Source organism: Streptomyces sp. NPDC050842 (genome assembly GCF_044456565.1).
Taxonomy (GTDB): domain Bacteria; phylum Actinomycetota; class Actinomycetes; order Streptomycetales; family Streptomycetaceae; genus Streptomyces.
In genome coordinates this window covers 172,405-287,747 of the sequence record NZ_JBITGA010000008.1, presented here as the reverse complement: position 1 = coordinate 287,747, position 115,343 = coordinate 172,405, and the positions used below count along the sequence as shown (strand labels likewise).

Genomic DNA, 115,343 nt, shown 5'->3' with positions numbered 1-115,343 from the left:
GCGGGAAGCCGCTCGTCCGGGCCGGGTGTCCCTCCCCGCACTGAGGCCCCGTTCCGCCTACTCTTCCCCGCATGGCTGCGGCTCAGGGACATTTTTCCGATCATTCCGACGGCAAAAGAGGGACGGACGAGACAGCGGACAGTACGGAGACGAACCCGGTACCCGCCGCCTTCCGGCGTGCGGTGGAGGCGCTGCGATCGGCGCGACTGCGTTCCGAGATCGAGATCGACCCGACCAGGCCCCCGCAGCGCCTGGCCCCGTACGCGTACGCGGTGGAGGCGGCCGTCGTCGACGGCGAGGACGATCTCGCGGACGGACGGCTCGTGCTGCTGCACGATCCGGACGGCCACGAGGCATGGAAGGGGACGTTCCGGCTGGTGACGCTCGTCCGGGCGGAGCTGGAGCCGGAGATGGCGGCGGACCCGCTGCTCCCCGAGGTGTGCTGGTCCTGGCTGACCGGGGCCCTGGAGGCACGCGGGCTGGCGTACGGGGAGGCGAGCGGGACCGTCACCATGGCGGGCTCGCACTATTTCGGCGGGCTCGCGGACCGGAGGCCGGCGACCCAGATCGAGATCCGGGCCTCCTGGACGCCGCGCGAGGGGCTCGGCGGGGTGCCGGACACGGGGGCGCACCTGGCGGCCTGGTGCGATCTGCTCTGCCAGATCGCGGGGCTGCCTCCCGCACCGCCCGAGCCGGCGACGGGACCGACGGGGACGGTGACGGGCGCGGGGGTCGTCTCGCTGCCCCAGCGGCGGGGCCCGCAGCAGGCGTAGGAGCGAGCGCGGGAGCCCTCCGGCGGGCCCTCTCCGGCGGGACGGGAGGGGGTCCGTTCGGGGGCCCGACCGAGGGCCCGCTCGGGGTCCTGAGGAGCTCCGATCGAGGGTCCGATTCGGGGGTCCGCTCGTAGGATGATCGATCACGCGTCCGAATTGCCCTAATTGTTACTCACCAAATCGTGATCTTTCCCTAAAGGCGAGGGGCCCAGCTGCCGAAGGAGTCAGTGACCCCTTCAGCAGCACGGGTTCGCCCCCCGGCTTCATCCCCGAGCCGGCTCCGTCCCGCACCCTTCCCCCCAGGAGGCCTGGTGTCCGTTCTCCTCGAGCAGCCCGCAAGCCTGGTCGCCTACCGCCCGAACAAGCCGACGGCCATGGTCGTCGTGGCCGACCCGCGCGTCCGCTCCACCGTGACCCGCCACCTGTGGGCCCTCGGAGTACGCGACGTGATCGAGGCTTCTTCCATCGCGGAGGCACGTCCCCGCGTCGGCAATCCACGCGATATCTGCGTGGCCGACGTCCACCTGCCCGACGGCAGCGGCCTGACCCTGCTGTCCGAGACCCGCGCCGCGGGCTGGCCCAACGGCCTCGCCCTCTCCGCGGCCGATGACATCGGCGCCGTACGCAACGCCCTGGCCGGCGGCGTGAAGGGCTATGTCGTCACCGGTACCCGTACCAACATCGGTCACCCGACCCGGCCCGGAGCCGCACCCATCGGTTCCGCAGCCGCGCGTCTCGGCCACCGCCGCCCCCCGGGTTCCCCGAGCCACCCGGGCGGCTACCGCGAGCTCTCCGGCCGTGAGGTCGAGGTGCTCCGGCTCGTCGCGGAGGGCCAGTCGAACAAGGCGATCGGCGTCTCCATGGGCCTGTCCGCCCTGACCGTCAAGAGCCACCTCGCCCGCATCGCCCGCAAGCTGGGCACCGGCGACCGCGCCGGCATGGTCGCGGTGGCCCTGCGGACGGGCATCATCCACTGACGGAAGGCCGGTGGAAAGCCCGCGCCTGTCGACGGAACGTTCCGTCGACAGGCGCTTGCCGTTCACCGATACCCTTGACAGGTGACCGACGCCCAAGAGACCGCAGCAGACACAGCACTGCGCACCACCGGGGGCGGCCCCCCGGACGACGATGTCCCTGCGAATGGGCTTCCGATCCCGTTGCTGGAGCCCCGCGAGGGGATTCCGCCCGTCGTCGAGACCGACGAGGCCCTCGCCGAGGTGATCGCCGCGTTCGCCGCCGGGACGGGCCCCGTGGCCGTCGACGCCGAGCGCGCCTCCGGCTACCGCTACGGGCAGCGCGCCTACCTCGTCCAGCTCCGTCGCGAGGGCGCGGGCACCGCGCTCATCGACCCCGTGGGCTGCCCCGACCTCTCGGGGCTCGGCGAGGCGCTCGCCGGGACCGAGTGGATCCTGCACGCCGCGACCCAGGACCTTCCCTGCCTGCGCGACATAGGCATGCTCCCCACCTCGCTCTTCGACACCGAGCTGGCCGGGCGGCTCGCGGGCTTCCCCCGCGTCGGCCTCGGCGCGATGGTCGAGTCCGTCCTCGGCTACGCCCTGGAGAAGGGCCACTCGGCCGTCGACTGGTCCACCCGTCCGCTGCCCGAGCCCTGGCTGCGGTACGCGGCGCTCGACGTCGAACTCCTCGTCGACCTGCGCGACGCGCTGGAGAAGGAGCTCGACCGGCAGGGGAAGCTGGAGTGGGCGCACCAGGAGTTCGACGCGATCGCCGCCGCCCCGCCCGCGCCGCCGCGCAAGGACCCGTGGCGCCGCACCTCCGGCATGCACAAGGTGCGCCGGCGCCGCCAGATGGCGGTCGTACGGGAGCTGTGGACGGCCCGTGACAAGGTCGCCCAGCGGCGGGACGTCTCGCCCGGCAAGGTGCTGAGCGACGCGGCGATCGTCGAGGCGGCGCTCGCGGTGCCGGTGAACGTGGCCGCGCTGACGGCGCTGCCCGGCTTCGGCAACCGCATGGGCCGCCGCCAGCTGGAACAGTGGCAGGCGGCGGTGGACCGTGCCAGGGCCCTGCCGGAGAGCGAGCTCCCGCAGCCGGGCCAGCAGGTCGCCGGCCCGCCCCCGCCCCGCGCCTGGGCGGACAAGGACCCGGTCGCGGCGGCCCGCCTCTCGGCGGCGCGCGCATCGGTGTCGGCCCTCGCGGAGGAGCTGAACCTCCCCCAGGAGAACCTGATCACCCCGGACACGGTCCGCCGCGTCTGCTGGGAACCGCCGACCCCGGCGACGCCGGAAGCGGTGGCCGCCGCCCTGGCGGGGTACGGCGCCCGGCAGTGGCAGGTCGAGCTGGTGACCCCGCTGCTCGTGCAGTCCCTGACGGTGACCGAGTAGCACCCGTCCGGAAAGCCCCCGGCGCCCTCGAAGGCGCCGGGGGCTTCGCCGTCCTACGGGGCCGGGCTGAGGTTCCCGTCGGTGTCCATGTCGAAGACGCCCTGGGTCTTGCCGTCGACCTTGAGGTGCTTGAGCCAGTGCTTCGAGAGGTTGTGCACGTTCTTGTGCTGCATCTCCCACACCACCGAATGCCCCGCACAGGCCAGCTTGACCATCAGCTTGTGCGAGCCCGCGACGGCGTCGTAGAGCGCGGGGACCGAGAAGTTGAGTTCGGGGTCGGGGTTGGGCGGTGACGTGTTCACCTGGGTGTCGTGGTCCCCGTACACCATCAGCACGGGCACGCTTCCGCCGAGGACACCGCCCTGGGACGCGGTCGTCTCGTTCCAGCCCCACCGGACGAAGTTCCGGATCCGGTTGAGGCCCTCCGGCGGCCCCCACGTCCTTCCCTTCGAGTCGTTCTCCATCATCGCGGCCCACGCCCTCTCGACCATGCCGGGTTCACGCTGGTCCTCGCAGGCCAGCTCCGTGTTCCACCCCGACTCAAGACCCCACCTCGTGGCCAGGAACATCGGGAAGCCCGGCTTCGGCAGCGTGCTCGGCGGGGTCGACGTGCCCTTGGGTGGGAAGATCGGCGCCAGCAGGAACAGACTCTCCACCTTGCCGGGGTTGTTCACCGCGTACGGCCCCATGGTGAACGCCGCTGCGGACCAGCCGATGAACGCGACCTTGTCCACGTGGCGCTCGTTGCGGATGTACTCCACGACGGTGTGCAGCTCGTCCCGGTCGCTGTTCGAGTTGTTCAGCTGGAAGGGGTAGTTCGCAGGGCCTGGAGTGAAGCCCGGTGGCCTCGGCTTCAGGAGGTTCTGGTTGGCGGGGTTGGCATTGCGCGGGTCGTCCATCTTGGGACGCGGCGACCGTCCGGAGCCCTGGAGGTCCATCATGAAGACGTCGTAGCCGGCCTTGGCCAGGTGCTCCGCCCAGCCGTAGGAGGTGTGCTGGAGATCGAAGCCGGCAAGCACCGGAACGCTCCGGCCGTGCAGCATCAGAACGGCCCTGCGCTCCGGGAGGAGCCCCAGGGGCGTGCCGTCCCGCTCGCGCACGAAGAGCTTGACGGGGTCGTTCTTGTTCGCGGGGACGGTGGACGTGTGGGGGACCTGGTGGTCCTTCGTGATGATCGGCATGGGATCCCTTCCGTGCGCTCGGTCCGGGGGCCTCGCGCCCCTGCCGTGCCAGCCTCGGGCCTGCCGGGGACCGGGCGCCGCGACACGGCCGCCGCCCTGGGCCCATCGGGTTGCAGGACCCTTCGAACGGACGGGCGTACGCGGGGGGCGCGCGGCCGTCCCGGCGGCATCCTCTCCGTGTGACCTTCGCCGCTTGCTCCCCAGGGGCTGGGCAGCCCGGTTACCCGCAAGTAGCATGGGGGAAGCAAGCGCACGCTTAGGCGTGCGCGGCAGCAGCAGTGCCATTCCGCACCTGGAGGAGAGCCATCGTGCCTCGTAGCGTCAGGGACGTCGTCTTCGTCGACGGCGTCCGCACCCCGTTCGGCAAGGCGGGCCCGAAGGGCATCTACCACGAGACCCGCGCCGACGACCTCGTCGTCAAGGCCATCCGGGAGCTGCTGCGCCGCAACCCCGGCCTCGACCCCGCGAAGATCGACGAGGTCGCCATCGCCGCGACCACGCAGATCGGTGACCAGGGCCTGACCCTCGGCCGTACGGCGGGCATCCTCGCCGGGCTGCCGCAGTCGGTGCCGGGCTACTCGATCGACCGTATGTGCGCCGGCGCGCTGACCGCCGTCACCTCGGTGGCCGGTTCGATCGCCTTCGGCGCGTACGACGCCGTCATCGCCGGTGGCGTCGAGCACATGGGCCGTCACCCCATGGGCGAGGGCGTCGACCCGAACCCGCGGTTCGTCAGCGAGAAGCTCGTCGACGAGTCCGCCCTGTTCATGGGAATGACCGCCGAGAACCTGCACGACCGGTACCCGAGCATCACCAAGCAGCGCGCCGACGAGTACGCCGTGCGCTCGCAGGAGAAGGCCGCCAAGGCGTACGCCGACGGCAAGATCCAGCAGGACCTGGTGCCGATCTCGGTCCGCCGTACCGACGCCTCCACCGGCGAGACCGGCTGGGGCCTGGTCACCGCCGACGAGCCGATGCGCCCGGGCACCACCCTGGAGTCGCTCGCGAACCTGAAGACGCCGTTCCGCGTCCACGGCAACGTGACCGCGGGCAACGCGGCCGGTCTCAACGACGGCGCGACCGCCTCGATCATCGCCTCCGAGGACTTCGCCCGCGAGCACGACCTCCCGGTCAAGATGCGCCTCGTCTCGTACGCCTTCGCCGGCGTCGAGCCCGAGGTCATGGGCTACGGCCCGATCCCGGCGACCGAGAAGGCCCTCGCCAAGGCCGGTCTGTCGATCGAGGACATCGACCTCTTCGAGGTCAACGAGGCCTTCGCGGTCCAGGTCCTCGCGTTCCTGGAGCACTACGGCATCGCCGACGACGACGCCCGCGTCAACCAGTACGGCGGCGCCATCGCCTACGGCCACCCGCTCGCCTCCTCCGGCGTCCGTCTGATGACGCAGCTGGCCCGCCAGTTCGAGGAGAACCCGCAGGTCCGCTACGGCCTCAACACCATGTGCGTCGGCTTCGGCATGGGCGCGACGGTCATCTGGGAAAACCCCCACTGGGAGGGCAAGTGAGCACCACCGCCGAGCTTCTGAAGGGCGCCGCCGCGCTCTTCCCCGACGAGGTCGTCACGAGCGCCCACGTACGGCACTTCGAACTCCCCGCCGGTGCGGGTCGGTTCGCGCTGATCACGCTGGACAACGGCTTCGACCACACCAAGCCGACCACCTTCGGCCCGCAGTCGCTCGCCAACCTGAACACGGCGATCGACCAGGTCGAGGCCGAGGCCGCGAACGGTGAGATCACCGGCGTCGGCATCACCGGCAAGCCGTTCATCTTCGCCGTCGGCGCCGACCTCAAGGGCGTCGAGCTGCTGAAGAAGCACGACGAGGCCCTCGCCATCGGCAAGGGCGGCCACGACGTCTTCAAGCGTCTGTCCGCGCTCGCCGTGCCGACCTTCGCGTACTACAACGGCGCGGCCATGGGCGGCGGCGTCGAGGTCGGTCTGCACTGCACCTACCGCACCGTGTCGAAGGCCCTGCCGGCCTTCTCGCTGCCCGAGGTCTTCCTCGGCCTGGTGCCCGGCTGGGGCGGCTGCGCGATCCTGCCGAACCTCATCGGTGCCGAGAAGGCCGTCTCGGTCGTCATCGAGAACTCGCTGAACCAGAACCGTCAGCTCAAGGGCAAGCAGGTCTTCGAGCTCGGCATCGCCGACGCGCTGTTCGAGGGCGCTGACTTCCTGGAGCAGTCGCTGATCTGGACGGCTTCCGTCCTGAACGGCTCCGTCACCGTCGAGCGCCCCGAGATCGACCGCGGCGAGGGCTGGGACCAGGCCGTCGCCAAGGGCCGTGCCATCGCCGACTCCAAGGTGCACGGCGCCGCCCCGGCCGCCTACCGCGCCCTCGACATCATCGAGGCCGCCAAGGACGGGGACCTGCAGAAGGGCTTCGACGCCGAGGACCAGGCCCTCGCGGACCTGATCATGGGCGGCGAGCTGCGCTCCGGCATCTACGCCTTCAACCTGGTGCAGAAGCGCGGCAAGCGCCCCGCCGGCGCGCCGGACAAGTCGCTGGCCCGCCCGGTCACCAAGGTCGGCGTCGTCGGCGCCGGTCTGATGGCGTCCCAGCTGGCCCTGCTCTTCCTGCGCCGCCTCGAGGTGCCGGTCGTCCTGACCGACATCGACCAGGAGCGCGTCGACAAGGGCGTGGGCTACGTCCACGCCGAGATCGAGAAGCTGCTCGGCAAGGGCCGCATCAACCAGGACAAGGCCAACCGTCTCAAGGGCCTCGTCTCCGGTGTCCTGGACAAGGCCGCCGGCTTCGCGGACGCGGACTTCATCATCGAGGCCGTGTTCGAGGAGATGTCCGTCAAGCAGAAGGTGTTCGCGGAGGTCGAGGCGGTCGCCCCGGCGCACGCGATCCTCGCCACCAACACCTCCTCGCTGTCGGTCTCCGAGATGGCGTCGAAGCTCCGGCACCCGGAGCGCGTGGTCGGCTTCCACTTCTTCAACCCGGTCGCGATCCTCCCGCTCCTGGAGATCGTCCGCGGTGAGCAGACGGACGAGGCCTCCCTGGCCACCGCGTTCGGTGTCGCGAAGAAGCTCAAGAAGACCGCGGTCCTGACGAAGGACGCCCCGGCGTTCGTCGTGAACCGCATCCTCACCCGCTTCATGGGCGAGATCCAGAACGTCATCGACGAGGGCACCTCGGTCGAGACCGCGGAGAAGGCCATCGAGCCGCTCGGTCTGCCGATGTCCCCGCTGGTCCTCCTGGAGCTCGTCGGCCCGGCGATCGGTCTGCACGTCTCCGAGACCCTGAACCGCGCGTTCCCGGACCGCTTCACGGTCTCCCCCAACCTGAAGGCCGTCGTCGAGGCCGGCAAGCGCGGCTTCTACGTCTACAAGCCGGAGAACGGCTTCAAGCCGGAGCTCGACCCCGAGGTCGCCGCCCTCCTCGTCCAGGGCGACTCCGTCCTGACCGAGGAGCAGGTCCGCGACCGCGTCCTCGACGCGGTGGCGCAGGAGATCGGCCTGATGCTGGAGGAGGGTGTCGTCGCCGAGGCGCAGGACATCGACCTCTGCCTGATCACGGGCGCGGGCTGGCCCTTCCACCTGGGCGGCATCACGCCGTACCTGGACCGTGAGGGCGTCTCCGAGCGCGTCAACGGCAAGCGTTTCCTGGCGCAGGGCGTGGCGAGCGTCCCGGCGTAACACCGGAGCTCACCCCCTCAGGGCGTACGCGAACGGCCCCGGCACCTTCTCCAGGTGCCGGGGCCGTTCCCGTACGTGTTCGGGCGGGTGGGTCAGCCCACGGGACGCCAGCTCTCAAGGAGGAGGCCGTCCGCCTCCGCCTTCTGGCGCGTGGTGATCAGCGTCCCCCCGGCGGCCAGGGCCATCGCGACCAGGCGGCCGTCGAGCCCCCGGGTGAGGACGGTGGTCAGCTGCCCGCGCGGCTCCCCGGTCTCCGACCAGCGCGCGCCCGACTCCTCCTGCTCGCTCGGGTAGGCGGCGAGGGCGAGGCGGCCGTCGGCCGACTGCTGGGCGAGGACCGTGCAGTCGAAGCCGTCGATCAGACAGCGGGTGGCGGTCAGCCGGCCCGAACCGACCGCGTCGGCGAGGCGCGTCGGCGCCAGGCCGCGTCCCGGGGACCAGGCGCGGACCCCGCCGTCCTTGTCGCAGTAGAAGAGCGTCACATGGCCCGAGGGGCCGGTCACCGCGGCGAGGGTGCCGGGGGCGGCCTCCGCGGGCACCACGTCCTGGCGGACGGGCTTGGCCCCGGGCTCCTCCTGGACGTAGCGGAGGAGGCCCTTCGCGGTCGCCGTGAGGAGCTCGACGCGCCCCTGGCCGTTGACCGCCGCGACCGGCGACGCGTCGGTGCCCGAGCCGTGCAGGTCCCACCACGGGTGCCAGCCGCCCGCGTCCTTCTGCGCCCGGACGCTCAGCCCGCCGCCGCCGTTCCGTACGAAGGCGTACGCGCGGCCCTGGGCGTCCACCGCGACGGTCGGGTTACCCGTCCACGGCCCCTTGCCGTTCGAGTGCCCGATCGAGCGCCACGCCACGGCCGGACGGCCCGTCTGGAACTGGATGCTGTGCACCAGCTCGACGTGTCCCTCGTCGCCGGCCGTGGGCCGCAGGCCGACGAGGTGGACGTAGCGGTCGGCGCCCTGGCCGACCGCGAGGAAGGGGGTCAGACCGTCGCCTCCGAGGGAGGCCGGTCCGCTCCAGCCGCCGTCGGGCTCCTCGGTCCAGCGCACCACCTCGCCGTCCCGGGGCAGGTACACGCTGAACCGTCCCTCCTCCCCTCTGGTCAGCCAGCCGCCCTGGAGGAGAGGGGCGGAAGTGGAACCGTGGGCAGAGGCTGTGGGGGCCTGGGATCGATTCGCCATGGGGGGATCCAGCGCTCCGGTCGTCGGGGGAGTTCGGGTACGAACCGACTGTAGTCGCCCGCCCGAACCCCGCTGCCCGCCCGGTGCCTTGCCCGCTCAGTACTTCGCTTCCCGGCCCTCCCGGCCCAACCGGCTGTGCCCGCGCCCGTACAGGAAGTACACGACGATGCCGATCGCCATCCACACGGCGAAGCGGAACCAGGTCTCGCCCGGCAGGTTGAGCATCAGCCAGAGCGAGGCCGCGATGGAGAGGCACGGCAGCACCGGCACCCAGGGGGTGCGGAAGGCGCGGTGCAGGTCGGGGCGGGTCCGGCGGAGCACCATGACACCGACGGCCACCATGACGAAGGCGAAGAGCGTGCCGATGTTCACCAGGGTCGCGAGCTCGTTGATGCTCGTGAAGCCGGCGACGATGGCGATGATCACGCCGAGGAGGATCGTCGGGCGGTACGGGGTCTTGAACTTCGGGTGCGTGACGGAGAAGAAGCGCGGCAGCAGGCCGTCGCGGCTCATCGCGAAGAACACGCGGGTCTGGCCGAGGAGCAGGATCAGACAGACCGTGGTGAGGCCGACGGCGGCGCCGAAGCTGATCACGCCCGCGTAGAAGGGATGCCCCGCGGCCTTGAAGGCGTCGGCGAGCGGGGCGCTCACGGAGAGCTCCGTGTAGTGCTGCATGCCGGTGACGACGAGTGCCACGGCCACGTACAGCACGGTGCAGATGAGGAGGGAGCCGAGGATGCCCCGGGGCATGTCCCGCTGCGGCAGCTTGGTCTCCTCGGCGGCTGTGGCCACCACGTCGAAGCCGATGAAGGCGAAGAAGACGACCGAGGCGGCGGTGAAGATGCCCATCACGCCGAAGTTGGTCGGCTCGTAGCCGAAGATGAGCTGGACGAGCGGGGAGTCCCAGTTGGAGCCGCCGCCCTCCGGGGTGACGGCCGGCGGGATGAACGGGTCGTAGTTGTCGCCGACGATGAAGAACAGGCCGGCGACGATCACGATCATCACGACGGTCACCTTGATCGCGACGACGACCGCGGTGATCCGGGCGGAGAGCTTCATGCCCAGGACCAGGATGACGGTCAGCACCAGGACCAGCAGGAACGCCAGGATGTCGAAGGAGCCGCCCGCCGCGTCCGGGCCCTCCAGCGAGGCCGGTAGATGCCAGCCGATGTTGTCCATCAGCGAGCGGACGTAGCCGGACCAGCCGACGGCCACCACCGCCGTACCGAGCGCGAACTCCAGGACGAGGTCCCAGCCGATGATCCAGGCGGGCAGCTCGCCGATCGAGGCGTACGCGAAGGTGTACGCCGATCCCGCCACCGGCACCGTCGAGGCGAACTCGGCGTAGCAGAGGGCGGCGAGGGCGCAGACGATGCCGGCCGCGACGAAGGCGAGGGCCGTGGCCGGTCCCGCGTTCTCCTTGGCGACCTTGCCCGTGAGGACGAAGATGCCGGTGCCGATGATGACGCCGACGCCGAAGACGGTCAGATCCCAGGCCGACAGGGATTTGCGGAGCGCATGCTCGGGCTCCTCCGTGTCGCGGATCGACTGCTCGACCGACTTGGTCCGGAACATTCCGGAATTCGCCCGTGGCTGTTGGTCCGTACTCACCCTGGCACCTCCGCGCCGTGCCCGACGTCGATCTCGGAGCCTCCGTGGACGGGAGGCTGAGATGACGCCTGCCCGCAGAACGCCAGAATGCACGCGAAAAGGCCGGTCGGCACCCGGGAGGGTGAACCGACCGGCCCAAAGGTTACGCAGTGTGACCGGAATTCGCTGGTGCGGACTCAGTCGCGCGCGGGCTCCACGGCCTTCGCGCTGGCCTCGAACCGTCCGTCGAGACGCGAGACCAGACCGGTGACCTGGCGGGCGATGTCCGGGGCGGTCAGCCCGATCTCGGCCATGACCTCGGCACGCGAGGCGTGGTCGAGGAACCGCGGCGGGATGCCGAAGTCACGCAGCGGCACGTCCACGCCGGCGTCGCGCAGCGCCTGCGCGACGGCCGAGCCGACACCGCCCACGCGGCTGTTGTCCTCGACGGTGACGACGACCCGGTGGCCCTCGGCGAGCGGGGCGAGGGCCTCGTCGACGGGCTTGACCCAGCGGGGGTCGACCACGGTGGTGGAGATGCCGTGGTTGTCGAGCAGGTCGGCGATCTCCAGGCACATGGGTGCCAGGGCGCCCACGGAGACCAGGAGGACGTCCGGCCGGTCGGAGCCGGGCTCGCGGAGCACGTCCATGCCGCCGACGCGGCGCAGGGCCGGTACGGCGGGGCCGACGGCGCCCTTGGAGAAGCGCACCACGGTCGGGGCGTCGGTGACCTCGACGGCCTCGCGCAGCTGGGCGCGGACCTGGTCGGCGTCGCGCGGCGCGGCGAGCCGCAGACCGGGCACGACCTGGAGGATCGACATGTCCCACATGCCGTTGTGGGAGGCGCCGTCGGTGCCGGTGACGCCCGCCCGGTCCAGGACGAAGGTGACGCCGCACTTGTGCAGGGCCACGTCCATCAGGACCTGGTCGAAGGCGCGGTTGAGGAAGGTCGCGTAGACCGCGAAGACGGGGTGCACCCCGCCGGTGGCGAGGCCGGCCGCCGAGACGGCGGCGTGCTGCTCGGCGATGCCGACGTCGTACACCCGGTCGGGGAAGGCCTTGGCGAACTTGTCGAGGCCGACGGGCTGGAGCATGGCCGCGGTGATCGCGACGATGTCCTCACGCTCCTTGCCGAGCTCGACCATCTCCTGGGCGAAGACGCCGGTCCAGTCGGCGCCGGAGGAGGAGATCGGCAGGCCGGTGTCGGGGTGGATCTTGCCGACGGCGTGGAAGCGGTCGGCCTCGTCCTGGAGCGCCGGCTGGTAGCCGCGGCCCTTCTCGGTGAGGCAGTGGACGATGACCGGGCCGCCGAAGCGCTTGGCGCGGGTCAGCGCGGACTCCAGGGCCTCGATGTCGTGGCCGTCGATGGGGCCGACGTACTTGAGGCCGAGGTCCTCGAACATGCCCTGCGGGGCGATGAAGTCCTTGAGGCCCTTCTTGGCGCCGTGCAGGGTCTCGTAGAGCGGCTTCCCGACGACCGGGGTGCGCTCCAGGATGTCCTTGCCGCGGGCGAGGAAGCGCTCGTACCCGTCGGTGGTGCGCAGGGTCGCCAGGTGGTTGGCGAGGCCGCCGATGGTCGGGGCGTAGGAGCGCTCGTTGTCGTTGACGACGATGACGAGCGGGCGGTCCTTGGCGGCGGCGATGTTGTTCAGCGCCTCCCAGGCCATGCCGCCCGTGAGGGCTCCGTCGCCGATGACGGCGACGACGTGGTCGTCCTTCTTCAGGACCTCGTTGGCCTTGGCGAGGCCGTCGGCCCAGCCGAGGACGGTCGAGGCGTGCGAGTTCTCGATCACGTCGTGCTCGGACTCCGCCTGCGAGGGGTAGCCGGAGAGGCCGCCCTTCATCTTGAGCTTGGAGAAGTCCTGGCGGCCCGTGAGCAGCTTGTGGACGTAGCTCTGGTGTCCGGTGTCCCAGAGGACCTTGTCCTTCGGGGAGTCGAACACACGGTGCAGGGCGATGGTCAGCTCCACCACACCGAGGTTGGGGCCGAGGTGCCCGCCGGTCTTGGAGACGGCGTCCACGAGGAACGTCCTGATCTCGTCGGCCAGCTGGTCCAGCTGTTCCGGGGAAAGCCGGTCCAGATCTCGCGGTCCCCTGATACGGGTCAGCAGAGCCACCCGTGCCTCCTTGCGTTTGAGCTGGTCGAGCTTGCCGATTTGTCGAGTCTAATGTTCCGTCTTGGATCGTGGGCATCGGGCCAGGGGGTGAGGCGTCACCCTCATGGCGGACAACCCGCTGATCTGTACGGCTCTGTACGCGCTCGTGCACTGCTCCGGACGCAGCAGTGCCCGGCGCCGGTTTCGCGGCGCCGGACACTGTGGCGAGCGTTACGCGCGGGACGACCCTACGCGCGCCCGGCCGTCTTCTGCGTCTTGCGGGATACCGAGTCGATGATCACGGCGATGAGCAGGACCGCTCCGGTGATCATGTACTGGATCGCGTTCGAGGACAGGTTCATCTGGTTGAGGCCCTGGACGATCGACTGGATGACCAGGATGCCGAGGAGCGCCGACCAGACCTTGCCGCGTCCGCCGAAGAGCGACGTGCCGCCGATGACGGCCGCGGCGATGCACATCATCAGCTGGTTGCCGCCGCCGAGGGAGCGGTCGGCGCCACCGGTCGCGGACGCCAGGAAGAGGCCGCCGATCGCGCCCATGGTGCCGGAGATCATGAAGACCGAGATCCGGATCCACGAGACGTTGATGCCGGCGCGGCGGGCTGCCTCGATGCCGCCGCCGACCGCGAAGACCTGACGGCCGTACGTGGTGCGGCGCAGCACGAAGTCGGTGACCAGCAGGATCACCAGGAAGATCACCAGGGAGAGCGGGAGGCCCTGCTCCTGGTTGAAGCCGTACGCGGCGACGAGGACCAGGACCGCCAGGACGGCGGTGCGCAGGATGATCTCGCTCTGCGGGCGGCTCGGCAGCTCGGCCGCCTTGCGGCGGCGGGAGTCGCGCAGCTGGGCGAGGTAGAAGGCGGCGACGACGGCCACGGCGAGGCCGTAGGCGGCGGCGACGTCGGAGAAGTAGTACTTCGTGAGGTCGCCGACGAAGCTGCCGATCGGGGTGGGGATGGTGGACCGGTCGCCCATGACCCAGGTCTGCAGGCCCGCCCAGCCGAGGAAGCCGGCCAGGGTGACGACGAAGGCGGGCACGCCGATCTTGGCGAAGACCAGGCCGTGGAAGGCGCCGATCAGGGTGCCGGAGAGGATGCCGAGGACGATCGCGAGGCCGTCCGGCATGTCCGTGCCGAGGACGCCCCAGACCGCGCCGGCCAGGCCCGCCACGGAGCCGACGGCGAGGTCGATCTCGCCGAGCAGCAGGACGAAGACGATGCCGACGGCCATGATGCCGGGGCCGACCGCGTACAGCGTGATCTGGTCGAGGTTGTACGAGGTGATGAAGTTGCCGGTCAGGGCCTGGAAGACGATGCCGATGACGATGAGGCCGACGACGACCGGGAGCGAGCCGATCTCGCCGGAGCGGATCTTGCGCTTGAACTCGTCGACGTAGCCCTTGAGGCCCTGCTGGCGGACGAGGAGGCGGGGGTCGACGGCGGGGATCGCCGCGGCGGCCGGGGCGTCCTCGCTCGTGCGGGGGTCGGGCACGGCGGCCTGGTCGCTCGCGGTGGAAGGGGTCTTGCTCACTTCGCTACCTCCGCGTTGCGCGCCTGGCGTCGGGTCACGGCGTTGTCCGTGGCTCCCGTGATCGCGGCGATGATCTCTTCGTGCGTGGTGGCGGCCACCGGGAAGGTGCCGTTGTTCCGGCCCAGGCGCAGCACCGCGACGGTGTCGGCCACGGCCTTGACGTCGGCCATGTTGTGGCTGATGAGGATGACGCCGAGGCCTTGCTCGCGCAGCCGCTCGACCAGGTCGAGGACCTGCGCGGTCTGCTCGACGCCGAGGGCGGCGGTCGGCTCGTCCAGGATCACGATCTTGGGATTGCCGACGAGGGCGCGCGCGATGGCGACGACCTGCCGCTGGCCGCCGGAGAGGGCGGCGACGGGGATGCGGACGCTGGGGATGCGGATGGAGAGGGTCGAGAGGAGGTCCTTCGCCCGCTTCTCCATGGCGACCTCGTCGAGGACGCCGCCCTTCTTGATCTCCCGGCCGAGGAACAGGTTGGCGACGACGTCGAGGTTGTCGCAGAGCGCGAGGTCCTGGTAGACGGTCGCGACACCGAGGTTCTGGGAGTCGTGGGGGCGGTTGATCTCGACCGGCTCGCCCTCCCACTCGATGGTGCCCTCGTCGATGGGGTGCACGCCGGCGATCGTCTTGACGAGCGTCGACTTGCCCGCTCCGTTGTCGCCGACGAGCGCGACGACCTCTCCTGCGTGGACTTCGAGATCGACACCGGAGAGGACCTGAACCGCTCCGAACCGCTTGAAGATCCCGCGCAACGCCAACACGGGCGTCTGGGACACGTGAACCAACTCCTTCGCCACCGGTGCGGCGGCGGGCCTGGCGCGCCGCCCGGGCGGCGCCGAAATCTGAGGGGGGCTTGCACGTCCGGCTCCCGGACCGACAGCGGGGTCTGGGTCGGCCGGGAACCGGACGGCGTGGGTGGGGACGGAGCCCGTTCGTGGCGCGTCTGACGCCGCGCGTTCCTTCACCTCTTGCACGTGACGTCCGGCGGGAGGCCGGTCGTACGGGCGGGGAGGCGGGGACGGGGCGGTCGTACGCGGCCACGGGGGACCGTCGCCGGGGGCCGGGCCCTTCACGGGGCCCGGCGGGGCTCAGGACGAGACCCGGAGGCTTACTTGATGCCCAGCTCGGTGCACTTGGCGGCGAGGTCCGCGGTGCAGACGTCGGCGGCCTTGTAGATGCCGTCGGCGATCACCGTGGTCTGGATGTTGGTCTTGTCGACCACGACCGGCGGGAAGAGCGTGGAGGGCACGCCGTCGGTCTCGCCCTGCGCGCCGAGCTCCTTGCCCTGGAGCAGGTTCACCGCGAACTTGGCGGCCTCGGGGGCCAGCTGGAGCGGCGACTTGTAGATCGTGAAGGTCTGCGAGCCGGCGACGATGCGCTGGATGCCCGCGACCTCGGCGTCCTGGCCGCCGACCGGGACGTTCTTCACGCCGGCGTTCTCGAGGGAGGTGATGATGCCGCCCGCCATGCCGTCGTTGGCGGAGTAGACGGCGCCGATCTTGTCCTTGCCGACCGAGGAGATCGCGGCGGACATCTTCTCGCCGGCGACCTTCGGGTCCCACTCGCCGGACGCCTCGTAGGCGACCTTGCCGACCTTGCCGTCGAGCGCGGTGTGGGCGCCCTTCTTGAACAGAGCGGCGTTCGGGTCCTTCTCGTCGCCGTTGATCATCACGACGTTGGCGGTGGCGGCCTTGGAGCCGAGGGCGGCGAGCAGCGCCTGGCCCTGGAGTTCGCCCACCTTGTTGTTGTCGTGGCTGACGTAGGCGTCGGCGCCCGGGACGGCACGGTCGTACGCGACGACCTTCACGCCCTTCGCCTTCGCGTCCTTGACCCAGCCGGCGGCCTTGGCCGAGTCGACCGGGTCGAGGGCGATGACCTTGACGCCGTCGGCGATCAGCTGGTCGAACTGCTGCTTCTGCTTGACGACGTCGGAGACGGCGTTGTTGTACACGATCTCGCAGTCGGAGCAGGCGGCCTTGACGGCCTTCTCGAACTGCGGCTTGTCCAGGGCCTCGTAGCGCGAGGTCTTGTTCTCGGGAAGGAGCAGACCGATCTTGGTCGAGCTGCCCTTGTCTTCACTGCCTCCGCCACCGGCCTGGCCACAGGCGGCGAGCGAGAGGGCCATCGAGACCGCGGCCGTGGCTATGACGGCGCGACGCGTCACTGCGTTCATTGGGGTTTGCCTCCCTGACGAGGCCGCGACGTTGCGGCCGAGGATGCACGAAGTCAACTCGGCCGCCACACTGCCGTCAAGAAGTAAATTCTTAACGAGATGACAACGGTGGTGTTCGTTATCTAAGTGAAGGCAGGCGTCGAGGTCGGGGCGGCCGTCGGCAGCGGGCTCTCCAACAGGGTCGAATCGCCCATCTCGCTCAGGACGAGGGCGAGGGCGCCGAGCACCTCCGCGCGCCCGCCGAGCGCCCCCTGGGCCAGCGAGAGCTGCCGGGCGGCGCTGGGGATCGCGTACCGCGAGACGGAGTCCCTGATGGGCGCGAGGACCAGCTCGCCGGCCTCGGCGAGGTCGCCGCCGAGCACGACCCGGCTGGGGTTGAGGAGGTTGCAGAGGTTGGCGATGCCGCTGCCGATGTGCCGGCCGACGTCGGCGATGACCCGGCGGCAGCCGGGGTCGCCCGCCCGGGCCAGCTGGACGACCCGCTCCATGGTCAGGTCCGGGCCGTGGCTGGGCTGGAGGAGCGGCAGGACGTAGCGGGCGGCGGTGAAGGTCTCCAGGCAGCCGCGGTTGCCGCAGCGGCAGACCGGTCCCGACTCGTCGAGGGTGATGTGCCCGATCTCGCCCGCGGTGCCGCCGGGCCCCCGGTAGACCCGTCCGTCGATGACGAGGCCGGCGCCGACGCCGCTGGCCACCTTGATGTAGGCGAGGTCCTTGACGCCCCGCCCGCTCCCCCAGACCAGCTCGCCGAGCGCGCCCAGGTTGGCGTCGTTGTCGACGTGCACGGGGACGCCGAGGCGGCCGGAGAGCTCCTCGGCGGGGTTGATGCCGCTCCAGCCCGGGAGGATCGAGGTCGAGCCGAGCCTGCCGGAGGAGACGTCTATGGGGCCCGGTACGCCGAGACCGACGCCGATGACCTTGTCGCGGCCGATCCCGGTGGCCGCGATCAGCCGGGTGACCAGCTGTTCCGCCCGGTCGAAGCCCTCGGCGGCGGAGGCGTCCACGTCGAGCGGCTCGGCCTCCTCGGCCAGGACCTGGTGGGCGAGGTTGCCGACGGCGACCCGCAGATGGGTGTGGCCGAAATCGACGCCGATGACGATGCCGGCGTCCCCCGAGAGCGAGACGCTGCGGGCTCTGCGGCCGCCCGCGGAGGTGGGGACGACCTCGACCGTCCCGCCGTCCTTCAGCTCCCGCACGATGTTGGAGACCGTGGCTGCGGACAGGCCCGTCGCCCGGGCGATCTCCGCCTGGGTGAGCGAGCCGGCCATGCGTACCGCCCGGACGACCCGTTCGAGATTGGCCCTGTGCAGAGACGTCTGCGACCCCGGAGTCTCCATCGACTCACTCACTCCCACCGTTTTCTCCAACATGTGAACTCTAAGGGGACGCTTTCGGCTTGCTCCCCGTCAAGACCTTGAGCAGTGGGCTTCGGGTGTCACGGCACACGAAGGGCCCCCGGCGCGGCGGCGCCGGGGGCCCTTCGGGGCGGGAGAACGGGCCTTCGGGGGCCCTGGTGCGGCTGTCGTGGCTACTTCACCGCACCGGCGGTCAGACCGGCCACCACCTGTCGCTGGAAGATGATGTACGCGGCGAGGACCGGCAGCATGGCCATCACGAGACCCGCGAAGAGACCGGACCAGTCGCCCTTGTAGCCCTGGCTGACCGCGAGCTGCACGAGGCCCTGCGAGAGCACCTTCTGCTCCTGCTCCGTGTTGAGCACGGTGGGCAGCAGGTACTGGTTCCACTGCCCGAGGAAGTTGAAGATGCCGACGCTGATCAGGCCCGGCTTGGCCATGGGCAGCATGACCTGGAAGAAGGTCCGGGTGTGCGAGGCGCCGTCGATGCAGGCCGCCTCCGCCACCGAGCTCGGCAGGGTGCGGAAGAAGGCCGTGAGGAAGAAGACCGTGAACGGCAGCGAGTACGCGATGTAGACGAGGATCAGGCCGTGCAGCGAGTTGAGCAGGGCCATGTTCTGCATCACGTAGAAGAGCGGCACGAGCGCCAGGATGATCGGGAAGCTCATCCCTCCGATGAAGAGGAAGTAGATGAAGCGGTTGCCCGGGAAGTCGAAGCGGGCCAGCACGTAGGCCGCCATCGAGCCGAAGAGGAGGGTGCCGATGAGCGAGCCGCCGACCACCAGGACCGTGTTCAGGAAGTAGTCGCTCATGTGCGCGTCGGTCCAGGCGCGCGACCAGTTCTCGAAGTGCAGCTTGTCGGGCAGCGACCACGGCGCGGTGAAGATCGCCTTGTCGGTCTTGAAGGAGGTCATGACCGCCCAGAGCAGCGGCATGACGACCATGATCGCCCAGATGATCAGGACCCCGTGCGAGAAGACGTTGAGGACCCCGCCCTCGCGCTTGGGCTCCTTGCGCACGACGGGGGCCGTCGTCTTGATCGGAGTGGTGTCCGCGCCACCCGGGGAGCCGGGGGTCTTGTCGAGGCCGGTGGAGGCCGTGTCGGTCGTCTTCATCAGAACTCCAGCCGCTCGCGCCGGCCCACCTTCATCACGAGGGCCGCGAAGGCCAGCGTGACGAGGAGGAGCGCGACACCGATGGTCGTTGCGTAGGCGGCCTGACCGTCCCGGAATGCCTTCTGGTACACGTACAGCGGAAGGACGATGGTGGAGTAGTCGGGCCCGCCGCCGTTGGGGCCGACGGTCATGATCTGGACGACGGCGAAGGACTCCGCGCCGAGCGCGAGGATGCCCATGTAGATCCACCCGGACTGCACCGTGTCCCAGAGCAGCGGCAGGGTGATCTTGAAGAAGGTGGTGAAGCGGTTGGCGCCGTCGAGCAGGGCGGCCTCGTAGAAGTCCCTCGGAATGGAGGCCATGCCGGCCGAGAAGAGGACGACGAAGAAACCGACCGTGGACCAGACGAGAACCACCATCACGCAGATGAGGGCGAGGTCCGGGTCACCCAGCCAGTCCGGCTGGATACTGCCCAGACCGAAGAGCTTCAGCGCGGAGTTGATCGCTCCGCTGTTCGGGTTGTACGCGAACTGGAAGAGCAGCGCGACAATCACGATCGACAGCACCTGCGGGAAGAAGTACACGATCTTGTAGAACGATGATCCGCGCACTCCCGCGATGGCCGCTCCCCGGCGGCGCCGACCGCCGACATTGAGCATGAACGCGAAGAACAGCGCGAGCCCGACGGTCACCAGTGGCAGCACCACGGCGAAGGTCAGACTGTGCTGGAGCGATTTCCAGAAGATCTCGTCGTCCAGCATTCTGCTGTAGTTGTCGAATCCGACCATTCCGAATTCGGGACTCAGTCCGGTCCAGTCCGTGAACGAGTAGTAGATGGACTGGATGAACGGCCAGATGACGAACAGCGCGTAGAGCGCGAGGGGAGCCGTGAGGAACCCCACGATGAAACGGTTCTTGCCGTGCTGCATTCCTACCGACCCCGATCTTCCCGCGGAGGCGCGCCGCCGGTGCCGCGCGCGAAGGAACCGGGGCCCGCTCCCGGTCGGCGGGAAGGGGCCCCGGCACTGCTCACTGGTGCTTGTAGTGCTTGATGTTCGGGTCCTTGGCCGCCTCGTCGGCGAACTTCTGGATCTTCTTGATCGTCTCGGCCGGGGTCGCGCGGCCGGCCATCATCTCGCCGATGCAGGCGACACCGATCTTCTCCTTCTGCAGGGCGACGTACCAGTCCTGCAGGCGCGGGTTGACGACGTTCTGGCCGGCCTTGTCCAGGGCGGCGACACCGGACTTGAGGCCCGGGGTCAGCTCGATGCCGTCGGTGCCGCCGTTGAAGGCGGAGAGGGACTTCACGGACTGCGTGAAGTTCTTGGACGAGGCCTCGCTGAGCATGATGCGCAGCTGCTCCATGCCACCCTCGGCGTTCGCCGCCTTGGCCGGGACGATGAAGGGCTCGCCGCCGGAGGCCCACATGGTGCCGAAGGGCATCTTGTCGGAGGCGTCGAGGCCGCTCGGCGCGGAGACGGCCAGGTCGAAGTCGGCCGGCATGGTCTTCGCCGCCTCGTTCTCGACCCAGGAGCCGTTCGGGATGAAGAGCGCCTTGTTCTCGGTCCAGGCGGTCTGCGACTGGATGTGGTCGAGGCCGGGGGTGCCCTTGAGGATGTAGCCCTTGCGCTGGAGTTCGTAGTACGCCTCGAAACAGGCCTTGACCGCGGGGTGCTCCCAGGCCTTCGGCTCCAGGTTGTCGATGGCGTCCAGGACCTCGCGGCCGCCGACCTTGCCGATCATCGGGTAGAGCGAGAAGGGCAGGTAGTACGGGTGCTTGCCCGCGTACGTCCAGCCGGCGATGCCCTTCTTCTTGGCCTTCTCGCAGACGGCCAGCATCTCGTCCCAGGTCTCGGGGTACTTCGCGTCGAGGGAGTCGAGCAGCTTCTGCGAGTACCAGACGCCGTAGACGGTGTAGGCGTAGTAGAGGACCCAGACCGGGGCGCCGTCGAACTGGCCCATCTCGACGATGCCGGGCCGCAGGGTGTCGCGGACCGTCTTCTTCGGGTCGTCGATGGAGGGCGCGTCGAGGAGGGCGGTGAGGTCCGCCAGCTGCTTCTGGCCGACGAGGACGCCCATGTCCATCTGCTCGGCGCCGGAGTTGTCGATGAGGTCCGGCGGGTTGCCGCCGTTGAAGCGCGGCTGGAGGACCGTCGTGATCTTCTGAGTGGGGGTGAACTTGACCTTGGCCTTGGGGTAGCTCTTCTCATAGATCGTGATGGCGTCCTTGGCGTACTGCTGTCCGAAACCGCCGTCGAAGAGGACGAAGTCGAGCGCCGCCCCCTCGTTCACCCCGAGCGGGTTCTTTTCGGACTTCGTGCCCTTCTGGACCTTTTCGTTTCCGTCGCCGCCGCTGCTCGCACAGGCGGAGAGGAAGCCCATCGTCGGCACCGAGATCAGGCCGATCGCCGCGGAACGCTTGATCAGATCGCGACGGCCGACGCCGCCCTCATTGGTGTGTGCGGAGGTGGATCCCATGCTCAAGTCCTCGCCTTCATTCAGGACTCAGGCGGTGTACCGGTCGCCCGTACTCACTCGCCACAGGCGAAGGGCCCCGCCACCGCGGTCATTTGCAGCCGGGTCGTGCACGCGTCGGGCCGTCGTCGGAGTGTTCCGACTGGCTGGACGCCGACAGGTATAGTCCACTTCCCTTCACCTGAGCAAGATCGAAAGCAGGTTTCCGCAACCATCTTTCCCGAGTTGAGACCTCCGGGATAAGCGCGCCGAATCTGCGGCGTTTCGTCCAACCGTTGGCCCTGTAACACCCTTGACAGCACATCAGACCTCCACATATTGCAGGCCTCGTCGCGCCATTGGTGGGACCCAACCGTACGGAGAGGGGAGGTGAAGGGGCAAAGGCGGACATACGTCCGTGACCGAAACAGTTGTGTCACAGACCCCCCGTGAGATGAAGATTCCGTAAGGAAGACCGGGATCATGGAGGTCTCGCCGACGCCCGTCCTCGCGACGGAGGCGCGGCGAACCTGCCTGTTCCCTACGCATATGGAGTCTTACGTGGCCAACTCTTCTGGCCTGAACCGCACGGGCGTGCTGTCCCGTGTCACGGTCGCGGCGATAACGGCCGGCCTGCTCGCCACCACGACGGCCGCCGTCGCGGCGGACGCGCCGGTCGCCACCCCGCGCGCGGCGGACGCCTCCGTCGCCGCACCGCAGTCGGAGCGCGTGTCCGCCGCCGCCGCCTCCGCGACCGCCGCCTCCGGGGCCGCGCTCAACAACCTCTACGGCTGGCACACCAACGGCGACATCATCGGCTACACCCCCGTCGGCGGCGGCGCCATCCAGCGGATCGCCGGGCGGCAGGGCTGGGACTGGGTGGGGTACAAGAACTTCACCCAGGCGGACACCGACGGACAGCCCGAGGCGGAGGGCTGGTACCACGCCGACGGCTGGTACGCCGTCAACCGCACGGGCCGGCTGCACTACGCCAGCAACGGCCCGGTCCGCGACCTCGGCGGCGGCTGGAACATCTACAACAAGGTCGTCTCGGCCGGCAACACCGGCGGCGGCGCCCCGGACGACGTCCTGGCCCGTGACGGCTACGGCGTGCTCTGGCACTACCTGGGCAACGGCAACGCGTCCCTGACCCAGCGCTACCGCGTCGGTTCCGGGTGGAACCAGTACACCCAGATCGCGGGCAAGGGCGACGTGACCGGCGACGGTCGCGCCGACGTCGTCGCCCGTGACCGCAGCGGCGTCCTGTGGCTCTACAAGGGCACCGGCAACTACCGGTCGCCCTTCGCGACCCGGACCCGCGTCGGCAGCGGCTGGAACATGTACAACAACATCTTCTCCCCCGGCGACCTGACCGGCGACCGCCGCGCGGACCTGGTGGCCCGCGACAGCGCCGGTGCGCTGTGGCTGTACAAGGGCGCGGGCAGCTCGTCCAACCCGTTCCCCTCCCGCATCAAGATCGGCACCTCGGGCTGGAACGGCTTCGGCGCGCTGTTCTGATCGACCCGGTGATACGGAAGGGCCCCGCTCCTCGTCACGAGGAGCGGGGCCCTTCCCGCTTGCTACCGGATCAGCAGGCGTCAGCCACGACTGTGCTCAGCCACGGATGAGGTTGCGGAGCACGTACTGCATGATGCCGCCGTTGCGGTAGTAGTCCGCCTCACCGGGGGTGTCGATGCGGACGACCGCGTCGAACTCGACACCGGTGTCGGTGGTGACCTTGACCGTGCGGGGCGTGGTGCCGTTGTTGAGCTCCTCGACGCCGGTGAAGGAGAAGGTCTCCTCGCCGGTCAGACCGAGGGACTCGGCGTTCGCGCCCTCCGGGAACTGGAGCGGCAGGACGCCCATGCCGATGAGGTTCGAGCGGTGGATGCGCTCGTACGACTCGGCGATGACGGCCTTGACGCCGAGGAGCGCGGTGCCCTTGGCGGCCCAGTCGCGGGACGAGCCGGAGCCGTACTCCTTGCCCGCGAGGATCGCGAGCGGGGTGCCCTGCTCGATGTAGTTGCGCGAGGCGTCGTAGATGAACGACACCGGCGCGTCCGCCTGGGTGAAGTCGCGGGTGAAGCCGCCCTCGGTGCCCGGCGCGATCTGGTTGCGCAGGCGGATGTTGGCGAACGTGCCGCGGATCATGACCTCGTGGTTGCCTCGGCGCGAGCCGTAGGAGTTGAAGTCACGACGCTCCACACCGTGCTCGGTGAGGTACTTGCCGGCCGGGGTGTCGGCCTTGATGGCGCCGGCCGGGGAGATGTGGTCGGTGGTGACCGAGTCGCCCAGCTTGGCCAGGACGCGCGCGCCGACGATGTCGGTGACCGGGGTGGTCTCCATCGTCATGCCCTCGAAGTACGGGGGCTTCCGGACGTAGGTGGACTCGGTGTCCCACTCGAAGGTGTTGCCGGTCGGGATCGGCAGGGCCTGCCACTGAGCGTCGCCCGCGAAGACGTCCTGGTAGGACTTGTTGAACATGTCCTCGCCGATGGCGTTGGCCACGACGTCGTTGACCTCGGCCTCCGTCGGCCAGATGTCGGCCAGGTAGACGGGCTTGCCGTCCTGGTCGATGCCGAGGGCGTCCTTGGTGATGTCCACCTTCATGGAGCCGGCGAGGGCGTACGCGACGACCAGCGGCGGCGAGGCCAGGTAGTTCATCTTGACGTCGGGGTTGATGCGACCCTCGAAGTTACGGTTGCCCGAGAGCACCGAGGTCACGGCCAGGTCGTGCTCGTTGACGGCCTTGGAGACCTCCTCCGGCAGCGGGCCGGAGTTGCCGATGCAGGTGGTGCAGCCGTAGCCGACGAGGTTGAAGCCGACCTTGTCGAGATACGGGGTCAGGCCCGCCTTGTCGAAGTAGTCGGTGACGACCTTCGAGCCCGGGGCGAGGGTGGTCTTGACCCACGGCTTGCGGGTCAGGCCCTTCTCGACGGCCTTCTTCGCGACGAGCGCGGCGGCGACCATCACGTACGGGTTCGACGTGTTGGTGCAGGAGGTGATCGCGGCGACGGTGACGGCGCCGTGGTCGATCTCGTAGGTCGAGCCGTCGGGGGCCGTGACGGTGACCGGCTTCGACGGAGCGCCGTTGGGGTGGTTCGCCGGAGCGTCGGAGGCCGGGAAGGACTCCTTGCCCGCCTCGTCGACCTCGTCGACGTAGTTGCGCACGTCCAGCGCGAACTGCTGGGCGGCGTTCGCGAGGACGATGCGGTCCTGCGGGCGCTTCGGGCCGGCGATCGACGGGACGACCGTGGAGAGGTCGAGCTCCAGCTTCTCGGAGAAGTCGGGCTCGGCGGCCGGGTCGAGCCAGAGGCCCTGCTCCTTGGCGTACGCCTCGACGAGCGCGACCTGCTGGGCGTCACGGCCGGTCAGGCGCAGGTACTTCAGCGTCTCGCCGTCGATCGGGAAGATCGCGGCGGTGGAGCCGAACTCCGGCGACATGTTGCCGATGGTGGCGCGGTTCGCGAGGGAGGTGGCGGCGACGCCCTCACCGTAGAACTCGACGAACTTGCCGACGACGCCGTGCTTGCGCAGCATCTCGGTGATCGTGAGGACCAGGTCGGTGGCGGTGGTGCCGGCCGGGAGCTCGCCGGTCAGCTTGAAGCCGACGACGCGCGGGATGAGCATGGAGACCGGCTGGCCGAGCATCGCGGCCTCGGCCTCGATGCCGCCGACGCCCCAGCCGAGCACACCGAGGCCGTTGACCATGGTGGTGTGGGAGTCGGTGCCGACGAGGGTGTCGGGGTACGCCTGGCCGTTGCGGACCATGACCGTACGAGCGAGGTGCTCGATGTTGACCTGGTGGACGATGCCGGTGCCCGGCGGGACGACCTTGAAGTCGTCGAAGGCGGTCTGGCCCCAGCGCAGGAACTGGTAGCGCTCCTTGTTGCGGCCGTACTCCAGCTCGACGTTCTGGCCGAAGGCGTCCGCGGTGCCGAACTTGTCGGCGATGACGGAGTGGTCGATGACCAGCTCGGCCGGGGAGAGCGGGTTGACCTTCGCCGGGTCGCCGCCGAGCTCCTTGACGGCCTCGCGCATGGTGGCGAGGTCGACGACGCAGGGCACACCGGTGAAGTCCTGCATGATCACGCGGGCGGGCGTGAACTGGATCTCCTGGCTCGGCTGAGCCTGCGAGTCCCAGCCGCCGAGGGCCCGGATGTGGTCGGCGGTGATGTTCGCGCCGTCCTCGGTGCGGAGCAGGTTCTCCAGGAGGACCTTCAGGCTGTAAGGGAGGCGCGCGGAGCCCTCGACCTTGTCCAGCTTGAAGATCTCGTACGACTCGTCGCCCACGCGCAGCGTGCTGCGGGCGTCGAAGCTGTTCGCCGACACGACAGTCTCCTTCATCAATGTGCGCGTACTACCGTCATGCTGCCGCCACGACCCCTCGCCAATCCGCTAAGGTAAGGCTTAGTTAGGGAACCCTTACCGGGCAGGCGGCCACGGTGCGCCGTAAGCAGTTATCTCGATGTCGAGATAACTCTAGTGCATCCCCGCCGCTCGGTCATGCCCGGCCGCCCTGTGGATCCGAGGTGGCGTTCGTCTCTCCGGGTCTCCGTCTCCCGAGTCAGGGGGTGGCGACGAGTTCGCCGAGCCGCGTCGCGAGCCACGGCCTGCGGCCGCCCGCTCGCATCCGACCCGAAGCGATCGTCTTCCAGATCGGCGTGCGCCGGAAGGAGACGAGCAGGAAGGCCGTCGGGTCCACCGTGATCCTGCAGTCGTACGCGCGCGGCGGCGCGTCGCGCGTCACCGTCATCGTCCCGTCGTCGACGACGACCGCGAGGCGCGGACCGCCCTTGACGACCAGGTCGAACGCGATGCGGACCCCCCGCGCCTTCGCCGCGTCCAGGGCCAGTCCCATCATCGTCGGCATCGACTGCCCGATCACCAGGCTCGCCTCGTCCCGGCCGATCGGCCACGGAAGCCCGGCGCCGCGCGCGATGTCCAGACCGTGCACGAGGCTCTCACTGAGCATCAGGCCGGTCACCACCGCCACCGTGAGCGTCGGCTCCGGCCCGTACCAGGGCGCGGTGACCGGGGTGTCCGGGGCGAGGCCCTCGGTGGTCCGCAGGAACGTCTCGCCCCGTTCGGCGAGGAGCTCGCCGAGCCGGGCGCGCCCCTCGCCGTCGAGCAGGCCGATCGAGGTGGCGTTCAGGGCCGCGATGCGCTCGACGAAGGGCAGGTCGCCCGGCGGGAGGATGCCGCCCCAGTCCAGGGAGCCGTCGGCGGTGACGACGGAGCCGTACGCGAGGTACACGGACGCGAGGTGCGCGCCGACGTCGCCGACGCTCCACCTGGGGACGCCGGCGGGGGCGTCCAGGTCGGGGGCGTCACGGAGCAGTCGCGCGAGGCGCGGAATCGCGGCGGCCAGCGCGGTGCGGGTCTTCTCGTGCTCGGAGACGGGATCGAACGTCGTGACGGTGCCCATGCCACTCCCCATGCCATTCCCCATGCTGCGGACGGGCCCGCAGATTACCGCCGAGTAGCGCGGCGGCGATAGACGTAACGCCGGACACCGATGGCCGCGCACGAATGGCCGGGGACGGCCGACGGGCCGAGGATCGAGCCATGTTCAACGGCGCGCACGTGATTCTCTACACCCAGGACGCGGAGGCCGACAGCGCCTTCCTCAAGAACGTCCTCGGCTTCGACCACGTCGACGCCGGCCGGGGCTGGCTCATCTTCAAGCTGCCGCCCGCCGAGATCGCCGTGCACCCCACGGAGGGCGAGCCGAAGCACGAGGTCTACCTCATGTGCGAGGACATCACCCGGACCCTGACGGCCCTGGAGGACCGGGGCGCCGAGATCTCACGCCCCATCACCGACCAGGGCTGGGGCCTGCTCGCGGCCGTCCGGCTGCCGAGCGGCACCGAACTCCCCCTGTACGAACCGCGTCACCCGACCGCGCACACGCTGTCACCCTGACGGCCCACCCCAATGACGAGCACCATCTCATATCTGAGATAACGTGACGCCATGGCAGACGACTACCTCGTACGCATCGGCAAGCTCATCCGTGACGCCCGGCAGCACCGTGGCTGGACACAGACGCAGCTTGCCGAGGCACTGGCCACGAGCCAGAGCGCCGTCAACCGGATCGAGCGCGGCAACCAGAACATCAGCCTTGAGATGATCGCCCGGATCGGCGAGGCCCTCGACAGCGAGATCGTGTCCCTGGGTTACGCGGGACCCATGCACCTCCGCGTCGTCGGACGCCGCCGGCTCTCCGGGGCCATCGACGTCAAGACGAGCAAGAACGCCTGTGTCGCGCTGCTCTGCGCCTCACTCCTCAACAAGGGCCGCACGGTCCTGCGCCGGGTCGCCCGCATCGAGGAGGTCTTCCGGCTCCTGGAGGTCCTCAACTCCATCGGAGTGCGCACCCGCTGGATCAACGACGGGATGGACCTGGAGATCGTGCCGCCGGCCGAGCTGGACATGGAGTCCATCGACGCCGAGGCCGCGATCCGCACCCGCTCGATCATCATGTTCCTCGGCCCGCTGCTGCACCGCATGGACCGCTTCAAGCTGCCGTACGCCGGCGGCTGCGACCTCGGTACGCGCACGATCGAGCCGCACATGATCGCGCTGCGCCGCTTCGGCCTGGACATCACGGCCACCGAGGGGATCTACCACGCGCAGGTCGAGCGCTCGGTCTCCCCCGACCGCCCGATCGTCCTGACCGAGCGCGGCGACACGGTGACCGAGAACGCGCTGCTCGCCGCCGCCCGCCACGACGGCGTGACGGTCATCCGCAACGCCTCCTCCAACTACATGGTCCAGGACCTGTGCTTCTTCCTGGAGGCGCTGGGCGTCCGCGTCGACGGCATCGGCACGACGACCCTGACCGTGCACGGCGTACCGCAGATCGACGTCGACGTCGACTACTCCCCCTCCGAGGACCCGGTCGAGGCGATGAGCCTGCTCGCGGCGGCGGTCGTCACCGAGTCGGAGCTGACGATCCGCCGGGTCCCGATCGAGTTCATGGAGATCGAGCTCGCGGTCCTGGAGGAGATGGGCCTCGACCACGACCGCTCGGCGGAGTACGCGGCGGACAACGGCCGTACGCGCCTGGTCGACCTGACGGTCCGCCCCTCCAAGCTGGAGGCGCCGATCGACAAGATCCACCCGATGCCCTTCCCGGGCCTGAACATCGACAACGTCCCCTTCTTCGCGGCCATCGCGGCCACGGCGCAGGGCAAGACCCTCATCCACGACTGGGTCTACGACAACCGCGCCATCTACCTCACCGACCTCAACCGCCTCGGTGGCCGTCTCCAGCTCCTCGACCCCCACCGCGTCCTGGTCGAGGGCCCCACGCGCTGGCGCGCCGCCGAGATGATGTGCCCGCCGGCCCTGCGCCCTGCGGTGGTCGTCCTCCTGGCGATGATGGCGGCCGAGGGCACGTCGGTCCTGCGGAACGTGTACGTCATCAACCGCGGTTACGAGGAACTCGCGGAGCGCCTGAACTCGGTCGGCGCGCAGATCGAGATCTTCCGGGACATCTGAGAGGCCGTCGGACCTTTCGACACCAGACGGCCGGGGCCCTGTGGAGGGTCCCGGCCGCCGCAGTTCGTGGTGGGCGTGCTCGTCAGTTTCCGGTGGCGTACGGGGAACCGCCCGCAACCGTACGGATCGCCGGGAGTTCGGAGTACAGGGTCGCGCCGGGGCAGAGCGTGGCGTATCCGTCGCGGTGTCCGGAGACGGTGTTCAGGGTGGCGGCCTGGCCCTTCTTCCACACGCCGGTGTCGGCGGCGGCGGTGAGGGTCACCTTCGCCTCCGGGTCGACGCCGTGCAGACCGAGCTTCCAGGCGGCGATGTCGGCGATGGCCTGCTTGGCCGCGGCCGTCGGCGTACCGCCGTTCTCGTAGTCACCGAGCAGGGAGATGCCCGAGGAGTAGCTGTTGAACCCGTAGGTGTGCGCCCCGAGGACGGGCCGGTCCACACCGCCGGCACGGCCCTCGAAGACCGTGCCGCACTTGTCCACGAAGAAGTTGTAGCCGATGTCGTTCCAGCCGTTCGTCTTCACGTGGAACGTGAGGATCGCGCGGATGATGGCCGGAGAGTCGGCGCAGGTGTAGTCGTTCGTCCCGGCGGTGTGGTGGACGAAGACGGCGTCGACCTTGTTCAGGTACGAGGGCGGGTCCTGGACGAGGGACTCGTCCGCGCCCCAGCCGGCACGGCTGACGATGGCGGGAACGGCCGGAGCGGCCGAAGTGGTCGGAGCGGTCGGACCGGTGGTGCTGGGCTCGGGGGTGAGCGTGGGGCCGGTCGGCTCCTCCGTGGGCTCCACCGTGGGCGACGTGCTGGGGGTCTCGGTCGACGGCCCGTCGGTCGGCCCGTCGGTCGGAGCCACGGTGGGTTCGTCGGTGGGAACGTCGGTCGGCCCGTCGGTGGGCACGTCAGTCGGAGCCACGGTGGGCTCGTCCGTCGGCCCTTCCGTCGGGTCCGTGCCCGGGGCGGACTCGGTCGGGGTGGTGGACGGAGCCGGGTCCTCGGGCGTACCGGCCGAAGCCGTCGGCTCCTCGGTCGGGGCGGGACCGGAGGGTTCCGGTGCCGGGCCGGCGGGGGTGGTCTGTGTGGCGTCAGGGGAGGCGGTGGGCTTGCCGCTCCCCTTTCCGCCGCCGCTCTTGCCCTTGCCCTTGACGGTCTCGCCGGGGTCGATCATGTCGAGGCGGAGCGCGTCCGGTACCGCGGTCTCCTCGCCGTCCGCGACGACCCGCGCCTCGACCCCGTCCGACGGGCCGACCCACAGCGGCTCCGAGGCGCCCCGCACGTCCGGCTCTTGGCCCTCGGTGGACTCCGGTGCCCGTACGTCGAAGTCGAGATCGCGCCATGCGCTCCACTCGCCGGTGGCCGCCGTGCGGGTACGTATCTGAGCGGTGCCCTCGAAGGTGTCGCCGCTGTCCTCCCACGAGACGCCGATGAGCGAGAACGTCTGCGTCCCGGTGCGCGGGAGCGCTCGCTTCTTCGGGTCCTTGCCGTCCAGGGCCAGCACGTGCGCCTTCGCCGGCTGTGCCCCGTCACCGGGCCCCACGTCCTCGCCACCCGCCGAGGCGGCGACGGCGGTCACACCCGTGGCTCCCAGGACGACGACTCCTGCCGCGAGCCAGGCTGCGTGTTTCTTGCCGTTCGCCCGCCTGGCGCGAGCTCCTCTCGGACTCATGTCCCATCCCTTGTGCGCAGCTGATCAGTATCCGCGGGCGGTCGCCGACGGCTTTTCCTGTCGTGGCGCGGGAATCGAGGGGTAGCAGTACGGATTCGACGATCCTTTGGTTTCGATCGCGTTGTGGCTGCGCGGAGTTCCGACCCCGTATTCCCGTCGCACGGCGCAGTGGTTATACATGACATGACCACTCCGGCGCACCCGAGTGGGCAAACCGGACAGCGGGTGTTCTTACGGGCGTCGGGTCACTCTTCGCCGTCGCCGGAAAGCCGCTCGCCGGAGCACGTGGCACGCCCGAACTCGCCCGTGGCGGTGGCGCGCTGGACGTATTTGCCGCGGATCGTCAGTGTGCAGGCTGCCTGTCCGCCCTTTCCGTCGAGGATGACAGCGACGGTCGGGGCTTTGCCGAGGGGCGCCTGGACCGACTTCTTCCAGGGGAGCGTGACGCCCTTCTCGACCGTGGCCGTTCCGTCCTCGCTGCGGGCGAGGTAGGAGATCTCGGCCGTCCCCGTTCCCGTGACTTCGTACGTCACCTCGGCCGTTGGCGCAGCCTGCGGCTTCGGCTGCTCTTCGGTGTTGAGCATGCCGTAGCCGACCAATCCGAGACAGGCGAGCAGGACGATTCCGGCGACCAGCAGCCCCCGTCGGTCCGGCGAGCCTTCGGTGCTCTCGTGTTCGCTCTCCTGCTGTGCGGTGTTTTCCGCGATTTCACTGCTTGACATGTAAAGAGCCCGGCTCTCGATGGACTGACAGATGAACCGGGCGGTTATACACCATGCCGTTGGCCAATCGCGAGCGAGCGGAAGAATCGGGCGAACAACCCTCCCCAGAGCGCGCGATTGCCCCCTTATGTCACCAGGATTGACTTGGCGTCAGAAGACTGGTTAGAAAGCCCCCTGCGACTCCGCGAGCTCGCGTTTTTCTGTTTCTCGCGGTCAGCTCGCATTGCTCCAAGCCGGGCGGAAACATCCGCTCCGGCTCGTTCGGCGTGCCCATTTCGCGCGCAGTGACGCGGGTACGCCGATACCGAAAGGTATTCAGGTGAAAGTTCCACACAGGAGATTCCTCTCCTGTCTGGTCGTGGCGGCGATAGCGGGCACGCTGTTGCCGCAGGCCGCCCACGCGGCCCAACCGTCGTCGTCCACGGGTGACGACACCGGTGTCTTCGACACGATCGCGGGCTGGTTCTCGGACGACGGTGAGGAGGCGACGAGGCCCCCGGTCGGCGGGACGCTGGAGATACCCAGCCGGGAGAAGCTGCCGAAGGGTGAGAAGCTCCCGAAGGCGCAGCGGGTCAAGGAGCTGACGGGCAAGCGCACGTCGCAGGCGCGTTTCTGGCAGTTGTCGGACGGTCGGATCGAGGCCGAGCTGACGGCGGTGCCGACGTCGTACAGGTCCGGGACGTCCTGGAAGCCGGTCGAGACCACCGTGCGCGCCACCCGGGACAAGGGCTTCGACTTCGCCAACACCGCGAACGCCGGCAAGAGCTGGTTCGGCTCCGACGCCGAGAAGTTCATGCGGTTCGAGGCGGAGAGCGGCGGGGCGGTCACCTTCGGTCTCACCGGTGCCGGCGCGCTCAAGCCCGAGGCGAAGGGCGACCGGGTCGTCTACAAGGACGCCGTCTCCGGTGCGGACCTGTCGTACCGGGTGGGCAACGGTCAGGTGAAGGAGGACATCGTCCTCGCCGAACGCCCGGCCGGTCCGGTGTCGTTCACCTTCACCCTGGACACCGAGGGCGGACTGACGCCGAGGACCCGCAAGGACGGCTCGATCGCCTTCTTCGGCGAGGCCCCGGGTACTCCGGTGATGGTGATCCCGGCTCCGTACATGACGGACGCCGCGAAGGATCCGCAGTCGGTCACCGGTGGCACGTACAGCACCAGGGTCACCCAGAAGCTGACCCGGGACACGGACGGCAAGGGCTGGAAACTGACCGTCACGCCGGATGCCGAGTGGCTCGCGGCGAAGGAGCGCCAGTACCCGGTCGTCATCGACCCGACGATCACGATCACGCCGATCGCCTCGGTCTCCGAGGACACGATGGTCCAGTCGGACCAGCCGGCGGCGAACTTCAACAACACCTGGAAGCTGTCGGTCGGCAAGACCGACACCGGCATCGCCCGTTCGCTGATCAAGTTCCCGCTGAGCGAGCTCCCGGCGGGGGTGAAGGTCGACGCGGCCCGGCTGAGTCTGTACTACGACCAGTCGCACACCACCAACGGCAACGTGGTCGCCCTGGAGGCGCACCGGGCCACCGGGGCGTGGAGCGAGGCGGGTGCTTCGCCCGCGACCTGGTCCAACACCAGCGCCCTGGTCGGAGAGTTGTCCGGCACCACCGTGTCCCTGGACGACGGCGACGCCGGTACGGCCGCGGTCGGTGAGTGGCCCAGGGGCACCACCACTGGTGGCGCGGCGACCAACGACGACTACGCCTCCAACAAGAACGCGCTCACGGGCGAGTCGTACACCTGGCAGCCGAGGGTCCCGGAGACCGACACCTACCGGGTGGACGCGCACTACCCGGCCGCCGCGGACGCGGCCACGGCCGCCCCGTACACGATCACCCACAACGGCGGCACCAAGAACTACACGGTCAACCAGACCGGCACCGGCGGCGTCTGGAAGACACTCGACGCGGCGGAGCTGAGCTTCGCGAAGGGCACCGCCGGGAAGATCGTCCTCGGTGACACCGGCTCGGCCACGACCCGTACGCTGGCCGACTCGGTGCGGCTGGTGAACCCCGCCGAGATCACCAAGGCCGCCTGGGACTACAACAAGTGGCACGACTTCCCGGTCGCCGACACCGTCCAGAAGTGGGTCTCCGGCACGGCGGCCAACCATGGCTTCGTGCTCAAGGCCAAGGACGAGTCGGGCACCGCCCCGACCGGCGGCCCCCGTTACGCGGCCGCCGACGGCAACACCTACGGTGACGAGACGTCCACGTATCCGCGCCTGACGGTGACCTACGGCGCTGTCGGCACGTCGCTGAACTCGCCGACCGTGGTCCACTCCACCGGTCCGGAGCTCTCGTGGCCCACGTACGCCAACGGCAGCGGCGACACCGGTCTGGACATCGTGGAGTACCAGCTGCACCGCTCCACGCAGCAGGCCTTCACCCCGTCCGCCGCGACGCTGATCGCCCCGATCGCGTCCACGGCCACCGCGTACACGGACACCACGGCGGTGCCGACCCCGGACTCCTCCTCCAGCGAGATCGGGAAGTCGTACTACTACCAGCTCGCGGTCAAGACCAAGAACGGGCAGCTGCTCGGGTCGCCGACGCGGATCGTGGGCATCCCCAAGGCCGGCCGGACGATGAGGATCATCCAGGCCGGTCAGGTCGACACCACGCTCTCCTCGCAGCAGCCGACCGTGAACCACGACGGTCTGGTCTCCGGCAAGGCGCAGACCTGGCTGAGCGTCGGCAACAACTCCGGTACGTACGGAAAGACCCGCGCCGCCCTGAAGTTCCCCACCACATCCATCCCCACCACCGCCACGGTGCTGGAGAACAAGATGTACATGTGGGGCGCGGAGACCACCAGCACGACCAACGGCGCGATCTACGAACTCCACTCCCTGAACCGGGACTTCACCGAGACCCAGGCCACGTGGAACAACGCGAACTCGACGACCCCGTGGACCACCGCGGGCGGTGACTTCTCCGCCACCGTCTCCGACACCGTCCCGCAGATCACCGACGAGGTCGGCCGCCACTGGTGGGACGCCACCGGACTCATGCAGTCCTGGGTCAAGACCCCCGCCGACAACAAGGGCGTCCTGGTCAAGCTGAAGGACGAGACCACCACCGGCCCGCAGGAACGCACCCTGTTCCTGTCGTCCGAGGCGTCCGACCCGCAGCTGCGGCCGTACATGCAGGTCATCTACGTCGACTCGACCACCGAGGACACGTACTACGCGCCCACCACCCCGGCCCGGATGACCCCGAACTCGCAGTACGCGGTCGAGTTCACGGTCACCAACACCACGTCCACCGCGTGGGCAGCGGGTGAGCGGCAGCTGTCGTACACCTGGAAGCTCCCCGACGGCACGGACGTCACGACGGGTGGCAACCAGCTGTCCACCGCGATCCCGGCCCTCCTGCCGGGCAAGTCGGCCACCATCCAGGCGCAGGTCAAGACCCCGATCAACTCGGACTCCGGCAACAAGCGCAACGAGTACGTACTCGGCTGGGACGTCCGCAAGATCTCCGACGGCAGCTGGCTCTCCGCCGGCACCGGCGGCATTCCGTCGCTGAAGCAGAACGTGGCGGTCGAGGACCCCACCTCCAACAGCCTCGGCCTGGAGAAGTTCTACAGCTACACCGGCAAGAACACCGGCGCAGGCTCCACGGTCATGAACAACCTGGCCTCCGGCAACAGCGTCTGGCAGTACAACGCCTTCAGCAACCCGGGCCGGGGGCTGAGCACCTTCGTCCGGTTCGCATACAACAGTCTCGACACTTCCGACACGGTCGCCGGTCACGGCTGGTCGATGCAGGCCGCGGGGCCGATCCGGCTCGGCGCTCCGTTGGACTTCCACCCCAACCCGAACCCGACGGAGATCCGGCTTCCGGACGGCGACGGCACCACACACGTCTTCCGCAAGCAGGGCGACGGCACCTGGAAGGCCCCGGCGGGCGTCCACTACAAGGTCACCATGAAGGCGGGCCTGGACTGCAAGCCCTCCAAGGACCCGGTCCCGGACGCCTGGACGCTGACCCGTCCCGACGGCACCCGCTTCGTCTTCGGCTGCGACGGCTACCTGACGTCCACGGTCGACAAGAACGGCAACACCCAGACGTTCACGTACGAGGAGCGCAAGTCCAACAACAAGCCGACCAAGTTCCTGACCTACATCACGGACCCGGCCGGCCGTCAGTCGCTCACCGTCGACTACTTCAAGAAGGGTGACGCGTCCTACGGGTACATCGACAACACGGGCGCGAAGGTCACCGGCTCGAACCTGAACAACTCCAAGATCTACGACCACGTGAAGTCCATGAAGGACGTCTCGGGCCGCACGATCACCTTCCACTACACGGACAAGGGCATGCTCGGCCGCATCACCGACGGCGCCGGCTCCGCTCAGCCCAAGGTCTTCTCGTTCACCTACGACGCCACGCAGGGGAACAAGAACGTCAAGCTGGTCAAGGCCACCGACCCGCGCGGCAACGCCACGCAGCTCGCGTACTACGCGCCGCAGACCGGTGACGACCCGAAGTACCACTGGTGGACCAAGACGATCACCGACCGTCTCCAGGGCGCCACGGGCTTCGCGTACGCGGTGAACGCCACGAACACGAAGTTCACGGACGCCAAGGTCACCGACGCCGAGTCCCGTGCCACGGACTACGTGACGGACGACTTCGGCCGCCCGGTCCAGACGACCAACGCCACGTCGCGGACCACGAAGATGTCGTGGGACGCGGACAACAACGTCACGTACATGGAGGAGGCCAACGGCGCCAAGACCGCGTACTGCTACGACCAGAAGACCGGCTACCCGCTCTGGAAGCGCGACGCCGAGAACAACAAGGCAGGCGTCCCGCCCGCCTCGGAGTGCGCGCCGGGAACCTTCCCCGCGAACTCCCTGCAGTACACGTACACGACCCGTCTCGACGGCTTCTCGGCCGACCTCGCTGCCAAGAAGTCCCCCGAGGGCCGCACGTGGCAGTTCGGCTACGACACCTTCGGCAACCTGAAGACGGTCACCGACCCCAAGGGCGTCGCCACCGCGACGGCGGGTGACTACACCACGTCGTACACGTACGACTCCTACGGTCAGCAGACCAAGGCGACGGACGCCAACGGCAACCCGACGACCAACAGCGGCTTCGGGCCCACCGGATACCCGACGACCATCACCGACGCGCTCGCCAAGCCCACGACGTTCGTCTACGACGTCCGCGGGCAGGTCACCGAGGTCACGGACGCGCTGGGCAAGAAGACCACGCAGACGTACGACACGTACGGGCGCCCGCTGGTCAAGACCGTTCCGAAGGACCAGGCCGCCGGTGTCCTGATCACCACGCCCGCCCCGGTGTACGACGCGAACGACAACGTCACGTCCTCCACCACCGTCAACGGCGCCGTCTACAGCGCGGTCTACGACGCGGCCGACCAGGCCGTGTCCACGACGGACCCGAAGGACACCTCGGTCTCGGCGGCGCGGACGATGGCCTACACCTACGACAAGGCCGGGAACCTCCGCACCGTCACCGAACCGAAGGGCACGCTGACGACGGCGGATCCCTCGGACTTCGTCACCACCCTGACCTACGACGAGATCCACCAGCTCACGACGGTGCAGGACGCCGCCGGGGACAAGATCTCGTACGCCTACGACAGCGTGGGCAACGAGACGCTCGTCGTCGATCCGAAGAAGAACGCCTCCGCCGACACCACCGACTACACCGCGAAGACCGACTACGACCTGAACCACCGTGTCGTCTCGGTCACCGACGCGGCGGGGCACACCACCCGGCAGTCCTACGACAAGGACTCGCTCGTCGTCTCGACGACGGACGCGGAGAACAACACCACCACCTTCGCCTACGACGAGCGCGGAATGCGCAGCGAGGTGAAGGTCCCGCACAAGGACACGACCCCGGTCACCCACCGGACCACGAAGTACGAGTACGACCAGGTCGGCAACACCACCAAGGTGATCACGCCGCGCGGCGCCGAGACCGCGGCCACCGAGGACTTCGCCTCGCGGACCGAGTACGACGCGCTGAACCGTCCGGTGAAGCAGTTCCAGCCGTACGACCCGAACGACACCCGCTACAACGACCCGAACGTCTACATCCAGACGTTCTACGACGCCGTGGGCCGCGTGGCCAAGTCCTCGCTGCCGCCGTCGGAGGGCCAGACGGTCCGTAACGACACGGGTTACAGCTACTTCGACAACGGCTGGACGAAGTCGTCCACCGACCCGTGGGACATCTCCACGACCTACGACTACAACGAGCTGGGCCGGCAGACGGCCCGCACGCTCACATCCGCCGGTGGCTCCTCGAACCGGACCATGACGTGGTCGTACTACCCGGACGGCAAGATCCGGTCCAAGGCGGACGACGGAGTGCCGGTCGGCAGTGCGGTCGTCCTGGTCGACAACTCGGACAGCCAGAACACCTCCACGACCGGCACGTGGGCCACGGGTGACGTCACCGGCCAGCACGGCTACGACCACCGCTCCCACGCCGCCGGCACCGGCACCGACGCCTTCGCGTGGAAGCTCAACATTCCCAAGGACGGCACGTACACCGCGTACGTGAAGTACCCGAAGGTCACGGGCGCCACGACGTCGGCGAAGTACACGGTCAAGCACGCCACCGGCACGGTGGACGTGACCAGGGACCAGACCGTCGCCGCCGAGACCTGGGTCAGCCTGGGCTCGTACACCTTCACCCAGGGCAACGCGGCCGAACTGAAGCTGTCGCAGAACAGCGGCGGCACGGTGGTGGCCGACGCGGTCAAGCTGGTCCGGAACACCGCCGGCGAGACCGACACGGAGAAGCACAGCTTCTCCTACGCGTACGACGTCAACGGCAACATGACGTCGATCGACGACACCTCCTCCGGTGCGAAGGTCGACGCCTACACGATCGCCTACACGGGCCTCAACCAGGTCCAGAAGGTGACCGAGGCCCTGACCGGCCAGGAGAAGAAGGCGACGTCCTACACGTACGACGCCAACGGTCTGACGGAGACGATCACTCATCCCGACCAGCACTCCGCGTACGCCTACGACCTGCGTGACCTGGTCAAGACCGTCACGGTCGGGAAGACGGCCACGGACTCCTCGCCGAAGGTGACGTCCTACACGTACACCGCCCGCGGCCAGAAGCTGAAGGAGACCAAGGCCAACGACAACACCGTCGACTACGGCTACTTCCTCGACGGTGCGCTGAAGTCCACGTCGGAGAAGAAGCCGAACGGCACGCTCGTCACCTCGCACACCTACGCCTACGACGCCAATGGCAACAAGGCGCAGGACGTGGCGAAGAAGATGAACGCCGACAACCACGCGGCGTACCTCGACTCAACGACCGACTACACCTACGACCCGGGCGACAGGCTGGCCAAGACGGTCAAGACGGGCAACGGCGCGGGCACGGAGACGTATGTCCACGACGACAACGCCAACGTCATCAGCCAGACGGTCAAGGGCACGTCGACGACCTTCCACTACGACCGCAACCGGCTGCAGTCCGCGTCGACCTCGGGGCTGACCGCCGACTACACCTACGACCCGTTCGGCCGCCAGGAGTCGGTCACCAGCGGCGGGCAGGTCGTCTCCCGCACTGTCTACGACGGATTCGACCACGTCGTCGAGTCCCAGAAGATGGACGACACGGGTGCCCTGAAGTCGACCACGTACGCCTTCGACCCGCTGGACCGGACCACCTCGAAGACGGCGGGCGGCAAGACGACCGAGTTCGCCTACCTCGGCGTGTCGAGCGAGGTGCTGAACGAAGAGGTCGCCGGCGAGCTGACCAAGTCCTACCAGTACAGCCCGTGGGGCGAGCGGCTCTCGCAGATCAAGCACAACGCGGACGGCACGACCGAGGACTCGTTCTACGGTTACAACAGCCACACCGACGTGGAGACGCTGACCGACGGCGCCGGCGACACCAAGGCCACGTACGGCTACAGCGCCTACGGTTCCGACGACGCGTCGGAGTTCACCGGTGCGGACAAGCCCGACCCGGCCGCTCCGGGCAAGGAGGAGTACAACCCCTACCGCTACAACGCGAAGCGCTGGGACACCCAGTCCGGCACCTACGACATGGGCTTCCGGAACTACGACCCGGGCCTGAACCGCTTCACCACCCGTGACATGTACAACGGCGCTCTGGCCGACATGGGCCTCGGCAGCGACCCGTACACGGGCAACCGCTACGCCTTCACCGGCGGCAACCCCGTCAGCCGTGTCGAGCTGGACGGGCACTGCTTCGGCTGGGGCTGGTGCGAGGACGCGGTCGACGCCGGCGGGGAGGCCCTGGACTCGACACTGGACTGGGCCGACCACAACTCCGACGCGCTGCTCGACGCGGGTGGCAGCCTGCTCGAAATGGCCGGCGGAGTCGGCAGCATGTTCGGCGGAGCCGCCCTGGTGGCCGGCTCCGTGGGCGGGTGCGTGGCAGGAGCCATTCCCACCCTCGGCACGGTCTGCATCGCCAGCGCGGCCGGCGTGGTCGGCGGCGCCGGGCTCATCACAGCGGGCGCGTTTGTCTCCGTCCACGGTGCGATGGGCCTCGGCGACAGCATCGCCCGCATGGAGAGCACCGGTGGCGGTGGCGGTGGCGGTGGCTCTTCCTCGAGCGGCGGCGTCACCATCACCGATGAGGTCAAGAGTTACATCGATAGCAAGCACACCGTCGGCGGCCCGGACAGAGGTCCGGACGGCACGGCTTGGACCATGGACTGGGACGCTCGCACCCGTGTGATCGATGATGTCCTCCAGCAGGACCCGACCGGGGTGCCCAACACCCAGAACAGGACGGGCACAATCCACCGTGCGGAAATCGGTGATGAGCTGCTCGACGAGCTCGGTATCGACCGCGTCGGTGTCGCAGGTCAGCGGCAGGGCGAGTACGACATCTACGATGTCGAGGTCGTCCTCAATCCGGACGGCTCGCTGCGTGACGCCTACCCCTACAATCCCATCGATTTCGGGAACTAGCATGGATGTAAACGACAACAGCGGCGAAGGCCGCAGAGACGTCGCCTTCACCTGGGTACCGGTGGGCGACGGCGGGGAAGCAGCCAAGATCCTCGCCCGTGGAGTGCTCAGCGATCTCGTGAACCTGCCGGAATGGCAGATCCGCGAGCGAAGCTTCTTCGGGGACATCTCGCTCGAGATTGATGGAGTCGAGTTCCACTACCGGCACGTTCCGGTCCTCGACTTCCTTTTCTCCTGGAGGTATTCGCTGGACGCCCTGGCGCTGGACGGCACGACCGAGATGGAACTGGCCGAGCGGGCCGGTCCGACCCGGCTCGCACTGTCCGGTCCGGACGTGTCGCTGCGGCACCTCTCCACCGGGGCATCCACCTCGTGCACCTACGTGGAACTGCTCAGGGCGGTCCTCCGTTTCGGACGAGACGTGCTGGAGGAACTGACCCGCGCGCATCCGGACCTGCTGGTCAACGACACTGTGGAACAGCTTTACCGCGACCTCGGAATGCGGGGCCTCGGCGAGGAGCAGTTCGCGCGTCACAGCGCAGCGATGGCCAAGCGCCATCAACGCGCCGGCTGACAGTAGGTGAATGAAGGGGCCCTGTTCCCGCCAATTCCGGCGAGAGCAGGGCCCCACCCAGGGCGATTGCAAAGTCACGGTGATGTCGTGAGCGTGCAGGTCGCGGCGGTGTGACGATGCCGGGAGGGTCCGCGATCGGACGCAAAGAAGCTCCGTTGTGGAGGTGAGACCGAGGCCCGCGGCCCGAGCCCCCGCTCTCAGGTTCTCCGTCGCCGCCCCGAGCCGCCGTCACTCACCGCGTTTCCCACGCCACACCCACGGCCACCGCCACCCAGTCGGCGTCGACGAGCGAGTCTCTCTGTCGCGCGTAAGAGAAGGCCCTGGGCAAGGGCGGGGCGATGGCAGCCGCAGCCTGGAAGCGTCTGGTTGCCGCGGCAGGCGGCAAGGATGTCCCGCCCCGTACCGCGGCTCCCTCTCGGCGCCCGAGGCCACGGCCTCGTCCCCGGTATCCGGGAACAAGCGTTGTGATCAGCCCTCCAAGAACTCGTGGGACACCCACACCACACCCGAAGCCAGCAGTTCGATCCGTCACCCCCAGGATCGCTGAGCACGAGAAGCGTCCTTTGGATCACCGAATCGTTGGGCCGGCCATTTAGGGATGGGAAAATTGCCCAGCCGAGTAGTTGGTGATCCCCCGTTGCTGCCGTCCTCGGGGCGGAGCCGCCTTCGGTTGCCCCATAAAAGTCGGAGAATTGTGCAAATGTCACAGGTCGAGCAGATCCTGGAAGCAGTCGTGCCCAGTGCTGACTCCACCGTCGGCCAGTCGACGTGTACGTTTTCCGACCTACGGACCGAACACCTCGCACAGCCGCTTGAAATCCGCCGGAAGTGGCGCGCGCTCGAGCTGTCCTGCGCGGATCCGGAGTAACGAATCCAGCCGGCGTCGCACCGATCCTCCAGGAGCTCGGTGCGTACGTCGGCGACGTGTTCGTGCGGCATGCACCAGGGGACGCGGTTCGCGGGTGCGGGGGGGCTCACGGCTCGGGAGCGGCTCCGGGCGGCTGCGCCAGAGGTCGTGAGGCGTGCCCGCAATGTCCGTCGCCTGGTGCCGGTGGCCGCGGACCTTGTATAACCGGGCCGCCTTGATGCGTGGCGGTGTGCGCCGCGCTGTGACGACGAACCGGGGATTCACTTCGTGCTGCGCTCTGCCCATCGGTACGCATCCGTGCTGGCCGTCATCGGGACGATGACTCCCGTATCGGCCTGTGGCGGCCAGAAGGAGCCTGCCGGTTCCGCGGTGTCCGCCGCGCCCGGTCCCGAACTGGGCGACCAGGCGGCGGGGGACCGCTCGGCGCCGGCGAGTCCGGACGCCTCGCCCTCCGCCTCCACCTCGGCGCCTCCCTCGGCGTCTCCCTCCGCATCGGCTTCGACCTCGGCGTCTCCCTCCACCTCGGCGTCACCCTCCACCTCCGCACCCCCGTCCGTGTCGTCCTCCGCGCCCCGGTCCGCCTCTGCCGAGCCCTCCGGAAGAGCGGCTCCGACGACGAAGCCCGCGGGGACCACGGTCGGCGGCGGGACGGGCAGCGGGTCGGGGGAACAGACGTCAGCGCCCGCCGCGGCGCCGGATTTCCCCGTGCCGGTGGAAGTCGGGGACGCGACGCAGATCATCACGGTCAAGGCAAGCGGCTCGTACGCCACCGTCACCGCGTGGCAGAAGGGCTCCTCCGGCTGGAAGGCGCAGTTCTCCACGAGCGCCGGGCGCGTGGGCTCCAACGGTGTCGTGGACGGCGCGACCCGCCGGCAGAACACGTACACCTCACCTTCGGGCACGTACACGATCACCGAGGGCTTCGGCGTCGAGTCCGGCGGGACCGCCATGCCGTACACCAAGGTCGACGACCGCCACTGGTGGGTGCAGGACCCGGAGTCGACGTTCTACAACCAGATGCACACGGCGGAGGGCGCGGACTTCCCGCTCACCGAGTCCGGTGAGCGCGGCAGCGAGCACCTGATCAACTACCCGACGCAGTACGCCAAGGCACTCGTCATCGACTTCAACCGGCGGCCGGCCGTGCCTGGCCGCGGTGCCGGGATCTTCCTGCACGTCAACGGCAGCGGTGCGACGGCCGGCTGTGTGTCGGTGCCGCGGGCGACGATGGACCGCTTCATGGGCTGGGTCAAGCCGTCGGCGAACCCGCGCATAGCCATCGGCTGAGCCTCGGATGCTGGCCGAGGTGAGAGGAGAGCAACGATTTCGCAGAGTGCCTGGCGCCGGCGCCATGTCGTGCCCGTCGCCAAGGAAGCAGGACTTGTCCCGGACGGCAGTGTGTTCAGGATGCCGGGGGAACACGGCGACTGCGCGGTGCTCGAGCTGCAAGCGCACCCGATGGATCCGAAGCGCCAGAGCTTCTTCGTCCGGGTGTCCATCGTGCCGCTGACGGAGCGTGCCTGGACCCAGCGCCGGCACTGGGAGCAGGCCAAGGACCACCTTCCCGGTTCGGGCTCCGGGATGCTGAGGTGGGAAGTGACGCCACCTGCGGCTGTGGCTTTCGATCCCCTGGGCGGCAGCTCGGTCAGCGGTCTGTGGACGTACGGAGCAGGCGTCGAACCGGAGGAGTGCGCGCAGCAGTTGATCGAAATGCTGCGCGAGCAGACGTTCCCGGCCATGCGGCGATTCCTGGACCGCGATGCCCTGGCGGCTGAGATGCGGCAGCGGTCCGATCAGCTGCGGCATCGTCGTCCGCCCGGCTGGGCAGCCGTACTCCTCAGCGTGGACCGGGTGTCATCGACAGCCTTGGAACCCCTGCTGGAGGGGGTGGAGGCCGACTATCCGCTGGCGGATGAGTTCGTCGCCTGGGCCCGGGAGTACGCGGCACGGCGCAGTACGGCCGGCTGACGCCTCCTTCCGCGCAGGGCAGAAATCGCCCCGGCCCATGGACGGTGATTCGCACCTCGGCGCGAACGCGGCGGGCCGCTTCCGGTTCAGCACACGACACGATGGAGGAAGATTTGCCCTCGATAGACGAGGTCGCCACCTGGGAGCCTCGGTCGGGATGTGGTGCGAGACGTTGCCCATGTCGGTGGAACCGCCGCGGATCGTCACCTCGGCGGAGGTCGCCGTGCTGATGCGCACCTACAAACGCGCCGGGTTCGCGTCCCGGTGACCCCCCTCAGGCGCCGGGCATCATGCCGCCGCCCTTGAGGCGTTCGATGTCCGAGGGCCTGACCTGGATCACGATGAGGGCGATCAGGAAGGAGAGGATCGCGAAGACGGCGGCCACGATGAAGCCGGCCGAGACGCCGTTGGTCAGGACCTCGTCGCTCCAGGGGGGCGGGAGTTGTCCGGTCTCGGCGAAGCGGGCCTTCTCCAGTGGCCCGGCCTGGGCCAGGAAGGCCGGTACCTGCTTGTCGGCCTCGTTGCGGCTGGCCGTGCCGAAGACCGTCACGAGGATCGACAGGCCGAGCGAACCGCCCACCTGCTGGGTCGCGTTGAGCAGGCCGGAGGCGGCTCCGGTGTCCTTGACGGCGACGTTGGAGAGGGCCATCAGGGTCAGCGAGACGAACATGAAGCCCATGCCGAAGCTGAAGACCAGCATCGGCCCGAGGATCGAACCCAGGTACGTCGAGTCGATGTTGGTCAGGGTGAGCCAGGAGAGGCCGGCCGCCAGGCAGAGCGAACCCACCACCATGAACGGCTTCGGGCCGAACTTGGGCAGGAGTTGGGAGGTGATGCCGGCGGCGACCGCGATGACGGCGCTCACCGGGAGGAAGGCGAGGCCGGCTTCGAGCGGGCTGAAGTCCAGGACGGTCTGCACGAACAGCGTCAGGAAGAAGAACATGCCGAAGATCGCGGCCGCGAGACAGAGCATGATGCCGTAGGTGCCCGCGCGGTTGCGGTCGGCGAACATGTGCAGCGGAGTGATCGGCTGCCGGGAGCGCCGTTCCACCAGGATGAAGGTCACGAGCAGGACGACCGCCGCGGCGAAGGAGGCGATCGTGTACGGGTCGCGCCAGCCTTCCTGGGCGGCACGGATGAACCCGTAGACCAGCGCCACCATGCCGAGCGTCGAGGTGAGCGCGCCGGTCACGTCGAAGTGGCCGGGCTGGCGCGCGGACTCCTTGACGTGCCGGGGTGTCAGGAAGGCGATCAGCAGGGCGATCGGCACGTTCACGAAGAAGATCCAGCGCCAGTCGAGCCATTCGACCAGGATGCCGCCGGCGAGCAGGCCGATGGCACCGCCACCCGCCGACACGCCCGCGAACACGCCGAAGGCGCGGTTGCGTTCGGGACCCTCTTCGAAGGTCGTGGAGATCAGCGAGAGGGAGGTCGGCGAGGCGATCGCGCCGCCGACGCCCTGGAGGGCGCGGGCCGCGAGGAGTTGCCAGTCGCTCTGGGCGAAGCCCGCGAGCAGAGAGGCGAGTCCGAAGAGCAGGACGCCGAAGATGAAGACCCGGCGCCGGCCGAGGATGTCGCCCGCGCGGCCGCCGAGGAGCAGCAGTCCGCCGAAGGTGAGCGTGTAGGCGTTGACGACCCAGGACAGGCTGGTGGTCGAGAAGTCCAACGACTGCTGGATGTCGGGCAACGCGATGTTCACGATGGTGATGTCGAGAACCACCATCAGCTGACAGGAGGCGATCACGAACAGAGCGATGCCCTTGCCGTCTCCGTCGCTCTTGCGCGGGGCGGTCGCCGTCGGGGTCGTCGGCTTCGGATCACTGGTCATGGCTACTCATGACGCATCGCGCCCTACCGGTGGGAGCCGTGGGCCGGTCAGTCCACCTTTCGACATTAAGCCAGGGCCGGATGGGTGACCAGTTGATCAACGGCGGCGCCGCCGGCCGGTCAGGCGGGGGCGGGTTCGTCCAGGACGGCGAAGCCGTCCAGTTCCACGCGCGCCTGTTCGTCCCAGAGGCGTACGACTCCGATCACGGCCATCGCCGGATAGTCGCGGCCCGCCAACTGCCGCCAGATGTGGCCCAGTTCGGCGGCGTGGACGCGGTAGTCGTCGACGTCGGTGGTGTAGACGGTGACGCGCGCGAGGTCGGCGGGGGTACCGCCGGCGTGCCGCAGGGCGGTGAGCAGATTGCCGAGGGCGGTGGCGAACTGCTCGGGGAGGGTGTCCCCGACGACCGATCCCGCGGTGTCGAGCGCGGTCTGTCCGGCGAGGAAGACCAGGCGGGTGCCGGTGGCGGTGACCGCGTGGGAGAAGCCGGTGGGCGGAGCGAGTTCGGCGGGGTTGTGGCGGTGGAGACTCATGCGGACCCGACCTCCTGACGGGACACCCGAGGGGTGGCGTGGGCACCGCCGGCAGCGGCGGTCGCGTGCTTCGCGTACATCTCCTTGGCGATGATCGCACGCTGGACCTCCGTGGCCCCCTCGTAGATCCGGGGCGCGCGTACCTCGCGGTAGAGGTGTTCCAGGAGGTGGCCGCGTTGCAGGGCGGCGGCGCCGTGCACCTGGACGGCGGCGTCGACGACGTACTGCGCGGTCTCGGTGGCGAGGAGTTTCGCCATGGCGGAGCGCCTCGGCACGTCCGGGTCGCCGCTGTCGTACGCGGTGGCCGCCGCGTAGACGAGCAGGCGGGCGGCCTCCGTGCGGGTGGCCATCTCGGCGATGCGGTGGGAGACGGCCTGGAGGTCGGCGAGGACGCCCCCGAAGGCGGGGCGGGCCGCGGTGTGGGCGACGGCGGCGTCGAGGGCGGCCTGGGCCATGCCGACGGCGAAGGCGCCGACGCTGGGCCGGAAGAGGTTGAGGGTGTGCATGGCGACCCGGAAGCCCCGGTCCGGTTCGCCGAGGAGGTCCTCGGGGCCGACGGGGACGCCGTCGAAGGTGAGGGTGCCGAGGGCGTGCGGGGAGAGCATGTCGAGGGGTTCGCCGCCGAGTCCGGGGCGGTCGGCGGGGACGAGGAAGGCGGTGACGCCGCGGGCGCCGGCGCCCTGGGTGGTGCGGGCGAAGACGGTGGCGAAGTCGGCCTCGGGGGCGTTGGAGATCCAGCGTTTCTCGCCGTGCAGGTGCCAGCCGCCGCGCCCGTCGGGGACGGCGTCGAGGGCGAGGGCGGCGGCGTCGGAGCCGGCACCGGGTTCGGAGAGGGCGAAGGCCGCGACGGCCCGTCCGGCGGCGACCTCGGGGAGCCAGCGGGCGCGCTGCGCGTCGGTGCCGAAGGCGGCGACCGGGTGGGCGCCGAGCCCCTGGAGGGCGAGGGCCGTCTCGGCCTCGGTGCAGACCTGGGCGAGGGATTCGCGCAGGAGGCAGAGGTCGAGGGCGCCGGCGTCGAAGAGGCGGGCGAGAAGGCCGAGTTCGCCGAGGGCGGCGACGAGGGGGCGGTTGACGCGGCCGGGCTCGCCCTTCGCGGCGAGGGGCGCGAGGCGGTCGGCGGCGAGGACACGGAGCTCCGCACACCAGGTGATCTGTGCCGGATCGAGCGAGAATGCGGGCATGTGGGCCCTCTCCGGCGCCCTCCGGCGCCCTTGTCGGTGCGCCCTGCGGCGCCCTTGTCGGTGCGCCCTGCGGCGCCCTGGTCGCTGCGCCCCGGGGCGCGCTTGTCGCGAACTGTTGACTGCCGTCACCAACACGATACGCTCGTGTGGCGTTGAGCGACCCCACCACGACAGGGGGACGGACTCATGGAGCTGACACCCTCGGCCCACCTCGACACCTTCGCCCGCGACCGGCTGCCGCCGCCGGAGCGGTGGCCACGGCTCCTCTTCGAGCTGCCGGAGCTGACCTACCCCGACCGGCTCAACTGCGGGGCGGAACTCCTCGACCGTACGGTGGAACGATTCGGCACGGACCGGCCCGCCTTCCACGACGGCCAGGGCCGGGTCTGGAACTACGGCGAGCTCCGCGACCGCGTCGACCGCATCGCCCACGTCCTCACCACCGACCTGCGGGTCCGGCCCGGCAACCGGGTGCTCCTGCGCGGCCCCACCACCCCCTGGCTCGCCGCCTGCTGGCTCGCCGTGATGAAGGCCGGTGCCGTCGCCGTCACCGTCCTGGCCCAACAGCGCGCCCCCGAACTGGCCGTGATGGCCGACGCGGCCCGCTGCACCCACGCGCTCTGCGACGCGCACTCCCTCGACGAGCTCCTCGCCGCCCGGATCCCGGGCCTCCGCGTCACCCCCTTCGGCGGGGACGGCCCGGACGACCTCCTCGCCCTCGCCGCCGGCCGCCCCGGCCGGTACGAGGCGGTCGCGACCGCCGCCGACGACGTGGCGCTCATCGCCTTCACCTCCGGCACCACCGGGCAGCCGAAGGGCTGCGTCCACTTCCACCGGGACGTCCTCGCCGTCGCCGACACCTTCTCCGCGCACGTCCTGCGCCCGCTGCCCGACGACGTCTTCGCCGGTTCGCCGCCGCTCGCCTTCACCTTCGGGCTCGGCGGGCTCGTCGTCTTCCCCCTGCGGGCCGGGGCGAGCGCGGTCCTGCTCGAACAGGCCGGCCCCCGACAGCTGCTCGCGGCGATCGAGCGGCACCGGGTCTCGGTGCTCTTCACCGCCCCGACCGCCTACCGCGTCATGCTCGACGAGCTGGCCGGCGACGCCGCCCCCGACATCAGCTCGCTGCGGCGCTGCGTCTCCGCCGGCGAGAACCTCCCCGAGGCGACCTGGAAGGCCTGGTACGGCCGCACGGGTCTGCGCCTGATCAACGGCATCGGCGCGACCGAGCTCCTGCACATCTTCATCTCGGCCGCCGACGGCGACATCCGCCCCGGCACCACGGGCCGCCCGGTACCCGGCTGGCAGGCCAGGGTCGTGGACCGGGAGGGCCGGGAGGTCCCGGACGGCGAGGAGGGGCTGCTCGCCGTGCGCGGCCCGGTGGGCTGCCGCTATCTCGCCGACCCGCGCCAGGCCGAGTACGTACGGGACGGCTGGAACGTCACGGGCGACACGTACGTCCGCCGGCCCGACGGCTGGTTCCGCTACGTCTCACGCGCCGACGACATGATCATCTCGGCCGGGTACAACATCGCCGGGCCCCAGGTCGAGGAGGTGCTCCTCGACCACCCCGACGTCGTCGAGACGGCGGTCGTGGGCCGCCCCGACGAGCTGCGCGGCCAGGTCGTCGTCGCGTACACGGTCGTACGGGACGGGGTACCGCGCGATTCCGGCACCGCCGCCGCGCTGCGGGCCTTCGTCCGCGCCCGCCTCGCCCCGTACAAGTCACCCCGCCGGATCGTCTTCCTCGACGCGCTGCCGCGCACCGCGACGGGCAAGCTCCAGCGCTTCCGACTGCGCGACCCGGCCTGATCCGGCGCCGGGCGTGTCCGACGCACCCCCTAAAGTGATCACGTGGCCGAGCAGCACACTCCCCGATCCTTGATCGTCTCCCTCTACGGCGCCTACGGGCGTGGGCCCGACGAGTCCCCGATGCCGGTGGCCGCGCTGATCCGGCTGCTCGGGAGGCTCGGCGTGGACGCGCCCTCGGTGCGGTCCTCGGTGTCGCGGCTGAAGCGGCGCGGGCTGCTGGTGCCGCGCCGGACGGCGGACGGGGCCGCCGGGTACGCCCTGTCGGAGGACGCCCGACGGCTCCTCGACGACGGTGACCGCCGGATCTACACCCGTACGGAGCCGAAGCTGTCCGACGGCTGGGTCCTGGCCGTCTTCTCGGTCCCCGAGGCCGAGCGGCACAAGCGGCACCTGCTGCGCTCCCGGCTGGCCCGGCTGGGCTTCGGCACGGCGGCGCCGGGTGTCTGGATCGCGCCCGCCCGGCTGTACGAGGAGACGCGGAACGCCCTGGAGCGTCTGGAGCTCTCGACGTACGTGGACCTCTTCCGGGGTGAGCACCTGGGGTACGCGGCGACGGCCGAGGCGGTGGCCCGCTGGTGGGACCTGCCGGCGATCGCGCGGCTGCACGAGGAGTTCCTCGCGGTGCACGAGCCGGTCCTGCGGGCCTGGCGGTCGGCGCCGGGCGGCCCGGAGGACGCCTACCGGGCGTATCTGCTCGTCCTGGACTCCTGGCGCCGCCTGCCGTACGCGGACCCGGTGCTGCCGGCGGAGCTGCTGCCCGACGACTGGCCGGGCCGGCGCTCGGCGGAGGTCTTCGCGGCCCTGCACGGGCTGCTGTGGGACCGGGGCGCGGAGTTCGTGCGCCCGTACGTCGCCGGGGACGCTGCCTAGTCCCGGGCTGCGCCGCGTACCGTCATCGCCCGGAGCAGGCAGACGAATCCCGCCACCGACAGGATCGTGCGGACCAGGTTCCACGCCACCCAGGGGTCCTCGAAGGCGGCACGGGCGGCGGCCGGGTCGTGGGCGGCCGCGAGGGCGGCGTTGAGGGGCACGTTCGCCGCCGAGGTGACCACGAAGACGGCCGCGCAGAGGACGAACCCGGCGAGCGTCCAGGCCCGCGCCCGGGTGGCCCGGTGCTGCCAGGCGGCCACCGCCGCGAGGATCGGCGCCCCGAAGAACGCGGTGAAGAACACCGGGTTCTGGATCACGTCGTTGATGTTCCGCATCACCTCGAAGAAGACCCTGTCGTCGCTGCGTGCCAGCGCCGGCATCACCGAACAGACGTACGCGAACACCACCCCCGCGACCAGTCCGGTCGCCACCGTCGCCGCGCCGAGGACGGCCCCGGCACCTCTCCCACCCGTTGCCTGTGTCATGTCCCCATTCAAGTGGGGAGCGTGGGGTGGAGACCATGGTTCCGCGTCGCGCCCGCATACGCGCGCGTCCACGCGGTCTCGGTCTCACTGGTCGCGGCGGCCCGTCGGAGGCGGGCGGCTCCCCGCGCGGTACGGGGCCGGCCAGGGTGCGGCCGGGCCCTCGTAGCCCTGCTCGGCCGCCGCGTGGAGGGTCCAGTGCGGGTCGTAGAGGTGGGGGCGGGCGAGGGCGCAGAGATCCGCCCGGCCCGCGAGGAGCAGGGAGTTGACGTCGTCCCAGGAGGAGATCGCGCCGACGGCGATGACGGGGACCCCGACCGCGTTGCGGATCCGGTCGGCGTACGGGGTCTGGTACGAGCGGCCGTACTCGGGGCGCTCGTCGGGGACGACCTGGCCGGTGGAGACGTCGATGGCGTCGGCGCCGCGGTCGGCGAAGGCGCGGGCGACCGCGAGGGCGTCCTCGGGGCTCGTGCCGCCCTCGGCCCAGTCGGTCGCCGAGACGCGCACGGTCATGGGGCGGTCCGCGGGCCACACCTCCCGTACGGCGTCGAAGACTTCGAGCGGGAAGCGCAGCCGGCCTTCGAGGGCGCCTCCGTAGGCGTCGGTGCGGTGGTTGGTGAGCGGGGAGAGGAAGCCGGAGAGCAGGTACCCGTGGGCGGCGTGGAGTTCGAGCAGGTCGAAGCCGCTGCGGGCGGCGCGCCGGGCGGCGGACGCGAACTCCTCGCGTACGGCGGCGAGTCCGGCGCGGTCGAGGGCGCGCGGGGCCTGGTTGACGCCCGACCGGTACGGCAGGGGCGAGGCGGCGACGAGTGGCCAGTTGCCGTCGGGCAGGGGCTGGTCGATGCCCTCCCACATGCGCCGGGTGGAGCCCTTGCGGCCGGAGTGGCCGAGCTGGACGCCGAGCGCCGTGCCGGGCGCCTGGGTGTGGACGAAGGCGGCGATCCGGGCCCAGGCGTCGGCCTGTTCGTCGGTCCACAGGCCGGTACAGCCGGGGGTGATGCGGCCTTCGGGGCTCACGCACACCATCTCGGTCATGACGAGTCCGGCGCCGCCGAGCGCCCTGGCGCCCAGGTGGACGAGGTGGAAGTCGCCGGGGACGCCGTCCTCGGCGACGTACATGTCCATGGGCGAGACGACGACACGGTTCCGGAGGGTCAGTCCGCGCAGCCGGAAGGGGGTGAACATGGGCGGCGTCCCGGGCGGGCAGCCGAAGTCGCGTTCGACGGCGGCGGTGAAGGCCGGGTCGCGCAGCCGGAGGTTGGCGTGGGTGACGCGGCGGCTGCGGGTGAGCAGGTCGAAGGCGAAGCGGCGGGGCGGCCGGTCGACGTGGTCGGCGAGCTCCTCGAACCAGCGGAGGCTGGCGGCGGCGGCCCGCTGGGTGGACGCGACGACGGGTCGGCGCTCGGCCTCGTAGGCGGTCAACGCCTCGGCGAGGGTGGGGTGTTCGCCGAGTTGTCGGGCGAGGGCGAGGGCGTCCTCGACGGCCAGTTTGGTGCCGGAGCCGATGGAGAAGTGCGCGGTGTGGGCTGCGTCGCCGATGAGGACGGTGTTGCCGTACGACCAGCGCTCGTTGACGACGGTACGGAACGCGGTCCAGGCGGAGCGGTGGGAGCGCAGCTCCCGGCCGCCGAGCGCCTCGGCGAAGATCTTGGCGCAGCGGGCGGTGGACTCGGCCTCGTCGAGTTCGTGGAACCCGGCGGCCCGCCAGACCTCCTCGCGCATCTCGACGATGACGGTGGAGGAGTCGGCCGAGAAGGGGTAGGCGTGGAGCTGCATCACGCCGTGCTCGGTCTCGGCGATCTCGAAACGGAAGGCGTCGAAGGGGAAGTCCGCGGCGAGCCAGATGTAGCGGCAGCGGTGGGTGGTGATCGTGGGGCGGAAGTCGTCGGCGTGGGCCTCGCGGGTGCGGCTGTGGACGCCGTCGGCGGCGACGACCAGGTCGTGGCCGGCGGCGAGCTCGGCGGCGGGCGGGGCCTCGGTGCGGAAGCGGAGTCGTACGCCGAGCTCGGCGCAGCGGGCGTGGAGGAGCTCCAGGAGGCGACGGCGGCCGAGGGCGGCGAAGCCGTGGCCGGTGGAGGTCGTGCGGTGGCCCCGGTGGACGACGTCGATGTCGTCCCAGCGGACGAGCTCGCGGCGGAGCGCCTCGTACACGGCGGGGTCGGCGTCCCGGATGCCGCCGAGGGTCTCGTCGGAGAGGACGACGCCGAAGCCGAAGGTGTCGGAGGGCGCGTTCCGCTCCCAGACGGTGACCTCGCGGGCGGGATCGAGCCGTTTGAGGAGGGCGGCGGCGTAGAGGCCGCCGGGGCCGCCCCCGATGACGGCGATCCGCGCGGGACGCCCGTCGGTCCGGGGAGCGGCCGATGTCGCGGCGGCCATGGCTAGCGGCCCTGCCATTTCGGCGGGCGCTTCTCCGTGAAGGCGGCGTGGAACTCGGCGTAGTCCTCGCCGTGCATCAGGAGGGCCTGGGTCGCCGCGTCCAGCTCGATCGAGGCCGCGAGCGGCATGTCCAGCTCGGCGGAGAGCAGGGCCTTCGTCTGGGCGAGGGCGAGCGCGGGCCCGTCCGCCAGGCGGCGGGCGAGGGCGGCGGCGCGGGTGTCGGCGGCGCCTTCCTCGGTCAGCTCGCTCACCAGGCCGATGCGCTCGGCCTCGGCGGCCTGGACCGGTTCGCCCAGCATGAGGAGCCGTGTGGCGTGGCCGAGCCCGACGACCCGGGGCAGCAGGTACGCCGCGCCCATGTCCCCGCCGGAGAGGCCGACCCGGGTGAAGAGGAAGGCGAAGCGGGTGGTGGGGTCGGCGACCCGGAAGTCGGCGGCAAGGGCGAGGACGGCCCCGGCGCCCGCCGCGACGCCGTGGAGCGCGGCGACGACCGGGAAGGGGCATTCGCGGAGTGCCCGGACGACCTGGCCGGTCATCCGGTTGAAGTCGAGGAGTCGTGCGGTGTCGAGGGAGAGGGTGGCGCCGATGATCTCGTCGACGTCGCCGCCCGAGCAGAAGCCGCGGCCCTCGCCGCCGAGGACGAGGGCGCGGACGGCCCGCTCGCGGGAGAGCTCGGCAAGCAGGTCGCGCAGGTCGGCGTAGGCGGCGAACGTCAGGGCGTTGAGCTTCGCGGGGCGCGCGAGGGTCACGGTGGCGACGCCCTCGTCGATGTCCAGGCGCAGGTGCCGCCAACGTTCGGTGCGGGTCGCGGAGCCGGTAAAGGGGCTCATCCGGAACGGCCTCCTTCCTCCACTCGGAGGGTATCACCGTACTGTGACCGTCGTCACGAGCACGCGATAAAGGGGGGGTGATCGCGGACCTCACAAAGTCCCGGGAGAGAGATGACCGAAGTCCCTACCGGCCGGGGAGGGGTGCCCTGGGAACGGGATTTTGCACCTCGTAAGGTTGAAACCAGGACGTCTCGGGATGCCTCCATCCCACTCGCCCACCCTGCCGCCCTCGGTGAAGGGAGCCCTGCCACCCATGCCCGAAGCCACCGGACCCGCCGACCCTGCCGGACCCCAACCCGGCCCCGGCGACACCACTGGACCCACCGGACCCACCGGACCCACCGGACCCACCGGACCCACCGAACCCACCGAACCCACCGGACCCACCGGACCCACCGGACCCACCGCCTTCTGGCGTATCCGGCTGCCCCACACGACCGCCGCCGTACCGATCGCCCGCGCCCTGATCCGTACCGCGCTCAACGACATCGACCCCGGCGCGGCCGCCCTCCCCGACGGGGACACGGCGGAGCTGCTCACCGCCGAGCTCGTCGCCAACGCCGTCGAGCACACCGCCGGCCGGGGCCCGATCGAACTGGTCGTCGAGCTGCTCGCCGCGCCCGGCGGCTGTCAGATCGAGGTCCACGACTCCGAGCCCGCCCGCCCCGGCGAGCTCGTCTGCCCCGACCCCGAGGTCGGGGTCGACCCGTGGCAAGAGCACGGCCGCGGCCTCCTCCTGATCCGCGCGCTCAGCAGCGACTGCGGCCACCGCCCGACCGCGGGCGGCAAGGCGGTGTGGTTCACGCTCCCCGGGATACCGGCCCAGCGCCGCCGTCAGGAACCCTGAGAGGCGGGGTCCGTCGTCGTACCGAGCCGCGAGTGACGGCGGCCGTAGAGCGCGTACACGAGCGCTCCGACGACCAGGAAGACCGCGAACTGCACCCAGGTCGTCCAGCCCGTGCCCCAGATCAGATAGAGGCAGAAGCCGATGCCGAGCACCGGGCTCAGCGGGTAGAGCGGCACCCGGAACGAACGCCGCAGCGCCGGGTCGCGGCGGCGCAGCACCATCACCGCGAGATTGACGACCGCCATGACGGCGAGCGTGCCGATCGTGGTCAGGCTGACGACGACGTCGAGCGAGGCGAAGGCGGCCGGGACGGCGAAGACGGCGGCGACGATCCAGGTGTTCGCCACCGGGGTCGCGGACTTCGGCGACACCCGCTCGAAGACCCGGGGCACCAGACCGTCGCGGGACATCGACATCAGGATGCGGGTCTGGCCGTACATCACCGCGAGGACGACGGACGCGATGGCGACGACCGCGCCGAAGGCGACGATCCCGCCGCCGACCGAGGAGCCGGTGACCTCGTCGACGACGAGCGAGAGCGCGGCAGGCTGGTCGGCGACGGCGCCGGCGCCGAGGGCCCCGATCGCGGCGAGCGCGACGGAGCAGTAGAGCAGGGTGACGAGCCCGATGCAGATGAGGATCGCGATCGGGATGTTCCGGCGCGGGTTCTTCACCTCCTCGCCGGCCGTGGTGATCGCGTCGAAGCCGATGTACGAGAAGAAGGCCACCGAGGCGCCCGCGGTGATGCCGCCGGCGCCGTTCGTGAACGGCGAGAGGTTGCCGTCCTCGAAGGCGGAGAAGCCGATCACGCAGAAGACGACGAGGATGCCGATCTTGAGGATGGCCATGGCGGCGGTCGCCCGGGCGCTCTCCCTGACACCCCGTACGAGGAGGGTGGCGGCGAGCAGGATGACGACGACGGCGGGCAGGTTGACCACACCGCCGTCCGCGGGCCCCGCGGAGAGCGCCGCGGGCAGCTGCCAGCCGATGAGGCTGTCGAGCAGCTCGTTGAGGTACTGGCTCCAGCCGACCGCGACCGCCGAGACGGAGACGCCGTACTCCAGGAGCAGGCACCAGCCGACGAGGAAGGCGGTCCGCTCGCCGAGGCTCGCGTAGGCGAAGGAGTACGAGGATCCGGAGACCGGGATCGCGCTGCCCAGCTCGGCGAAGGAGAAGGCGGTGAAGACACAGGTGATCCCGGCGAGCACGAAGGAGATCACGACCGCGGGGCCGGCCTCCGCGACGCTGTCGGAGAGTCCGACGAAGATGCCGGTGCCGACGATCGCACCGACGCCGAAGCACACGAGCTGGAAGAGGCCCATGGTGCGCTTGAGGCCGTGACCTTCGAGGTCGGCGCCGGACTCGGCGATGAGCTGCTGCGGGGACTTGATCCGCGAGGACATGCGGGGGGTCTCATATCTGGTGGTGCGTGGTGCGTGGGGGCATGCGTGAGGGGGGTCCGGGCATGTATGCCCAGACCCCCCTGAAGGATGCGATCGTAGCCGCACCGCGCATATTCACCCAATCGGGCGTAAAGCTATGCCTGCGGCTCCCCTGCGGGACCGGCCATGGTGGCGACCAGGACCGCCTTGATCGTGTGCATCCGGTTCTCGGCCTCGTCGAAGACGACCGAATGCGCCGACTCGAAGACCTCGTCGGAGACCTCCAGCTCGGTCAGACCGTGCCGGGCGTGAAGGTCGCGGCCGACGGCCGTGCCCAGATCATGGAAGGCCGGCAGACAGTGCAGGAACTTGACGTCCGCGTTCCCGGTGGCCCGCAGCACGTCCATCGTCACGGAGTACGGGGAGAGGGCGGCGATCCGCTCGTCCCAGATCTCCTTGGGCTCACCCATCGACACCCACACGTCGGTGGCCACGAAGTCGGCGCCCCGGACCCCGTCCGCCACGGACTCGGTGAGCGTGATCGTGGCGCCGCTCGTCTCCGCGAGCTCGCGGGCGGTGGCGACGACCGCCTCGGCCGGCCAGTACGCCTTCGGGGCCACGATCCGCACGTCCATGCCGAGCAGGGCTCCGGTGACCAGGTAGGAGTTGCCCATGTTGAAGCGGGCGTCCCCGAGGTAGGCGAAGGCGATGCCGTCGAGCGGCTTGTCGGTGTGCTCGGTCATGGTGAGCACGTCGGCGAGCATCTGGGTGGGGTGCCAGTCGTCGGTGAGGCCGTTGAAGACGGGGACCCCCGCGAAGGCGGCGAGCTCCTCGACGGCGGCCTGGCTGTCGCCGCGGTACTCGATGCCGTCGAACATCCGGCCGAGGACGCGGGCGGTGTCCTTGACCGACTCCTTGTGGCCCATCTGCGACGCCGCGGGGTCCAGGTAGGTGGTGGAGGCGCCCTGGTCGGCGGCGGCGACCTCGAAGGCGCAGCGGGTGCGCGTGGAGGTCTTCTCGAAGATGAGGGCGATGTTCCTGCCACGCAGCCGCTGGACCTCGGCACCGGCCTTCTTCGCGGCCTTGAGTTCGGCGGAGAGCGCGACCAGGCCGCGGAACTCCTCGGCGGTGAAGTCCAGCTCCTTGAGGAAGTGGCGGCCGATGAGGTCTGTGGCCATGGGACGCGCTCCTGGGGGTACGGGTCGAGGGGACGGCGGTCGCGGACCTTGGAAGTCTATACGAACATCAGCATTTATATACAGCCCCGTGTCAGGTGCCGGCTGTGTCCGATGCCGGCCGTCCGCCCCCGGCACCTCAGGTCGCGTCGCGCTCCACCGGGCAGCTCATACAGCGCGGGCCGCCCCTCCCCCGGCCCAGCTCGCTCCCCGGGATCTCGATCACCTCGATGCCCTGCTTGCGCAGGTGCGTGTTCGTGGTGACGTTCCGCTCGTACGCCACGACCACCCCCGGCTCCACGGCGAGGACGTTGCACCCGTCGTCCCACTGCTCGCGCTCCGCCGCGTGCACGTCCTGCGTCGCCGTCAGGACACGGACGTCCTGGAGCCCCAGGGCCGCCGCGATGGCGCTGTGCATCTGCTCCGGCGGATGGTCGGTCACCCGCAGGGACTGCCCCGCGTCGCCGGGTTCGATCGTGTACGAGCGGAGCATGCCGAGCCCCGCGTACTGCGTGAACGTGTCCTGGTCGACCATCGTCATCACCGTGTCCAGGTGCATGAACGCGCGCCGCTTCGGCATGTCGAGCGCCACGATCGTGCGCGCCGAACCGGCCGCGAACAGCCCCCGGGCCAGCATCTCCACCGCCTGCGGCGTGGTGCGCTCGCTCATCCCGATGAGCACGGCGCCGTTGCCGATGACCAGGACGTCCCCGCCCTCGATCGTCGACGGGTAGTCGCGCTGCCCCTCCGACCAGTGGTGGAAGGAGCCCGCCTCCGGGCCCGCGAAGAGCGGGTGGTGCCCGTAGATCGCCTCGAAGTGCACGGTCTCGCGCTGCCGGGCCGGCCAGCGCATCGCGTTGATCGAGACGCCGTCGTAGATCCAGGCCGAGGTGTCCCGGGTGAAGATGTGGTTCGGCAGCGGGCCGAGGACGAAGTCGTCCAGGTCGAGCGCGTGGAAACGCACCGACGTCGGCTCCCGGTGCGCCGCCAGGAACTCCCGCTTCGTCATGCCGCCGACGAGCGCCTCGCCGAGCGCCCCCGCGTCCAGCGAGTCGAACGCGGCGCGCAGGTGGTCGGCGGCCAGCGGCCCGTACTCCTTCTCGTCGAAGACCCGGTCCAGGACCAGCGCGCGGGCGGCAGGCACCTCCAGGGACTCCCGCAGCAGGTCGCCGAAGAGATGCACCTCGACCCCGCGGTCGCGCAGCACGTCGGCGAAGCCGTCGTGCTCCTGGCGTGCCCTGCGCACCCAGAGCACGTCGTCGAAGAGGAGCGCGTCCTTGTTGGACGGCGTGAGCCTCTTCAGCTCCAGATCGGGGCGGTGGAGGATGACGCGGCGCAGCCGCCCGGTCTCGGAATCGACATGGAATCCCATGGGCCCATCCTGACGGAGCCGGGCGGCCGGGGCCCGTCTTTCGGGCCTACGGTCCCGGGGTTCGGGTGGTGGGTTCGGGTGGTGGGGCTGTGGTGGACCTGTGGCGTCACCTCATGACGGCGGCGACGAGGATCGCGGCGACGAGGAGGCCGAGCACGAGGGCGGAACGGCTCAGGAAGCGTCGGGTGTAGCCGTTGGCGGGGTCGTCGTCGGGCGGCGGATACGAGACGGTGCGGGGCGCGCCCGGGTGGGGCGGCGCCGCGGGCGGCGGGGTCTGGTGGGTCGGCGTGCCACGGCCGGGCGGCATGGCGTGACCGGACGACGGGACATGGCCGGGCGGCGGGGTGCGCCGGACCCCGTACGCCTCCTTGAGGAGCGTGAGCCAGACCGCGTCGGGCAGGCCGGGGCGGTCGCCGTCGACGATCTGCCAGAAGGCCTCGCGGGCCGACGGCACGGGGCTCGTCCGGAGCCGGGCGAGCAGGGCCGCGACCGTGCCCACCGGGGCGTCGCCGCCGCCGAGGAGGGGCCGGACGGCCCAGCGGTACAGCTCGGCGGCGTTGGCCGCGCGTTGTTCCTCCGGCGGCTCGGAGGCGTCGCGCTCCGCGCCGGGCAGCGCGGCCGCCCAGAGCTCCCGGCCGAGGACCACCTCGCACAGCTCACGGCGGGCCGGATGCTCCCAGGACGGCAGGCGCCGGGCGATCTCCTGGAGGAGCAGGGTGACGACCACGTACATCTGGGGGCGCCGCAGGGCGTCGAGCAGCTCGCGGCTGCCCGCGCGCTCGACGAAGCCGCGGGCCTCGTCCACGTCATACGCGGTCGGCAGCCGGTGGACGAGCCCGGTCTCGGCCTCCCGCTCCCGGCCCCACGGCTTCCTCGCCCACGCCCGCCGGCCGCCGTCGGCCGGACCCTCCCACTGGGCGCCGACGAACGGCAGGACCGGGCGCGGGTACGGGTCGTGCGTCAGGTCCGGGGCCGGGCGGGGCCGGACGGGTGCAGGGGCGGGGGCGGGGGCGGGACCCGGGTCGGTGTCGGTGTCGGCGCCGGAGGCGTCAGCGATGTCGTCGGGATCAGGGGCGGAGTCGGCCCGGCGCGGTGGGACCTCTTTGACCCAGGGGTCGGCTCCGCCGGGGGCCTCCCCGTGGGACGTGTCCGTGTACGGCTCCGCCGGGTACGGGGACGGGTCCTGGAGGGGACGGCCGGGAAGGGGCGGGTCCTGCCGGCCGCCGCCCCAGGGCTCCGGGGAGGACGGGGGGCGCCCCGCGTCGGGGGAGACGGAGGGCCACGCCGCATCCGGGGTGGCCGGTGCCCTCCCCGTGGCCGGGGAGTCGAAAGGCCACTCGTCGTCCCGGGAGTTCGGGGTGTTCGCGGAGTTCGGGGAGTTCGGGGTGTTCGGAGACTTCGAAGGGCGCCGCGCGTCCGGGCGGGCCGACGGGCGGTCGACGTCAGGGGAGACCGGCTCGCGTCCGGCGTCCCGGGGAGGGGCCGAGGAGCGCCGCGGATCCCGCGACGCGCCCGGGTACCCCGCTTCCGGCGCGGCCGGGTATCGCGGGTCCACCGGAGCTGCGTTCTCCGGCTCCGGTACGGCCCCGTAGCGCGGGTCCCGCCCGCCTGTGCCCCCCACCTCCGGCGCGGCCTCGTAGGCCGGGTCCGGCGCCGCCTCGTACCGCGGCTTCGGTGGTGTCCCGTACCGCGGGCCCCCCGTGGGCGGGAGGCGCGGTTCCCGGGGCGGGGCGCCGCGGCGGGCGTGGGTGTCGAGGATGTCGAGGGCGCGGGCCGCCGTGTCGACGAGGAGGGTGCGGCGGGCGGACGCCGCCTCGTGGAGGGCGCTGCCGACCGCGTACTCGCGTCCTTCGCCCTCCTCGACGCCCCGCAGGTGGTGCCGGACGAGGCGGGCGGCGATCTCCTCCGCGCGGTCGCCGGACCGCTCCCGCGGGTCGACGCGGCGGCGACCCGTGTTGGGGCTCGCCGCGCCCGACCAGCGGCCGACGAACACGAAGCGCAGCGCGGGCAGTTCGACGGTGTCGTGGCTGGCGAAGGTCCAACGCCGTTCGGTGAGCTCGCCGAACATGCTGTGCAGCCCCCACAGCACGGGGCCTGCGGTGTCGCCCCGTTCGTCGAGGACGGTGAACCGGCCGTCGGGGTGCCGCAGCAACTCCGCCAGCGCTCCGGTGAGTTCCCCCCTCACGTACGGCAGGGTCTCGTCGAGTTCTCCCTGCCCCCGGCCCGTCGCCGGTACGAGGACCTCCTCCCGCACCACCGGGAGCCGTCCGCGCACCTCGGCGGCGTTCAGTGCGGCGGCGCCCTCCCAGTCCCAGGCGTGGAGGCCCAGGCAGAAGGCGGGGTCGAGGAGGGCGGGTGAGCCGACGAGCGCGTGGCAGAGCACGGACGTCCCGCCGTCGGCGTCCGTGAACGGGGTGCGCCGGATCAGCATCACGCCCGGGCGGCCCTCCAGCCGGATCAGGGCCGGCCGGGTCTCGTCCCCACTGGCCCGCAGCATGGGTCCGGAGATCCGGAAGAGGGCCTCCGTCTCGTCCCGGGGCCCGGACCAGGCCACCGGGCCGAAGCCGGTACTGCCCGAGGCGTTCTCGCTGTCCCAGCGGAAGACGATCTGGTCGACCTCGTTCTCCGACCGTGTCATCGGACGATTCCCTCCGTAGGCTCCGCCCCGGGCAGCAACCCGCACATGGCGAACAGGGACAGCAGGGGCGCCAGGACCCGGCGCGGCCGGACCCCGTGCGGGAAGCGGTCGCCGCGCGCCTGCCCGCCGGTCGCGGCGACGAAGTGCAGGGAGCAGTTCGCGCAGTCGTCGAAGGGCTTGAGCCAGGCGGCGCTGGCGTGGTGGGCGAGGAAGGCGTACACGTCCCGGCTCTCGTCCCGCGCCTCGGCGGGGTCGAAGCGGCCGGGCAGGGCGCGGCCGAGCCACCGGTCGACGGACGGTTCGAAGCGCACGAGGTCGCTCTTGTTGACGGCGAGCGCCGTCGGCGCCGCGACGAGGCCGCCGCGCTGCCGCGGGATGCGATCGAGCACGGTGGCGAAGGCCTCGTCGCCGAGGTCGCGGCGGCGTATCCCGCTCTGCTCCCGTACGGGGTCGAGCGAGCCGAGCCGGAGTGCGCGCAGCGGGTCCAGGACGAAGACGAACGCGTCGACGCCCATGAGGAAGCGGGCCACGTCCCCGTCCTGCGCGAGGTCCTCGCCCGCGAGGTCGAAGAAGACGACGGGCCGGGGCGTCCCGCCGCCCGCGGAGACGAGCAGGCCGTCGGCGAAGCGCGCGAAGGTCTGCTGGCCGGTACGGCCCAGCTGCCGTCCCTGCTGGAGGTTCTGCACGCGTTCCCGCAGATAGGTGCGGTGCGCCTCGGGGTTGAGCGGACGGCTCCGCAGCCCGTACGGAGCGAGGCCGCCGAGTTCGATCTCGCCGAGCATCGCGGCGAGGAGATGGGTCTTGCCGACGGAGGAGCTGCCGACGAGGGCGACGGAGAGCGGCTCGCCGTTGGTGAGGTAGGGCACGGGGAGTTCGTGCTCCTCGTCGCCCTCCACGGTGTGCGGGCACAGGTGGTAGGCCTTGCGCAGGGCGTCGGTGACGTGGCCGGGGCGCCGTTCGCCGGCGAGGTCGAGCGGGATCCGGTTGCCCTTGGCGTCGATGGTGACGAGCAGGCGTTCGTCGTACTCGACGGGCAGCAGGCAGTGCGGACACATCCGGCTCCGCGAGGGCGGGGCCTGCGGCGGTTCGAGCGGCGACGCGGCGGCGGTGGGGCGGGTGGGTCCGCCCTCCCCGCCGCCGAGGATCCGGTCGAACAGCGTGGTGCGCGAAGAGCGGGTGTCCCGTGCGGAATCCGTCCCGGGGTCGGTGTGCGGCTCCGCTCCCGACAGCGCGTCGCCCTCGAACACGGCGCGTTTCCCGGCGAGTCGACGGTCGTACTCGGCGCGCCCACGAGCGAGCGGGTCGGCGGTTCCGACGGCGGTGGCGAGCGGATCGGGCACGTTCAGGAGCCGCATCAGCTCGACGGGACGCGGCCGGTCGGCCACCCTCGGGGAGAAGAGACCGCTCTGGGCCAGGGCCGCGAGACGGCGGTAGTCGGCGAGGTCCCCGGGCGGGCCCTCGCCCCGCGGGGGACGCCCGGAGAGGAGGTAGTAGCCGAGCTGGGCGACGGACCACAGGTCATCGCGCGGGTCGGCCGAGCCGAGCCCCTCGCGTTGCTCGGGCGAGGCCCAGGGCGATCCGCCGAACGGCTCGCGTGCCTCGCCCGCGCGCAGCGCGGCGAACGGTTCGCAGAGCCGTACGTGGGTGCCGTCCCACCGTACGGTGTCGGGCGTGACGGCCCGGTGCACGAGCTCGACCTGCTCCAGGAGGCGTACGGCGAAGGCGAGTTGAGCGATGATCCGCTCCTGCTCCTCGGGGCCGAGGCGGCCCGCCCACTCGGTGAGCGGCCGGCCGCGGGGCAGCCGGTACAGCACGAAGGGTTCGGGCGCGGTCAGGTCGAAACCGACGACCCTGGCGAAGACGGACCCGAACTTCTCGGCCCCGTAACTCCGTTCGAGGGCGACGGCGGCCGCCACCTCCCGCTCGAGGAGGCCGTACGCGTGGGGGTCGGCCTGCGCGGAGACGGCCAGCCGGAACTGCAGGACCGGCCATCCCGCGCCCAGCGTGGCCCGGCGCGCGAGGACGCCGGGCCTGCCGGGCGGCCTGCGGTCGTCGCCGTACCGGACCGTGAAGCGGACCGGCTCCTCGCGGGGCGTGAGGAACTCCAGCTCCTCGTAGTACGGGTGCGGGGGGCTCATGGGCTCGCTCAGGTGGTCGGGGTGATGGGGATCGATCGGCTGGTTCAGGGGGTTCTGCGCGACGTTGTCCGGACCGGGATCGTCCGAGTGGTTCTGCTGGTCCTGGTGGTCCGCGCGGTCCCGGTGACTCGGGTCGTTCGGGCCGCTCGGGTCGTTCTGGTCGTTCTGGTGGTTCGGATGGTTCGGGTCTGTCACGGTTCTCCCGCCTCCTCGGCGCGGACGGTGTGCACGACGTCCGCGCGCAGCGGGACGAGGCGGAGGATGCCGGCGTGCCGTCCCGCACCGGTCCACACCACGCCCTCGGCGGTGCCCCGCCAGATGTCGTCCCCCGCCGCGCCCCGCCCCATCGCCTCGGGCACGAAGCGGACCTGCCGGGCGGCGAGCGGGTCGTGGGAGAGCAGCCGCAGGTGTTCGGGGCCGCAGAGCGCGACCGTGCCTCCGGTGCCGTCCTCGGCGAGCAGCAGCCGGGCCACCGCGTCCGGGGCGACACCGGTGAGGCGGGCCGCGTCGGGGCGTTCGGACCGGTCGGTGAAGACGGCGAGCGAGGTGAGCGCGCCGAGGTCGCGGAGGCCGTCGTACGGGGGCGGGGGCGAGGCAGCCGCATCGCGCTCCAGACGGATCCGGGTCTCCTCCAGGAGCTCCGTCAGCCGCTGCCCCTGCGCCCCGTGCTCCGTACCGCCGGGCTCCCTCTCGATGCCCGCCCAGCACCCGTCGAGGAGGAGGACGGTGCCGGCGACCAGATCGCCGACGAGCGTGTCGACGAGTGCGGGCCCCCCGTCCCCGTACCGCCGCTCCAGCCACGCCGGGGCGGGCGCGAGCTGCGGGGACGGCGTCGGATAGGAGGCCGGCGGCGGGTACGAGGACGGCGGTGCCTGGGACGGCGGAGGTGACGACGGTGCGTACGAGGGCGCGGTCGTCGACCTCCGTCCCGGCGGCTCCTCGTCCATGTCCGTCCAGCCGTCGTCCTCCCCGCCGTCGCCCCAGTCGTCCCAACTCCACGCAGCCGTACTGGCGTCGGTGCCACCGGACGGGCTCGGACCCGGGCTCGGACCCGGCGCGGGTTCCGACGGTTCGTCCCCCCAGGAAGCCCAGTCCGACGACGTGTCCGGCCCCCACTCCGACGACCTCTCCGAGGACGTCTCCGGTGTCCGCCCGCTGCCGTACGCGTCGGCGGTCTCCGCGAGACCGCGCAGCAGCCGGGCCACGGCACCGGCCCCGGCCGAGCAGTGGTGCCGCACCTCGGCGAAGAGCCAGTCGTGCACGGCGGTCGTCACGACCAGGGCGTGGATCTCCCGCATGATCCGGCCCGCGTCCTCCGGGTCCGCCCGCGCCCACCAGTCGTCCACGGCCCGGTTCCAGTCGCGGAGCGCGAGCAGGACGACGGCCACGACGGACACCGTCAGCGCCACGGCGCCCGCCCAGAGCGGCAGGGCCAGGAACTGGCCGAGGCCCGCGCCGGCGAGGCCGCCGATGACGCCGCCGACGAGCCGGGGCGCCGCGCCCGTGGCACCACCCCCGTCGATCCGCCCGTCCGGCGAACGGTTGGGCCTGCGCCGCAGCATCAGCCAGGCGAGTACGGCGGCGAGACCCCCGACGGCCGGGCCGAGGAACCACCCGAGCACCGGCCACACCCCGGCGAGCAGTGCGAGGAGGCCGGTCAGGGCGAAGGCGGCGGGCCGTGACCCGCCGGCCGTGAAGGGATACCGGCCCCCCAGCCGCCGCAGCCGCTCCGGACCGCAGATCGCGTCGAGCCGCGCGAGCCGGGAGGCGCTGCCCGCCGGGGCGGTGCGCGCGGAGAGCGCGGAGAGCCGGGCCGCGACGGAACGCAACGGCAGGCCCCGGCCGATCAGGTCGTACGTGTGGTCCCGCAGCGCCGGCACGATCCCGGCCCGCGTGATCTCCCGCGGCAGCTCGGGGAGTTCGACCCCCCGCTCGCGGAGGAGCCCTCGGTGCTCCGCGGTGAGCCGGGTGCCGCCCGCGGCTCCGAACGCGTCCGCGACGGCGGTACGGAGCCGGGCCAGCTCCTCCGTGAGCCGCTCGATGTCCCCCGGCAGATCGACGGCGCGGCCCGCCCCGGTGAAAAGCCCCGCCGCGCCTCGCACCCGGTCGTAGCCGTCGACGGCGTCGTCGAGGGCCTCCTGGCAGGCGGCGAGCCGGGCCCCCGCCCGGCCGCCGGCGGGAAGCCAGTCGTGTCCGGAGAGGGAGCGCGGCACGCCCTCGCCGAGGAGCAGCGCGAGCGCGCCCGGCACCCCTTCCGGGGAGGCCGCCCCGGCCGGGACCTCGGGGCCCGTCAGCCCCTCGACCGCCTGTCGCCAGGCCCGCGCGCGGGCCTCGTCGGTGAGGTCGTGCTCCAGGATCCGCACGGCGGGCACGGCCACGCCGTGCACCACCTCCCCGAGCGATCCGAGGACGGCGTCGAAGACCTCCGGGGTGGCCAGCACCTCGACGAGCGGGCGCAGGACGGCGTCGCCGGAGGCGCCCTGCCCGTCGGTCGCGTCATCGCCCGCCGCGTCGAGGAGCCACAGGACTCCGGCGGCGGGCGGGCGCAGGGTGAGGGTGCGGCGCAGCGTCCGGTCGCCGCGGGCGCCGACGGCGAGGCAGACGATCTGGGCGGGGCCGTAGGAGGAGAGGCGCTCGTAGAGGAGCTGGTGGCCGACGAGCCCGGCGGCCTCGTCGACGACGAGGAACCGCCGCTCGCCGCCGGGCTGCGGGACGTCCAGCGCCGCGCGGACGGCGGCGTCGGGGTCGTCCGGTCCGCCCGCCCGCAGGTCGAGACAGACGGCGTGGCCCGGCAGGGGTCGCTCGGGGAGGACGCGGTGGTTCACTGCTGCTGCTCCTCGTCGTGGTCCCAGGGGTACCCGTCGGGCTCGAACTCGGGCTCGGGCGCCCACTCCCAGTCCCCCTCGTACAGCGACCCCCGGGCCTCGCCGGACCTGCGGGAGTCACCGGACTCCCGGAACTCACCGGGCCTGCGGGGCTCGTCGTACCCACGGGACTCACCGGACCCGCGGGACTCGTCGTACCCACGGGACTCACCGGACCCGCGGGACTCACCGGACCCGCGGGACTCGTCGTACCCACGGGAGTCACCGGATCCGCGGGACTCGTCGTACCCACGGGACTCGTCGTACCCACGGGACTGTCCTTGCCGTCCCGTTCCCGGGCGGGGCGCCTGCCCGGGCTCGGACCCGTAGCTCTCCCGAGGATCAGGACCGGGCGGCCGCCCCTGACCGTGCGACGGGCCGTGCCCCGAGCCATGACCTTGGCCCTGCCCTTGGCCCTGCGCCTGCCCCGCAGCCCCGCGACCCCGCCCCGACCGTCCCGGACCGTGGCGGTCGAAGAGGACGCGCAGGGTGGAGCGGGTCGGGCGGGACGCGGGCGGGAAGCGCATGTCGAGGGCGCCCGGGTAGGTGACCTCCCAGAACTGCCGCAGCGGGGTGAGCCATTCGACGTCCGTGTCGCCGTACTCGCGGTACTCGGCCTCCAGCCGGTCGAGCAGGACGAGCTGGCGCGGGGCGACCTCCTCCACGAAGTGGGTGAAGAGCGGCGACGGCGGCTGCGGCACCTGGGCGAGGCCCTTGGGCAGCGTCTTCATGAGGCGCTCGCAGAACACCTCGATGATCTGGCCCTCGTCGAGCAGGGCCCAGCGCTCGTACGCGCGCAGCATTCCCGCCCAGCTGGAGAGCGAGCCGTCGAAGGCCTCCAGGCGCAGCGACATCGTCGCGCCCTCGCCTTCCTGGAGCCGGATCCGGACGAGGTCGGGCGAGTCGGCCGGGCCTTCGGTGGCGATGTCGCCGTTCCACATCGCGCAGAGCAGCCGGTGCATGATCCGCTGCCGGTCCTGCTCGGTGGCGACGAGCCAGTCGTCCTGGTAGCCGAGCCGCTGCCGCCAGTGCAGGAAGTCGTCCTCGCCGGCCGAGTCCCGGGCCTCGGACCAGAGGCTGAGGACGTTGCGGACCTCGGAGATGTCGGTGAGGTTCATGCCGCTGCGGAAGAGGACGACGGTGAGTGATTCGGTGTCGCCGGACCGGTACTCCTGGTCGGCCTTCGCGGGCAGGTTGAGGGCCTGCCGGAGGAAGCCGGCGGCGCGGCCGTCGGACTCACTGGCCGGGTGCACGATGAGGATCTTCATCGGGCCGCTGCCGTCAGGGACGAAGCCGACGGGGAGCAGTCCGGCGAGCCGGGCGCGGAACTGTTCGAGCCAGCGCGGGTCGATCTTCGCCTCGGCCGCCTCGTCGCCCGCGGCGGCCCGCAGCAGCAGCTCCATGGAGGGCAGCAGAGGGCGGGCGAACTGGGCCTCGTTGGCCTCGCCGAAGAGCTTCTTCACCCGCCGTTCCAGGACCTGCTTGATCTCCTTGACCGGCGCTCCCGGCGCGCGGCGGACCGCGTCGAGGGCGTTGCGCCAGTCCTCGGGCCGGACCAGCCGGTCGAGGAGTGTCGCCGCGTCGGTGGCCTCGGGCAGGCCCTCGCTCTGGGCGAGGCGGTCGAAGACCTCGTCGTAGAAGGCGCGCAGGGTGTTCTGCGGCGGCAGGAGGTAGGCGATGCCCGCACGGTCGTCGCGGTAGAGCTCGCGGCGGCGTTCGCCGAAGCCCCGTGCCTCGTCCTGCTCATGGGCGCGGAGTGCCTTGGTGAGTTCGCTCAGCTCGTTGACGATCCTGGCCAGGGACGGCCGCCACTGGTTCTCGCCCGCCTGCCAGCCGCGGTGCCAGAGGCCTCGGGCCCGCCACTGGTACCAGGCCTGCTGCGCGGCGAGCGCGTCCTGGACGTCGGGGTCGTTCCACCGGGCCGGTACGAGTCCGCCGACGCTCCCCGTGATGCGGGGGATCGGAGGGGCGGCGGCCTGGACGTGGGCGGGCCGTTCGGGCTCGTTGCGCCGGTTGTCGAGCATCCCGGTGAAGCCCACCCTGGCGACCCTGTCGGGGTGGCCGGGCAGGCCGGACAGGACGGTTTCGAGCTGGAACGGGCCGATGAGACCGAGGAGTTCGCGGGCGCCGGAGCCCGGCTTGAAGTCCTCGGTGAGACGCGGTATCTCACGGGTGAGGTTGGCGTCGAGGCGGCGCAGGGCGTCCTCCATGTCCCCGAGCCTGTGCTGCAGTTCCTGGGCGATGTCCTTGCGCCCCCTGGGGAGTTGCTCGGGTCCGGGGACGACCGGTGCCTCGCGGTTCCAGAGCCGGCCGATGCCGGCCCGGACGAAGAGGTCGCGGACGCGCTCCGATCCGTCCCGGGCGGGCCGCCGGGCCCGCTCCTCCATGCCGCGCACGGCCTGGGCGAGGAGCCGGGCGGCGACGATCTCGGCGAGGTCGTCGACGGGGACGGTGAGGGAGGCGGCCAGGCTGGTCGACATGCCCCGGTAGCCGATGCCGGAGCGGGCCGGCGTCGAGCGCTCCACGGCCTTGTTGACGAACCGCTCGGCGAAGGACTGGTAGTCGTCGTCGGCGTGGGTCACCGAGCCGTTGGAGTCGCTGAGTTCGGTGCCGATCAGCGACATCACCATGGCGGCGATGGAGCGGCGCAGGTCCTCGGTGCCGATGACGGACGGCTTGGAGAAGAGGAAGGCGGTCTGCATGGTCGCGGGGCGCAGGGCGACGACCCCGTCCCGTGGGTACGTGACGCTGAGCCGGCCGCGCTGCTCGACGTCGCCGACGGAGTCGACGGCGTCGGGCATGTTCTGGTCGTCGACGAGCCGCGAGAGGTCCACGAGGGCGCGGGCGGCGTTGAGTTCGGCCTCGCGTCCGCCGCCCGCCTCGGGCGGGAAGGCGGACGGCATGACCACCAGCGGGTAGATCTTCACCCCGGGCACCTTGGCGTTGCGGAACTCGTGCCCGATGAGATGGATGAAGTCGTAGAAGATGCCGGCGCCGGTGCCGCCGGCGACGGAGAAGGCGACGAAGACGTCACAGCCCCGGATCTTGCCGCCGCCGACCCGCTGGAGGTCGCCGGCCGCCTGGCCGATGGCCCCGATCGCCTCGCGGAGCTGGCGCAGGACGGGTTCGAGCCCGGACCGCAGCGTCGCGAAGAGCGCGGAGCGCCCGACGGTCGGCAGCTGGCCCGCACCGCTGCTGAGGGGGGCGACGCGCGGCTGCCGGATCCGGGGCGGCAGCCAGAGCCGGGTCTCCCCGGGGACGGAGACCCGCAGCATCTGCGTGACCTCGGGCGAGGAGTCGAAGTCGGTGGGCAGCAGGTCCCGGACGATCCGGGAGGTACGGGCGAAGGCGGCGCCCTCGGCGCCCTTGGCCTTGAACTGCGGTGCCTTCAGCAGCTCCGCCTCGCTGAAGTCGGCGTAGACGAACTGGAGGCAGTCGGGCAGCTGGAAGGGCATCCGTCGGCCGCCGTCGACGAGGGCGGTGCCGTCGGGGCCGCAGAGCTCCCGGCGGAGGCTGCGCTCGAGTTCGGTGCCGATGCGTCCGCCGGTGCCGCCGAGCCCGACGAAGAGCATGGGCTGGTAGATCTTCATGTCGTCTCCCTTGGGGGCCCGATCAGAAATTGGGGTCCGGGTCCCCGGCGGCCGTACCGCCCGTTCCCGTACTGAGTCCTGTTCCGCTGCCGGCATCGGGATCGGTGCCGGTCGTCGTCGCGGAGTCGCCCGTTCCGCCGCCGGACCGGCCGGACCGTCGCGGCCGTCCGAACCGTCGCGGCCTCGGCACGCGGCCGTCCCGGTCGGTACGCGTACGGGATCCGGAGCGTTCGCCCGTACGGGATCCGGCGCCGTCGCCCGTACGGGAATCGGCTCCGTCACCCGTACCGAATCCGAAGCCGTCGCCCGTACCGAATCCGGCGCCGTCGTCCATGCCGAAGCCGAAGCCGTCGTCCGAACCGAATCCGGCGCCGTCGTCCGAGCCGAAGCCACTGCCACTGCCACTTCCGTAGCCGGAGCCGGAGCCCATGCGGGTGCGGCTCGTCCTGCCGTCCCGGGCCGTCCCCCCGCCCCGTACGACGATCTCGTACGCGTCGAGGCCGGCCGGCTCGCCCGGCCGCAGCGGCACCTGCGCACCGCCCCGTGGGCGCAGCAGCAGCTGGCCGGTGCCCGTGCGGCGCAGTACGTGGGCGCCGGACGAGGAGCCCTCGCGGGCCCGGCGGAGGGTGGGCGGAGCGCCGCTCCCGTCGTCGACGGCGAAGGGGAAGGATCCGCGGACGCCCTGGCCCCGGCCGACGGTGAGCGTGTCGAGGACCCGGCCGTCCCCGCGGAGTTCGAGCGTGACGCCGGTGAGGTCGCGGCGGCGGCGCCGGGCCACCCACTGGGCGACGAGGAAGGCGGCGACGAGGACGAGGCCCACCGCTCCGCCGGCGACGGCCTTCCACCAGCGGTCCCACCAGGTCGGCGCGGCCACGACGAGGACGTCGAGGAAGGCGTCGTCGAGGACGCGGTCGCGGTCGCCGGTGTCGAGCGCCGCGATCCGGCCGCCCAGTTCGCCGAGGGGCGTACCGCCGCCGACGGTCACCGTGAAGGGGATGCGCGTGCTCCCGCCCGGCGGCGCGGTGACGGTCGCCGGGGAGACGGAGAGCTCGGCGCCGGGCGTCAGGTTCTCCACGGCGAGGCGCAGAGCGCGCGGACCGGAGTCGTTGTTGGTGACGTCGAGGGTGCCGCGGACGGTGCTCCCGGGGTGCACGGTGGCCCGGTCGAAGGCGAGTCCGGCGGTGACGAGCGGTGTGCCCTGGGTGATCCGGGCGTGCAGCGGCCGCCGGTCGGAGGTGACGCCGGGCGCCGACATGCGCGTGGTGAGCTCCAGGTCGCCGGTGGCGCCGGCGGGCACGGTGAGCGTGCCGGTGAACCGGACGTCACCCGCCCTGCGGTCGGGGGCCCGCCCGTCGTCGGCGAGCCGGAACGTCACGGGGGCGAAGCCCGCGCCGCGCAGTTCGGCCGCGACCGTGAGACCCGCGAGCTGCCGGGGGTCGGTGACGGTGACACCGCGCCGGGTCTGCATCCGTACGGACACGGTCGCCTGCTCGCCGGCGCGCGGCGAGGCCGGGTCGAGGGTGACGTCGGAGCGGAGCATGCCCTGCCAGATGGCCCGGACGGCGACCTCGCGGTCGCGGTGTCCCTCCGGCGCCTCGATGTGCACGCGCCAGCGGCCCGGCAGCGGGTTCTTCACCCGCAGCGCCTCGACCGGTCCGTCCTGTCCGCCGACCTCGAAGGTGGAGCCGTCGAACTCGCCCCGGGTGGGGACCTTGCGGCCCGCCGGGTCGTAGTAGGTGACCCGTACCTTCGGGTCGTGCTTGGCGACCGTGAGGGAGCCGTCGGTGGCGATGGGCGGGATGACGACCGTCAGGTCGGCGGGCGGCTTGCCGGCGGTGCCGTGCGCGATCCGCGCACAGCGGGCGGCGGCGAAGGTCTCCTGGAGCGCCTTGTCGAGGTCGGCGGAGCCGGCGACGACCCGCATGTGGGGGACGGAGCCCGGCACGTCGGAGCAGGCGCCGCGGAAGCCGCCCTCGGCCATGGCCGTGAGCGCGGCGCGGTCGATCTCGGTGCCGAAGCCGAGGGGCCAGATCTGGACACCGGCCGCCCGGGCGCGGGCGAGTTCCTCGGTGAGCCGCCGCTTGCCGTTGGACTGGCGGTTGGCGGGGTCCGTGCCGTACTCGGGGCTGTCGGAGACGTCGAGCTTGCCGTCGGTCAGGAGGAAGACGACCTTGGGCGTGGCGGGGGCCTTCGCGGCCGCGCCGGCGGTGGTCCGCTTCTGGATGAGGCGGGTGACGGCCTGGCGGATGGCCGCCGGGAAGTCGGTGCCCGGACCCATCCGGGCCGCGTCGCGCTTGTTGAGGAGCTGGACGCAGTCGCTGAGCCGCTCACGGCCCGCCGCGTCGGCGACGGTGAGCTCGCAGACCTCGCGCACGGGCGACTGGCCGGCCTTCTCCGAGCTGCCGAAGCCGATGACGGCCGCCCGGGAGCGCTCGGATATCTCGCCCTGGCTGAGCAGCCCCGCCGCCTCCGTCTCGCGCGCCAGGTCCTTGTCGGCCAGGCTGGCCGACTGGTCCACGACGACGGCGAAGTCGATCGGGTCGGGTCCCTCGGCGGGCTCGGCGACCGCTCGGGGTGCCCGCGGCGCGCCGGGGGGCCCGGCGGCCGCGAGCGGGCCGGTGAGCGCGAGCAGCGCACCGGCGAGGAGCAGGGCGCTCCCCTTGTTCGTCCACTGCATCGTCACTCTCACCACAGTTCGCTGAGGAGGGCCAGGAGGGCGCCGAGCGCGAGGGCGCACACGCCCAGGCGCAGCCACCGGTACTTCGCCGCGAGCACGAGTCCGTGCACGCTGGCCTGTTCGAGGAGCCAGCCGGTGGCGTCCGCGCCGGGCGGGGCGAGCCGCTCGCGCAGTTCGCCCTCGGACGGGCCGGCCGTGAGGTCGCGCAGGAGCGTGCGGTCCGCCCCTATCCGGGTGCGGGGCAGGACCACCGACACGAGCATCAGGACGCCGGCGGTCCACAGCGCGCCCGCCACGAGCAGGAGGGCGAGCCCGGCACCGGCGGTGGGCATCAAGGCGCGGTCCCCGGAGAACACGACCGCGAGGAAGGCGAGGGCGCCGGAGAGCAGGATCGCGGCCTTGGTGTCGGCCCGCCCGATGTCCTCGCGGACGGTGGCGAGCAGCCGCTCGGCCATGAACCGCAGCTCTTCGGGCGCCACCGGGGCGGCGGCGGGGGCGGAGTCCGGGGCGGGGACGGGGTCCGGGGCGGGGACGGGGTTCCCCTGAGGGTCCGGGGTCGTCACGCGTCCTCCCAGTCGTCGAACTCCTCGCTGGGGCGTACGGGTCCGGAGGGGCGCCGGGACCGGCCGGTGCCCTCGCGGTCGTACGGATCGTCGCGGTCGAACCGGTCGTACGAGTCGTCCCCCTCGTACCGGTCACGGCCGCCGTCCCGTCGGCCCGGGCCCCGCTCGCGGTCCCCGTACCCGCCTCCGTCCCCGCCCCGGTCCCGGTACTCGCCCCGGTCCCTTTCCCACGCCCTGTCCCGATCGCGCTCGCGGTCGCGGTCGCGCTCCCGGTCGCGTTCACGGTCGGAGCCGGACTCGACGTGGGTCGGCTCATAGACCCGCCGGTCGGGCGGGGCGTCGCCGCGCTCCGCGGGCTCGCTGTCCTCCCGGCTGTCTCGGGTGTCACGCGTGTCTCGGGTGTCCCGGGTGTCCCGGGTGTCCCGGGTGTCCCGGGTGTCCCGTGCCTCCCGGCGATCCCGACTGTCCCTGCCGTCCCTGCTGACCCTGCTGTCCCCGTGCTCGTCGCCCCAGTCCGGTCGAACCGGCTCCGGAGTGCCCTCCTCCAGGGCGCGCCGCGCCCTCGGCCCCGCCGAACCGCCCGAGGGGTTGAGCACGTGGTCGGTGATGCCGCCGACGACGGTGCTGGTCTGGGTCCGCAGGTACATCAGCACCTGGTACATCTGCTCGCCGATGTCGTGGCGTTCCAGGACCCCGGTGTCCAGGAGGCGGTTGAAGACGGCCAGGTAGTCCTCCTGGCCCTCGCGCCGCTCCCGCTGGAGCTGCGTGCGGATCTCCCACTGTTTGTCGGGGTGCATCGCCATGTGGTGGGCGATCTGGGCCAGGTCGCCCCGCCGGAAGAGGGCCTCGATCTCGCGGGCCCGATCGGCGATCCGTGCCCGCTCCGCCGCGTCCTTGCGGCGCTCCGCCTCGGCCTCGCGCGCGTCGGCCTCCATGGTCACGCCGACCCGGTCCCGCCGGTAGACCTCGGCCTTCACCGAGTCGTCGAGGTCGATGAAGACGTGGACCCGGGTCTTCAGCCCGATGTCCCGGCCGAGGCGGAGGCGGCCGGTGCTCAGCTCCTCCCGTACGGCCTCGTCGGCGCGCTGCGCCTCGGTGATCCGGAACCTCCGGGACAGCCGGCGCAGTCCGTCGAGCAGCTCGTCGTGCAGCAACTCGGCGACGTCCTCGACCTGTTCCTGGACGACGAGGTACGGATCGGTCACCACCCACTGGACCTTGGCGACGGCCTCGAAGAAGACGCCGTCCCCGGCGGCGGGCAGCTGGAGACGGAACTCGGTGATGTTGCGGCCGAGTTGGACTTCGAAAACGGTGTAAGGCGAGCCGAGCAGCGGCTTGTTGACGTCCTCTTTGCGATCCGGCCAGACCACGCGGTGCCCGCCGTTGCGGTAGAGGAGCACCGCCGCGACCCGGCCGCTGCGGTAACGGTACGGGGGCGAATACTCGCCGAGGAGCGGTCCACGCGGCCGCCCGGAGGCCTCCGGGCTCCACTGCTCCCTCGCCCGTCCCGCACCCCGCGCCTCGTCCCGCACCTCGTCCCGGCCCCCGTCCCGTTCCCGGCCCTCCGGCACCCGTGCGCCTCCCTGCCCCTGTTCCCGCTCCGCCTCACGCCACCGGCCGGGGCCCCCGTCCCCGTACCGATCCCCCTCCCGATCCCGCTCCCGGCCGCGATCCCGGTCCCGTTCGCCGGCCCGGGCCGCGCCCTGACCGTCGTACCGCTGCCGTTCCCGCCCGGACCCCTGCCGCTCCCTGTCGTCCCGGGCCCGACCGGGTGATTCCTCGTACCTCTGCCCGGCCCGGCCGTCCGGCACCCGCCCGTCCGGCGCCCGCTCGTCCCCGCGCGCCCACTCGTCCGGTCGCGCGCGCCTGTTCTGCTCGGGCCCGGTCATCGGTTCGCTCCTTCCGTCACGGCGTCCCACATGCGGCGCGCCGCGCCTCGGTCCAGGGGCCTGTCACGGTCCCGGACCAGTTCGTTCAGCAGGCCCCTGAGGCGGTCCCGGTCGCGGCGGTCCACGGCGAGGAGCGGCAGAAAGCCACAGACGTGCCCGAGTGCCTCCTCGTCCTTCGCGGCCCGCCGGAGCAGACTGCCGAGGGCCTCCAGGGCCACCTCCCCGGAACGTGCCGTGGCGAGCGTGTGCCGCAGCAGCCGGGCGAGGTGGGATGCGAGCTCAGGCCGGGTGGCGAGCAGGGCGACGAGCAGCGGGCGGGCCGCGTGCGGGTCGAGCTCGGGCACGTCCCGCAGACCCCACAGGTGGGTGGTCCGGGTGTTCAGCGCGCGGATGACGGCGAGATGCACCAGGTTGGCGAGGCTGAGCCGGCCGTCGTCGAGCCACTGGTCGAAGCGCCGCAGCACGGGCTCGGGCTCCCCCGAGGCGAGCAGCCGGGCCGCGCCGAAGGCCGCGGGCGCGAGCACGTCGCCGTCGGACGGCTCGTGGACCCTGACGACCCGGGCGAGCGCGTCGAGCGAGCCGGGCACGTCCCCGGCGGCGAGCACGTAGCCGTGGGCCAGCAGGGCGGTCCCGACGAGCCCGGAGTCCTCCGACACGGCCCATTCCTTGAGCACGGCGGCGACGGCCGGCCGGATGCGGGGGTCGCGGGCGGACTCGGCGAGCGCGGTCGCGGCGGCCAGCCGGGCCACGGGCGCGTCCGTCACGGCGAGGGGCACGATCAGCTCGCGGAACCCGTGGATCCAGTCCCAGGAGCAGAGCACGCCCGCGGCGATGGAGGCCCGGACCCACACTTCGGCGCGCGGATCGTCACAGAGGGCGCGCAGCCAACGCGCCACCGGTCCGCGGACGTTGTGGTAGCCGTGCCAGACCTCGCCGAGTACGGCGCCGGCCAGGGCCTCGCCCTGGAAACGGACCGCCCGCACCGGCACCTTCGCCGGGCCCAGGTCCAGTTGCCCGTCCTCCAGGACGGCCCGGGCCTGCACGGGCCGATGCTCGGCGTGCGTACCGAACAGGCGCCGTCCCGGGGCGTGTTCGGGGTCGAGCGTGACGGCGAGCTCCCAGGTGAGGAGTTCGGCGGCCTCGGCTGCGAGGCTGTACGCGGAACCGTCGAAGACGGCGACGGCTATACGGAACGCTCCCGCGCTCAGGACGGGGAGCGCCTCGGGCAGCGTGCCGGGCCGGTCGGCACCCGCGAACCACTCGCGGGCCTGCGAGGTCACGAAGGAAGCGCAGTCGGCGAGTAGTTGATCGTCCGTCACTTCGCCGCGCCAGTGCCGGGCGAGGTGGTCGGCGAGCCGGGCGGCCTCGCGCGGGCGCAGCTCCTCCAGGCCGAGGGCCGTGACGACGTCGGGACGGGCGGCGAGCGCCCGCGCGGCGTCGAGGGACTCGGCGGGCTCGACGCGCAGCAGGTCGCGCAGATGGCGCCGGAGGACCTCGTCGGCGGGGGGCGGCGCGCAGTACATCCCGTACCGTCCGCGCAGCATCCGATCGGCGAGCTCGCCGTTCTCGACGAGGACGATCCCGAACGCGCCGACACCGCGCAGCAGCTCCGCGAAGCGGTCCAGGTGCAGTTCGGAGAGGCGGGTGGCGGGGCGGCGCGCGGCGGCTGCGCCGTCGCCGCCGCCCGGCCCGGAGCGCGCGTGCCGTGGCTCGCTCTCCGTGCGGATGTCCTCGGTGAGCAGCTCCATCAGGTGGCCGCCGCCGTCCTGGAGGGCCTCCTCCGTGATCTCGTCGACGCCATGGCGCGGGTCGAGCCGGAAGACCTTGCCGTCGGTGAGCTCGCCGAGGAGGGCGAGCGCGGTGGCCTTGCGGCCGCTGCCGGGCTCGCCGCAGAGGACGAGGACCCGGTGCTCGCGGAGCCGCCGCTTCATCCGCTGGTAGCCGGCGGCCTCGCAGTACACCCGGCCGAGATGGTCGAGCGTCTCGGGCGGGACGGGGCCGCGGACGAAGTGCGCGGCGCGGTCGGAGGCGTGCAGGGAGAAGAACTGGTTGCCCTCGAAGACCGTGCCGTCGCCCAGGATGCTGGTGTGGCGGTCACCGCCCGCCGTGCTCGCCCAGGTCCGGACGGCACGCCGCGCCGTGGCGGCGCCGCCCGTGTCGCCCTCGCCGCCGAGGGGGCCCCGGTCCGCGGCCGCGAAGACGCTCGGCTCGCGCGGCTGCTCGCCCGCGCCGCCCCCCTGTTCGGTCCCGCCTTCCCGACCGCTTTCCCGACCGCCCTCCCGTCCCCCTTCCCGGCCGCCTTCCCTGCCCCCTCGGCCCCCACCCCGCTCGTCCCCGCCGCGGCCCCCACCGCGCTCGTCCCCACCTCGGCCCCCACCGCGCTCGTCTCCGCCCCGCCCTCCGCCCCCGCCGCGCTCGTCCGCACCGCGGCCCCCGCCGTCGGGTTCGTTCGAGGACGCGACGTCGTCGTGGTCGCTCACTCCGCCTCACCCGCGCCCGCGTCCTTGCGGATTCCGGTGAAGCCGCCGTGGATCGTGTTGTGATGGATGTCGAGCAGGTCTCCCCCGACGTTGTACGTGCGGTTCCCGCCCCCGGTTCGGGGCGTTGGGCCGTCCCCCCGCGACGGCCCAACGCCGGTTCCTGAACCCACCCCCGGCACCCGCTGCCCCTCGGCCGGACCCTCCCCCTCGGGCCCGATCAGCGGCGGCGCCGCACGGCGCGGCACGTGGAACCAGGCGGCCTCGTCGGTCTCCTTGGACCTGATCCGAGCCCGCCGGTAGTGGTCCGGCTCCACGTACCGCCCGCCCTCGGCGACGACGTTCCCGTACAGCCAGTCGGAGACCACGACGAGCAGGTCGACCTCGGGGGCCTCATCCATGATCCGCTTGGCCGTGGGGCTGTCGCAGAGCCGTGCGGCGAGGTCCACCGCCCGCCCGACGAGCCCGTGCCGGTCCTGGACCACGAGTCCCGCGTTCATGCCGATCCGCAGGCGCAGCCGCCGGCTCCGGCCCGTGTTGTGGGCGCGGAGGCTCTCGTACAGGGTGTCGATCCACCGTCCGACCATGAGCGTCGGCGGCATGTCGGGGCGCAGGGCGGCGAGGATGCCGTCCCCCCGGTCCTCCTGGTGGAAGGTGCCGGGCTCGACCCCGACGGAGGCGTACGCCTCGTCGAACGCCGCGTACATCGCCGTGCGGTGCAGCTCCTTCTCGGCCATGCCCAGGGTGCCGGACCCGCAGATGTCGCCGAAGACGACGAACCGGTGGATCCCCGCCGAGGCGGCTTCCGGCCGCGAACCCGCCTCCCCGTGCGCCCCGTTCACTCCCGCACTGCTCACTCGGACTCCCTGTCGGATGCCGTGGTGCTTTCGATGCCGTGGTGGTGTGGTTCCAGGCTGGCCGCGTTCCGCGACCGGCGATGTAGCCGTTTACACATCCGGCGGAGATTCGTCCGCCTGTTCCGCGCGGGGGCGTGCACGCCCCTCGGCGAGCAGCACGAGGACCCGCATGTCGATGACGATGACGGTGCGGTTCGCGGTACGGACGACGTCCTGTTCCCGCAGCAGCCGCAAGGCCTTGGCCACCGCCTCCCGGGTCGCCCCGATGGCTGCCGCCAAGTCATGCTGGGGCAACGGCAGTTCGAGTACGGTCCCGGCGTCGGCCGGTCGGCCCGCGCGCTCCGCCAGTTCGACGAGGCGGGCCGCGAGGCGCTGGAGGACGGTCTCGGAGGCGAGCGCGCGGCGTTCGACGTCGGCGCTGCGCAGCCGGGTGGCGAGCTGGCGCATGATCAGCGAGGTGGCGTGCGGCCGGGCGGCGAGGAAGCGGCGGAAGCGGTCGCCGGAGACGGCCACCGCCTCGACCGCGCCGAGCGCGGTGACGGTGGCGCTGCGCGGGCGCAGGTCGACGGCGGCGAGGTCGCCGACGACCTCGCCGGCCCCGCGCAGGGCGAGGATGAGCCGGGAGCCGCGCTCGGTGCCGACGGAGACGACGGACCAGCCGGAGAGCAGCGCGAGGACGTAGGCGCTGGTGTCGTGTTCGCGGATCATCACCTCCCCGGGTTCGTAGGAGCGGCGGGCACCCTCGGCGATCAGGGAGCGGCGGTCGGCCGCCGGGAGGGCGTGCAGGAAGGAACGGTCCTGGCCGAAGAGACTCATCACCCGCTCACCCCCGTACCGTCCGCCATCCCTCAGGGAAGGCCGCCCACCGGTGGTCGACCGGCGTCTTTCGCGTGTGTGTTCACACCTCATGTGGCGCGTCCCGCCACATTGTTGACACTGCGTCACCTCGTGGGGTGAAGAACGCTAGAGGTGCGGAACGGCGGCGTCAACGAGCACGGGGGGCGCAGGGGAGCGCCGTTCCCGGCACCCCTGCGCCCCCCGTCGGAGCAGCACGAAAGAATCACGGAACCGCCGGGGAAGCCGCGCGGAAGCGCCACTGAAGCAGCACTGAACTCCCTCGCAAGGCCCCCCGGCTCCCCGGCCCCCCGGGATCAGAGTCTCGGGTCGACCGGCTCCGACTCCAGTGCGAGGACCGCGAAGACGGCCTCGTGGATCCGCCAGAGCGGTTCCCCTGCCGCGAGCCGGTCGAGCGCCTCCAGGCCGAGCGCGTACTCGCGCAGTGCCAGCGACCGCTTGTGGCCGAGGAAACGCTGCCGCAGCCGCTCCAGGTTCTCCGGGCGGGTGTACTCGGGGCCGTAGATGATCCGCAGGTACTCCCGGCCGCGCACCTTCACGCCCGGCTGCCCGAGTCGCCCCTTGCCGTCACGGACGAGCGCCGCCAGCGGCTTGACGACCATGCCCTCGCCGCCGGCTCCGGTCAGCTCCAGCCACCAGTCGGTGCCCGCGCGGACCGACGCCTCGTCGCCGGTGTCGACGACGAGCCGACGGGTGACCTGGAGCAGCCCGGTCGGGTCGTGCTCCACCAGCCGGTCGAGCCAGGCCAGCTGCTCGTCGTGCGGGACGGCAGCGAGCGAGCGCCCACGCGCCGCGAGGAGCTGGAAGGGCGCGAACCGCACGCCCTCCAGGCCCTGGGTGGGCCAGCAGTACCTGCGGTACGCCTCGGTGAACGCGGCCGCGTCCACCTCCCGCTCCCGCTGCTTGGCGAGGAGCCCGTCGAGCCCCTCGACGCCGCGTGCCACTGCCCGTTCCAGGGCTTCGATCGCCCCGGGGAGGACGGCGCCGGAGGCGGCGCCGACCGCCGCGTACTGCGAGCGCAGCAGTCCGGCCGACTTGAGCGACCACGGCATCAGCTCGCCGTCGAGCAGCAGCCAGTCCGTGCCGAGTTCGTCCCACAGCCCGGCGGCGCCGATCGCGGTCCGCAGCCGGTCGAGGACCCGCTCGGCGACGTCCTGATCGTCGAAGAAGGGCCGCCCGGTACGGGTGTGCAGCGCGCCGGTCACCCCGGTGACGCCGAACCGCTCGCGGGCCGCCTCCTCGTCCCGGCAGACCAGGGCCACGGCCCGGGAGCCCATGTGCTTCTCCTCGCACACGACCCGCTCGACGCCGTCCGCCCGGTACTGGGCGAAGGCCTCGGCCGGGTGTTCCAAGTACCCCTCGGCGCGCGAGGTGGCGGTCGGGGCCATGGTCGGCGGCAGGTACGTGAGCAGCCTCGGGTCGACGGCGAAGCGGCTCATGACCTCCAGGGCCGCCGCCGCGTTCTCCTCCCGCACCGCGACATTGCCGAGGTGGCCGGTCTCCACGATCCGTCGGCCGTGCACGTCGGCCAGGTCCAGGGGGCGTCCCTCGTGGCCGCCGGGCGCCTCGGTCGTGAGCGGCCGGGCCGGCTCGTACCAGACCCGCTCGGCCGGTACGTCGACGAGTTCGCGCTCCGGCCAGCGCAGCGCGGTCATCTTCCCGCCGAAGACGGCTCCGGTGTCGAGGCAGATCGTGTTGTTGATCCAGGACGTGTTCGGTACGGGGGTGTGGCCGTACACGACGGCGGCCCGGCCCCGGTAGTCCTCCGCCCACGGGTAGCGCACCGGCAGCCCGAACTCGTCGGTCTCCCCGGTGGTGTCCCCGTACAACGCGTGCGAACGCACCCGGCCGGAGGTCCGGCCGTGGTACTTCTCCGGCAGACCGGCGTGGCAGACCACGAGCGCGCCGCCGTCGAGGACGTAGTGGCTGACGAGCCCGTCGATGAACTCCGCGACCTCCGCCCGGAACTCCTCGCTCTCGCCCTCCAACTGCTCGACCGTCTCGGCGAGCCCGTGCGTCTGCTGGACCTTCTTCCCCTTCAGCCAGCGGCCGAGCTTGTTCTCGTGGTTGCCGGGGACGCACAGCGCGTCGCCCGAGGCGACCATGGCCATGACGCGCCGCAGGACGCCCGGCGAGTCGGGGCCCCGGTCGACGAGGTCACCCACGAAGACGGCCGTGCGCCCCTCGGGGTGGTGCCCGTCCACGTATCCCAGCCTGCCGAGCAGGGTGTCGAGCTCGGACCGGCAGCCGTGGATGTCACCGATGATGTCGAAGGGGCCCGTGAGGTGGCGCAGGTCGTTGAAGCGGCGCTCCAGCACGATCCCGGCCTCCTCCACTTCCTCGACGGACCGCAGGACGTGGACCTTGCGGAAGCCCTCGCGCTCCAGTCCGCGCAGCGAGCGGCGGAGCTCGCGGCGGTGGCGCTGGATGACGTGCGCGGGCATGTCGGCCCGGTCGGGCCGGCCGGCGTTCCGGCTGCGGCACACCTCCTCCGGCAGGTCGAGGACGATCGCGATCGGCAGCACGTCGTGCGACCTGGCGAGCTGGACGAGTTGACGCCTGGCCTCCTGCTGCACGTTGGTGGCGTCGACGACGGTCAGCCGGCCCGCGGCCAGCCGCTTGCCGACGATGTAGTGGAGGACGTCGAAGGCGTCCTTGCTCGCGGACTGGTCGTTCTCGTCGTCGGCGACGAGCCCCCGGCAGAAGTCGGAGGAGACGATCTCGGTCGGCTTGAAGTGGCGCCGGGCGAAGGTGGACTTGCCAGAGCCGGTGGCACCGACGAGCACCACGAGGGACAGGTCGGTGACGGGCAGGTCGCGGGTCATGCGGTGACCTCCTTCAAGGTCTCGTCGGTCGTGGCCTCGGTCGTGGCCTCGGTACGGGTGAAGACGGCCATCTGCGTGGGCGGCCCGACCTCGGGGTCGTCCGGTCCGACGGGAACGAACTCCACGCCGTACCCGTACGATCCGGCGACTCCGGCGGCCCAGCCCCGGAACTCCTCCCGGGTCCATTCGAAGCGGTGGTCCCCGTGCCGGACGTGTCCGGCGGGCAGCGACTCCCAGCGCACGTTGTACTCGACGTTCGGCGTGGTCACGAGCACCGTACGAGGCCGGGCCGCGCCGAACACCGCGTACGCGAGCGCCGGCAGCCTCGGCAGGTCCAGGTGCTCGATCACCTCGCTGAGCACGGCCGCGTCGTAACCGGCGAGCCGCTTGTCGGTGTACGCGAGGGAGCCCTGGAGCAGCGTGACCCGCGCGGCCTGCCGCTCCCCCATCCGGTCGAGGCGCAGCCGACGGGCGGCGACGTTCAGCGCCCGCACGGACACGTCGACACCCACGATCTCCGTGAAGCGCACGTCCTTGAGTAGCGCCTGCACCAGCTGTCCCTGCCCGCAGCCCAGGTCGAGCACGCGGGCGGCTCCGGCGGCGTGCAGCGCGGCGAGGACCGCCTCCCTGCGCTGCTCGGCGAGCGGCACGGGCCGCTCCTCCGTGTCGCTGGACTCGTCGACGGCGTTGTCGACGTCCTCGACGTCGAGCCCCTCGGCCTCGGCGAGCCGCACCAGCTCAAGGCGTTCCGTCGCCTCACGCTCCAGGCCCCAGCGGCGCGAGAGGTAGCGCGCGGTGATCAGCTTCCGCTCCGGGTGCCCGGCCAGCCAGCCGTCCCCGGCCCGCAGCAGCTTGTCGACCTCGTCGGGCGCGACCCAGTAGTGCTTGGCGTCGTCGAGGACAGGCAGCAGGACGTACAGCTGGTTGAGCGCGTCGGCGAGCCGCAGCTCGCCTTCGAGCACCAGACGCACGTACCGGGAGTCGCCCCACTCGGGGAACTCCCCGTCCAGCACGACCGGTTCGGCCTCCACCGTGCCCCAGCCCAGCGGCCCGAAGAGGGCGCGCACCAGGCCGGCGCCGCCCCGGGCGGGAAGCGCCGGAACCTCGATCCGCAGGGGCAGCGGAGCGGCGGCCCGCTCGGGCATCGCCTGGCACACACCGTGCAGCGCGGTCTTGAAGACCTTGGCGAGCGCCACGGCCAGCAGCGACGACGCCGCGTAGGGCCGGTCGTTCACGTACTGCGCGAGCGCGGCGTCGGGGGCGCCGCCCCGGCCCTTGCCCTTGCCGCGGCGCACCAGCGCCACGGGATCCACCTCCAGGAGGAGTGCCGCGGTGCACCGCTCGGCGCTCGCCTCGGGGTAGAGGACGTGCGCGGTGCCGTGCGAGGTCGAGAACGCCTGCGCCCGCTCGGGATGCTTGTGCAGCAGAAATCCGAGATCGGTCGCGGGTCGCTCCGGGGTGCCGGTCGTACTGATTGTCAGGAACACACGCCCGAGTATGGGCGCCCCCTCCCCACCCGACCAGGCATTTTCCGCGCGCCCCACCAGCCCGCACCCCCCAACCGACCCCGACACACAAGCCGACGCGGCCCCTACACCGACGCATACACCCGCGCCTACACCGGAGGCTTGCGCGCCCCGGAGGCGAGGACCCCGGCCAGCGTGGCGACGACCGACGGACCCACCCGGCAGCAGCCACCGATCAGGCGGGCCCCGGCCCCCACCCAGGCTGCGGCCCTGGACGGATCGAAGGTGACGTCGCCGCGCCAACCCCGGGCCCGGGCGTCCCACCGCTCCCCGCTGTTCGGGTAGACCACGGCCGGCTTCCCGGTGACGGCGACGGCGAGCTCCACGGCGGACCCCACCCCTGCCGGGTCGCAGCAGTTGATCCCGACCGCCACGACCTGGTCGTTCCCCGCGGCGACCGCGAAGGCCTCCGCCAGCTCCTGCCCCGCCCTGGTCCTCCCGCCCTCGACCGTGTACGACAGCCACACGGGCACCCCGCACCCGTCGACCGCCCGCAGCAGCGCCTCCGCCTCGTCCGCGTCCGGCACCGTCTCCAGGGCCAGGACATCGGGCCCGGCCGCGGCCAGCACCTCGGCCCGGGGCCGGTGGAACCGTTCGAGCTCCCGCACGGACAGCCCGTACCGTCCCCGGTACTCGCTCCCGTCCGCGAGCATCGCGCCGTACGGCCCGACCGACGCGGCGACCCAGACCTCCTGCCCGACCCGCTCCGCCGCCGCCCGCGCGAGCTCCACGCTCCGGGCGAGGAGCCGCGCCGCCTCCGCCCGGCTCACGCCCCGCCGGGCGAACCCCTCGAAGGTGGCCTGGTAGGCGGCGGTGGTGACCACCCGGGCGCCGGCCCGTACGTACGCCGCGTGCGCCGCCTCGATCTGCTCGGGCCCGTCGGCGAGGAGCCGCGCGGACCAGAGCGCGTCGGAGAGATCGCAGCCCTGCGCCTCCAACTGGTTGGACAGCCCGCCGTCCAGGACGAGCGGCCCCTCCCGGAGGGCCTCGGCGAGCGTACGGTCCGGCTTCATCGGCTCGCCCCACTCATCCCAGCTGCGACTGGACCCGCGCGGAGATCAGCTCCAGGTGGTCCAGGTCGTCGAGGTCGAGGACCTGGAGGTAGACCCGGGAGGAGCCGATGGCCGCGTACCGCCCGAGCTTGTCGACGACCTCGGCGGGCGAGCCCGCGAGACCGTTCGCCTTGAGCTCGTCCACGTCCCGCCCGATGGCGGCGGCCCGACGCGCCACCTCCGCGTCGTCCTTGCCGACACAGACGACCAGCGCGTTCGAGTACACGAGGTCACCGGCCGGGCGCCCCACCGCCTCCGCCGCAGCCCGGACCCGGCCGAACTGCCGCTCGCTGTCCTCCAGCGAGGCGAACGGGATGTTGAACTCGTCCGCGTACCGTGCCGCCAGCCTCGGGGTACGGCTCGCGCCGTGCCCGCCGATCAGCACCGGGATCCTGTCCTGAGCGGGCTTCGGCAGCGCGGGCGAGTCGGTGAGCCGGTAGTACTCCCCCTCGTACGAGAACGTCTTGCCGAGCTCGGTCTCCCACAGTCCGGTGACGATCGCCAGCTGCTCCTCCAGCCGGCCGAACTTCTCCTTCGGGAACGGAATGCCGTAGGCCTTGTGCTCCTCCTCGAACCAGCCCGCGCCGAGCCCCAGTTCGACCCGGCCGCCGGACATCCGGTCGACCTGGGCGACCTGGATGGCGAGGACTCCCGGGAGCCGGAACGTCCCGGCGGTCATCAGGGTCCCGAGGCGGATCCGCTTCGTCTCCCGGGCCAGGCCGGCCAGGGTGATCCAGGCGTCCGTCGGCCCGGGAAGCCCGTCGGACGAGCCCATGCTGAGGTAGTGGTCGGAGCGGAAAAATGCGTCGAATCCGAGCTCCTCGGTGGCCCGGGCAACCGCGAGGAGGGTGTCGTAGTCGGCCCCCTGCTGGGGTTCGGTGAAGATGCGGAGATCCATACCTCCATCCTGCACCGTCGGGTGCGTGTCAACCTCTCCGTCAGCTCACGGGCGGCTCCGGCACGGTCGGGTGAATATCCGGCCCCCTGGCGGGCCGCGTCCGACCTGGCCAGTGACCGTGGCCGGGGACCCGTCGTTGGCTCGGGCGGAGCCGGACCGCCCGGCCCGCGCGCCGGCGGCCGCTGCCGGTGCGTCGCTCTCTCTCGTGCCCCCGCCAACGGCTGCGGGGTCCGGGCCCAGGAGGCCGCCATGTCCCAGGAAGCCGCGCCGGAGCGGGCCGTGCCCGAGCAATCCGCACCGCCGTCCGTGCCCGAGCAGAAGGACGGCGGCGCCCCCAAAGGCCTGCTCCAGCAGATGGAGGAGCTGATGGCGGCGCTCTCCGCCGACCTCTCTCAGCTCGACGCCGACATCCAGTCCTCGGCCGACCGCCTGGACCCGGGGCACGCCCAGCCCGACGTCGGCCCGACGCCCGGCGACGCGCGCCCCCTCTTCTAGAGCTGCTCCGCCCGCCGCACCGCCCCCGGCCGATCGCCGTCCGCCGTTCACGCCGGACCCGGCCCGGGGCCCGCCCGACCTCGGGCCGTGTCGGGCGGGCGGGCCCGCTCCCGGTCGCGCACCGCGAGCCGCCGCAGCATCCCGCCCACCCTGTCGTTCGACTCGTCGACCGCGTCGATGGCCTCGATGCACTGCCAATAGAGCCCCTCCTCGTCGGTGGCACAGGCCACCCCGACGAGCGCGATCCCCACGTCCCCGAGCAGCACCCCGAGCGCCGTCAACGTCGCGACCGGATCGCTGACCTCGGTCAATTGGGCCGCACGCGGCCCGCCGGCCCCCCACGTCGGGTACTCCCCGGTCTCGCTCAGCCCCCGCGCCTCGCCGCGCAGTTCCAACGGCCCGCAGAGCGCGAGATGACTCCCTATCGCCTGGGCGAGCGCCTGCGCCTGCCAGGCCTCCGCCACGATGTCCTGCGCTGTCCCGCTCTCCGCCAACGCCTGCCGCCCGGCCGCGATGAGCCTCTCTGCTTCCATCAACGCCGCCCCCGTTCGTACGACTTACCGCCCACTCATTCCACTACCCAGAGTGAGGCCGCCTGAGCCCCACCACCAGGGGAATTCGGAAATCTGTGGACAGTAGGCCCGACGGGGAAAAGTCGATCACTCCGAAGAGTGACGATCTCCTGTCGCGGCCTCGCCACCGTCCTCTCCGCCCTCTCCACCCCGCCGCCGAACGGGAAATCGGACCTCGTTCCTGTCGATCTTCGCCGCGAGCGCCACCAGGGGATCGACCCCGAGCACCTCGCAGAACTGGAGCAGATAGGCGAGCACGTCGGCCACCTCGTCCGCGACGCGGTGGGCCGACTCGGGGTCGTCCATCACCCGTTCCGCCTGCTCAGGGGTCAACCACTGGAAGATCTCGAGCAGTTCGGAAGCCTCCACGCTGAGCGCGGCCGCGAGATTCTTGGGTGTGTGGAACGGCTGCCAGTCGCGGGCGGCCGCGAACGCGGCCAGCCTGCGCTGGAGCGCCGCCACGTCATGCCCCACCACTTCCCCGCCCGCCATCTCGCCGTCAGCCCTCTCGCCGTCAGCCGTCTCGCCGTCAGCCGTCTCGCCGTCCACCGTCTCGCCGCCCACCCTCGTGTTCTCCGTCTCCGTCACACGCCCAGGTCTACCACCGTCACCCCGGGCGTCCGTCGAGCCTCCCCCGCCCCCCGCTCCCCGACCGTCCCCGCGACCCGGATGTGCCCGTCGGCGGCGATGGCCACGGCGAGGCCGAGCAGTTCGCGCGTCTGGCGCCCGTCGAGCCCCCGGTCCAGGCCGTCGGCGAGCAGGGTCAGGCTCTGCATGGCCTCCGGCACCTCGGCGATCCGGTCCATCGCGAGCACACCGGGGCCCGTGAGCAGGGTGAGCGCCAGGGCCAGGTACCGCAGTTCGCCGTCGCCGAGGCGGCCGAGCGGGGTCGCGGGCCGACCGCCCCTTTCCAACACGGCGCGGACGGTGCCGTCCTGGAGTTCCTGCACGCCGAGCCCGGTGACGGGCCCGACGCAGCCGGCGCCCGCCACGGTCGTGAGGCGGTGGTGTCTGCGCGGGCAGTCCGTGTGGGTGCGGTGCAGGACCTCCGCGAGGTTGGCGCAGTCGCGCCGCAACCGCCCTTCGCCGGGGAGGACGGGGGCCCGCATCCCCTCCGGCCGGGGGTCGCAGGGAAAGACGGACCGCAGCCCGATGACCACTTGCTCGGCGGCGGCCAGGACCTCCAGCTGGCCGGTGGTCTTGCCCGCGACCCGCAGCGGGAGCAGGGCCGTACCGAGCAGGTCGTCGGGGAGCGGTGCCCGGGTGACGGGGGTGGCTCCGGCCGTGTGCCACTCGGCCTGGACGGTGCTGCGGCCCGGGTCGCGCAGGGCGGTGGCGAGCAAGGTGCGGCCTCGACCCGTGAGGCGCTCGCCGACGATGCGGAGCCGGGGCTCGGCCTGGACGGCGAGGTCGAGGTGGACGGGGCCGGCCGGCCCGTCGACCGTGCACCCGATCCGGAAGCCGCGTCGGCCCTGCGCGTCGGGACGGGCACGTTCGGGCACGCAGTCGGCGGCGTCCGCGAAGACCTCGTCGAGGGAGTCGCCCGCGCCGAGCCGGGCCAGCGCCTCGTACGCCCGGAGCGTGGTGGACTTGCCGCTTCCGCTGGGCCCGGCGAAGAGAGTGACCGGCCCGAGCGCGTGGACGGCGCCACGGTGGCCGGCGAACGCGGACAGACGCAGCTCGGTGACGACCGGCCGGGCACATCCGCGCCCGCCCCCGCCCTGGACCCCGACACCGGCCCCGGCCCCGACCCCGGCCGCCGATCTGCCGCCTGTTGCGGAGGAGGGAAGGGAAGGACTGGCTTCGGAGGAAAGGGCGCCGGAAGGGGAGGCGTGTGGCGTGCGGGCGAGCGTGCTGCCGCCGGTGAGGTCCATGCCCGGACCGTACGCAGCCCGCTCCCTGACGAACCGTTACGGCTAGATGACCTTCCTACGAACGGGGGACGCGGGCGGTCCGGCCGCCCACGACCTCCTCCCCGTCCTCGCCCTCGGCGCCCTCGACCTCCGTACCGGCCGGGGCAAGAAGGAAAACGTTCCGGTCGACGCGGTGCATCCCGCTGCCGAGGCCGAAGACGACCCCGCTGCTGAAGTCGAGGATGCGCTTGGCGACATCGGCGTCGGCGCTCGTCAGATCGAGGAGGACCGGGATCTGCGCGATGAGGTACTCGGCGACCTCACGTGCGTCGGCGAACACCTGGACCCGCAGCACGATCATGCGGCGCTGCTCGGCGGACTCGTACTGCTCGGGGATCGTGCGGTGGTCGACCCTGGACGGCCATTCGTCACGGCCGCGCAGGGGCACGACCTGGGCGAGGCCCTCCCACTGTTCGTCGGTGACGTCGTAGCTCTCGTACCTACTCATGGGCACATCCTCCCGCTCCTCACCCGTTCGGCCCAACAACGACACGAGGTCATGGCGTGACGGTGAGCGGCATTCAGGTGAGCGGCATTCAGGTGAGCGGCATTCAGGCGAAGGTCTTCGCCAGCCTGCGCAGACCTTCCCTGATCTCGTCGGCCGAGTGGGTGGTGAACGACAGCCGCATCGAGCCCGGGTCCGGCTCCCCGCAGAAGAACGGCGCCCCCGGCACGTACGCCACCTCATGGCCGACGGCGGCCTTCAGGAGTGCCGTCGCGTCGTGGCCCTCGGGGAGGCTGGCCCAGATGAACATGCCGCCGTCCGGACGGTTCCAGCGACTGCCCTCGGGCAGCGCGGCGGGCAGCCCTTCGAGCATCGCGTCCCGGCGCTCCCGGTACGCGGCCCGCATCCCGGCGACGTGCGCGTCGAGGTCGCTGTCGCGCAGATAGCGCGCGGCCGCGGCCTGGTCGATGGAGGAGGTGTGCAGGTCGGCGGCCTGCTTCGTGATCACGCACGCGCGGCGCAGGCCGGCGGGGGCACGAAGAAAACCGAGCCGGAGCCCGGGCGCCATCACCTTGGAGAAGGAGCCGAGGAGGACGGTCCGGTCGGCGGCCGCGGGGTCGGCGGCGATGCAGGGGACGCGCTCGCCGTCGTAGCGGAGTTCGCCGTACGGGTCGTCCTCGACGATCCAGAACCCGTGCCGCGCGGCGGCGGCGGCGACGGCTGCGCGGCGCTCGGCGGGGAGCGTACGGCCCGTGGGGTTCTGGAAGGTGGGGATGACGTAGAGGAGGGTGGCCTTCTCGCGCGCCGCGATCTCCTCCAGTGCGGCGGGGATGATGCCCTGGTCGTCGGTGGGTACGGGGACGACGCGGGCACCGGCGAAGGCGAAGGTCTGGAGGGCCGCGAGGTAGCAGGGGTCCTCGACGAGCACCACGCCGCCCGGTTCGACGAGGGCCGTCGTGAGGAGGGTGAGGGCCTGCTGCGAGCCGGTGGTGATCAGCAGGTCGTCGGGGTCCGTGGGCAGGTCGCGGTCCGCGAGCCGGCCGGCGATCGCGGTGCGCAGCTCCGGGTCGCCCTCGGTGGTCGAGTACTGGAGCGCCTGTCGGGGGTTTTCGGCCAGGACGCGGTCGTACGCCGCTCGGATCCCCGCGACGTCGAACAGCTCGGGGGCGGGCAGCCCCCCGGCGAAGGAGATCACCTCGGGGCGCGCGGTGAGCGCCAGGATCTCCCGTACCGGCGACGACGCGACGCCGGCCAGCCGCGAGGCGATGCCGGGTACGGGGACGGATGCGGGTGCAGGTGCGGCTGAGCCGGAAGAACCGTCGGCAGCGGTGGCGGCGGCGTTCGCGGGCGTCGAAGCGGCGGAATGCATGGCGTCAGCATATAGACAGCCCGCGCGCTGTCCAGGGGCTACGAAATCCCCCTGGGAGAAGCCGAGTTGGCGTTCTCCTCCACGCTCTTCGGCGAGCCGGATCACGCCACCCCGCCCCCCTTCCCTCCTTCCCTACCGAACCGCGGCCCGCCCGGCCGGTACGTCGCGGCCATCGGCCCAGAGGGAGCGCACATGGCCGAGGTGGCGGCGCATGCAGGCCTCGGCGCCCCGGGCGTCACCGGCCAGCATCAGGTCGAGGAGTTCGAGGTGTTCCTCGGCCGAGGAGACGAGCTTGCCCGCCTCGTCCAGACCGGTGAGGCCGTAGAGGCGGGAGCGCTTGCGCAGTTCCCCCACCGTCTCGACGAGTCGCTCGTTTCCGGACAGCGAGAGCAGCGCGAGATGGAAGCGGCGGTCGGCCTCCAGGTAGCCGATGAGGTCGTGTTCCCTGGCGCGGGAGACGATCTCCTCGGCCACTGGCCGGAGTTCCTCCAGCTCGTCCCGGGTCGCCTTCTGTGTGACGCGGCCGATGGTGGGGACCTCGATGAGGGTCCGCAGTTCGGTGAACTGGTCGAGGTCCCGTTCGCTGACCTCGGTGATGCGGAAGCCCTTGTTGCGTACGGGCTCGACCAGACCCTCGCGGGCCAGGTCGAGCATCGCCTCGCGGACCGGGGTCGCGGAGACGCCGAGGTCGGCGGCGAGCCCAGGGGCCGAGTAGACCTGACCGGGGCGGAGTTCGCCGGCGATCAGGGCGGCCCGGAGGGCGTGCCCGACCTGGTCGCGGAGCCGCTCCTGCGCTCTCACGAGGCCGTACTGTTTCAGGTCACCCATCGTGCGCCCTCCGAGAAGTCACGGAGGAGCATCGTACAATGTCACGTTTCTCTGACGCGTTCCTCGGACAACCTCCGCGGGAACCGCCCGCAAGGGATCACAGGAGATCAGAGGAGGAACCCGGCGGGGAAGGGGTCGTCGGGGTCGAGGAAGTACTGGGCGGTGCCGGTGATCCAGGCGCGTCCGGTGACGGTCGGAATGACCGCGGGCACCCCGCCCACCTCGGTCTCGCCGACGAGCCGCCCGGTGAACTCCGTACCGATGAAGGACTCGTTGACGAAGTCGGTGTCGAGCGGAAGCTCACCCCGGGCGTGCAGCTGGGCCATGCGGGCGCTGGTCCCGGTGCCGCAGGGGGAACGGTCGAACCAGCCCGGGTGGATGGCCATGGCGTGCCGCGAGCGGGTCGCGTCCGAGCCGGGCGCGGCCAGGTAGACGTGCTTCACGCCGGCGAAGGCCGGGTCGAGGGGGTGGACCGGCCGGTCGGGACCCGAGTTGATCGAGTCCATGACGGCGAGTCCGGCGGCGAGGAGGTCGTCCTTGCGGTCGCGGTCGAACGGCAGGCCCAGGGAGTCGAGTTCGACGAACGCGTAGAAGTTGCCGCCGTAGGCGAGGTCGTAGGTGACGGTGCCGAGCCCGGGCACCTCCGTCTTGAGGTCGAGCCCGACGGAGAACGCGGGAACGTTGGTGAAGGTGACGGAGCACGCCCGGCCGTCCTCGACGCGGACGTCGACGCTGACGAGCCCGGCGGGGGTGTCGAGGCGGACGGTGGTGACGGGCTCGACGACCGGCACCATGCCCGTCTCGACGAGGACGGTGGCGACACCGATCGTGCCGTGACCGCACATCGGGAGGAGTCCGGACACCTCGATGTAGAGGACGCCGTAGTCCGCGTCCGGCCGCGTGGGCGGCTGGAGGATCGCGCCGCTCATCGCCGCGTGCCCGCGCGGCTCGAACATGAGCAGCGTACGGAGATGGTCCAGGTGCTCGATGAAGTGCAGCCGGCGCTCGGCCATCGTGGCACCGGGAATGACCCCGACACCACCGGTGATCACGCGCGTGGGCATGCCCTCGGTGTGCGAGTCGACGGCATGGAAGACATGACGCGTACGCATGGAGTCCCTTTCAGACGTACGGACGGATGGAATGTCGTGCGTCGGAGCTCACGCGTGCCCGTCCGCGAGGGCCTTCTCGGTCGCGGCGCGCACGACGGCGTCCTGTGCGGCCGCCAGCGGCGGACGGGGCGCCCGGGTGGCTCCCCCGTGGCGTCCGGCGAGGTCCATGGAGAGCTTGATCGCCTGGACGAACTCGACCTTGGAGTCCCAGCGCAGGAGCGGATGGAGGGACTTGTAGAGCGGGAGCGCGACGTCGAGATCACCGGCGACGGCTGCCCGGTAGAGCGTGGCGCAACTGCGGGGCAGGGCATTCGGATAGCCGGCGACCCAGCCGACCGCACCGGCGAGCGCCAGCTCCAGGAGGACGTCGTCGGCGCCGATCAGGAGGTCGAGTTCCGGGGCGAGTTCGGCGATCTCGTACGCCCTGCGGACGTCACCGCTGAACTCCTTGACGGCGACGATGCTGCCGTCGCCGTGCAGGCGCGCCAGCACGTCGGGCGTGAGGTCGACCTTGGTGTCGAGCGGGTTGTTGTACGCGACGACGGGCAGGCCGACGGCGGCGACCTCGGCGAAGTGGGCTCGTACGGCCCGTTCGTCGGCGCGGTACGCGTTCGGCGGCAGGAGCAGCACCGACGCGGCCCCGGCCTCGGCGGCCTGCTCGGCCCAGCGACGGGACTCGGCACTCCCGTACGCGGAGACACCGGGCATGACCCGCGCCCCGTCACCCGCGGCCTCGACGGCGGTACGGACGACCCGGCCGCGCTCCTCGTCGGTCAGGGTCTGGTACTCACCGAGGGAGCCGTTCGGGACGACCCCGTCGCACCCGTTGGCGATCAGCCAGGCCACATGCTCGGCGTACGCGTCGTAGTCGACGGAACGGTCCTCGCGCAGGGGGAGAGCGGTGGCGACCATGATGCCGTGCCATGGGTGGGCACGGTGCGCCGGGGCATGCTCGTGGGCCATGAGGAAACTCCCTTATATGGTGTGTGACATTTTACCGATCTGCGGTAGCGCCACAAGGGGGTGACTGCCATGGTCAGACGGGCGCGCCCTTGGACCGATGGGCGGACCGGCGTGCGGACCGACATGCGGACCGACGGGCAAACCGCCTGGCGAACCGATTCACGGCACGAGAACCGGGCGCGGCACGTTCCTGGGGTGGCCCGGGCGCTTCCACTCCCTCGGGTAGCCGACCGACACCTCCTCGAAGCGCACGCCGTCGTGCACGGTGGTCCGCGGGATGTGGAGGTGGCCGTAGACGGCCACCGCGGTGTTGAACCGGCGGTGCCAGTCCGCCGTCCGCTCAGTCCCGCACCACTGGGCGAACTCCGGGTAGCGCAGGATCCGCGTGGGCTCGCGGAGCAGGGGCCAGTGGTTGACCAGGACGAGCGGGACGTCGGGGTCGCACTCCGCGAGGCGCCGCTCGGTGAGGGCCACGCGTGCCGCGCACCAGTCCTCGCGGCCGGCGTACGGATCGGGGTGCAGGAAGAACTCGTCGGTGCACACCACCCCCGCCTCGTAGGCCTGCTCGAGCGACTCCTTCTTGTTCGCGGCCGTCGGCGTGCGGAAGGTGTAGTCGTACAGCAGGAAGAGGGGCGCGACGCGGACCGGGCCGCCGTCGCCCTCCCACAGCGCGTACGGATCCTCCGGGGTGAGCACGCCCAGGCCGCGGCAGACCTCCACCAGGTACTCGTACCGCTCGACGCCCCGCAGCTGGACCGGGTCCTCGTTCGGCGTCCACAGCTCGTGGTTGCCCGGGCTCCAGATCACCCGCGCGAACCGCTCGCTGAGCGTCCGCAGGGCCCAGGTGATCTGCTCGGACATCTCCCCCACGTCACCGGCCACGATCAGCCAGTCGCCGTCCGACGAGGGGCGGAGCTCTTCGACGATCCGCCGGTTCTCCTCGTGGGCGACGTGCAGGTCGCTGATGGCGAGGAGCTGCGGCCGGCGATGAGAAGAGTTGCTCTCCATGGATGACCTCTTTCCCTTTTCGCTCAGGCGGTGACTGGCGGTGTCAGACGGAGTCAGGCGACGTCATGCGGTGTCATGCGGTGTCGGGGCGGCTCGCGATGATCACGGTGGCGTCCAGCTCGTCGTCGGTGGCCACCCGCGCGACCAGACCGGCGGCGGAGACCGCGGCCACGGCCTCGTCGGCCTGCCGCTCGCTGGTCTCGAACAGCAGGACACCGCCCGGAGCCAGCCACTCGGCCGCCTCGGCGACGACCCGCCGCAGGACCTCCAGACCGTCCACTCCCCCGTCGAGAGCCACGCGCGCCTCGTAGTCGCGAGCCTCCGCCGGCAGCAGCTCGATCTCCACGGTGGGCACATACGGGACGTTGGACAGCAGGACGTCCACGCGGCCCTTCAGCCCGGCCGGCAGCGGCTCGAAGAGGTCGCCCTCGTAGACCTCGCCCCCGGCCGGAGTGACGTTTCGCCGGGCGCAGCGGACGGCGGCCGGGTCGACGTCGGCCGCGTACAGCTCGACCTCGTCCAGGGCCGCGGCAAGCGCGACGCCCAGCGCACCGGAGCCGCAGCACAGGTCGACGACGACCGCACGCGCCGGAGCGAGCTCCGCCGCCTGCCGGACGAGCGCCTCCGTGCGCCGCCGGGGTACGAAGACCTCGGCGTCGACCTCGATCCGCAGGCCGCAGAATTCCGCGTAGCCGACGACGTGCTCCAGCGGCAGACCGACGACGCGCCGCTCGACCATGTCCTCCAGCTCAGCGGCGTCACGGGCCGCGGACATGATCATCTCGGCCTCGTCCTCGGCGAAGACGCACCCCGCGGTCCGGAGCCGGGAGACGATGGCGGATACGGAGTGGTCCAGCGAAGGAACCGACATGTAGGCCTTTCGACGACAGAGATCACGAAGCAAAGGCCTCAACATTATCCGACGGACTCATCTCACCCTTCGCCCAGACCAGTTGCGGATCGGACGAAGCGCACCCGCCCACCGCACTCCAGGCTCCGCTTCCGGGCCGGTCCCCCACCCACGGCTAAGGTGATCCGCGACGACGCCATGCCCGCCCAGGAGGTCACGAGTGGGGACAGCCGAACCCCTGCCGATACGGCCGGTACGGCCGATACGGGTGCCGGTCGGGGAGGGATCCCAGCGGTGGACGAGCCGTACCGTCCGACGCCGGGTGCTGCTGGTCGTCCACAACGTCACCTCGGCCGGACGCCTCACGGACCTGCTGCCGCTCTTCCACGACGACTTCCGCGTCCAGCTGCTGGTCACGTCGACGGGATCCTCCGCGTTCCAGGGCGGGCTCCGGGAGCTCTTCGCCGACCTGGAACTTCCCGAGCTGCCGTGGGAACAGGCGCTTTCGACACCGGTCGACCTCGCGATCTCCGCCAGCTTCGGTGGCGAACTCGCCCAGATCCCGGGCAATTTGTCCGTGATGTCACACGGTGTCGGATACACTAAGAGGCTGCACGAGCCACGAGCCACGAGCCACGAGCCACGAGCCACGAGCCACGAGCCGACGTTCGGACTGTCGCCGGAGTGGCTTCTGGCCGAGGGCAAGCCGTTCGTCGACGGCCTCGTCCTGTCCCACCCGGAACAACGGGAGCGGCTGACCCGGGTATGTCCCGAGGCCGTGCCCTCCGCCGTACTCGCCGGCGACCCCTGCTTCGACCGCATGCTCGCCGGGCGCCCGTACCGGGACAGGTTCAGGCGCGCCCTGGGCGTACGCCGCGGGCAGCGGCTCGTCGTACTGAACTCCACCTGGAACCCTGAGGGCCTCTTCGGAAGCGGCGGAGGACAGGACGTCCTGCCCGGCCTGCTTCCCCGGCTCGCCGCCGAACTCCCCGCCGACGAGTACCGGCTGGCCGCCGTGCTCCACCCGAACGTCTGGCACGGCCACGGACCCGGCCAGATCCGGGCCTGGCTGGACCGGGCCCGTCGCGCCGGGCTGATCCTGATCGACCCCGTCCACGCCTGGCGGCAGGCGCTCCTCGCCGCGGACCTGGTCCTCGGGGACTTCGGAGCGGTGACCTACTACGCCGCCGCGCTCGGGACCCCCGTACTACTGGCGGCGGACGGGAAGGGGAAGCTCGACCCCGAGGCGCCGCTCGCGGAGTTCGTCCGGCACGCGCCGCGCCTCGATCCGAACGCCCCCCTGCGCCCCCAGATGGAGCGGGTCCTGAGCGCTCATCGTCCGGACGGCTCCGCCGCGGACTTCGTCACCTCGGACCCGGGCCGCTCGGCCATACTGCTGCGCCGGCACTTCTACAGGCTGATGGACCTCCCCGAGCCCGACGCTCCCGCGTCCCTGGAGCCGCTGCCGCTCCCTCCGTACGACCCCCCGAAGCTGACGGCTCCCCTGCACGTACGGACACGGGTCCGCGGACCCGAGATCGCGATCGAGCGTTCCGCGGAGCACCCCTACGACAGCTCCGGCACCTACGCGTCACACCTCGGCGTGCACGAGGACACCCGCCACCCCGGGGATCTGGAACTGGCGGATGTGATCACGCGTGACGGCCGGCCGGACGATCCGCGCCTGGGCGGTCCCGACCGGTGGACCGAGGACGTCCTGCGGCTCCATCCGCACTGCGCGGCAGCCGTGTACGTGACGGGGCCGGACACCTGCACCGTACGCACCCGGGAGCACGGCGTGTTCCGGCTGACCGGCGACGTCGGCGCCGGGGCGGACGCGGACCCGGCGGCGTACGCGTCGTCGCTGTACGTCTGGCTGGCGCACGGCGGGACGGTCCCGGAGCGAGGCGTCACACTCCGGATGCGTACGGCCGCCGGGACGCACCCGTTCACCGTCACCGCCTCGTCGGGTATTACCGGGTGCCGGCCTCACAACGCCGCCGCAGACCCGCCAGGTACGTCAGGTGCGGAGCCGCGGCAGGACTGAGCAGGGCCTCCGCCGCGGCGATCCTCGTCAGCGCCGCCGCGTCGTCACCGCTGTCGTGCAGCGTCTCCGCGAGGTCCGTCAGCGCACGGGCCTGGTTGTACGCCTCGCCCGGCCGCTCCCCGGTCCCGGCGAAGAAGTCCACGGCGCCCTCCAGTCGACGGCGGGCCTCGTCCAGCCGTCCCAGGCCGCGCAGCGCCCGGCCCTGGTGGCGCTCGGCGAGGGCCAGGGCTCGCGGCACGTCCGCCGCACCCTCCTGCCCCGGAGCGATCCTCCGGTAGATGTGCTCGGCTTCGACGAACCGCTCGAGCGCCTCCTCGTACAGCCACCGGTTCAGGCTCAACAGACCGAGCAGTTCCACGGACGACGCCTCACCCCGCAGGTGTTCCGCAGCTCGCTCGCACGCGACGGCGGCCCGCGCCGCACGGCCGGCCTGCTCCCAGCGGCCCAGTTCCCCCAGGCAGTGGGCCAGTTGGAAGTACAGCGCCCCGGCCGTCCGGGAGTCCGCGTCGTTCTCCTCGGCGCACCGCGTCGCATCGCGCAGCGCCGGAAGCACCTCGTCCCAGTACCCGGCCTTCAGCTGGAGCGGCCAGAGGGCGCGGGCCAGCCGCAGCGCGGTGGTGAACTGCCCGTGCTCCTCGGCCACGGACACGGCACGGACCACATTGGCCACCTCGGCCGCCAGCACCGCGACACCGTCGGACTCGTTCCGGCGAACGCCCGAGGGCTCCGGTGCCCGCTCCGTACGCCAGCTCTGCGGCAGGGCGGCGTCCGCCGCGTGCAGCACGCGCGTCAGAAGAGTGCCGAGCACCCGCCCCACCGCGTCCGAACACTCCTGGACGCCGTACTCCGACGCCGCGGCGTCGGCCAACTGACGCCTGACCTCGGGCCGGAAGCGATAGCGCGAGCCGGGCAGGGACTCCACCAGCCCCACGTCCGCGGCCTCGGCGAGCATCCGAGCCGCCCGCTCCTCGTCGTCGCCGAACCCCGCTGCGGCCGCGGCGAGTTCGGCGCTGACGGCCGGCCACCCGCCCAGCGCAGTGAGCCGGCAGAGCCGCACGGCCTCCGAACCGATCCGCAGGGAAGCGTGCCGCACGGTGCCACGCACCGGATCCTGCCGCCACGCCTCGGCCCCGGACCCCGGAGCGGCCACCTCCCCGGCCAGCAGACGCGCCTCGGTGTGGAGGGCGTACGCGTTGCCCTGGCAACGGTCGAGCAGCCCGGGCAACTGCGCCGAGACCCGCGCCGCGTGTTCCGGCCCCGCCACCTTCCGTACGAGCTTCTTCGCGTACCGGTCGCTCAACGGCGGCACGGCGACGCGCTCCGCCTCCAGAAGAAGGGGCGGGCCGGACACGACAACGAGCAGAAAGACATCGGGAGTTGCCGGTACGAGGCTGCGGACCTGGGCCAGTGAGGTGACATGGTCAACCACGACCAAGGCCTTACGCCCCACAGTGAGCCGCCGGTAGAGCCGCTCCCGCCCCGCCTCGGTGGTGGGCATCCGCTCGGGGTCGACGTCCATCTCGCGCAGCAACCGCGGCAGCACCGCGGCCGGTTCGGGCCCGTTCTCGCCGGCCGCGTCGCGCAGGTCGACATAGAACTGCCCGTCGGGAAACCGGTCACGGCATTCGGCTCCGAGCCGGAGCGCCACCGAGGTCGTACCGCTCCCGGGGGCTCCGGAGAGCAACGAGACGCGAGGCCGCCCGTCCCAAGGACGGGTCGCTTCCCGCGTCAACCGCTTCAACACCTTCTGCCGGTTGGTGAACGCCCACGGAGCAGGAGGCATGCCACCACCGGCCGGCGCCGCGTCCTGATCCGGCCCGCCCTCCATGAGAAGGGCCCACTCCCCGGCCTCCCGCGGATCACGACTCAGCCGCGCGTACACCCGCCCGGCCAGCGCCTGCCTGTCCTCCGCACCGGCAGGCAGAGGCGTCTCCCGCCCAAGCGCCCGTCTCACCAGAGCACCCGTCGACAGGGTCATCGCCTTGCCGATCTCCCCCGCGGCACCGTTCCCCACGCCCAACAGGAACGTGGTGAGCGCACTGAGCGCCACAACCTCCAACACGCCGGCCCCTCCCCCTGGTCCCCAATCCGACTCCGGCCCGGACTGTATCGCCGCGCCTCCGGATCAAGAAAACACCCGGACCTCCGTAACTTCCCTGCCTGGCGCGATACATGCGCCACTCTGACACTCCGCCAAGAACGCCGAATGGGCGTCACGAGCCTCGTCCCGACACCCTCGAGACAACACCCGCAACGCCCACAGCGCTTACAACGCGCTTCACGCGCACTCACAAAACCAGAGGTCAGGCGTCCTTCTTCACCGGCTCCAGGATCGCCACGCACTCCACGTGGTGCGTCATCGGGAAGAGGTCGAAGGCGCGGAGGGTGCGGACGCGGTAGCCGCGTTCGGCGAAGTAGGAGATGTCGCGGGCCAGGGCCGCCGGGTCGCAGGCGACGTAGGCGATGCGGCGGGCGCCGAGGCCGGCCAGGTGGTGGACGGTCTGCTTGCCCGCGCCGGCGCGGGGCGGGTCCAGGACGATGAGGTCGACCTCCGTGATGCCCGTGCGCGGGAGGACCGCCTCGACCTTGCCCTGCTCGATGCGGACGCGCGGGAACCCGGCCAGGTTGTGGCGGGCGTCCTCGACAGCGCGCTTGCCCGACTCGATGCCGAGGACCGCGCCCCGCTCGCCGACGCGGTCGGCGATGGCGCCCGCGAAGAGGCCGACGCCGCAGTAGAGGTCGAGGGCGCTGTCGCCCTTGCGGGGGGTGAGGCCCTGCATGACGGCGAGCATGAGGGTCTGGGCGGCCTGCGGGTGGACCTGCCAGAAGCCGCCGTTGCCGACGCGGTAGGTGCGCTCGTCGGCCCGCTCGCGGACGAAGGCGCGGCCGTGGACGCGGTGGACTCCGCCGTCCTTCTCGTCGACGCGGAGGACGGAGACCGGCTTGTCGAGTTCGACGAGCGGGAGGCGGCCGCCGGGCTTCGGGGTCAGGATGACCTGGCGGTCGTTCGAGCCGGACGCGGCGATGGCCTCGACCGTGGCCATGCCCTCCCAGGTGCGCTTCTCGATGCCGAGTTCCGAGACGCCCTCGGCGGCGATCATGCAGTGGTCGATGATCTCGACGTCGTGCGAGCGGTGCTTGCGGAGGCCCGCGTGGCCTTCGGCGTCGACCGCGTACTGGACGCGGGTGCGCCACTGCGGAACCTCGCCCGGCGGCAGCTTGTCGCCCTCGGCCGGCATGACGGTGCCGTCCCAGCCGGCCTCCTCTGGGGTGAGCCCGGCGAGCCGCAGGAGCTGCTCGGCGATGACCTCGCCCTTGAGCCGGCGCTGGGCGCCGGGCTTGGCGTGCTGCCAGTCGCAGCCGCCGCACTTGCCGGGGCCCGCGAAGGGGCAGGGGGCCTCGACGCGGTCCTTGGACGGGTCGAGGATCGTGACCGCGTCGGCGCGCAGGAAGCGGGAGGTCTCCTCGCCCTCGGTGACGCGGGCGACGATCTTCTCGCCGGGCAGTGCGTGGCGGACGAAGAGGACGCGGCCCTCTTCGGTGCGGGCGATGCAGTGCCCGCCGTGGGCCACCGGGCCGACCTCGACCTCGTACTCTTCCCCGACCAACGACGAAACAGGGGTGTTCTGCATGGCGGGGGGACTCCAAGAGGAAGTGACGGTGGGCCGTCGTCCGGATACTTCGGACGGCAGCCCACCAGTCTAGTTGTTCTTTTCCGGTTGTTCTTTGCAGCCGGTGTTCCTTGCGGCCTGTTCGGGACTAGGTGTTCTTTGTGGGCGATTCCTTCTGGCGCTTCTCCACCGGGCCGCGGCGCACCGAGCCCGGCGCGTTCCAGTCCTGGCGCTTCCTGGCCCGCTTCCTCGCGACCTCGGAGGACTGGAGCTGGTACGGGACGGAGGTCACCATGACGCCCGGGGTGAAGAGCAGCCTGCCCTTGAGCCGCAGGGCGCTCTGGTTGTGGAGCAGGTGCTCGTACCAGTGGCCGACGACGTACTCGGGGATGTAGACCGAGACGGCGTCGCGCGGGCTCTCGCGGCGGATGTTCTTGACGTACTCGATCACCGGGCGGGTGATCTCGCGGTACGGCGAGTCGAGGATCTTGAGCGGGACGTTGATGCCGCGCCGCTCCCACTCCTCCCTGAGCGCCTTCGTCTCGGCCGGGTCGACGTTGACGGTCAGCGCCTCCAGCTCGTTCGCGTGCATGAGCTTGGCGTAGGCCAGGGCGCGGAGGGTGGGCTTGTGGAGCTTGGAGACGAGGACGATGGAGCGGACCCGGGAGGGGCGCACGTACTCGTCGGGACGTTCCTCGGCGGCGGCGATCTCCGCGGAGACGGAGTCGTAGTGCCGGCGGATCGCGCTCATCGTCCCGTAGAAGATCACCATGCCGAGCAGGGCGACCCACGCGCCGTGGGTGAACTTGGTGGCGAGGACGACGACGAGGACGAGGCCGGTGAAGAAGGCGCCGAACGCGTTGATCGCGCGGGAGCGGAACATGTGGCGGCGCTTGGCCTGGTCCCTCTCCGTCTTCAGGTGCCGGTTCCAGTGCCGGACCATGCCGATCTGGCTCAGCGTGAAGGAGACGAAGACTCCGACGATGTAGAGCTGGATGAGCTTGGTCGAGTCGGCCCCGTAGACCCAGACGAGGAGCGCGGCGGCGCCCGCGAGGAGCACGATGCCGTTGGAGAAGGTGAGGCGGTCGCCGCGGGTGTGCAGCTGGCGCGGCAGGTACCGGTCCTGGGCGAGGATCGAGCCGAGGAGCGGGAAGCCGTTGTACGCGGTGTTGGCCGCCAGGAAGAGGACGAGCGCGGTGGCGGCGGCGAGCACGATGAAGAAGAACGTCCCGTCGCCGAAGACGGCGGCCGCGACCTGTGAGATGACCGGGTCCTGGACGTAGCCCTCGCCGACCGGCTCGCCGTTGAGCAGCAGGTCCTGGGCGGGCTTCTCGGCCATCCGCACGTCGGTGGCCATGGCCAGGAAGATGATGCCGCAGAACATGGTGACGGCCAGGCCGCCCATGAGGGCGAGCGTCGTGGCGGCGTTCCTGGACTTCGGCTTCCGGAAGGCGGGGACGCCGTTGGAGATCGCCTCGACGCCGGTGAGCGCGGCACAGCCGGAGGAGAAGGCGCGGAGCAGCAGGAAGACCAGTGCGAAACCGGCGAGTCCCTCGTGCTCGGGCTTGATCTCGAAGTCGGCGGTGGGGGCCTTCATGGTCTCGTCGAGGACGATCCCCTTGTACGCGCCCCAGGCGATCATGAGGAAGACGCCGGCGACGAAGACGTACGTCGGGATGGCGAAGAGGCTGCCCGACTCCTTCACCCCGCGCAGGTTCATCACCGTGAGCAGGACGATGACGGCGACCGCGCAGGCCACCTTGTGCTCGACGACGAACGGGATCGCGGATCCCAGGTTCTCGATGCCCGAGGAGATCGAGACGGCCACGGTGAGGACGTAGTCGACGAGCAGGGCGCTCGCGACGGTGAGTCCGGCCTTCGGCCCGAGGTTGGTGTTGGCGACCTCGTAGTCGCCGCCGCCGCTCGGGTACGCGTGCACGTTCTGGCGGTACGAGGCGACGACCGTGAACATCAGGACGACGACCGCGAGCGCGATCCACGGGCTGAAGTGGTAGGCCGACAGTCCCGCGACGGAGAGGACGAGCAGCACCTCGCCTGGCGCGTACGCCACCGAGGACAGCGGGTCGGAGGCGAAGACGGGGAGGGCGATCCGCTTCGGGAGAAGGGTTTCCCCGAGCTTGTCGCTGCGCAGGGCCCGCCCGATCAGGATCCGTTTGGGCACGTCGGTCAGTTTGGACACGGAGAGGATCGTAAGCGTTCGAAATCCGCCATGCTCACCGGCACCCCCGATCGGCACGGAATCTCCCTGAGTACCACCTCGGATGCGGTCCCCGCCAGCGTTCCCGCATAAGCTCGGACCGGGCAACCCGGCAGGGCGTTGCCCGCCGCGGCCCGGGCGGATCGGGCGAGGAAAGTTGTGGGCAGGGTGTTTTCGCAGGTCAGTAGGGCGATCAGGAGTGCGGGGTAAGGGGACGTGCACATCGTCATCATGGGCTGCGGGCGAGTGGGAGCCGCTCTCGCGCAGACCCTCGAACAGCAGGGGCACACCGTCGCGGTCGTCGACCAGGACCCGACGGCTTTCCGTCGGCTGGGGTCCGGTTTCGGCGGACGGCGCGTCACGGGTGTGGGCTTCGACCAGGACACGCTGCGCGAGGCCGGGATCGAGGACGCCGGTGCCTTCGCCGCGGTGAGCAGTGGCGACAACTCGAACATCATCGCGGCGCGGGTCGCGCGCGAGATGTTCGGCATCGAGAACGTGGCGGCGCGGATCTACGACCCCCGCCGTGCCGAGGTCTACCAGCGCCTCGGGATCCCGACGGTCGCGACGGTCCGCTGGACCGCCGACCAGATGCTGCGGCGGCTGCTGCCCTCCGGCGCGGAGCCGCTGTGGCGGGACCCGAGCGGCGGCGTGCAGCTCGCGGAGGTGCACACCTCCCCCGCGTGGATCGGCCACAAGGTGAGCCGTCTCCAGGAGGAGACCGGTGTCCGTGTCGCCTTCCTCACCCGACTGGGCGAAGCGATTCTGCCGACCTCGCAGACGGTGCTCCAGGAGGGTGACCTGGTGCACGTGATGATGCGTACGGACGACATCGCGAATGTCGAGGAGGCCTTCGCCGAGGGTCCTGAGGAGGGCGGTCACTGATGCGTGTCGCTATTGCGGGCGCGGGTGCGGTGGGCCGTTCCATCGCGGGCGAGCTCCTGGAGAACGGGCACGAGGTCCTGCTGATCGACAAGGCGCCGACCGCCATCTCGGTGGAGCGGGTGCCGCAGGCGGAGTGGCTGCTCGCCGACGCCTGTGAGATCACGTCCCTCGACGAGGCGGCGCTCCAGCGCTGCAATGTGGTGATCGCGGCGACCGGCGACGACAAGGTGAACCTGGTCGTCTCGCTCCTCGCCAAGACCGAGTACGGCGTGCCGCGGGTCGTCGCCCGGGTCAACAACCCGAAGAACGAGTGGCTGTTCAACGAGGCCTGGGGTGTGGACGTCGCCGTCTCGACGCCGCGCCTCATGTCGGCCCTGGTCGAGGAGGCGGTGAGCGTCGGCGACCTCGTCCGGCTGCTCCGCTTCAGCCACGGCGACGCGAACCTCGTCGAGCTGACGCTCCCGCCGGAGTCGGCCGTCGCCGGCACCTCGGTCGGGGACGTGGCTTGGCCCGAGGACACCTCGCTGGTGACGATCATCCGCGGTTCGCGGGTGCTGACGCCGAGCCCGGAGGAGACCCTGGAGGCCGGCGACGAGCTGCTGTTCGTGGCCGCGCAGGCCCGCGAGGAGCAGCTGGAGGACCTGTTGCAGGTCCGCCGCGACGCCAACGAGTCGTAGGACTCGCCTGATCTCTCCGTACGTCTGATCTGTACGGGAAGGGCCCGGAACCTGTCATCAGGTTCCGGGCCCTTCCCGTACAGGCACGAACGCGGTGGCGCTCAGGCCTCCGGCGTGCTCCGCGCGGCCGCCTTGCGCTCCTTCTCGGCGCGCTCCTCGGCCTCCATCTCGGCGAAGACGTCGATCGGCGGCGGCGCCTTCGCGAGGAACATCCAGGTGAGGTAGACCGCGAGCAGGAACGGCGGGATCTTCAGGGCGACCAGGACCCAGCCGAACTTGGTGGTGTCGGCCCACCAGTACATGGGGAAGAGGATCGCGCACTTGGCGAGCAGGATGAAGCCCCAGGCCAGGCTGGCCTTCGCGTACGCCTTCTTGCGGCCGGGGTTGCGGGTGCGCCAGGAGAGGTTCTCCTTGAACACCGGGCCGAGGATCAGGCCGATCAGCGGGACGCCCGCGACCGTGGTGACGATGTACGCGAGGGCGAGGCCCAGCGTGTAGAGCATGCCCGGCAGGTAGAAGTCCTTGGCGTTGCCCGTCATCATCGCGAAGACGACACCGAAGGCGACTCCGAAGACGCCGCTGAAGGCGTGCTTGACGGTGTCGCGGCGGATCAGCCGGACGGCGACCAGGACCAGCGAGACCGCGAGCGCGGCGATCGCCGAGATGTGCAGGTCCTTGTTGATCGTGAAGATCGTGACGAACAGCAGGCCGGGCACGACCGTCTCGATCATGCCCCGCAGGCCGCCGAAGGCCTCGAACAGCGCGGCCTCGGTGACCTCCTTCGAGGCCTGGGCGTCCTGAGGGGCCTGGGCGCCCTGATCCGTGGTCGGCTTGTCGAGGGACGTCACCGGCTACTCCTGTCCGAGCGGTCGGAGCTCGTATTTGGGGTTGAAGAGGACCCGCCGGCCGTGGCTCATGGAGATCCGGCCGGAGGCGATCAGCCTGCGGCCCGGTTCGATGCCCACGATGGAGCGGCGGCCCAGCCAGACGACGTCCAGCGGTGCCGTGCCGTCGAAGAGCTCGGCCTCCAGCGCGGGCACACCGGCCCTGGGACGCAGCGTGACCGTGCGCAAGGTACCAGTCACCTTGACTATCTGGCGGTCGGAGCAGTCACAGATGCGGGTGCACCCCGTGGCCTCGGCGTCCTCCTGGAGCTCCTCCGACTCCAGGTCCTCCGGGGTGGAGGAGAGCCGGTCGAGCATCCGGCGGAACCTACCGGCCGGCTTCTCTGTACGCGGTGCAGCACTCATACAGAAAGCGTACCGGCCTCTACTGCCACCAGGACCGGCTGTACACACGACGTTCGCTTCACCGTTCGAAGCGGTAGCCCATGCCCGGTTCGGTGACGAAATGGCGGGGGTGCGAGGGGTCGGCCTCCAGCTTGCGCCGCAGTTGCGCCATGTACACGCGGAGGTAGTTGGTCTCCGTGCCGTACGAGGGGCCCCAGACCTCCTGGAGCAGCTGCTTCTGGCTGACAAGCCGCCCGCCGTTGCGGACGAGGACCTCCAGGAGGTGCCACTCGGTGGGGGTGAGCCGGACGTCCCGGCCGTCGCGGTGGACCTTCTTCGCCGCCAGGTCGACGGTGAAGCCCTCGGTCTCGACGACCACCGTGCCGTCCTCGGCGCCGCCGACCGGCTCGGCGCGTCGCACGGCCGCGCGCAGCCGCGCGAGCAGCTCGTCCATGCCGAAGGGCTTGGTGACGTAGTCGTCGGCGCCGGCGTCGAGCGCCTCGACCTTCTCGTCGGAGGTCTGGCGGGCGGAGAGGACCAGGATCGGCACCCTCGTCCAGCCGCGCAGGCCCTTGATGACCTCGACGCCGTCCATGTCGGGCAGACCGAGGTCGAGGACGACGACGTCGGGGTGGCGCTCGGCGGCCAGCCGGAGGGCGGTGGCACCGTCGGGTGCGGCATCGACCTCGTACTTCCGCGCCTTGAGGTTGATCACCAGGGCGCGGACGATCTGTGGCTCGTCGTCGACCACGAGGACCCGGGTCATGGAGGGGGACCTACCTTCTTCGGTGCCCGTTGCGGGCGGCTTGGGTGAGACCGGTGACTCGATGTGTACGGAGCTGATGTGTACGAGGCTGATGTGTACGAGGCTGATGTGTACGAGGCTGATGTGTACGAGAGCGGGCGCTGTACGTGACCGGACGCGGGACGAGAGCCGCCGCGCCGCTCAGCTCACGGCATGCGCCGGAAGCTCCACGGCCGGTTCCGGGGGCCCGCCCCGCACGGCCCTGAGGGTGAGCACCATGGTGAGTCCGCCGCCCGGGGTGTCCTCGGCGGCGAGGGTCCCGCCCATGGCCTCGACGAAGCCGCGGGCGACCGCGAGGCCGAGCCCGACACCGGCACCGCGCGGGGCGTCGCCGAAGCGCTGGAACGGCTCGAAGATGCCGTCCTTGCTCTCGTCGGGCACTCCGGGGCCGCGGTCCACGACGCGCAGCTCGACGCGTTCTCCCAGGGTGCTGGCCGCGACCGAGACGGGTTCGCCGTCGGGGCTGTACTTGACGGCGTTCTCGACGATGTTGGCGACGGCCCGCTCCAGCAGGCCCTTGTCGACCTCGACCATCGGCAGGGTCTCGGGGATGTCGAGCTCGGCGCTGCCGTCGGGCACTCCCCCGAGGGCCATCGGGACGACCTCGTCGAGGTCCACGACGCGGATCAGCGGCGTGACCGTGCCGGTCTGGAGGCGGGACATGTCGAGGAGGTTCCCGACGAGGTGGTCGAGGCGGTCGGCGCCCGCCTCGATGCCTTCGAGGAGTTCGGCGCGGTCCTCCTCGGACCATTCGACGTCGTCGGAGCGGAGGGAGGTGACGGAGGCCTTGATGCTCGCGAGCGGGGTGCGCAGGTCGTGGCTGACGGCGGCGAGCAGGGACGTACGGATCTTGTTGCCCTCGGCCTGCTTCCTGGCCTCCTCGGCCTCGCCGACCAGCCGCTGCCGGTCCAGGACGACCGCCGCCTGCGCGGCGAACGCACCGAGGACCCGCCGGTCCTCGGCGGGCAGCACCCGGCCCGTCAGGGCAAGGGCCAGACGGTCGCCGACCGGCATGTCCACGTCCGCGTCCTCCGGCCGTGCGACCGGGTGGGGGCCCACGCTCGCCGCCCGGGTCCACGGCTCGATCTCGTCCGCCCGCTCCAGCAGGGTCACCGACTCCATCGAGAACGTCTCGCGGACCCGTTCGAGGAGTGCGTCCAGGCTGGTCTCGCCGCGCAGCACGCTGCCCGCGAGGTACGAGAGCACCTCGGACTCGGCGCGGAGCCGGGCCGCCTGATGGGTGCGCCGGGCCGCCAGGTCCACCACCGAGGCGACGGCCATCGCGACGCCGAGGAAGACGGCGAGGGCGACGATGTTCTTGGGGTCGGCGATGGTGATCCGGTGGACGGGCGGGGTGAAGAACCAGTTCAGGAGGAAGGAGCCGACCGCCGCCGACGCGAGCGCGGGCAGGAACCCGCCGAGCATCGCGGCGGCGACGGTGAGCGCGAGGAAGAGCAGCATGTCGTTGGCGAGGCCGAGGTCGGCGTCGACGTGGGTGAGGAGCAGGGCAAGGACCGCGGGTCCGCCGACGCCGACCAGCCAGCCGCCGAGGATCCGGGACCGGCCGAGCCGCGCCCCGCGCGCGACGGGCAGCCCCCGCCCCTTGGCGACCTCGCTGTGGGTGACGATGTGGACGTCGAGGTCGGGACCGGACTCGCGGGCCACGGTCTGGCCGACGCCGGGGCCGAACACGTACTGCCAGGTGCGGCGGCGGCTCGAGCCGAGGACGATCTGGGTGGCGTTGACCCCGCGGGCGAACTCCAGGAGCGCGGAGGGGACGTCGTCGCCGATGACGTGGTGGAACGTTCCGCCGAGGTCCTCGACGAGGGTCCGCTGGACGGCCAGTTCCTTCGGCGAGGCGGCGGTGAGACCGTCGCTGCGGGCGATGTAGACGGCGAGGACCTCGCCGCCCGCGCCCTTCTCGGCCAGCCGGGTGGCCCGCCGTATGAGCGTGCGGCCCTCGGGGCCGCCGGTCAGGCCCACGACGATGCGCTCACGGGCCTGCCAGGTGGAGCGGATGTTGTGCTCGCCGCGGTACTGCTGGAGGTACTCGTCGACGCGGTCGGCCGTCCACAGCAGCGCGAGCTCGCGCAGGGCGGTGAGGTTGCCGGGGCGGAAGTAGTTGGAGAGCGCCGCGTCGACCTTGTCGGACGTGTAGATGTTGCCGTGGGCCATGCGGCGGCGCAGGGCCTGGGGCGACATGTCGACCAGTTCGATCTGGTCGGCGCGGCGGACGATCTCGTCGGGGACGGTCTCGCGCTGCCGTACCCCGGTGATCGACTCGACGACGTCGCCCAGCGACTCCAGGTGCTGGATGTTGACCGTCGACACGACGTCGATGCCGGCCGAGAGGAGCTCGGCGACGTCCTGCCAGCGCTTGGGGTTCCGGGAGCCGGGGACGTTCGTGTGGGCGAGCTCGTCGACGAGGGCGACGGCCGGCTTCCTGGCCAGGACCGCGTCGACGTCCATCTCGGTGAAGGTGGCGCCCCGGTGGTCCAGGGTCCTGCGCGGAACCTGCTCCAGGCCGTGCAGCATCACCTCCGTACGCGGCCGCCCGTGGTGCTCCACGAAGGCGACGACGCAGTCCGTACCGCGCTCGATGCGGCGGTGTCCCTCGGAGAGCATCGCGTACGTCTTGCCGACGCCCGGCGCAGCGCCGAGGTAGATCCGAAGCTTGCCGCGTCCCATGGCACGACCATACGTCCAGCCAATCGGACATTCCGTACGCGGGCGGAGGTCACGGTGCGGTATTGACGTGATTCTGATGGCGGGACGGCGCCGTAGGAAGCCGCCCCGGTCCCTCAGTGCTCGATGATCTCGCCGTCGCTGAGCTCCAGGACCCGGTCCGCCAGGCCCAGGAGCTGGGGGTCGTGCGTGGCGACCAGGGCCGTGCAGCCCTCGCTGCGCACCACCGCGCGCAGCAGCTCCATGACGGCGAGCCCGGTCTCCGCGTCCAGCTGGCCGGTCGGTTCGTCGGCGATCAGCAGAGCCGGCTTGTTGGCGAGGGCGCGGGCGATGGCGACCCGCTGCTGCTGACCGCCGGAGAGCTCGCCGGGCCGCTGGGCCGCGTGGTCGGCGAGGCCCACGAGGGAGAGCATCAGCGCGACCCGCTCCTCGCGCTCCTTCGGGTCGGCCTTCCGCAGCCGGAGGGGTACGCCGACGTTCTCGGCGGCGGAGAGGATCGGGAGCAGCCCGAAGGACTGGAAGATGAAGCCGATCCGGTCGCGGCGCAGCTCCAGGAGCCCGTTCTCGCCGAGCGTGGAGAGGTCGGTGCCGTCGATGACGATCCGGCCCCCGTCCGCGCTGTCGAGGCCGCCCACGAGATTGAGCAGAGTCGTCTTGCCGGAGCCCGAGCGGCCCTTGAGGGCGACGAGCTCGCCGCGCGGGATGTCGAAGGAGACCCCGCGCAGGGCGTGGACGGCGGCCTCGCCCGTGCCGTACGAACGCCGGAGGTCCTCGACCCGGACCATCGGCAGGCCGGCCGGGTCCTCGGCGACGGCCGTTCCGGACCGCGTGCTGCTCTCACTCACCGTGTGCTCCCCCTCCTCGGACATGTGCGCCCGCCAGTATGGTCCGCCGCCGGGTCCCAGGGCCAGAGCCCGCGACCGTACGAAGGGGAAAACGGCCGGTGGGCCGCTTCCCGTACGTCTCGTACGGGAAGCGGCCCACCGCTCGTGTCTCGATCGCGGCTCAGCGGATCTCGGTGACCTCCGGGCCGCGCTGGAGCTGGCCCATGCCGCCGGAGAAGCGGGACTCCGCCTGCTCCTCCTGCTGGACACCGTCCGGCACCATCTGCGCGTCGTTCGGCAGCTTGAGGACGATCGGGTCGCGCGGGGCCATCGGGCCCTCGCCGCGGACGACCACGGTGTCCCGCACGATCTGCTCCAGGAGCCCGGCCGCGTCCGGCTGCACCGCGCCCTGCCCGGAGATCACTCCGCGCAGGAACCAGCGGGGTCCGTCGACGCCCACGAAGCGCACGAGCTGTACGCCGCGGTTGCCGTCCGGCAGCTGTACGGGGACCTGGGCCCGCAGCTCCCAGCCGAGGGGGCCCTCGACCTCGTCGATGACACCGCCCTGCTGGATGATGCCCGTGGCGATCTCGTCACGGACCTCGCCCCAGATGCCCTCGTTCTTGGGGGCGGCGAAAGCCTGCAGCTGCACGGCGCTGTCGCGCAGCACGACGGTGGCCGCGACGATCGCGTCGCCCGCCACCTCGACCCGCAGCTCCATGCCCTCGACTCCGGGCACGAAGACGCCCCCGAGGTCGACGCGGCCGTCCTCCGGCGTGGTGACCTCGGAGATGTCCCACGGTCCGTCGGGCCGGGGCGCCGGCGGAAGGTTCACCCGACGCGGCGCGTCGGCCGATGCCTCGCCGTCGCGGGACTCGACCTCCTCGACGACCTGCTCGGCCTCGCCCGCTGCGTCCTCAGCGGCACCGCTCTTCTTGCGACGTCCGAACACGTCACTGTCCTTCCCGGTCGGATACGACCGAAGCGTATCGATTCCCACCCGTTGAGCCGTCCACGGCGGCATGGCCGCCGGTGGACCCGAAGCCCCCCTCGGCCCGCGCCGAGCCGGGAAGCTCCGCCACCTCGTGGAAGCGAACCTTCTCGACCTGCTGGACGACCAGTTGGGCAATCCGGTCGAACCGCTCGAACCGCACGCTCTCGCGCGGGTCGAGATTGACCACGATCACTTTGATCTCTCCACGGTACCCGGCATCCACGGTCCCCGGGGCATTCACGAGTGCGACTCCGCAGCGGGCGGCCAGGCCGGAGCGCGGGTGCACGAAGGCCGCGTACCCGTCCGGCAGCGCGATGGAGACGCCGGTGGGCAGCACGGCGCGCTCCCCCGGGGCGAGGACGGCGGCCTCGGTGGTCACGAGGTCGGCGCCGGCGTCGCCGGGGTGCCCGTAGGCCGGGATCGGCACCTCCGGGTCCACTCGCCGGATCAGTACGTCGACAGGGTTGCGCATCAGGGGTTCACCTCGAAGGCGCGGGCGCGCCGGACCTGGTCGGGGTCGGACATGGCGGCCTGGATCTCCTCCGGGCGGCCGTTGTCGATGAAATGGTCGACCTTGACCTCTATGAAGAGTGCCTCGGCGCGGACGGCGACGGGGCCCTCGGGCCCGCCGATCCGGCCGACGGCGGTCGAGAAGATCTTGCGGCCGTGTACGGCGGTGACCGCGGCCTCCAGGTGGAGCACGGTGCCGACCGGGACGGGCCGGGCGAAGTCGGTCTCCAGTCTGCCGGTCACGGCGATGACCCGCAGCAGCCAGTTCAGGGAGCCGAGGGTCTCGTCGAGCGCGGTGGCGAGGACGCCGCCGTGCGCGAGGCCGGGGGCGCCCTGGTGGTCGGGGGTCACCGTGAACTCGGCGGTGACGGTCACGCCCTCGCCCGCCCGCGCCTCCAGGTGCAGGCCGTGGGGCTGCCCGCCGCCGCACCCGAAGCAGTGCTCGTAGTGCGAACCGAGCAGCTCGCCGGGGGCCGGGGCGTCGGGGTGGCGTACCGGCGGTATGGCGTCGGCCGGCGGGGTGAGGGCGGCAGATGTTGCAGTCACAGGCGCAGACCTTACCCGCGCGGCCGGGCGCGGGTCGCGCCGTGCCAAGCTTGGACGCATGCAGCCTTCCGTGCCGTCCCCCGCCCCCTCCTCCGAGCCTTCGCCCGTGTCGTCCGCCGAGTCGCCCACCGGGACGCCCGTCGCGTCGTCCCCGGTGACGGCCTCGGCGGCGACCGCGCCACGCTTCGACGAGCGGCTGACGGCGCCCCGCTCGTGGTGGGTCATCGCGGGCCTGCTCGGTCTCTCCGGCGGCCTGGTCATGTTCCCGCTGGGTACGGTCCCGACGCTGGGCGGTGTGATCGTGGCGGCGGTGCTCGCCGGCGCGGCGGTCTCCTCGTACGGCTCCGCCCGGGTCCGGGTGGTCGCCGGTTCGCTGGTCGCGGGCGACGCGCGGATCCCGGTCTCGGCGCTCGGGGCGGCCGAGGTGCTGGACGCGGAGGAGGCGCGCGCCTGGCGCACCCACAAGGCCGACCCGCGCGCCTTCATGCTGATGCGCAGCTATGTGCCGCGGGCGGTACGGGTCGAGGTCACGGACCCGGCGGACCCGACGCCCTACGTGTACCTGTCCAGCCGCGAGCCGGAGGCCCTGGTGGCCGCCCTGGAGTCCGTACGCGCCGAGTCCTGACCCCGCGGCCGCCGCCCCGGGCCGGGTCTTCTCGTCCGGCCCCGGCGGTGAGCGGCTGGGGTGTGTCCGGCGGATCGGGCGCTAGAAGCCGAGCTCCTTGGGGTTCTCGGGCTGGTCCAGTGGGGGCAGCTCGCGGAGGGCGTCCCAGGGGACCTGGCGGGCGCGCAGGTCCTTGCGGATGTGCGCGGCGAGCTTCTTGGTGTCGCGCCGGTTCATGACCGCGCCGACGGCGGCGCCGACCATGAAGGGCGTGAGGTTCGGCAGGTTGCGCACCATGCGCTTCATGATCTGCTGGCGCAGTTCGCGCTTGAGCTGCCCGCCGAGTGCCGCGTTGACGGTGGTGGGCTTGGAGGGGTCGATGCCCCGCTCCTCGGCCCAGGAGGTCAGATAGGCCGTCGAGCGCTGGGTGATCCGGCCCGGCGGCCGCAGTCCGTACACCTCGTGCAGTTCGGCGATGAGTTTGAGTTCCACGGCGGCGACGCCGGTGATCTCGGCCGCCAGTTCGGCCGGCATGGCCGGCGGTACGGGAAGCATGGCGGCGGCGCCGACGCCCGCGCCGACGGTCGAGCTCGCGTTCGCCGCGCCCGTGACGAGCTTGTCGGCGATCTCCTCGGGTCCGAGCCCGGGGAAGTGTTTGCGCAGGGTCGCCAGGTCGCGGACCGGGATCCGCGGGGCGAGATCGATCAGCCGGTCGGCCAGATGGCCGATGCCCGCCTTGGCACTGTCGCCGCCGCGCTTCACGCCGTCCTTGACGCTGCGCGCGACGCCGCGCCGGACGGCGTCGATCCGGTCGCTGTCGATCTTGATCTTGTCGAGCTGTGCCCGCGCGGGGTTGGCCAGCCGCCTGACGGCGTCCAGACGCCCCTGGCGCGCTTCGCCCCGGCCCTCGCTCCGCTCAGCGGGGAGCCGTGGCGCATCCGGCCCGGCGGCCGGCTCGACGCGCAAGCCGGTTACCGCCTCGATGTCCGCGACGACGGCTTCGAGCGAGGCCGAAGGGCCCCGCTCGTCGTCACGTGCACCGAGGGAGGGCAGGGAAGCGGCCTGCTCGGCGTCAGGGGCCGTCTGGGCACCCTCCGCCGGGCTCATGCCGCCCTTGTACGCCTCCGAGCTCCCAGGGAGCCGGAGACGCCGCTTCCGGGACGGTGTCTCGCCTGCCACGGCCGAGCGGTCTCAGTCGCAGTCGCGGCAGATCGGCTGGCCGTTCTTCTCGCGGGCCAGCTGGCTGCGGTGGTGCACGAGGAAGCAGCTCATGCACGTGAACTCGTCGGCCTGCTTGGGCAGGACCCGGACGGCCAGCTCTTCGTTCGAGAGGTCCGCGCCGGGAAGCTCCAGGCCTTCGGCGGCCTCGAACTCGTCGACATCGACGGTCGAGGTCGACTTGTCGTTCCGGCGGGCCTTCAGTTCTTCAAGGCTGTCCGAGTCGACGTCGTCGTCGGTCTTGCGTGGGGTGTCGTAATCCGTTGCCATGTCGCTCTCCCCCTCTGGGTAGTTGCGGTGTCTCCAGCGCACGTAACGCGTGAGAGGTCGGACTTGTGCCCGACCTGAGGCGGAGATTTTGCCTCACATCAAGGTCTGTTACTCAATCGACACCCGTCGAGCGCTCTCACGAGTGATCGGCTTGGGGTGGCGAACCGGACCGTACACGGTCCTGGGGGCGCCCTTCACAAGCGCCACCCCGTGTACTTCCCGTCATTCCGGGCCCCGGAAACCCGGACTTTTCCTGGTTTTCCGAGGGATTTCTCGGTCACGGAGAGTGGAGATCCGGACACCCTCTCCTGTGATCGATCACACATGAGCGTCTCAGAATCGGGGCCCGAGAATTCCGCGCAAAGCGAACGGAACCGGTCGGCTCGTGCAGTGTGTCAGATCGGCAGAGTGACACGCATCACGAGACCACCGCCCTCGCGGGGCTCCGCGATGATACGGCCGCCGTGGGCGCGCGCCACGGACCGCGCGATCGACAGGCCGAGACCGACTCCCTTGTCGCTTCCCGTGCGCTCCTGCCGGAGCCTCCGGAACGGCTCGAAGAGGTTGTCGATCTCGTACGCGGGGACCACCGGTCCCGTGTTCGAGACGACCAGGGCGGCCTGGCCGTGCTCGATCTCGGTGGTGACCTCCACCCAGCCTCCTTCCGGCACGTTGTACCGCACGGCGTTCTGGAGCAGGTTCAGCGCGATCCGCTCCAGCAGGACGCCGTTGCCCTGGACGACCGCGGGCTGGCGCTCGCCCCGGATCTCGACGCCCTTGGCCACGGCCTCCGCGTGCGTCTGGTCGACCGCCCGGGAGGCGACCTCGGCGAGGTCGACGGCCTTGCGCTCGATGATCTGATTGTCGCTCCTGGCGAGCAGCAGCAGGCCCTCGACGAGCTGCTCACTGCGCTCGTTGGTCGCGAGCAGGGTCTTGCCGAGCTGCTGGAGCTCCACCGGGGCCCCGGGGTCCGAGAGGTGGACCTCCAGGAGCGTGCGGTTGATCGCGAGCGGGGTCCGCAGCTCGTGCGAGGCGTTCGCGACGAAGCGCTGCTGGGCCGTGAAGGCCCGCTCCAGGCGCTCCAGCATCTCGTCGAAGGTGTCGGCGAGCTCCTTGAGCTCGTCGTCGGGGCCGTCCAGCTCGATCCGGCGGGCCAGGTCGGAACCGGCCACCTGGCGGGCGGTACGGGTGATCCGGCCCAGCGGGGAGAGCACCCGTCCCGCCATGGCGTAGCCGAAGGCGAAGGCGATGATGCTCAGGCCGAGCAGGGCGAAGAGCGAGCGGCGCAGGAGGTCTTCCAGGGCCCGGTCGCTCTGATAGCGCAGACAGACCGACACGGCGTCGTTGAACTGCTTGCCACTGCCCTGGACGGGCAGCTCGCACCAGGACGTGGTGGGCTTCACCTTGCC

83 protein-coding genes (1 of these 83 running past the window's edge) are annotated in these 115,343 nt (G+C 71.5%); 20 read left to right on the top strand and 63 right to left on the bottom strand.

Features of this window, described 5'->3' with window-relative positions:
• Nucleotides 1-71 precede the first annotated feature (71 nt).
• The 3 genes from ACIBG6_RS27335 (at nucleotide 72) to ACIBG6_RS27325 (ending at nucleotide 3,115) form a co-directional block, all read left to right on the top strand.
• The gene (locus ACIBG6_RS27335; protein ID WP_399225258.1) at nucleotides 72-773 is read left to right on the top strand and encodes a DUF3000 domain-containing protein; all 702 of its coding nucleotides are present in this window, start codon (nucleotides 72-74) and stop codon (nucleotides 771-773) included.
• 311 nt (nucleotides 774-1,084) lie between these two features.
• Entirely contained in the window at nucleotides 1,085-1,750 is a 666-nt protein-coding gene (locus ACIBG6_RS27330; protein WP_399225257.1) for a LuxR C-terminal-related transcriptional regulator, read from the top strand.
• An 81-nt stretch (nucleotides 1,751-1,831) separates the two neighbouring features.
• On the top strand, nucleotides 1,832-3,115 hold the full coding sequence (locus tag ACIBG6_RS27325; RefSeq protein ID WP_399225256.1) for a ribonuclease D: 1,284 nt from the start codon (nucleotides 1,832-1,834) through the stop codon (nucleotides 3,113-3,115).
• 53 nt (nucleotides 3,116-3,168) lie between these two features.
• On the opposite strand, the gene ACIBG6_RS27320 is transcribed toward ACIBG6_RS27325, so the two are convergent.
• Entirely contained in the window at nucleotides 3,169-4,296 is a 1,128-nt protein-coding gene (locus ACIBG6_RS27320) for an alpha/beta fold hydrolase (RefSeq protein WP_399225255.1), read from the bottom strand.
• A gap of 308 nt (nucleotides 4,297-4,604) precedes the next feature.
• Between ACIBG6_RS27320 and ACIBG6_RS27315 the strand changes: the two genes are divergently transcribed.
• On the top strand, nucleotides 4,605-5,819 hold the full coding sequence (locus ACIBG6_RS27315; protein WP_024755102.1) for an acetyl-CoA C-acyltransferase: 1,215 nt from the start codon (nucleotides 4,605-4,607) through the stop codon (nucleotides 5,817-5,819).
• Nucleotides 5,816-7,954: a 3-hydroxyacyl-CoA dehydrogenase NAD-binding domain-containing protein gene (locus ACIBG6_RS27310; RefSeq protein ID WP_399225254.1), complete on the top strand. Its 2,139-nt coding sequence runs from the start codon at nucleotides 5,816-5,818 to the stop codon at nucleotides 7,952-7,954. The genes ACIBG6_RS27315 and ACIBG6_RS27310 overlap by 4 nt, the downstream gene beginning before the upstream one ends.
• Before the next feature lie 92 nt (nucleotides 7,955-8,046).
• Here the strand turns inward: ACIBG6_RS27310 and ACIBG6_RS27305 are convergent, their stop codons facing one another.
• The 10 genes from ACIBG6_RS27305 to ngcE all read right to left on the bottom strand — a co-directional run bounded on the left by ACIBG6_RS27305 (nucleotide 8,047) and on the right by ngcE (nucleotide 21,483).
• Nucleotides 8,047-9,024: a hypothetical protein gene (locus ACIBG6_RS27305; RefSeq protein ID WP_399225253.1), complete on the bottom strand. Its 978-nt coding sequence runs from the start codon at nucleotides 9,022-9,024 to the stop codon at nucleotides 8,047-8,049.
• A 201-nt stretch (nucleotides 9,025-9,225) separates the two neighbouring features.
• Entirely contained in the window at nucleotides 9,226-10,704 is a 1,479-nt protein-coding gene (locus tag ACIBG6_RS27300; protein ID WP_399225252.1) for an amino acid permease, read from the bottom strand.
• A 212-nt stretch (nucleotides 10,705-10,916) separates the two neighbouring features.
• Complete coding sequence (gene dxs / locus ACIBG6_RS27295; protein WP_399225251.1) at nucleotides 10,917-12,836, bottom strand: 1-deoxy-D-xylulose-5-phosphate synthase; 1,920 nt, start codon at nucleotides 12,834-12,836, stop codon at nucleotides 10,917-10,919.
• Nucleotides 12,837-13,063: 227 nt separating this feature from the next.
• On the bottom strand, nucleotides 13,064-14,365 hold the full coding sequence (locus tag ACIBG6_RS27290) for a sugar ABC transporter permease (RefSeq protein WP_399225250.1): 1,302 nt from the start codon (nucleotides 14,363-14,365) through the stop codon (nucleotides 13,064-13,066).
• The gene (locus tag ACIBG6_RS27285) at nucleotides 14,362-15,150 is read right to left on the bottom strand and encodes an ATP-binding cassette domain-containing protein (protein WP_399225249.1); all 789 of its coding nucleotides are present in this window, start codon (nucleotides 15,148-15,150) and stop codon (nucleotides 14,362-14,364) included. The genes ACIBG6_RS27290 and ACIBG6_RS27285 overlap by 4 nt, the downstream gene beginning before the upstream one ends.
• Before the next feature lie 323 nt (nucleotides 15,151-15,473).
• Nucleotides 15,474-16,538: a sugar ABC transporter substrate-binding protein gene (locus ACIBG6_RS27280; RefSeq protein ID WP_399225248.1), complete on the bottom strand. Its 1,065-nt coding sequence runs from the start codon at nucleotides 16,536-16,538 to the stop codon at nucleotides 15,474-15,476.
• 122 nt (nucleotides 16,539-16,660) lie between these two features.
• A complete protein-coding gene (locus ACIBG6_RS27275) occupies nucleotides 16,661-17,872 on the bottom strand; it encodes an ROK family protein (protein ID WP_399225247.1) in 1,212 nt (403 codons plus the stop codon).
• A 191-nt stretch (nucleotides 17,873-18,063) separates the two neighbouring features.
• A complete protein-coding gene (locus ACIBG6_RS27270; protein ID WP_399225246.1) occupies nucleotides 18,064-19,005 on the bottom strand; it encodes a carbohydrate ABC transporter permease in 942 nt (313 codons plus the stop codon).
• Complete coding sequence (locus tag ACIBG6_RS27265; RefSeq protein ID WP_399225245.1) at nucleotides 19,005-19,934, bottom strand: carbohydrate ABC transporter permease; 930 nt, start codon at nucleotides 19,932-19,934, stop codon at nucleotides 19,005-19,007. Before ACIBG6_RS27265 ends, ACIBG6_RS27270 begins: the two co-directional genes overlap by 1 nt.
• A 100-nt stretch (nucleotides 19,935-20,034) precedes the next feature.
• On the bottom strand, nucleotides 20,035-21,483 hold the full coding sequence (ngcE, locus tag ACIBG6_RS27260) for an N-acetylglucosamine/diacetylchitobiose ABC transporter substrate-binding protein (protein WP_399225244.1): 1,449 nt from the start codon (nucleotides 21,481-21,483) through the stop codon (nucleotides 20,035-20,037).
• 537 nt (nucleotides 21,484-22,020) lie between these two features.
• On the opposite strand from ngcE, the gene ACIBG6_RS27255 reads away from it, so the two are divergent.
• Nucleotides 22,021-22,977, top strand: a complete 957-nt coding sequence (locus ACIBG6_RS27255) for an FG-GAP repeat domain-containing protein (protein ID WP_399225243.1) — start codon at nucleotides 22,021-22,023, stop codon at nucleotides 22,975-22,977.
• A gap of 96 nt (nucleotides 22,978-23,073) precedes the next feature.
• Here ACIBG6_RS27255 and acnA read toward each other — a convergent pair whose 3' ends face one another.
• Both acnA and ACIBG6_RS27245 read right to left on the bottom strand, forming a co-directional pair.
• Entirely contained in the window at nucleotides 23,074-25,791 is a 2,718-nt protein-coding gene (gene acnA / locus ACIBG6_RS27250; RefSeq protein ID WP_399225242.1) for an aconitate hydratase AcnA, read from the bottom strand.
• A 235-nt stretch (nucleotides 25,792-26,026) separates the two neighbouring features.
• Nucleotides 26,027-26,887 (bottom strand): maleylpyruvate isomerase N-terminal domain-containing protein, encoded by an 861-nt coding sequence (locus tag ACIBG6_RS27245; RefSeq protein ID WP_399225241.1) that lies wholly within the window; start codon nucleotides 26,885-26,887, stop codon nucleotides 26,027-26,029.
• 140 nt (nucleotides 26,888-27,027) lie between these two features.
• Between ACIBG6_RS27245 and ACIBG6_RS27240 the strand changes: the two genes are divergently transcribed.
• Entirely contained in the window at nucleotides 27,028-27,384 is a 357-nt protein-coding gene (locus tag ACIBG6_RS27240) for a VOC family protein (protein WP_399225240.1), read from the top strand.
• Nucleotides 27,385-27,435: 51 nt separating this feature from the next.
• Nucleotides 27,436-28,965, top strand: coding sequence for a helix-turn-helix domain-containing protein (locus tag ACIBG6_RS27235; RefSeq protein ID WP_399225239.1), 1,530 nt, complete (start codon nucleotides 27,436-27,438; stop codon nucleotides 28,963-28,965).
• Between the two features lie 82 nt (nucleotides 28,966-29,047).
• Here ACIBG6_RS27235 and ACIBG6_RS27230 read toward each other — a convergent pair whose 3' ends face one another.
• Together ACIBG6_RS27230 and ACIBG6_RS27225 are read right to left on the bottom strand one after the other, a co-directional pair.
• Nucleotides 29,048-30,622, bottom strand: coding sequence for an N-acetylmuramoyl-L-alanine amidase (locus ACIBG6_RS27230; protein WP_399225238.1), 1,575 nt, complete (start codon nucleotides 30,620-30,622; stop codon nucleotides 29,048-29,050).
• A gap of 245 nt (nucleotides 30,623-30,867) precedes the next feature.
• On the bottom strand, nucleotides 30,868-31,344 hold the full coding sequence (locus ACIBG6_RS27225; RefSeq protein WP_399225237.1) for an MmpS family transport accessory protein: 477 nt from the start codon (nucleotides 31,342-31,344) through the stop codon (nucleotides 30,868-30,870).
• Nucleotides 31,345-32,662: 1,318 nt separating this feature from the next.
• Between ACIBG6_RS27225 and ACIBG6_RS27220 the strand changes: the two genes are divergently transcribed.
• A complete protein-coding gene (locus ACIBG6_RS27220; protein WP_399225395.1) occupies nucleotides 32,663-40,312 on the top strand; it encodes a DNRLRE domain-containing protein in 7,650 nt (2,549 codons plus the stop codon).
• A 1-nt stretch (nucleotide 40,313) separates the two neighbouring features.
• Nucleotides 40,314-40,886, top strand: a complete 573-nt coding sequence (locus ACIBG6_RS27215; RefSeq protein WP_399225236.1) for a hypothetical protein — start codon at nucleotides 40,314-40,316, stop codon at nucleotides 40,884-40,886.
• Nucleotides 40,887-42,014: 1,128 nt separating this feature from the next.
• Here ACIBG6_RS27215 and ACIBG6_RS27210 read toward each other — a convergent pair.
• On the bottom strand, nucleotides 42,015-42,494 hold the full coding sequence (locus ACIBG6_RS27210; RefSeq protein ID WP_399225235.1) for a hypothetical protein: 480 nt from the start codon (nucleotides 42,492-42,494) through the stop codon (nucleotides 42,015-42,017).
• Here ACIBG6_RS27210 and ACIBG6_RS27205 point away from each other — a divergent pair.
• Both ACIBG6_RS27205 and ACIBG6_RS27200 read left to right on the top strand, forming a co-directional pair.
• The gene (locus ACIBG6_RS27205; protein ID WP_399225234.1) at nucleotides 42,460-43,041 is read left to right on the top strand and encodes a L,D-transpeptidase; all 582 of its coding nucleotides are present in this window, start codon (nucleotides 42,460-42,462) and stop codon (nucleotides 43,039-43,041) included. The genes ACIBG6_RS27210 and ACIBG6_RS27205 overlap by 35 nt on opposite strands.
• Before the next feature lie 69 nt (nucleotides 43,042-43,110).
• Nucleotides 43,111-43,722: a hypothetical protein gene (locus tag ACIBG6_RS27200; protein ID WP_399225233.1), complete on the top strand. Its 612-nt coding sequence runs from the start codon at nucleotides 43,111-43,113 to the stop codon at nucleotides 43,720-43,722.
• A 274-nt stretch (nucleotides 43,723-43,996) separates the two neighbouring features.
• On the opposite strand, the gene ACIBG6_RS27195 is transcribed toward ACIBG6_RS27200, so the two are convergent.
• The 3 genes from ACIBG6_RS27195 to ACIBG6_RS27185 all read right to left on the bottom strand — a co-directional run bounded on the left by ACIBG6_RS27195 (nucleotide 43,997) and on the right by ACIBG6_RS27185 (nucleotide 47,264).
• Nucleotides 43,997-45,550 (bottom strand): MFS transporter, encoded by a 1,554-nt coding sequence (locus tag ACIBG6_RS27195; protein ID WP_399225231.1) that lies wholly within the window; start codon nucleotides 45,548-45,550, stop codon nucleotides 43,997-43,999.
• Between the two features lie 119 nt (nucleotides 45,551-45,669).
• Nucleotides 45,670-46,083, bottom strand: coding sequence for a RidA family protein (locus ACIBG6_RS27190; RefSeq protein ID WP_399225230.1), 414 nt, complete (start codon nucleotides 46,081-46,083; stop codon nucleotides 45,670-45,672).
• Nucleotides 46,080-47,264, bottom strand: a complete 1,185-nt coding sequence (locus tag ACIBG6_RS27185; RefSeq protein ID WP_399225229.1) for an acyl-CoA dehydrogenase family protein — start codon at nucleotides 47,262-47,264, stop codon at nucleotides 46,080-46,082. The genes ACIBG6_RS27190 and ACIBG6_RS27185 overlap by 4 nt, the downstream gene beginning before the upstream one ends.
• 186 nt (nucleotides 47,265-47,450) lie before the next feature.
• On the opposite strand from ACIBG6_RS27185, the gene ACIBG6_RS27180 reads away from it, so the two are divergent.
• Nucleotides 47,451-49,073, top strand: a complete 1,623-nt coding sequence (locus ACIBG6_RS27180) for an AMP-binding protein (RefSeq protein ID WP_399225227.1) — start codon at nucleotides 47,451-47,453, stop codon at nucleotides 49,071-49,073.
• 42 nt (nucleotides 49,074-49,115) lie between these two features.
• On the top strand, nucleotides 49,116-49,943 hold the full coding sequence (locus ACIBG6_RS27175; RefSeq protein ID WP_399225226.1) for a PaaX family transcriptional regulator C-terminal domain-containing protein: 828 nt from the start codon (nucleotides 49,116-49,118) through the stop codon (nucleotides 49,941-49,943).
• Here ACIBG6_RS27175 and ACIBG6_RS27170 read toward each other — a convergent pair.
• The 3 genes from ACIBG6_RS27170 to ACIBG6_RS27160 all read right to left on the bottom strand — a co-directional run bounded on the left by ACIBG6_RS27170 (nucleotide 49,940) and on the right by ACIBG6_RS27160 (nucleotide 53,631).
• Nucleotides 49,940-50,428 (bottom strand): DUF1772 domain-containing protein, encoded by a 489-nt coding sequence (locus ACIBG6_RS27170; RefSeq protein ID WP_399225225.1) that lies wholly within the window; start codon nucleotides 50,426-50,428, stop codon nucleotides 49,940-49,942. The genes ACIBG6_RS27175 and ACIBG6_RS27170 overlap by 4 nt on opposite strands.
• Nucleotides 50,429-50,512: 84 nt before the next feature.
• Entirely contained in the window at nucleotides 50,513-52,801 is a 2,289-nt protein-coding gene (locus ACIBG6_RS27165) for a bifunctional salicylyl-CoA 5-hydroxylase/oxidoreductase (RefSeq protein ID WP_399225224.1), read from the bottom strand.
• A gap of 2 nt (nucleotides 52,802-52,803) precedes the next feature.
• Nucleotides 52,804-53,631: an enoyl-CoA hydratase family protein gene (locus tag ACIBG6_RS27160; RefSeq protein ID WP_399225223.1), complete on the bottom strand. Its 828-nt coding sequence runs from the start codon at nucleotides 53,629-53,631 to the stop codon at nucleotides 52,804-52,806.
• Nucleotides 53,632-53,884: 253 nt separating this feature from the next.
• Between ACIBG6_RS27160 and ACIBG6_RS27155 the strand changes: the two genes are divergently transcribed.
• The gene (locus ACIBG6_RS27155; RefSeq protein WP_399225222.1) at nucleotides 53,885-54,478 is read left to right on the top strand and encodes an ATP-binding protein; all 594 of its coding nucleotides are present in this window, start codon (nucleotides 53,885-53,887) and stop codon (nucleotides 54,476-54,478) included.
• Here the strand turns inward: ACIBG6_RS27155 and ACIBG6_RS27150 are convergent.
• The 17 genes from ACIBG6_RS27150 to ACIBG6_RS27070 all read right to left on the bottom strand — a co-directional run bounded on the left by ACIBG6_RS27150 (nucleotide 54,466) and on the right by ACIBG6_RS27070 (nucleotide 85,256).
• Nucleotides 54,466-55,881: an amino acid permease gene (locus tag ACIBG6_RS27150; protein ID WP_399225221.1), complete on the bottom strand. Its 1,416-nt coding sequence runs from the start codon at nucleotides 55,879-55,881 to the stop codon at nucleotides 54,466-54,468. The two genes, ACIBG6_RS27155 and ACIBG6_RS27150, sit on opposite strands and share 13 nt — an antisense overlap.
• Before the next feature lie 134 nt (nucleotides 55,882-56,015).
• Nucleotides 56,016-57,038 (bottom strand): ornithine carbamoyltransferase, encoded by a 1,023-nt coding sequence (gene argF, locus ACIBG6_RS27145; RefSeq protein ID WP_399225220.1) that lies wholly within the window; start codon nucleotides 57,036-57,038, stop codon nucleotides 56,016-56,018.
• 136 nt (nucleotides 57,039-57,174) lie between these two features.
• Nucleotides 57,175-58,407 (bottom strand): arginine deiminase, encoded by a 1,233-nt coding sequence (locus tag ACIBG6_RS27140; RefSeq protein ID WP_317600058.1) that lies wholly within the window; start codon nucleotides 58,405-58,407, stop codon nucleotides 57,175-57,177.
• A 106-nt stretch (nucleotides 58,408-58,513) separates the two neighbouring features.
• On the bottom strand, nucleotides 58,514-61,045 hold the full coding sequence (locus ACIBG6_RS27135; RefSeq protein WP_399225219.1) for a hypothetical protein: 2,532 nt from the start codon (nucleotides 61,043-61,045) through the stop codon (nucleotides 58,514-58,516).
• Nucleotides 61,042-63,378 carry a hypothetical protein gene (locus ACIBG6_RS27130; protein WP_399225218.1) on the bottom strand — a complete coding sequence of 779 codons (2,337 nt, stop codon included), beginning with the start codon at nucleotides 63,376-63,378 and terminating at the stop codon, nucleotides 61,042-61,044. The genes ACIBG6_RS27135 and ACIBG6_RS27130 overlap by 4 nt, the downstream gene beginning before the upstream one ends.
• Nucleotides 63,375-66,008 (bottom strand): hypothetical protein, encoded by a 2,634-nt coding sequence (locus ACIBG6_RS27125; RefSeq protein WP_399225217.1) that lies wholly within the window; start codon nucleotides 66,006-66,008, stop codon nucleotides 63,375-63,377. Before ACIBG6_RS27125 ends, ACIBG6_RS27130 begins: the two co-directional genes overlap by 4 nt.
• Nucleotides 66,005-69,637: a tubulin-like doman-containing protein gene (locus ACIBG6_RS27120; RefSeq protein WP_399225216.1), complete on the bottom strand. Its 3,633-nt coding sequence runs from the start codon at nucleotides 69,635-69,637 to the stop codon at nucleotides 66,005-66,007. Before ACIBG6_RS27120 ends, ACIBG6_RS27125 begins: the two co-directional genes overlap by 4 nt.
• Before the next feature lie 22 nt (nucleotides 69,638-69,659).
• Entirely contained in the window at nucleotides 69,660-72,314 is a 2,655-nt protein-coding gene (locus ACIBG6_RS27115; protein WP_399225393.1) for a VWA domain-containing protein, read from the bottom strand.
• An 8-nt stretch (nucleotides 72,315-72,322) separates the two neighbouring features.
• Entirely contained in the window at nucleotides 72,323-72,877 is a 555-nt protein-coding gene (locus tag ACIBG6_RS27110; protein WP_399225215.1) for a Pycsar system effector family protein, read from the bottom strand.
• Nucleotides 72,874-74,766 carry a hypothetical protein gene (locus tag ACIBG6_RS27105; RefSeq protein ID WP_399225214.1) on the bottom strand — a complete coding sequence of 631 codons (1,893 nt, stop codon included), beginning with the start codon at nucleotides 74,764-74,766 and terminating at the stop codon, nucleotides 72,874-72,876. The genes ACIBG6_RS27110 and ACIBG6_RS27105 overlap by 4 nt, the downstream gene beginning before the upstream one ends.
• Complete coding sequence (locus ACIBG6_RS27100) at nucleotides 74,763-77,246, bottom strand: hypothetical protein (RefSeq protein WP_399225212.1); 2,484 nt, start codon at nucleotides 77,244-77,246, stop codon at nucleotides 74,763-74,765. Before ACIBG6_RS27100 ends, ACIBG6_RS27105 begins: the two co-directional genes overlap by 4 nt.
• Nucleotides 77,243-78,100, bottom strand: coding sequence for a hypothetical protein (locus ACIBG6_RS27095; RefSeq protein WP_399225211.1), 858 nt, complete (start codon nucleotides 78,098-78,100; stop codon nucleotides 77,243-77,245). The genes ACIBG6_RS27100 and ACIBG6_RS27095 overlap by 4 nt, the downstream gene beginning before the upstream one ends.
• A gap of 90 nt (nucleotides 78,101-78,190) precedes the next feature.
• Nucleotides 78,191-78,916 carry a Crp/Fnr family transcriptional regulator gene (locus tag ACIBG6_RS27090; RefSeq protein ID WP_399225210.1) on the bottom strand — a complete coding sequence of 242 codons (726 nt, stop codon included), beginning with the start codon at nucleotides 78,914-78,916 and terminating at the stop codon, nucleotides 78,191-78,193.
• Between the two features lie 335 nt (nucleotides 78,917-79,251).
• On the bottom strand, nucleotides 79,252-81,780 hold the full coding sequence (locus ACIBG6_RS27085; protein ID WP_399225209.1) for a polynucleotide kinase-phosphatase: 2,529 nt from the start codon (nucleotides 81,778-81,780) through the stop codon (nucleotides 79,252-79,254).
• Nucleotides 81,777-83,267, bottom strand: coding sequence for a 3' terminal RNA ribose 2'-O-methyltransferase Hen1 (locus ACIBG6_RS27080; RefSeq protein ID WP_399225208.1), 1,491 nt, complete (start codon nucleotides 83,265-83,267; stop codon nucleotides 81,777-81,779). Before ACIBG6_RS27080 ends, ACIBG6_RS27085 begins: the two co-directional genes overlap by 4 nt.
• 128 nt (nucleotides 83,268-83,395) lie before the next feature.
• Nucleotides 83,396-84,319 (bottom strand): homocysteine S-methyltransferase, encoded by a 924-nt coding sequence (mmuM, locus tag ACIBG6_RS27075; RefSeq protein WP_399225207.1) that lies wholly within the window; start codon nucleotides 84,317-84,319, stop codon nucleotides 83,396-83,398.
• A gap of 13 nt (nucleotides 84,320-84,332) precedes the next feature.
• Complete coding sequence (locus ACIBG6_RS27070) at nucleotides 84,333-85,256, bottom strand: LLM class F420-dependent oxidoreductase (RefSeq protein ID WP_384153487.1); 924 nt, start codon at nucleotides 85,254-85,256, stop codon at nucleotides 84,333-84,335.
• 249 nt (nucleotides 85,257-85,505) lie between these two features.
• Between ACIBG6_RS27070 and ACIBG6_RS27065 the strand changes: the two genes are divergently transcribed.
• On the top strand, nucleotides 85,506-85,751 hold the full coding sequence (locus ACIBG6_RS27065; protein WP_399225206.1) for a hypothetical protein: 246 nt from the start codon (nucleotides 85,506-85,508) through the stop codon (nucleotides 85,749-85,751).
• Between the two features lie 47 nt (nucleotides 85,752-85,798).
• On the opposite strand, the gene ACIBG6_RS27060 is transcribed toward ACIBG6_RS27065, so the two are convergent.
• The 10 genes from ACIBG6_RS27060 to ACIBG6_RS27015 all read right to left on the bottom strand — a co-directional run bounded on the left by ACIBG6_RS27060 (nucleotide 85,799) and on the right by ACIBG6_RS27015 (nucleotide 94,832).
• On the bottom strand, nucleotides 85,799-86,284 hold the full coding sequence (locus ACIBG6_RS27060) for a DUF6099 family protein (RefSeq protein WP_399225205.1): 486 nt from the start codon (nucleotides 86,282-86,284) through the stop codon (nucleotides 85,799-85,801).
• A gap of 126 nt (nucleotides 86,285-86,410) precedes the next feature.
• Entirely contained in the window at nucleotides 86,411-86,815 is a 405-nt protein-coding gene (locus ACIBG6_RS27055) for a nucleotide pyrophosphohydrolase (RefSeq protein ID WP_399225392.1), read from the bottom strand.
• Nucleotides 86,816-86,907: 92 nt separating this feature from the next.
• Nucleotides 86,908-88,197, bottom strand: coding sequence for an ATP-binding protein (locus ACIBG6_RS27050; RefSeq protein WP_399225204.1), 1,290 nt, complete (start codon nucleotides 88,195-88,197; stop codon nucleotides 86,908-86,910).
• A 55-nt stretch (nucleotides 88,198-88,252) separates the two neighbouring features.
• Nucleotides 88,253-88,684, bottom strand: coding sequence for a cell division protein SepF (locus tag ACIBG6_RS27045; RefSeq protein ID WP_399225203.1), 432 nt, complete (start codon nucleotides 88,682-88,684; stop codon nucleotides 88,253-88,255).
• 103 nt (nucleotides 88,685-88,787) lie between these two features.
• The gene (locus ACIBG6_RS27040; RefSeq protein ID WP_399225201.1) at nucleotides 88,788-90,050 is read right to left on the bottom strand and encodes a PLP-dependent aminotransferase family protein; all 1,263 of its coding nucleotides are present in this window, start codon (nucleotides 90,048-90,050) and stop codon (nucleotides 88,788-88,790) included.
• A gap of 132 nt (nucleotides 90,051-90,182) precedes the next feature.
• Nucleotides 90,183-90,878 carry a GntR family transcriptional regulator gene (locus tag ACIBG6_RS27035; protein ID WP_399225200.1) on the bottom strand — a complete coding sequence of 232 codons (696 nt, stop codon included), beginning with the start codon at nucleotides 90,876-90,878 and terminating at the stop codon, nucleotides 90,183-90,185.
• Between the two features lie 107 nt (nucleotides 90,879-90,985).
• The gene (locus ACIBG6_RS27030) at nucleotides 90,986-91,990 is read right to left on the bottom strand and encodes a proline racemase family protein (protein ID WP_399225199.1); all 1,005 of its coding nucleotides are present in this window, start codon (nucleotides 91,988-91,990) and stop codon (nucleotides 90,986-90,988) included.
• A 48-nt stretch (nucleotides 91,991-92,038) separates the two neighbouring features.
• Complete coding sequence (locus ACIBG6_RS27025; protein WP_399225198.1) at nucleotides 92,039-92,953, bottom strand: dihydrodipicolinate synthase family protein; 915 nt, start codon at nucleotides 92,951-92,953, stop codon at nucleotides 92,039-92,041.
• A 159-nt stretch (nucleotides 92,954-93,112) separates the two neighbouring features.
• Nucleotides 93,113-93,961, bottom strand: a complete 849-nt coding sequence (locus ACIBG6_RS27020) for a metallophosphoesterase family protein (RefSeq protein ID WP_399225196.1) — start codon at nucleotides 93,959-93,961, stop codon at nucleotides 93,113-93,115.
• 73 nt (nucleotides 93,962-94,034) lie between these two features.
• Nucleotides 94,035-94,832 carry a putative protein N(5)-glutamine methyltransferase gene (locus ACIBG6_RS27015; RefSeq protein WP_399225195.1) on the bottom strand — a complete coding sequence of 266 codons (798 nt, stop codon included), beginning with the start codon at nucleotides 94,830-94,832 and terminating at the stop codon, nucleotides 94,035-94,037.
• Between the two features lie 301 nt (nucleotides 94,833-95,133).
• Here ACIBG6_RS27015 and ACIBG6_RS27010 point away from each other — a divergent pair, with 301 nt between their 5' ends.
• Complete coding sequence (locus ACIBG6_RS27010; RefSeq protein WP_399225194.1) at nucleotides 95,134-96,858, top strand: hypothetical protein; 1,725 nt, start codon at nucleotides 95,134-95,136, stop codon at nucleotides 96,856-96,858.
• Here ACIBG6_RS27010 and ACIBG6_RS27005 read toward each other — a convergent pair.
• From ACIBG6_RS27005 to ACIBG6_RS26995, 3 genes are all read right to left on the bottom strand, one after another.
• Complete coding sequence (locus ACIBG6_RS27005; RefSeq protein WP_399225193.1) at nucleotides 96,785-98,920, bottom strand: ATP-binding protein; 2,136 nt, start codon at nucleotides 98,918-98,920, stop codon at nucleotides 96,785-96,787. The two genes, ACIBG6_RS27010 and ACIBG6_RS27005, sit on opposite strands and share 74 nt — an antisense overlap.
• A 241-nt stretch (nucleotides 98,921-99,161) precedes the next feature.
• On the bottom strand, nucleotides 99,162-100,490 hold the full coding sequence (locus tag ACIBG6_RS27000) for a class I SAM-dependent RNA methyltransferase (RefSeq protein ID WP_399225192.1): 1,329 nt from the start codon (nucleotides 100,488-100,490) through the stop codon (nucleotides 99,162-99,164).
• A 127-nt stretch (nucleotides 100,491-100,617) separates the two neighbouring features.
• Entirely contained in the window at nucleotides 100,618-102,669 is a 2,052-nt protein-coding gene (locus ACIBG6_RS26995; RefSeq protein WP_399225190.1) for an APC family permease, read from the bottom strand.
• Between the two features lie 234 nt (nucleotides 102,670-102,903).
• Here ACIBG6_RS26995 and ACIBG6_RS26990 point away from each other — a divergent pair, with 234 nt between their 5' ends.
• Both ACIBG6_RS26990 and ACIBG6_RS26985 read left to right on the top strand, forming a co-directional pair.
• Nucleotides 102,904-103,572, top strand: coding sequence for a TrkA family potassium uptake protein (locus ACIBG6_RS26990; protein WP_317599953.1), 669 nt, complete (start codon nucleotides 102,904-102,906; stop codon nucleotides 103,570-103,572).
• Nucleotides 103,572-104,249: a potassium channel family protein gene (locus tag ACIBG6_RS26985; protein WP_399225187.1), complete on the top strand. Its 678-nt coding sequence runs from the start codon at nucleotides 103,572-103,574 to the stop codon at nucleotides 104,247-104,249. Before ACIBG6_RS26990 ends, ACIBG6_RS26985 begins: the two co-directional genes overlap by 1 nt.
• 101 nt (nucleotides 104,250-104,350) lie before the next feature.
• Here the strand turns inward: ACIBG6_RS26985 and ACIBG6_RS26980 are convergent, their stop codons facing one another.
• The 8 genes from ACIBG6_RS26980 to ACIBG6_RS26945 form a co-directional block, all read right to left on the bottom strand.
• Nucleotides 104,351-105,097: a DUF3159 domain-containing protein gene (locus ACIBG6_RS26980; RefSeq protein ID WP_399225186.1), complete on the bottom strand. Its 747-nt coding sequence runs from the start codon at nucleotides 105,095-105,097 to the stop codon at nucleotides 104,351-104,353.
• Between the two features lie 3 nt (nucleotides 105,098-105,100).
• Nucleotides 105,101-105,499, bottom strand: a complete 399-nt coding sequence (locus ACIBG6_RS26975; protein WP_399225184.1) for an OB-fold nucleic acid binding domain-containing protein — start codon at nucleotides 105,497-105,499, stop codon at nucleotides 105,101-105,103.
• A gap of 58 nt (nucleotides 105,500-105,557) precedes the next feature.
• A complete protein-coding gene (locus ACIBG6_RS26970) occupies nucleotides 105,558-106,244 on the bottom strand; it encodes a response regulator (RefSeq protein WP_399225183.1) in 687 nt (228 codons plus the stop codon).
• Between the two features lie 180 nt (nucleotides 106,245-106,424).
• A complete protein-coding gene (locus ACIBG6_RS26965; RefSeq protein ID WP_399225182.1) occupies nucleotides 106,425-108,971 on the bottom strand; it encodes a DUF4118 domain-containing protein in 2,547 nt (848 codons plus the stop codon).
• A gap of 113 nt (nucleotides 108,972-109,084) precedes the next feature.
• Nucleotides 109,085-109,837: an ABC transporter ATP-binding protein gene (locus ACIBG6_RS26960; RefSeq protein ID WP_399225181.1), complete on the bottom strand. Its 753-nt coding sequence runs from the start codon at nucleotides 109,835-109,837 to the stop codon at nucleotides 109,085-109,087.
• A 136-nt stretch (nucleotides 109,838-109,973) separates the two neighbouring features.
• Nucleotides 109,974-110,744, bottom strand: coding sequence for a DUF3710 domain-containing protein (locus tag ACIBG6_RS26955; protein WP_399225180.1), 771 nt, complete (start codon nucleotides 110,742-110,744; stop codon nucleotides 109,974-109,976).
• Between the two features lies 1 nt (nucleotide 110,745).
• Nucleotides 110,746-111,258, bottom strand: coding sequence for a dUTP diphosphatase (gene dut / locus ACIBG6_RS26950; protein WP_024758522.1), 513 nt, complete (start codon nucleotides 111,256-111,258; stop codon nucleotides 110,746-110,748).
• Nucleotides 111,258-111,842, bottom strand: a complete 585-nt coding sequence (locus ACIBG6_RS26945) for a PaaI family thioesterase (RefSeq protein WP_399225179.1) — start codon at nucleotides 111,840-111,842, stop codon at nucleotides 111,258-111,260. Before ACIBG6_RS26945 ends, dut begins: the two co-directional genes overlap by 1 nt.
• Before the next feature lie 58 nt (nucleotides 111,843-111,900).
• On the opposite strand from ACIBG6_RS26945, the gene ACIBG6_RS26940 reads away from it, so the two are divergent.
• A complete protein-coding gene (locus ACIBG6_RS26940; protein WP_399225178.1) occupies nucleotides 111,901-112,467 on the top strand; it encodes a DUF3093 domain-containing protein in 567 nt (188 codons plus the stop codon).
• 81 nt (nucleotides 112,468-112,548) lie between these two features.
• On the opposite strand, the gene ACIBG6_RS26935 is transcribed toward ACIBG6_RS26940, so the two are convergent.
• The 3 genes from ACIBG6_RS26935 to ACIBG6_RS26925 form a co-directional block, all read right to left on the bottom strand.
• A complete protein-coding gene (locus ACIBG6_RS26935; RefSeq protein ID WP_399225177.1) occupies nucleotides 112,549-113,625 on the bottom strand; it encodes a hypothetical protein in 1,077 nt (358 codons plus the stop codon).
• 12 nt (nucleotides 113,626-113,637) lie between these two features.
• Nucleotides 113,638-113,934, bottom strand: a complete 297-nt coding sequence (locus ACIBG6_RS26930; RefSeq protein WP_003955561.1) for a DUF4193 domain-containing protein — start codon at nucleotides 113,932-113,934, stop codon at nucleotides 113,638-113,640.
• A 395-nt stretch (nucleotides 113,935-114,329) separates the two neighbouring features.
• A protein-coding gene (locus ACIBG6_RS26925) for a sensor histidine kinase (RefSeq protein WP_399225176.1) crosses the window boundary here: on the bottom strand, nucleotides 114,330-115,343 show its 3' portion. 225 nt of this gene lie beyond the right edge of the window; the window shows 1,014 of its 1,239 coding nt (coding positions 226-1,239); its start codon lies beyond the right edge, outside the window; it ends in the stop codon at nucleotides 114,330-114,332.

Coding starts and splice junctions, on each gene's coding strand:
- ACIBG6_RS27335 (WP_399225258.1), top strand. CDS start 72: ATGGCTGCGGCTCAGGGACATTTTTCCGATCATTCCGACGGCAAAAGA.
- ACIBG6_RS27320 (WP_399225255.1), bottom strand. CDS start 4,296: ATGCCGATCATCACGAAGGACCACCAGGTCCCCCACACGTCCACCGTC.
- ACIBG6_RS27300 (WP_399225252.1), bottom strand. CDS start 10,704: ATGTTCCGGACCAAGTCGGTCGAGCAGTCGATCCGCGACACGGAGGAG.
- ACIBG6_RS27280 (WP_399225248.1), bottom strand. CDS start 16,538: ATGAACGCAGTGACGCGTCGCGCCGTCATAGCCACGGCCGCGGTCTCG.
- ACIBG6_RS27275 (WP_399225247.1), bottom strand. CDS start 17,872: ATGGAGACTCCGGGGTCGCAGACGTCTCTGCACAGGGCCAATCTCGAA.
- ACIBG6_RS27270 (WP_399225246.1), bottom strand. CDS start 19,005: ATGAAGACGACCGACACGGCCTCCACCGGCCTCGACAAGACCCCCGGC.
- ACIBG6_RS27265 (WP_399225245.1), bottom strand. CDS start 19,934: ATGCAGCACGGCAAGAACCGTTTCATCGTGGGGTTCCTCACGGCTCCC.
- ngcE (WP_399225244.1), bottom strand. CDS start 21,483: ATGGGATCCACCTCCGCACACACCAATGAGGGCGGCGTCGGCCGTCGC.
- ACIBG6_RS27245 (WP_399225241.1), bottom strand. CDS start 26,887: ATGGGCACCGTCACGACGTTCGATCCCGTCTCCGAGCACGAGAAGACC.
- ACIBG6_RS27240 (WP_399225240.1), top strand. CDS start 27,028: ATGTTCAACGGCGCGCACGTGATTCTCTACACCCAGGACGCGGAGGCC.
- ACIBG6_RS27235 (WP_399225239.1), top strand. CDS start 27,436: ATGGCAGACGACTACCTCGTACGCATCGGCAAGCTCATCCGTGACGCC.
- ACIBG6_RS27230 (WP_399225238.1), bottom strand. CDS start 30,622: ATGAGTCCGAGAGGAGCTCGCGCCAGGCGGGCGAACGGCAAGAAACAC.
- ACIBG6_RS27225 (WP_399225237.1), bottom strand. CDS start 31,344: ATGTCAAGCAGTGAAATCGCGGAAAACACCGCACAGCAGGAGAGCGAA.
- ACIBG6_RS27220 (WP_399225395.1), top strand. CDS start 32,663: ATGGTCCAGTCGGACCAGCCGGCGGCGAACTTCAACAACACCTGGAAG.
- ACIBG6_RS27215 (WP_399225236.1), top strand. CDS start 40,314: ATGGATGTAAACGACAACAGCGGCGAAGGCCGCAGAGACGTCGCCTTC.
- ACIBG6_RS27210 (WP_399225235.1), bottom strand. CDS start 42,494: ATGATCTGCGTCGCGTCCCCGACTTCCACCGGCACGGGGAAATCCGGC.
- ACIBG6_RS27195 (WP_399225231.1), bottom strand. CDS start 45,550: ATGACCAGTGATCCGAAGCCGACGACCCCGACGGCGACCGCCCCGCGC.
- ACIBG6_RS27190 (WP_399225230.1), bottom strand. CDS start 46,083: ATGAGTCTCCACCGCCACAACCCCGCCGAACTCGCTCCGCCCACCGGC.
- ACIBG6_RS27185 (WP_399225229.1), bottom strand. CDS start 47,264: ATGCCCGCATTCTCGCTCGATCCGGCACAGATCACCTGGTGTGCGGAG.
- ACIBG6_RS27180 (WP_399225227.1), top strand. CDS start 47,451: ATGGAGCTGACACCCTCGGCCCACCTCGACACCTTCGCCCGCGACCGG.
- ACIBG6_RS27170 (WP_399225225.1), bottom strand. CDS start 50,428: ATGACACAGGCAACGGGTGGGAGAGGTGCCGGGGCCGTCCTCGGCGCG.
- ACIBG6_RS27165 (WP_399225224.1), bottom strand. CDS start 52,801: ATGGCCGCCGCGACATCGGCCGCTCCCCGGACCGACGGGCGTCCCGCG.
- ACIBG6_RS27160 (WP_399225223.1), bottom strand. CDS start 53,631: ATGAGCCCCTTTACCGGCTCCGCGACCCGCACCGAACGTTGGCGGCAC.
- ACIBG6_RS27155 (WP_399225222.1), top strand. CDS start 53,885: ATGCCCGAAGCCACCGGACCCGCCGACCCTGCCGGACCCCAACCCGGC.
- ACIBG6_RS27150 (WP_399225221.1), bottom strand. CDS start 55,881: ATGTCCTCGCGGATCAAGTCCCCGCAGCAGCTCATCGCCGAGTCCGGC.
- argF (WP_399225220.1), bottom strand. CDS start 57,038: ATGGCCACAGACCTCATCGGCCGCCACTTCCTCAAGGAGCTGGACTTC.
- ACIBG6_RS27140 (WP_317600058.1), bottom strand. CDS start 58,407: ATGGGATTCCATGTCGATTCCGAGACCGGGCGGCTGCGCCGCGTCATC.
- ACIBG6_RS27135 (WP_399225219.1), bottom strand. CDS start 61,045: ATGACACGGTCGGAGAACGAGGTCGACCAGATCGTCTTCCGCTGGGAC.
- ACIBG6_RS27120 (WP_399225216.1), bottom strand. CDS start 69,637: ATGAAGATCTACCAGCCCATGCTCTTCGTCGGGCTCGGCGGCACCGGC.
- ACIBG6_RS27115 (WP_399225393.1), bottom strand. CDS start 72,314: ATGCAGTGGACGAACAAGGGGAGCGCCCTGCTCCTCGCCGGTGCGCTG.
- ACIBG6_RS27105 (WP_399225214.1), bottom strand. CDS start 74,766: ATGACCGGGCCCGAGCAGAACAGGCGCGCGCGACCGGACGAGTGGGCG.
- ACIBG6_RS27090 (WP_399225210.1), bottom strand. CDS start 78,916: ATGAGTCTCTTCGGCCAGGACCGTTCCTTCCTGCACGCCCTCCCGGCG.
- ACIBG6_RS27085 (WP_399225209.1), bottom strand. CDS start 81,780: ATGACCCGCGACCTGCCCGTCACCGACCTGTCCCTCGTGGTGCTCGTC.
- mmuM (WP_399225207.1), bottom strand. CDS start 84,319: ATGAAGCCGGACCGTACGCTCGCCGAGGCCCTCCGGGAGGGGCCGCTC.
- ACIBG6_RS27070 (WP_384153487.1), bottom strand. CDS start 85,256: ATGGATCTCCGCATCTTCACCGAACCCCAGCAGGGGGCCGACTACGAC.
- ACIBG6_RS27065 (WP_399225206.1), top strand. CDS start 85,506: ATGTCCCAGGAAGCCGCGCCGGAGCGGGCCGTGCCCGAGCAATCCGCA.
- ACIBG6_RS27060 (WP_399225205.1), bottom strand. CDS start 86,284: ATGGAAGCAGAGAGGCTCATCGCGGCCGGGCGGCAGGCGTTGGCGGAG.
- ACIBG6_RS27055 (WP_399225392.1), bottom strand. CDS start 86,815: ATGGCGGGCGGGGAAGTGGTGGGGCATGACGTGGCGGCGCTCCAGCGC.
- ACIBG6_RS27050 (WP_399225204.1), bottom strand. CDS start 88,197: ATGGACCTCACCGGCGGCAGCACGCTCGCCCGCACGCCACACGCCTCC.
- ACIBG6_RS27045 (WP_399225203.1), bottom strand. CDS start 88,684: ATGAGTAGGTACGAGAGCTACGACGTCACCGACGAACAGTGGGAGGGC.
- ACIBG6_RS27040 (WP_399225201.1), bottom strand. CDS start 90,050: ATGCATTCCGCCGCTTCGACGCCCGCGAACGCCGCCGCCACCGCTGCC.
- ACIBG6_RS27035 (WP_399225200.1), bottom strand. CDS start 90,878: ATGGGTGACCTGAAACAGTACGGCCTCGTGAGAGCGCAGGAGCGGCTC.
- ACIBG6_RS27030 (WP_399225199.1), bottom strand. CDS start 91,990: ATGCGTACGCGTCATGTCTTCCATGCCGTCGACTCGCACACCGAGGGC.
- ACIBG6_RS27025 (WP_399225198.1), bottom strand. CDS start 92,953: ATGGCCCACGAGCATGCCCCGGCGCACCGTGCCCACCCATGGCACGGC.
- ACIBG6_RS27020 (WP_399225196.1), bottom strand. CDS start 93,961: ATGGAGAGCAACTCTTCTCATCGCCGGCCGCAGCTCCTCGCCATCAGC.
- ACIBG6_RS27015 (WP_399225195.1), bottom strand. CDS start 94,832: ATGTCGGTTCCTTCGCTGGACCACTCCGTATCCGCCATCGTCTCCCGG.
- ACIBG6_RS27000 (WP_399225192.1), bottom strand. CDS start 100,490: ATGCAGAACACCCCTGTTTCGTCGTTGGTCGGGGAAGAGTACGAGGTC.
- ACIBG6_RS26985 (WP_399225187.1), top strand. CDS start 103,572: ATGCGTGTCGCTATTGCGGGCGCGGGTGCGGTGGGCCGTTCCATCGCG.
- ACIBG6_RS26975 (WP_399225184.1), bottom strand. CDS start 105,499: ATGAGTGCTGCACCGCGTACAGAGAAGCCGGCCGGTAGGTTCCGCCGG.
- ACIBG6_RS26970 (WP_399225183.1), bottom strand. CDS start 106,244: ATGACCCGGGTCCTCGTGGTCGACGACGAGCCACAGATCGTCCGCGCC.
- ACIBG6_RS26965 (WP_399225182.1), bottom strand. CDS start 108,971: ATGGGACGCGGCAAGCTTCGGATCTACCTCGGCGCTGCGCCGGGCGTC.
- ACIBG6_RS26960 (WP_399225181.1), bottom strand. CDS start 109,837: ATGTCCGAGGAGGGGGAGCACACGGTGAGTGAGAGCAGCACGCGGTCC.
- dut (WP_024758522.1), bottom strand. CDS start 111,258: ATGCGCAACCCTGTCGACGTACTGATCCGGCGAGTGGACCCGGAGGTG.
- ACIBG6_RS26940 (WP_399225178.1), top strand. CDS start 111,901: ATGCAGCCTTCCGTGCCGTCCCCCGCCCCCTCCTCCGAGCCTTCGCCC.
- ACIBG6_RS26930 (WP_003955561.1), bottom strand. CDS start 113,934: ATGGCAACGGATTACGACACCCCACGCAAGACCGACGACGACGTCGAC.